At 72.9% G+C, this 115343-nt stretch carries 108 protein-coding genes and 1 riboswitch (2 of these 109 running past the window's edge); of the genes, 36 read left to right on the plus strand and 72 right to left on the minus strand.

Annotation, left to right across the window (positions count from 1 at the left end; all coding sequences use genetic code 11):
• Positions 1–125, plus strand: the end of a protein-coding gene (locus tag ACFYXU_RS08005; RefSeq protein ID WP_389456905.1) for an HpcH/HpaI aldolase/citrate lyase family protein. Its footprint begins 799 nt before the window's first position; only the last 125 of its 924 coding nucleotides appear in the window; the start codon falls outside the window, past its left edge; it ends in the stop codon at positions 123–125.
• A gap of 58 nt (positions 126–183) precedes the next feature.
• Here ACFYXU_RS08005 and lgt read toward each other — a convergent pair whose 3' ends face one another.
• From lgt to hisI, 11 genes are all read right to left on the minus strand, one after another.
• Positions 184–1179 (minus strand): prolipoprotein diacylglyceryl transferase, encoded by a 996-nt coding sequence (gene lgt / locus ACFYXU_RS08010; protein ID WP_389456907.1) that lies wholly within the window; start codon positions 1177–1179, stop codon positions 184–186.
• An 87-nt stretch (positions 1180–1266) separates the two neighbouring features.
• Entirely contained in the window at positions 1267–2091 is an 825-nt protein-coding gene (locus ACFYXU_RS08015; RefSeq protein WP_329856650.1) for a thioredoxin domain-containing protein, read from the minus strand.
• Positions 2092–2155: 64 nt separating this feature from the next.
• Positions 2156–2977: a tryptophan synthase subunit alpha gene (trpA, locus tag ACFYXU_RS08020; RefSeq protein ID WP_329856651.1), complete on the minus strand. Its 822-nt coding sequence runs from the start codon at positions 2975–2977 to the stop codon at positions 2156–2158.
• The gene (trpB, locus tag ACFYXU_RS08025) at positions 2974–4212 is read right to left on the minus strand and encodes a tryptophan synthase subunit beta (RefSeq protein ID WP_389456909.1); all 1239 of its coding nucleotides are present in this window, start codon (positions 4210–4212) and stop codon (positions 2974–2976) included. Before trpB ends, trpA begins: the two co-directional genes overlap by 4 nt.
• 308 nt (positions 4213–4520) lie before the next feature.
• A complete protein-coding gene (gene trpM / locus ACFYXU_RS08030) occupies positions 4521–4802 on the minus strand; it encodes a tryptophan biosynthesis modulator TrpM (protein ID WP_389456911.1) in 282 nt (93 codons plus the stop codon).
• Positions 4803–4809: 7 nt separating this feature from the next.
• Positions 4810–5619 carry an indole-3-glycerol phosphate synthase TrpC gene (gene trpC, locus ACFYXU_RS08035; protein ID WP_389456913.1) on the minus strand — a complete coding sequence of 270 codons (810 nt, stop codon included), beginning with the start codon at positions 5617–5619 and terminating at the stop codon, positions 4810–4812.
• Between the two features lie 149 nt (positions 5620–5768).
• Positions 5769–6191 carry a DUF2752 domain-containing protein gene (locus tag ACFYXU_RS08040; protein ID WP_389408377.1) on the minus strand — a complete coding sequence of 141 codons (423 nt, stop codon included), beginning with the start codon at positions 6189–6191 and terminating at the stop codon, positions 5769–5771.
• Positions 6192–6592: 401 nt separating this feature from the next.
• A complete protein-coding gene (locus ACFYXU_RS08045; protein ID WP_329856656.1) occupies positions 6593–6847 on the minus strand; it encodes an HGxxPAAW family protein in 255 nt (84 codons plus the stop codon).
• 137 nt (positions 6848–6984) lie between these two features.
• A complete protein-coding gene (locus tag ACFYXU_RS08050) occupies positions 6985–7635 on the minus strand; it encodes a TIGR02234 family membrane protein (protein WP_376510019.1) in 651 nt (216 codons plus the stop codon).
• A 14-nt stretch (positions 7636–7649) separates the two neighbouring features.
• Complete coding sequence (locus tag ACFYXU_RS08055) at positions 7650–9140, minus strand: anthranilate synthase component I (protein WP_389408277.1); 1491 nt, start codon at positions 9138–9140, stop codon at positions 7650–7652.
• An 11-nt stretch (positions 9141–9151) separates the two neighbouring features.
• Positions 9152–9520, minus strand: a complete 369-nt coding sequence (gene hisI / locus ACFYXU_RS08060; RefSeq protein WP_329856660.1) for a phosphoribosyl-AMP cyclohydrolase — start codon at positions 9518–9520, stop codon at positions 9152–9154.
• A gap of 84 nt (positions 9521–9604) precedes the next feature.
• On the opposite strand from hisI, the gene ACFYXU_RS08065 reads away from it, so the two are divergent.
• A complete protein-coding gene (locus tag ACFYXU_RS08065; RefSeq protein ID WP_329856661.1) occupies positions 9605–10240 on the plus strand; it encodes a TIGR03085 family metal-binding protein in 636 nt (211 codons plus the stop codon).
• Between the two features lie 4 nt (positions 10241–10244).
• On the opposite strand, the gene ACFYXU_RS08070 is transcribed toward ACFYXU_RS08065, so the two are convergent.
• The 10 genes from ACFYXU_RS08070 to hisD all read right to left on the minus strand — a co-directional run bounded on the left by ACFYXU_RS08070 (position 10245) and on the right by hisD (position 17984).
• Positions 10245–11486, minus strand: coding sequence for an MFS transporter (locus ACFYXU_RS08070; RefSeq protein WP_389456916.1), 1242 nt, complete (start codon positions 11484–11486; stop codon positions 10245–10247).
• The gene (locus ACFYXU_RS08075) at positions 11483–12076 is read right to left on the minus strand and encodes a helix-turn-helix domain-containing protein (protein ID WP_389456918.1); all 594 of its coding nucleotides are present in this window, start codon (positions 12074–12076) and stop codon (positions 11483–11485) included. The genes ACFYXU_RS08070 and ACFYXU_RS08075 overlap by 4 nt, the downstream gene beginning before the upstream one ends.
• A gap of 194 nt (positions 12077–12270) precedes the next feature.
• The gene (gene hisF / locus ACFYXU_RS08080; RefSeq protein ID WP_329856664.1) at positions 12271–13026 is read right to left on the minus strand and encodes an imidazole glycerol phosphate synthase subunit HisF; all 756 of its coding nucleotides are present in this window, start codon (positions 13024–13026) and stop codon (positions 12271–12273) included.
• Complete coding sequence (locus ACFYXU_RS08085; protein ID WP_376510028.1) at positions 13023–13421, minus strand: RidA family protein; 399 nt, start codon at positions 13419–13421, stop codon at positions 13023–13025. Before ACFYXU_RS08085 ends, hisF begins: the two co-directional genes overlap by 4 nt.
• Positions 13418–14143, minus strand: coding sequence for a bifunctional 1-(5-phosphoribosyl)-5-((5-phosphoribosylamino)methylideneamino)imidazole-4-carboxamide isomerase/phosphoribosylanthranilate isomerase PriA (gene priA / locus ACFYXU_RS08090; protein WP_376510030.1), 726 nt, complete (start codon positions 14141–14143; stop codon positions 13418–13420). Before priA ends, ACFYXU_RS08085 begins: the two co-directional genes overlap by 4 nt.
• Positions 14140–14787: an imidazole glycerol phosphate synthase subunit HisH gene (hisH, locus tag ACFYXU_RS08095; RefSeq protein ID WP_329856668.1), complete on the minus strand. Its 648-nt coding sequence runs from the start codon at positions 14785–14787 to the stop codon at positions 14140–14142. The genes priA and hisH overlap by 4 nt, the downstream gene beginning before the upstream one ends.
• Positions 14784–14948, minus strand: a complete 165-nt coding sequence (locus ACFYXU_RS08100; RefSeq protein WP_361394174.1) for a hypothetical protein — start codon at positions 14946–14948, stop codon at positions 14784–14786. The genes hisH and ACFYXU_RS08100 overlap by 4 nt, the downstream gene beginning before the upstream one ends.
• A gap of 2 nt (positions 14949–14950) precedes the next feature.
• The gene (gene hisB, locus ACFYXU_RS08105) at positions 14951–15544 is read right to left on the minus strand and encodes an imidazoleglycerol-phosphate dehydratase HisB (RefSeq protein WP_046907028.1); all 594 of its coding nucleotides are present in this window, start codon (positions 15542–15544) and stop codon (positions 14951–14953) included.
• Positions 15541–16647 (minus strand): histidinol-phosphate transaminase, encoded by a 1107-nt coding sequence (locus ACFYXU_RS08110; RefSeq protein WP_389456920.1) that lies wholly within the window; start codon positions 16645–16647, stop codon positions 15541–15543. The genes hisB and ACFYXU_RS08110 overlap by 4 nt, the downstream gene beginning before the upstream one ends.
• Positions 16644–17984, minus strand: a complete 1341-nt coding sequence (gene hisD / locus ACFYXU_RS08115) for a histidinol dehydrogenase (RefSeq protein ID WP_376510034.1) — start codon at positions 17982–17984, stop codon at positions 16644–16646. The genes ACFYXU_RS08110 and hisD overlap by 4 nt, the downstream gene beginning before the upstream one ends.
• 194 nt (positions 17985–18178) lie before the next feature.
• Here hisD and ACFYXU_RS08120 point away from each other — a divergent pair, with 194 nt between their 5' ends.
• The 4 genes from ACFYXU_RS08120 (at position 18179) to ybaK (ending at position 22207) form a co-directional block, all read left to right on the plus strand.
• The gene (locus ACFYXU_RS08120; RefSeq protein ID WP_376510036.1) at positions 18179–19792 is read left to right on the plus strand and encodes an oxidoreductase; all 1614 of its coding nucleotides are present in this window, start codon (positions 18179–18181) and stop codon (positions 19790–19792) included.
• A gap of 77 nt (positions 19793–19869) precedes the next feature.
• Complete coding sequence (locus ACFYXU_RS08125) at positions 19870–20922, plus strand: hypothetical protein (RefSeq protein ID WP_361394166.1); 1053 nt, start codon at positions 19870–19872, stop codon at positions 20920–20922.
• An 11-nt stretch (positions 20923–20933) separates the two neighbouring features.
• Entirely contained in the window at positions 20934–21671 is a 738-nt protein-coding gene (locus ACFYXU_RS08130) for an LON peptidase substrate-binding domain-containing protein (protein WP_376510038.1), read from the plus strand.
• 38 nt (positions 21672–21709) lie between these two features.
• Entirely contained in the window at positions 21710–22207 is a 498-nt protein-coding gene (ybaK, locus tag ACFYXU_RS08135; protein ID WP_329856681.1) for a Cys-tRNA(Pro) deacylase, read from the plus strand.
• A gap of 27 nt (positions 22208–22234) precedes the next feature.
• Here the strand turns inward: ybaK and ACFYXU_RS08140 are convergent, their stop codons facing one another.
• The 4 genes from ACFYXU_RS08140 to ACFYXU_RS08155 are packed head-to-tail and all read right to left on the minus strand — an operon-like array spanning position 22235 to position 26150.
• Complete coding sequence (locus tag ACFYXU_RS08140; RefSeq protein ID WP_384568275.1) at positions 22235–22873, minus strand: DUF2567 domain-containing protein; 639 nt, start codon at positions 22871–22873, stop codon at positions 22235–22237.
• Positions 22874–22907: 34 nt separating this feature from the next.
• Complete coding sequence (locus ACFYXU_RS08145) at positions 22908–23735, minus strand: ABC transporter permease (RefSeq protein ID WP_376510042.1); 828 nt, start codon at positions 23733–23735, stop codon at positions 22908–22910.
• A gap of 49 nt (positions 23736–23784) precedes the next feature.
• Positions 23785–24756 carry an ABC transporter ATP-binding protein gene (locus ACFYXU_RS08150; protein WP_361394323.1) on the minus strand — a complete coding sequence of 324 codons (972 nt, stop codon included), beginning with the start codon at positions 24754–24756 and terminating at the stop codon, positions 23785–23787.
• 20 nt (positions 24757–24776) lie between these two features.
• Positions 24777–26150 (minus strand): NYN domain-containing protein, encoded by a 1374-nt coding sequence (locus tag ACFYXU_RS08155; RefSeq protein WP_389456923.1) that lies wholly within the window; start codon positions 26148–26150, stop codon positions 24777–24779.
• A gap of 216 nt (positions 26151–26366) precedes the next feature.
• Between ACFYXU_RS08155 and ACFYXU_RS08160 the strand changes: the two genes are divergently transcribed.
• The gene (locus ACFYXU_RS08160; RefSeq protein WP_329856685.1) at positions 26367–26540 is read left to right on the plus strand and encodes a hypothetical protein; all 174 of its coding nucleotides are present in this window, start codon (positions 26367–26369) and stop codon (positions 26538–26540) included.
• Positions 26541–26739: 199 nt separating this feature from the next.
• Here the strand turns inward: ACFYXU_RS08160 and dnaE are convergent, their stop codons facing one another.
• Positions 26740–30279 (minus strand): DNA polymerase III subunit alpha, encoded by a 3540-nt coding sequence (gene dnaE, locus ACFYXU_RS08165; RefSeq protein ID WP_361394157.1) that lies wholly within the window; start codon positions 30277–30279, stop codon positions 26740–26742.
• Between the two features lie 157 nt (positions 30280–30436).
• Between dnaE and ACFYXU_RS08170 the strand changes: the two genes are divergently transcribed.
• The 5 genes from ACFYXU_RS08170 (at position 30437) to ACFYXU_RS08190 (ending at position 36604) form a co-directional block, all read left to right on the plus strand.
• The gene (locus tag ACFYXU_RS08170; protein ID WP_389456926.1) at positions 30437–31762 is read left to right on the plus strand and encodes a DUF2252 domain-containing protein; all 1326 of its coding nucleotides are present in this window, start codon (positions 30437–30439) and stop codon (positions 31760–31762) included.
• Between the two features lie 70 nt (positions 31763–31832).
• Positions 31833–32525: a hypothetical protein gene (locus tag ACFYXU_RS08175; protein WP_389456928.1), complete on the plus strand. Its 693-nt coding sequence runs from the start codon at positions 31833–31835 to the stop codon at positions 32523–32525.
• A gap of 51 nt (positions 32526–32576) precedes the next feature.
• Positions 32577–33392: a DsbA family protein gene (locus ACFYXU_RS08180; protein WP_389408270.1), complete on the plus strand. Its 816-nt coding sequence runs from the start codon at positions 32577–32579 to the stop codon at positions 33390–33392.
• Between the two features lie 271 nt (positions 33393–33663).
• Positions 33664–35313: an alkaline phosphatase D family protein gene (locus ACFYXU_RS08185; RefSeq protein ID WP_389408269.1), complete on the plus strand. Its 1650-nt coding sequence runs from the start codon at positions 33664–33666 to the stop codon at positions 35311–35313.
• Between the two features lie 328 nt (positions 35314–35641).
• Positions 35642–36604, plus strand: coding sequence for a zinc metalloprotease (locus tag ACFYXU_RS08190; protein WP_376510054.1), 963 nt, complete (start codon positions 35642–35644; stop codon positions 36602–36604).
• Positions 36605–36676: 72 nt separating this feature from the next.
• On the opposite strand, the gene ACFYXU_RS08195 is transcribed toward ACFYXU_RS08190, so the two are convergent.
• The 6 genes from ACFYXU_RS08195 to ACFYXU_RS08220 form a co-directional block, all read right to left on the minus strand.
• A complete protein-coding gene (locus tag ACFYXU_RS08195; RefSeq protein ID WP_389456930.1) occupies positions 36677–37246 on the minus strand; it encodes a dienelactone hydrolase family protein in 570 nt (189 codons plus the stop codon).
• A gap of 38 nt (positions 37247–37284) precedes the next feature.
• Positions 37285–38871 (minus strand): Na+/H+ antiporter, encoded by a 1587-nt coding sequence (locus ACFYXU_RS08200; protein WP_361394144.1) that lies wholly within the window; start codon positions 38869–38871, stop codon positions 37285–37287.
• Between the two features lie 55 nt (positions 38872–38926).
• A complete protein-coding gene (locus ACFYXU_RS08205; RefSeq protein WP_376512038.1) occupies positions 38927–39394 on the minus strand; it encodes a GNAT family N-acetyltransferase in 468 nt (155 codons plus the stop codon).
• Positions 39391–40332: an RluA family pseudouridine synthase gene (locus tag ACFYXU_RS08210; RefSeq protein WP_361394140.1), complete on the minus strand. Its 942-nt coding sequence runs from the start codon at positions 40330–40332 to the stop codon at positions 39391–39393. Before ACFYXU_RS08210 ends, ACFYXU_RS08205 begins: the two co-directional genes overlap by 4 nt.
• 43 nt (positions 40333–40375) lie before the next feature.
• Positions 40376–41017, minus strand: coding sequence for a signal peptidase II (lspA, locus tag ACFYXU_RS08215; protein WP_389408267.1), 642 nt, complete (start codon positions 41015–41017; stop codon positions 40376–40378).
• An 80-nt stretch (positions 41018–41097) separates the two neighbouring features.
• Complete coding sequence (locus ACFYXU_RS08220; RefSeq protein WP_389408266.1) at positions 41098–41946, minus strand: TraR/DksA family transcriptional regulator; 849 nt, start codon at positions 41944–41946, stop codon at positions 41098–41100.
• A 543-nt stretch (positions 41947–42489) separates the two neighbouring features.
• Between ACFYXU_RS08220 and ileS the strand changes: the two genes are divergently transcribed.
• On the plus strand, positions 42490–45624 hold the full coding sequence (ileS, locus tag ACFYXU_RS08225; RefSeq protein WP_376512044.1) for an isoleucine--tRNA ligase: 3135 nt from the start codon (positions 42490–42492) through the stop codon (positions 45622–45624).
• A gap of 454 nt (positions 45625–46078) precedes the next feature.
• Here the strand turns inward: ileS and ACFYXU_RS08230 are convergent, their stop codons facing one another.
• From ACFYXU_RS08230 to rsmH, 16 genes are all read right to left on the minus strand, one after another.
• Positions 46079–47191, minus strand: a complete 1113-nt coding sequence (locus ACFYXU_RS08230; RefSeq protein WP_329856705.1) for a DivIVA domain-containing protein — start codon at positions 47189–47191, stop codon at positions 46079–46081.
• Between the two features lie 67 nt (positions 47192–47258).
• Positions 47259–47549 carry a YggT family protein gene (locus ACFYXU_RS08235; RefSeq protein WP_015032938.1) on the minus strand — a complete coding sequence of 97 codons (291 nt, stop codon included), beginning with the start codon at positions 47547–47549 and terminating at the stop codon, positions 47259–47261.
• Positions 47550–47629: 80 nt separating this feature from the next.
• Complete coding sequence (locus ACFYXU_RS08240) at positions 47630–48250, minus strand: cell division protein SepF (protein WP_329856708.1); 621 nt, start codon at positions 48248–48250, stop codon at positions 47630–47632.
• A gap of 122 nt (positions 48251–48372) precedes the next feature.
• Positions 48373–49092, minus strand: coding sequence for a YggS family pyridoxal phosphate-dependent enzyme (locus ACFYXU_RS08245; RefSeq protein WP_361394132.1), 720 nt, complete (start codon positions 49090–49092; stop codon positions 48373–48375).
• Entirely contained in the window at positions 49092–49829 is a 738-nt protein-coding gene (gene pgeF / locus ACFYXU_RS08250; RefSeq protein WP_376512049.1) for a peptidoglycan editing factor PgeF, read from the minus strand. The genes ACFYXU_RS08245 and pgeF overlap by 1 nt, the downstream gene beginning before the upstream one ends.
• A complete protein-coding gene (gene ftsZ, locus ACFYXU_RS08255) occupies positions 49826–51040 on the minus strand; it encodes a cell division protein FtsZ (protein WP_329856711.1) in 1215 nt (404 codons plus the stop codon). Before ftsZ ends, pgeF begins: the two co-directional genes overlap by 4 nt.
• 277 nt (positions 51041–51317) lie before the next feature.
• Positions 51318–52118 (minus strand): cell division protein FtsQ/DivIB, encoded by an 801-nt coding sequence (locus ACFYXU_RS08260; protein ID WP_389456933.1) that lies wholly within the window; start codon positions 52116–52118, stop codon positions 51318–51320.
• Between the two features lie 24 nt (positions 52119–52142).
• Entirely contained in the window at positions 52143–53237 is a 1095-nt protein-coding gene (gene murG, locus ACFYXU_RS08265; RefSeq protein WP_329856714.1) for an undecaprenyldiphospho-muramoylpentapeptide beta-N-acetylglucosaminyltransferase, read from the minus strand.
• Between the two features lie 6 nt (positions 53238–53243).
• Positions 53244–54584 carry a putative lipid II flippase FtsW gene (ftsW, locus tag ACFYXU_RS08270; protein ID WP_329856715.1) on the minus strand — a complete coding sequence of 447 codons (1341 nt, stop codon included), beginning with the start codon at positions 54582–54584 and terminating at the stop codon, positions 53244–53246.
• 55 nt (positions 54585–54639) lie between these two features.
• The gene (murD, locus tag ACFYXU_RS08275; protein ID WP_389456935.1) at positions 54640–56079 is read right to left on the minus strand and encodes a UDP-N-acetylmuramoyl-L-alanine--D-glutamate ligase; all 1440 of its coding nucleotides are present in this window, start codon (positions 56077–56079) and stop codon (positions 54640–54642) included.
• Positions 56061–57131, minus strand: coding sequence for a phospho-N-acetylmuramoyl-pentapeptide-transferase (gene mraY / locus ACFYXU_RS08280; RefSeq protein WP_116161474.1), 1071 nt, complete (start codon positions 57129–57131; stop codon positions 56061–56063). Before mraY ends, murD begins: the two co-directional genes overlap by 19 nt.
• Entirely contained in the window at positions 57128–58552 is a 1425-nt protein-coding gene (gene murF, locus ACFYXU_RS08285) for a UDP-N-acetylmuramoyl-tripeptide--D-alanyl-D-alanine ligase (RefSeq protein WP_329856718.1), read from the minus strand. The genes mraY and murF overlap by 4 nt, the downstream gene beginning before the upstream one ends.
• 4 nt (positions 58553–58556) lie before the next feature.
• A complete protein-coding gene (locus tag ACFYXU_RS08290) occupies positions 58557–60230 on the minus strand; it encodes a UDP-N-acetylmuramoyl-L-alanyl-D-glutamate--2,6-diaminopimelate ligase (protein ID WP_329856719.1) in 1674 nt (557 codons plus the stop codon).
• Positions 60231–60246: 16 nt separating this feature from the next.
• Positions 60247–62244, minus strand: coding sequence for a peptidoglycan D,D-transpeptidase FtsI family protein (locus ACFYXU_RS08295; RefSeq protein ID WP_389457565.1), 1998 nt, complete (start codon positions 62242–62244; stop codon positions 60247–60249).
• Between the two features lie 5 nt (positions 62245–62249).
• Complete coding sequence (locus ACFYXU_RS08300) at positions 62250–62990, minus strand: hypothetical protein (protein WP_389408260.1); 741 nt, start codon at positions 62988–62990, stop codon at positions 62250–62252.
• Positions 62987–63943: a 16S rRNA (cytosine(1402)-N(4))-methyltransferase RsmH gene (gene rsmH / locus ACFYXU_RS08305; protein WP_389408259.1), complete on the minus strand. Its 957-nt coding sequence runs from the start codon at positions 63941–63943 to the stop codon at positions 62987–62989. Before rsmH ends, ACFYXU_RS08300 begins: the two co-directional genes overlap by 4 nt.
• A 565-nt stretch (positions 63944–64508) precedes the next feature.
• Between rsmH and ACFYXU_RS08310 the strand changes: the two genes are divergently transcribed.
• The 3 genes from ACFYXU_RS08310 to ACFYXU_RS08320 are packed head-to-tail and all read left to right on the plus strand — an operon-like array spanning position 64509 to position 69288.
• Positions 64509–65528, plus strand: coding sequence for an AAA family ATPase (locus ACFYXU_RS08310; RefSeq protein ID WP_376512060.1), 1020 nt, complete (start codon positions 64509–64511; stop codon positions 65526–65528).
• Positions 65528–66883, plus strand: a complete 1356-nt coding sequence (locus ACFYXU_RS08315; protein WP_376512061.1) for a DUF58 domain-containing protein — start codon at positions 65528–65530, stop codon at positions 66881–66883. Before ACFYXU_RS08310 ends, ACFYXU_RS08315 begins: the two co-directional genes overlap by 1 nt.
• On the plus strand, positions 66880–69288 hold the full coding sequence (locus ACFYXU_RS08320) for a DUF3488 and DUF4129 domain-containing transglutaminase family protein (RefSeq protein ID WP_376512063.1): 2409 nt from the start codon (positions 66880–66882) through the stop codon (positions 69286–69288). The genes ACFYXU_RS08315 and ACFYXU_RS08320 overlap by 4 nt, the downstream gene beginning before the upstream one ends.
• Positions 69289–69918: 630 nt before the next feature.
• On the opposite strand, the gene ACFYXU_RS08325 is transcribed toward ACFYXU_RS08320, so the two are convergent.
• The 3 genes from ACFYXU_RS08325 to ACFYXU_RS08335 form a co-directional block, all read right to left on the minus strand.
• The gene (locus tag ACFYXU_RS08325; protein WP_329856730.1) at positions 69919–70323 is read right to left on the minus strand and encodes a DUF3040 domain-containing protein; all 405 of its coding nucleotides are present in this window, start codon (positions 70321–70323) and stop codon (positions 69919–69921) included.
• A 272-nt stretch (positions 70324–70595) separates the two neighbouring features.
• Entirely contained in the window at positions 70596–71384 is a 789-nt protein-coding gene (locus ACFYXU_RS08330) for a methyltransferase (protein ID WP_329856732.1), read from the minus strand.
• 67 nt (positions 71385–71451) lie between these two features.
• The gene (locus tag ACFYXU_RS08335; RefSeq protein ID WP_389456938.1) at positions 71452–71970 is read right to left on the minus strand and encodes an SAV_6107 family HEPN domain-containing protein; all 519 of its coding nucleotides are present in this window, start codon (positions 71968–71970) and stop codon (positions 71452–71454) included.
• Positions 71971–72133: 163 nt separating this feature from the next.
• Here ACFYXU_RS08335 and ACFYXU_RS08340 point away from each other — a divergent pair, with 163 nt between their 5' ends.
• The 5 genes from ACFYXU_RS08340 (at position 72134) to ACFYXU_RS08360 (ending at position 78274) form a co-directional block, all read left to right on the plus strand.
• Positions 72134–73114: an ATP-binding cassette domain-containing protein gene (locus ACFYXU_RS08340; RefSeq protein ID WP_389456940.1), complete on the plus strand. Its 981-nt coding sequence runs from the start codon at positions 72134–72136 to the stop codon at positions 73112–73114.
• Positions 73086–75185: a YhgE/Pip family protein gene (locus ACFYXU_RS08345; protein WP_389456942.1), complete on the plus strand. Its 2100-nt coding sequence runs from the start codon at positions 73086–73088 to the stop codon at positions 75183–75185. The genes ACFYXU_RS08340 and ACFYXU_RS08345 overlap by 29 nt, the downstream gene beginning before the upstream one ends.
• A 19-nt stretch (positions 75186–75204) precedes the next feature.
• Positions 75205–75813: a TetR/AcrR family transcriptional regulator gene (locus ACFYXU_RS08350; protein WP_329856738.1), complete on the plus strand. Its 609-nt coding sequence runs from the start codon at positions 75205–75207 to the stop codon at positions 75811–75813.
• A 326-nt stretch (positions 75814–76139) separates the two neighbouring features.
• Positions 76140–76787: a DUF4126 domain-containing protein gene (locus tag ACFYXU_RS08355; RefSeq protein ID WP_389456944.1), complete on the plus strand. Its 648-nt coding sequence runs from the start codon at positions 76140–76142 to the stop codon at positions 76785–76787.
• A 53-nt stretch (positions 76788–76840) separates the two neighbouring features.
• Positions 76841–78274, plus strand: coding sequence for a phytoene desaturase family protein (locus ACFYXU_RS08360; RefSeq protein ID WP_389456946.1), 1434 nt, complete (start codon positions 76841–76843; stop codon positions 78272–78274).
• 13 nt (positions 78275–78287) lie between these two features.
• On the opposite strand, the gene ACFYXU_RS08365 is transcribed toward ACFYXU_RS08360, so the two are convergent.
• From ACFYXU_RS08365 to ACFYXU_RS08385, 5 genes are all read right to left on the minus strand, one after another.
• On the minus strand, positions 78288–79157 hold the full coding sequence (locus ACFYXU_RS08365; RefSeq protein ID WP_389456948.1) for a hypothetical protein: 870 nt from the start codon (positions 79155–79157) through the stop codon (positions 78288–78290).
• Between the two features lie 54 nt (positions 79158–79211).
• Positions 79212–80129 carry a methylenetetrahydrofolate reductase [NAD(P)H] gene (metF, locus tag ACFYXU_RS08370; protein ID WP_329856743.1) on the minus strand — a complete coding sequence of 306 codons (918 nt, stop codon included), beginning with the start codon at positions 80127–80129 and terminating at the stop codon, positions 79212–79214.
• Positions 80130–80275: 146 nt separating this feature from the next.
• Positions 80276–80929: a thiamine phosphate synthase gene (gene thiE / locus ACFYXU_RS08375; protein ID WP_376512076.1), complete on the minus strand. Its 654-nt coding sequence runs from the start codon at positions 80927–80929 to the stop codon at positions 80276–80278.
• A 102-nt stretch (positions 80930–81031) separates the two neighbouring features.
• A complete protein-coding gene (locus tag ACFYXU_RS08380; protein ID WP_329856746.1) occupies positions 81032–81397 on the minus strand; it encodes an Rv2175c family DNA-binding protein in 366 nt (121 codons plus the stop codon).
• Positions 81398–81440: 43 nt separating this feature from the next.
• Positions 81441–82673, minus strand: coding sequence for an NAD(P)/FAD-dependent oxidoreductase (locus ACFYXU_RS08385; RefSeq protein WP_389456950.1), 1233 nt, complete (start codon positions 82671–82673; stop codon positions 81441–81443).
• Between the two features lie 82 nt (positions 82674–82755).
• Positions 82756–82869: riboswitch (TPP riboswitch) on the plus strand.
• Here ACFYXU_RS08385 and thiO point away from each other — a divergent pair.
• From thiO to ACFYXU_RS08415, 6 genes are all read left to right on the plus strand, one after another.
• Complete coding sequence (gene thiO, locus ACFYXU_RS08390; protein ID WP_361394094.1) at positions 82867–84030, plus strand: glycine oxidase ThiO; 1164 nt, start codon at positions 82867–82869, stop codon at positions 84028–84030. Its footprint overlaps the riboswitch before it by 3 nt.
• The gene (gene thiS, locus ACFYXU_RS08395; protein WP_329856749.1) at positions 84027–84227 is read left to right on the plus strand and encodes a sulfur carrier protein ThiS; all 201 of its coding nucleotides are present in this window, start codon (positions 84027–84029) and stop codon (positions 84225–84227) included. The genes thiO and thiS overlap by 4 nt, the downstream gene beginning before the upstream one ends.
• Before the next feature lie 5 nt (positions 84228–84232).
• Positions 84233–85027 (plus strand): thiazole synthase, encoded by a 795-nt coding sequence (locus tag ACFYXU_RS08400; protein WP_389408251.1) that lies wholly within the window; start codon positions 84233–84235, stop codon positions 85025–85027.
• 680 nt (positions 85028–85707) lie between these two features.
• Positions 85708–87597, plus strand: coding sequence for a Stk1 family PASTA domain-containing Ser/Thr kinase (gene pknB / locus ACFYXU_RS08405; protein ID WP_389456953.1), 1890 nt, complete (start codon positions 85708–85710; stop codon positions 87595–87597).
• A gap of 6 nt (positions 87598–87603) precedes the next feature.
• Positions 87604–88464 (plus strand): deoxyribonuclease IV, encoded by an 861-nt coding sequence (locus tag ACFYXU_RS08410; RefSeq protein ID WP_389456955.1) that lies wholly within the window; start codon positions 87604–87606, stop codon positions 88462–88464.
• Positions 88465–88549: 85 nt separating this feature from the next.
• Entirely contained in the window at positions 88550–89161 is a 612-nt protein-coding gene (locus tag ACFYXU_RS08415; protein ID WP_389456957.1) for a DUF4396 domain-containing protein, read from the plus strand.
• 27 nt (positions 89162–89188) lie between these two features.
• Here the strand turns inward: ACFYXU_RS08415 and ACFYXU_RS08420 are convergent, their stop codons facing one another.
• Positions 89189–89845, minus strand: a complete 657-nt coding sequence (locus tag ACFYXU_RS08420; protein ID WP_361394086.1) for a sulfite oxidase-like oxidoreductase — start codon at positions 89843–89845, stop codon at positions 89189–89191.
• A 179-nt stretch (positions 89846–90024) separates the two neighbouring features.
• Between ACFYXU_RS08420 and bfr the strand changes: the two genes are divergently transcribed.
• Entirely contained in the window at positions 90025–90501 is a 477-nt protein-coding gene (gene bfr / locus ACFYXU_RS08425) for a bacterioferritin (protein ID WP_376512086.1), read from the plus strand.
• 16 nt (positions 90502–90517) lie between these two features.
• Here bfr and ACFYXU_RS08430 read toward each other — a convergent pair whose 3' ends face one another.
• Complete coding sequence (locus ACFYXU_RS08430) at positions 90518–90766, minus strand: (2Fe-2S)-binding protein (protein WP_361394082.1); 249 nt, start codon at positions 90764–90766, stop codon at positions 90518–90520.
• A gap of 122 nt (positions 90767–90888) precedes the next feature.
• Positions 90889–92235 carry a class II 3-deoxy-7-phosphoheptulonate synthase gene (locus tag ACFYXU_RS08435; protein WP_329856764.1) on the minus strand — a complete coding sequence of 449 codons (1347 nt, stop codon included), beginning with the start codon at positions 92233–92235 and terminating at the stop codon, positions 90889–90891.
• A 162-nt stretch (positions 92236–92397) separates the two neighbouring features.
• Here ACFYXU_RS08435 and ACFYXU_RS08440 point away from each other — a divergent pair, with 162 nt between their 5' ends.
• The 3 genes from ACFYXU_RS08440 (at position 92398) to ACFYXU_RS08450 (ending at position 97366) form a co-directional block, all read left to right on the plus strand.
• Positions 92398–95223, plus strand: coding sequence for an N-acetylmuramoyl-L-alanine amidase (locus ACFYXU_RS08440; protein WP_389456959.1), 2826 nt, complete (start codon positions 92398–92400; stop codon positions 95221–95223).
• Positions 95224–95315: 92 nt separating this feature from the next.
• Positions 95316–95375, plus strand: a complete 60-nt coding sequence (locus ACFYXU_RS08445) for a trp operon leader peptide (protein WP_352019211.1) — start codon at positions 95316–95318, stop codon at positions 95373–95375.
• 101 nt (positions 95376–95476) lie between these two features.
• A complete protein-coding gene (locus ACFYXU_RS08450; RefSeq protein WP_389456961.1) occupies positions 95477–97366 on the plus strand; it encodes an anthranilate synthase family protein in 1890 nt (629 codons plus the stop codon).
• 189 nt (positions 97367–97555) lie between these two features.
• On the opposite strand, the gene ACFYXU_RS08455 is transcribed toward ACFYXU_RS08450, so the two are convergent.
• The 4 genes from ACFYXU_RS08455 to ACFYXU_RS08470 form a co-directional block, all read right to left on the minus strand.
• Positions 97556–98554 carry a 2-hydroxyacid dehydrogenase gene (locus ACFYXU_RS08455; protein WP_329856769.1) on the minus strand — a complete coding sequence of 333 codons (999 nt, stop codon included), beginning with the start codon at positions 98552–98554 and terminating at the stop codon, positions 97556–97558.
• 70 nt (positions 98555–98624) lie between these two features.
• Positions 98625–99272 carry a response regulator gene (locus ACFYXU_RS08460; protein ID WP_389457567.1) on the minus strand — a complete coding sequence of 216 codons (648 nt, stop codon included), beginning with the start codon at positions 99270–99272 and terminating at the stop codon, positions 98625–98627.
• Between the two features lie 20 nt (positions 99273–99292).
• Positions 99293–100504, minus strand: coding sequence for a MacS family sensor histidine kinase (gene macS, locus ACFYXU_RS08465; RefSeq protein ID WP_389456963.1), 1212 nt, complete (start codon positions 100502–100504; stop codon positions 99293–99295).
• Positions 100505–100538: 34 nt separating this feature from the next.
• On the minus strand, positions 100539–101270 hold the full coding sequence (locus ACFYXU_RS08470; protein ID WP_376512093.1) for a lysophospholipid acyltransferase family protein: 732 nt from the start codon (positions 101268–101270) through the stop codon (positions 100539–100541).
• 188 nt (positions 101271–101458) lie between these two features.
• On the opposite strand from ACFYXU_RS08470, the gene ACFYXU_RS08475 reads away from it, so the two are divergent.
• Together ACFYXU_RS08475 and ACFYXU_RS08480 are read left to right on the plus strand one after the other, a co-directional pair.
• Complete coding sequence (locus ACFYXU_RS08475; protein ID WP_389456965.1) at positions 101459–102241, plus strand: alpha/beta hydrolase; 783 nt, start codon at positions 101459–101461, stop codon at positions 102239–102241.
• Positions 102234–102902 (plus strand): hypothetical protein, encoded by a 669-nt coding sequence (locus ACFYXU_RS08480; RefSeq protein ID WP_384574666.1) that lies wholly within the window; start codon positions 102234–102236, stop codon positions 102900–102902. The genes ACFYXU_RS08475 and ACFYXU_RS08480 overlap by 8 nt, the downstream gene beginning before the upstream one ends.
• 96 nt (positions 102903–102998) lie before the next feature.
• On the opposite strand, the gene ACFYXU_RS08485 is transcribed toward ACFYXU_RS08480, so the two are convergent.
• The 6 genes from ACFYXU_RS08485 to ACFYXU_RS08510 form a co-directional block, all read right to left on the minus strand.
• A complete protein-coding gene (locus tag ACFYXU_RS08485) occupies positions 102999–103757 on the minus strand; it encodes an endonuclease/exonuclease/phosphatase family protein (protein ID WP_389408244.1) in 759 nt (252 codons plus the stop codon).
• Between the two features lie 73 nt (positions 103758–103830).
• A complete protein-coding gene (locus ACFYXU_RS08490) occupies positions 103831–104772 on the minus strand; it encodes an ROK family glucokinase (RefSeq protein WP_329856778.1) in 942 nt (313 codons plus the stop codon).
• Between the two features lie 66 nt (positions 104773–104838).
• Positions 104839–105384 carry a DUF5304 domain-containing protein gene (locus ACFYXU_RS08495; RefSeq protein ID WP_376514739.1) on the minus strand — a complete coding sequence of 182 codons (546 nt, stop codon included), beginning with the start codon at positions 105382–105384 and terminating at the stop codon, positions 104839–104841.
• Positions 105385–105428: 44 nt separating this feature from the next.
• A complete protein-coding gene (locus tag ACFYXU_RS08500) occupies positions 105429–106553 on the minus strand; it encodes an ArsA family ATPase (RefSeq protein ID WP_389456967.1) in 1125 nt (374 codons plus the stop codon).
• 426 nt (positions 106554–106979) lie between these two features.
• A complete protein-coding gene (locus ACFYXU_RS08505; RefSeq protein WP_389408242.1) occupies positions 106980–107420 on the minus strand; it encodes an SRPBCC family protein in 441 nt (146 codons plus the stop codon).
• 90 nt (positions 107421–107510) lie between these two features.
• Entirely contained in the window at positions 107511–108266 is a 756-nt protein-coding gene (locus ACFYXU_RS08510) for a metallophosphoesterase (protein WP_376514742.1), read from the minus strand.
• Between the two features lie 267 nt (positions 108267–108533).
• On the opposite strand from ACFYXU_RS08510, the gene ACFYXU_RS08515 reads away from it, so the two are divergent.
• The gene (locus ACFYXU_RS08515; RefSeq protein ID WP_389456969.1) at positions 108534–110330 is read left to right on the plus strand and encodes an AMP-dependent synthetase/ligase; all 1797 of its coding nucleotides are present in this window, start codon (positions 108534–108536) and stop codon (positions 110328–110330) included.
• Between the two features lie 66 nt (positions 110331–110396).
• On the opposite strand, the gene ACFYXU_RS08520 is transcribed toward ACFYXU_RS08515, so the two are convergent.
• Entirely contained in the window at positions 110397–111539 is a 1143-nt protein-coding gene (locus ACFYXU_RS08520; protein WP_376514731.1) for a glycosyltransferase family 4 protein, read from the minus strand.
• Between the two features lie 99 nt (positions 111540–111638).
• Here ACFYXU_RS08520 and ACFYXU_RS08525 point away from each other — a divergent pair, with 99 nt between their 5' ends.
• Entirely contained in the window at positions 111639–112901 is a 1263-nt protein-coding gene (locus ACFYXU_RS08525) for a glycosyltransferase 87 family protein (RefSeq protein ID WP_389456971.1), read from the plus strand.
• Here ACFYXU_RS08525 and ACFYXU_RS08530 read toward each other — a convergent pair.
• Positions 112862–114199 (minus strand): MATE family efflux transporter, encoded by a 1338-nt coding sequence (locus tag ACFYXU_RS08530; RefSeq protein WP_389456974.1) that lies wholly within the window; start codon positions 114197–114199, stop codon positions 112862–112864. The genes ACFYXU_RS08525 and ACFYXU_RS08530 overlap by 40 nt on opposite strands.
• Positions 114200–114301: 102 nt before the next feature.
• Here ACFYXU_RS08530 and ACFYXU_RS08535 point away from each other — a divergent pair, with 102 nt between their 5' ends.
• A complete protein-coding gene (locus ACFYXU_RS08535; protein WP_389456976.1) occupies positions 114302–114859 on the plus strand; it encodes a PadR family transcriptional regulator in 558 nt (185 codons plus the stop codon).
• On the opposite strand, the gene ACFYXU_RS08540 is transcribed toward ACFYXU_RS08535, so the two are convergent.
• A protein-coding gene (locus ACFYXU_RS08540) for a hypothetical protein (RefSeq protein ID WP_389456978.1) crosses the window boundary here: on the minus strand, positions 114856–115343 show its end. Its footprint extends 727 nt past the window's final position; the window shows 488 of its 1215 coding nt (coding positions 728–1215); its start codon lies beyond the right edge, outside the window — the gene reads right to left on this strand; its stop codon occupies positions 114856–114858. The genes ACFYXU_RS08535 and ACFYXU_RS08540 overlap by 4 nt on opposite strands.

Below are 115343 nucleotides of genomic sequence, written 5' to 3' on the forward strand. Positions count from 1 at the left end.
GTGAGGTCGTGGAGGCGGCCGCGACCGGGCGGGGGGCCCTCGCCCTGCCCGACGGCCGGTTCGTCGACGCGGCGGTGGTGGAGGGCGCCCGCCGGGTCCTCGCCCTCGCGGGTCGGGCCGGGTGACGCACGGCAGAGGGCCGCCGGGACCTCTCGGTCCCGACGGCCCTCCGACCGGGGTGGCTCAGCTCGTGGCGGCCGATCCGGCCCCGTTGCCCGACTTCTCCGTCTCGGGTTCCCCGGAGTCCGCGGACGGCTCGGGGTCCGTGGCACCGTCCGTGTCCGGGTCCTCGGCGGCGTCCTTCGGCTCCGCGTCCTCGGCGCCGACGGCCTTCCCGCTCTTCGCGTTCTTCCTGTCCGCCTCGTCCCTCTTCGGCTCCACGATCTCCTCGCGGCCGGGGCGCAGCCGCGCCGAGAGCACCAGGTAGACCACCGCGAGCAGGAGGACGATGATCGCCGTCCACACGTTCAGGCGGAGGCCGAGCACGTGGTGGGCCTCGTCGACGCGCAGGTACTCGGTCCAGACGCGGCCGGCGCAGTAGGCGGCGACGTAGAGGGCGAAGGCGCGGCCGTGGCCGAGCTTGAAGCGGCGGTCGGCCCAGATGACGAGGAAGCCGACGCCGACGCACCAGAGCGACTCGTACAGGAAGGTCGGGTGGTAGAGCCCGGCCTCGCGGTTCGCGCCCGCGCTGATCTTCAGGGCCCAGGGCAGGTCGGTCGGCTTGCCGTAGAGCTCCTGGTTGAACCAGTTGCCCCAGCGGCCGATGGCCTGGGCGAAGGCGATGCCGGGGGCGATGGTGTCGGCGTAGGCCGGGAGCGGGATGCCCCGGCGGCGGCAGCCGATCCAGGCACCCACCGCGCCGAGCGCGATGGCGCCCCAGATGCCGAGGCCGCCCTCCCAGATCTTGAAGGCGTCGACCCAGTTCTCACCCTCGCTGAAGTACAGCTGGTAGTCGGTGATCACGTGGTAGAGGCGTCCGCCGACGAGGCCGAAGGGCACCGCCCAGACGGCGATGTCGGCCACGGTGCCGGCGGTGCCGCCCCGGGCGATCCAGCGCTTGTTGCCGAGCCAGACGGCGACGAAGACACCGATGATGATGCAGAAGGCATAGCCGCGCAGCGGGATCGGTCCGAGGTGGATCACGCCGGTCGAGGGGCTGGGAATGTAGGCAAGGTCCATGGCAGGTCCGACGCTACCCTGCCGGGCGGGCGGGACGGCAGCCCACCCGGCAACTTCTGGATAACCAATCGTCCGGACCGGCCGGTCCTAGCCCGCCGACGGGGAGGCGGTGCCCGGCTTCCGGCCCTTGTTGGCCTCGGCGACCCACTTCTTCAGGTTCTCCGGTGAGATCTGCTCGTTCCCCTTGGTCGGGAAGATCGACTCGCCGTTGAGGAGGACCGTGGGGGTGCCGCGGAAGCCGCCGTTCTGGAAGGCCTCGTTCGACTTCTTCACCCAGCTGTCGTGGGTGCCGTCGTTCACACAGCTGCGGAAGGCCGGGGTGTCGAGGCCCGGCACCTTCGCCGCCAGCTCGATCAGCTTGTCGTTCTTCGCGTAGGCGTCGTCCGTCTCGGGCGGCTGGTTGATGTAGAGCGTGTCGTGGTACGCGGTGAACTTCCCCGCGTCCTGGGCGCACGCGGCGGCGTTGGCCGCGCGCAGCGAGCCGCTGCCGCTCATGTTCCCGTCGATGAGGGTGGCGAGGTGGTAGTCGACCTTGAGGGCGCCGGAGGCCTCGAGCTCGTGGATGGAGTCCCGCATGACGTTCTCGAACTGGGCGCACGCCGGGCAGCGGAAGTCCTCCCAGATCGTGAGCGTCGAGGGGGCGTCCGCCTTGCCTGTGGGGATGGCGGGCTTGGCGTCCTCGTCGGTCGCCCCGGTCGGCGCGACCACCGGGCTCGCCTTGTCGGAGCCGCCGTCGTCGTTCCCGCCGGCGGCGATCACGCCGACGATCGCGGCCAGGCCGAGGACGCCGACCACCGCCGCCGACACGATCAGGACGCGCCGCTGCTTCTCGCGGGCCTTGTCGCGCTCGCGCTGCTGCTGGAGGCGCTCCCGCGCGCTCCGGTTACCGTCACCGCTGTTCTTCTCGCTCACGCCCCAGGCAACGAACCGGGGAGGCACATGCGCGCCTCCCCGGCCCGATGTCCACCCGAACGGGCTACGACGCGCGGCGGACGCCCTCGGCGAGTTCGGCCGCCAGTTCCCTTACGGCGGTGAGTCCGGCCGCCTCGTCGCCGTCGGCGTCGAGGATCCGCTTCACGAAGGCGGAGCCGACGATGACGCCGTCGGCGAAGGCCGCGACCTCACGCGCCTGGGCGGCGTTGGAGACGCCGAGTCCCACGCAGACGGGGATCTCGGAGGTGGCGCGGGTGCGGCGGACCAGGTCCGCCGCGGACTCGCCGACCGATTCCCGGGTGCCGGTCACGCCCATGAGGGAGGCGGCGTAGACGAAGCCGGAGCCGGCGGCGGTGATGGTGGCGAGGCGCGCGTCCTTGCTGCTGGGCGCGACGACGAAGACGGTCGCCAGACCGTGCTTGTCGGCGTGCTCGCGCCAGACGGCGGACTCCTGGACGGGCAGGTCGGGCAGGATGCAGCCCGCGCCGCCGGCCTCGGCGAGCTCCTCGGTGAAGCGCTCGACGCCGTACCGGTCGATCGGGTTCCAGTACGTCATGACCAGGACGGGCTTGCCGGTGGCCGCGTGGGCCTCACGGACCGTCCGCATGACGTCGGCGATCTTCACGCCGCCGCGCAGGGCGATGTCGTCGGCGGTCTGGATGACCGGGCCGTCGAGGACCGGGTCGCTGTGCGGGAGCCCGACCTCGACGATGTCGGCGCCCCCGTCGAAGACGGCCTTGATCGCGGCGATGCCGCCGTCGACCGTGGGGAAGCCGGCCGGGAGGTACGCGATGAGCGCGGCCCGGTTGTCGGCCTTCGCCTTGGCGAGGGTGTCGCTCAGCAGCTGGATGTTTCCGGTCGTCACTTGGAGCCCTCCCCGTCGTACAGCCCGAAGTAGCGGGCGGCCGTGTCCATGTCCTTGTCGCCGCGCCCCGAGAGGTTGACCAGCAGCAGGGCGTCCTTGCCGAGCTCCTTGCCGACCTCCAGGGCCCCGGCGAGGGCGTGCGCCGACTCGATGGCCGGGATGATGCCCTCCGTGCGGGAGAGCAGCCGCAGCGCCTGCATGGCGGCGTCGTCGGTGACGGCGCGGTACTCGCCGCGGCCGCTGTCCTTGAGGTAGGCGTGCTCCGGGCCGATGCCGGGGTAGTCGAGTCCGGCGGAGATCGAGTACGGCTCGGTGATCTGCCCCTCCTCGTCCTGGAGGACGTAGGAACGGGAGCCGTGGAGGATGCCGGGCTCGCCCGCGGTGAGGGTGGCCGCGTGCTCGCCGGTCTCGACGCCGTGGCCGGCCGGCTCGCAGCCGATCAGGCGCACGTCCGCGTCCGTCACGAAGGCGTGGAAGAGCCCGATGGCGTTGGAGCCGCCGCCGACGCAGGCGATGGCCGCGTCGGGCAGGCGCCCGGCGCGCTCCAGGAGCTGGCGGCGGGCCTCGACGCCGATGACCCGGTGGAAGTCGCGGACCATGGCGGGGAAGGGGTGCGGTCCCGCGACGGTGCCGAAGAGGTAGTGCGTCCGGTCCACGTTGGCGACCCAGTCGCGGAAGGCCTCGTTGATGGCGTCCTTGAGGGTCCGGCTGCCGGACGTCACGGCGACGACCTCGGCGCCGAGCATCCGCATCCGGGCCACGTTGAGGGCCTGGCGCTGGGTGTCGACCTCGCCCATGTAGATGGTGCATTCGAGGCCGAAGAGGGCGCAGGCGGTGGCGGTGGCCACGCCGTGCTGGCCTGCGCCGGTCTCGGCGATGACCCGCGTCTTGCCCATGCGCTTGGTCAGGAGGGCCTGCCCGAGCACGTTGTTGATCTTGTGCGAGCCGGTGTGGTTGAGGTCCTCGCGCTTGAGGAAGATCCGGGCGCCGCCGGCGTGCTCGGCGAACCGGGGCACCTCGGTGAGGGCGCTCGGGCGGCCGGTGTAGTTGACCATCAGGTCGTTGAGCTCGCGGGCGAACTCGGGGTCGGCCTTGGCCTTGTCGTACTCGACGGCGACCTCGTCGACGGCGGCGACGAGCGCCTCCGGGATGAACTTGCCGCCGAAGTCACCGAAGTAGCCCTCGGGATTGGGGACCTGACCGTCCAGGTCGGGAAGGAAGAACTCGCTGGACATGCGGATGCTCCTCGCGGGGCGGGTGCCCCGGGATACGTGGGGTTGGGGGTCACGGTATGCGCGCGAGGGATTCCGGAGCGGCAGCACCGCCGTTGTGGGCATGCGTTCCGCCGGGGCGGAACGGGTGGGCACAACGGACGGCGCCCTTGCCGGCGCCGGAGGCCTACGAGCCTGGACCCGCACCCGTGCGGGGCCGCACCGGGGCGCGGGTCCGGGCGCAGGGGCTCGATGCGCCGCCGGGGGCGCCGTCCCGTGTGCCCACCCGTCCCGCCCCAGCGGGACGATTGCCCACACGGGCAGCGGAGTGCTCAGACGTCGTACGTGAGAACGCGCGCGAGGCGCGCGCGCCATCGCATGCCGTTGACCTGGCCGGGCTCGGAGCCGATGACGTAGCGCACCCGGCGGCCGTGGACACGGCGGGCGGGCGCGCGGCAGCCGCGCGGACGGCAGCCCCGGGCCAGGGGGGCGTGGGCGGGGACGGACGCGGCCGTACGGAGCAGGCGGCGGCGTCCCACGGGGGTCGCCGACGACGCGCCGAGCGTCCCCCGGGCGCTGCCCGGGGGTGTCGGCGTGTCGTGGCGGGGGGTCATGGCGCGGTCAGCTCCGGCCGTGGCGCAGGGCCGGGTGGGCGCCGGCGGCGACGAGGTCGGCGACGGCGGCCTTCGGGTCGCGGCCGGTGACGAGGGACTCGCCGACGAGGACCGCGTCGGCGCCCGCGTTGGCGTAGGCGATGAGGTCGTGCGGGCCGCGGACGCCGGACTCGGCGATCTTGACGATGTGCGACGGGATCTCCGGGGCGACCCGCTCGAAGGTGGAGCGGTCGACCTTGAGGGTCTTGAGGTTGCGCGCGTTGACGCCGATGATGCGGGCGCCCGCGTCGACGGCCCGCTCGACCTCCTCCTCGTCGTGGACCTCGACCAGCGGGGTCAGCCCGATGGACTCGGCGCGCTCGATGAGGGAGACCAGGGCCTCCTGCTCCAGGGCGGCGACGATGAGGAGCGCGAGGTCCGCTCCGTACGCCCGCGCTTCCCAGAGCTGGTACGCGGTGACGATGAAGTCCTTGCGCAGCACGGGGATGTCGACCTTGGCGCGGACGGCCTCCAGGTCGGCGAGCGAGCCGCCGAAGCGGCGCTGCTCGGTGAGGACGGAGATGACGGCGGCGCCACCGGCCTCGTAGTCGGCGGCGAGACCGGCCGGGTCGGCGATCGCGGCGAGCGCGCCCTTGGACGGGCTGGAGCGCTTGACCTCGCAGATCACCTTGACGCCCTCGCCGCGCAGTGCGGCGACGCCGTCCTTGGCCTGCGGCGCCTTGGCGGCACGCTCCTTGAGCTCGTCGAGGGTGACCCGCGCCTGCCGCTCTGCGAGGTCGGCGCGCACGCCGTCGATGATCTCGTCGAGCACACTCACGCGAGGGGCCCCCTTCCGGGACGGTGATGATGAACGAGGTTCAGCCACTTCGATCCTATCCGCAGGACGGCCCCGGACCCGCATCGGCCGGAGTGGTGTCCCATCTGCTGGGACTCCGGACGTGGTCCGGGCGCGCCCTCGGGAGGCTCTCAGGGGGCCAGCGCGGAGCCGAAGGGCAGGTTCCTGACCAGCGTGAAGAGGGCGAGGACGGCCCCGATCCCCCACCACAGGTACGGGGAGACCGCGAGGCGCATGGGTGCTCCGCGGACGGCGCGAACCAGCCACACGCCCATGACGACCGCGAAGATCCCGTAGCCGACGACGGCGAGGGCGTTGGAGCCGAGGGCGGCCGGGAGGTCGCCGTGGACGAAGGCGTGGGCGCTGCGGAGCCCGCCGCAGCCGGGGCAGTAGAGGCCGGTGAAGCGGAGGAGCGGGCAGACGGGGTAGTGGCCGGGTTCGTTGGGGTCGACGGTCCCGACGTAGGCGAAGGCGGCGGCGACCCCGGCGAGGGTCCCGGCGGGCGCGAGCAGCCGCCGTGCGAGCGAGCGGGCCGGGGGCGGCGGCGCGGGCACGTACGGACCGGACCAGGAGGGGCCACCGGGAACGTAACCCTGCGGCACGGGTCCGCCGGACCCCGGGGCCGCCAGGACCGGGCCGTGGGACGCATCGGGGTGGCCGGGAGCCGCGTACGGCGCGTCGGGGTCGCCGGGCGCTCCGTCCCGCGCATCACCGGGACCGCCGGAAGGCCCGGAGGGGCCGCTGGACGGGCCGGAGGGGCCGCCGGACGGGCCGTTCGCCGAAGCGGCGGGCTCCGGTGCCGTGGCGTTCGGGTGCGCGGGGTCACCCGGCTGGGTGGGGGAATCGGTCACGGCTCCGGCCGTCGGCTGCGGGTCCACGCGGTGATTCTCGCCCCTGACGCGCGAGGGCGCAGCCCGGCACCGCCGGACTGCGCCCTCGGATGCGTCGTGTCGCGTCAGGCGCGGGCCCGGGCGGTCGCGGTCGCGGTCTCGCGGGCGGCGGTGACGTCCGCCGACTCCTTCGGCATGCCGAGGCCGGCCGCCTTCATCGCGCCGCCGACGATGCCGCCGAGGACGATGACGCCCACGCCGGCCCAGAAGGCGGGCACGTTCGCGGCCACCATGAAGACGCCGGCGATGCAGAAGCCGATGAAGGAGATGATGACACCGGTCCAGGCGGCCGGGGTGTGTCCGTGGGCGCTGCCCGCCATGAGTTGCTCCTCGTTGCAGTTGCTCGATGGTGAGGTCTCGCGTGCGCGGACACTCGGCGCTCATTGTCCCGCACGCGGGCCCGCGAGGATGAATCGGGGGTACCGGGACGATCACGCGTCGCGGTCGGCTCCCCCGCTCAGGCTCCCCGGGTCGGGTCCTCGCCCCGGTCGAGGGCCTTCCAGAGGTCCTCGGGCCGGTCCGGGTCGGTCGTGGGGGCCTTGCGCGCGGCGCGCGGCGCGCCGGAGCGCTCGTAGCGGCCGCCCATCGCGGGCCAGTTCCGGCCGAACCGGAGGGCGAGGAGCCCGGCGAGCAGGATGAGGACGGCGCCGGCGGCGGTCACGTAGGGCCAGGCCGTGTGGGTGAGGCCGGCGACCGCGGCGGCGGTGTCGCCGCTGATCCTGGCCGCCTCGTCGTCGAGCGCGGAGCGGTCGGAGGCGCCGAGTACCGCGGCGAGCGCGGCGCCCGCGCCGCTGAGCGCGAGGAGCGCGGAGACGAGGGTGCGGCCGGTGCGGCGGACGGCGAAGACGGCGAAGAGCGCCGCGAGCCCGACGATCGCGAGGGCGGTCGGTACGCCGGTGACGGTGCCGCCGTCGGCCCGGACGGGGACGGTGCCGCCGCCGACGGACGCGGTGCCCTCCGCCCAGATCTGGCCCGCGGAGAGCAGGACGACGGTGGCGCCGAGGGCACCGAGGAGGAGGGCCGCGGCCAGGCTGCGGCGGCCGCCGGTGGGGACGGCCACGCGGGCGGCCCGGGGCTGGGGTACGGGTACGGCACTCACGTACCCCACTATCCCCTACGGGCTCAGCCGGCGTTCATCCGGTTGGCGGTGTGGACGGCGCGGAGCACCGCGGCGGCCTTGTTGCGGCACTCGTTGTCCTCGCCGACCGGGTCGGAGTCGGCCACGACACCCGCTCCGGCCTGCACGTACGCCGTCCCGTCGCGGAGCAGGGCGGTGCGGATGGCGATGGCGGTGTCGGCGTCCCCGGCGAAATCGAGATAACCGACACACCCGCCGTAGAGGCCGCGGCGGGAGGGTTCGAGCTCCTCGATGATCTGCATGGCGCGGGGCTTGGGCGCGCCGGAGAGCGTCCCCGCGGGGAAGCAGGCGGTGAGGACGTCGAAGGCGGTGCGGCCCTCGGCGACCTGGCCGGTGACGGTGGAGACGATGTGCATGACGTGGGAGTAGCGCTCGATCGACATGAAGTCGACGACCTCCACCGAGCCCGGGGCACAGACCCGGCCGAGGTCGTTGCGGCCGAGGTCGACGAGCATGAGGTGCTCGGCGCGCTCCTTGGGGTCGGCGAGCAGTTCCTCGGCGAGGTCGTGGTCCTCCTGCGGGGTGGCGCCGCGGTGCCGGGTGCCGGCGATGGGGTGGACCATGGCCCGGCCGTCCTCGACCTTGACGAGGGCCTCGGGTGAGGAGCCGACGACGTCGAAGCCGTTCTCGAAGCGGAAGAGGTACATGTACGGGGACGGGTTGGTGGCCCGCAGGACCCGGTACACGTCGAGCGCGCTCGCGGTGCAGGGGGTCTCGAAGCGCTGCGAGGGTACGACCTGGAAGGCCTCGCCGGCGCGGATGCGCTCCTTGATGTCCTCGACGGCGTCCTGGTAGGCCTTGCCGCCCCAGAGGGCGGAGAACTCGGGGAGCGCGGAGGGCGGCAGGGCGGCGGGGGCGGTCTCGACCGGGCGGGCCAGGTCGGCCTCCATGGCGTCGAGGCGGGCGACGGCGTGCGCGTACGCCTCGTCGACGCCGGTCTCCAGGTCGTTGTGGTTGATCGCGTTGGCGATCAGCAGGACCGAGCCGTCCCAGTGGTCGAGGACCGCGAGGTCGCTGGTGAGGAGCATGGTCAGCTCGGGGAGCCGCAGGTCGTCGGAGGTGTGCTCGCCGATCTTCTCCAGGCGGCGGACGATGTCGTAGCCGAGGTAGCCGACCATGCCGCCGGTGAACGGGGGCATGCCCGACGCGAGGTCGCGCGGGGTGTGGAGGGTCTCGACGGTGGCGCGCAGGGCGGCGAGCGGGTCGCCGTCGACGGGGACGCCGACGGGCGGGGTGCCGAGCCAGTGGGCCTGTCCGTCCCTCACCGTCAGGGTGGCGTCGCTGCGGACTCCGACGAAGGAGTACCGGGACCAGCTGCGGCCGTTCTCCGCGGATTCGAGGAGGAAGGTGCCGGGGCGTTCGGCGGCGAGCTTGCGGTAGAGCCCGACCGGGGTGTCGCCGTCCGCGAGGAGCCTGCGGCTGACGGGGATGACGCGGCGGTCGGCCGCCAGCTTGCGGAAGGTCTCGAGATCCATGGCACGGGACCTTACTGGGAGAGGGGGAGCACGTCGGCGTCGAAGCAGGTGCGGGCGCCGGTGTGGCAGGCGGCTCCGACCTGGTCGACCTTGACGAGGAGGGTGTCGGCGTCGCAGTCGAGGGCGACGGACCTGACGTGCTGGACGTGCCCGGAGGTGTCGCCCTTGACCCAGTACTCGTTCCGGCTGCGGGACCAGTAGGTGCAGCGGCCGGTGGTGAGGGTGCGGTGGAGCGCCTCGTCGTCCATCCAGCCGAGCATCAGCACCTCGCCGGTGTCGTACTGCTGGGCGATGGCGGGGACGAGGCCGTCGGGGCTGCGCTTGAGGCGTGCGGCGATGGCCGGGTCGAGGTCGCTGGGGGTCCGGGGCGTGCTGCTCATGGGGCCATTGTGCCGCGCGCGGGGGTGGTGTCCGGCGGGGCGTCCACTGGGCGGACCGCGGGCCCCGGCCGTACGCTGGCGGGCATGTCGACCCATGCGAAACGTGAACGGCTTCTGCTCGCCGATCTGTTGGAGGCGGCGGGTCCCGACGCGCCGACGCTCTGCGAGGGCTGGCGGACGCGGGACCTCGCGGCCCATGTGGTGGTGCGGGAGCGGCGTCCGGACGCGGCGGCGGGTTCCGTCGTACCGGTGCTGAAGGAGCGGCAGGACCGGGTGCAGGCGGAGTTCGCCGCCAAGCCGTACGAGGAGCTGATCCAGCTCATCCGGACGGGCCCGCCCCGCTTCTCGCCCTTCACCATCAAGCAGGTGGACGAGGGGGCGAACGTCGTCGAGTTCTACGTGCACGCGGAGGACGTCCGGCGGGCCCAGCCCGACTGGTCGGCGCGCGAGCTCGACCCGGTCTTCGCGGACGCCCTCTGGTCCCGCCTGGAGCGGATGGCCCGGCTGCTGGGGCGCAAGGCGCCGGTGGGTCTGGTGCTGCGCCGTCCGAACGGCCAGACGGCGGTGGCCCACCGCGGCACTCCGGTGGTGACGGCCTCCGGGGAGCCGGGTGAGCTGGTGATGTACCTGTACGGCCGCCAGGACACGGCGAAGGTGGCCCTGGAGGGCGAGCCCGACGCGATCGAGCGGCTGCGGGAGACGAAGCAGCTGGGGTTCTGAGGGGCTACCCGGGCAGTTCGGCGCGGCGGAGGACCGGGACCGCGAGGGCGTACGCGCCGGACAGGGCGCAGACCGCCGCGCTGACGGCGAAGACCGGGCCGGTGCCCCAGAGGCCGATGGCCGCCCCGGTGAGCGGGAAGCTCAGCGGGGCGATGCCGAGGCTGCCGAGACTGGAGACGGCGCTCACCCGGCCGAGGTAGGCGGGGTCGCACTCGGTCTGGACGAGGGCGTTGCACAGGGCGCCGGAGAGTCCGGCCAGCAGTCCGATGGAGACCGCCACCAGGGCGGCGAGGGGCAGCTGGGGGAGCTGGGCGAGGGCGCCGATCGAGACGGCTCCGAGCAGCATGGTCCAGCCCATGACGGCACCGGCCCGGGGTACGCGACCCTTGACGGTCAGCAGCAGGGAGGCGCCGCCGGCCCCGGTGCCGAAGCCGGCGAGGACCCAGCCGATGCCGGTGGCGCCCCAGCCGCGCTGGTCGGAGAGGATCGCGAGGCCGACGTTGAGAGGGCCGGCGAAGCCGAGGTCGGCGAGGAGGACGACGACCATCAGCGGGCCGAGCGACCGGTGGCCGCGGAGGTAGCGCAGGCCGTCGGCCAGGTCGCGCAGGGCGGTGCCGTCGCGCGCGCCCTCCTCCCTCGGCAGGGGGCCGAGCCGGAGCGCGCCGAGCAGCGGCAGGGAGAGCGCGAAGAGGATCCCGGCGATGCCGAAGGCGGTGGCGGAGCCGCCGAGGGCGACGGCGAGGCCGCCCAGCGGGGCGCCGAGGACGGCGCCGAGGCGGGAGGCGAGGCCGCGCATGCCCTGGACGCGGGCGAGCTGGTCGCGGGCGGCGACGCGCGGCGGCAGGGCGCCGACCGCGGGGAGGAAGACGGCGTCGACGACGCCGAAGACGAGGGCGACGGCGGCGAGCGCCCAGAGGCCGGGCGAGGCGAGGAAGAGGGTCGCGGCGAGGCCGAGGACGACCAGGCAGCGGACGGTGTCGGAGGCGATGACGACCCGGCGCGGGCCGAGGCGGTCGGCGATCGCTCCGCCGGCGAGCAGGAGCAGGGCGCGGGGCACGGCGGAGACGGCCGTGACGAGACCGGCCTGGGCGGGGGTGCCGCCGCTCACGGCGGTCCAGGAGAGGGCGAGGTAGAAGACGCTGTCGCCCAGGGTGGAGGCGGTGTAGGCGCCGAGCCACCGCAGGACCTGGGGGTTGCGGTGGGCGGGGGCGTTCTCGGTGGGGGCGGGGGGTGCGAGGGCGGTCATCCCGCGGTCCGGTAGGGGAAGCCGTGGAGGTGGACGGCGACGTTCTCGCGGCCCTCGGTGTCGCCGGCGGCCTCGGCGGTGCGGGCCAGCTGGTCGTACTTCCTGAGGAGCGCGTCGAGCTCGTCGCCGAGGGAGGCGAGTTCGGCGGCGGTGAGGCGTGGCAGCCACTCCGAGCTGACGGAGGCGGCGCGCCACTCCTCGGACCAGGTGTGCCGCTCGTCGAGGAAGCGGGCGTAGATGTCTCTGCGCTGCGCGTCGATCGTACGGCCGAAGGCGGCGCTCGCGGCGGCGAGCTCGGGGGCGTCGCGGAGGTCCTCGTCGTGGATGCTGAAGCCGTACGAGCTGGGCTGCCACCAGCGCTCGCGGCCGTCCTCCGACTGGGGCTCGGCCGCCTCGACGAGGCCGTGCTCGGCCAGCTTGCGCAGGTGGTAGCTGACGAGCGAGACGGCCTCGTCGACCTGGTCGGCGAGCTGGGAGGCGGTGGCCGTGCGGGCCACGAAGAGGGCGCGGTAGAGGCGCATCCGCAGCGGGTGGGCGATGGCTCTGAGGGCGCCGAGGTCGGCGATCCGGCGGGTTTCCGACGAGGTCATGACAAGGACACTAGATGCGAAGGAAAAATTGCGCAATGAAAATTGCACAACCCGTCGGCGGGTCCGGTGGGGAGAGCCCCGCGGGTCCGGTGAAGAGAGAAGGGCCCCCGAGGGAGCCCTTCTCACGGCGGGCCGAGCGGCCCGCACTCACAGCTCGGGGCGGCGGACCGGGTGGCCCGCTCCCCCGGTCCGGGTCAGCGGACCGGGTGGCCCGCCTCCCGCAGCGTGTCCTTGACCTGCGCGATCCGCAGGTCGCCGAAGTGGAAGACGGAGGCCGCGAGCACCGCGTCCGCGCCCGCCGCCACGGCCGGCGGGAAGTCGGCGAGCCTGCCGGCGCCGCCCGAGGCGATCACCGGGACCGTCACGTGCTTGCGCACGGCCGCGATCATCTCGGTGTCGTAGCCGTCCTTCGTGCCGTCGGCGTCCATCGAGTTGAGCAGGATCTCTCCCGCGCCCAGCTCGGCGGCCCGGTGCGCCCACTCGACGGCGTCGATGCCGGTGCCCTGGCGCCCGCCGTGCGTCGTCACCTCGAAGGAGCCCGAGGCGGTGCGGCGCGCGTCCACGGACAGCACGAGCACCTGCCGGCCGAAGCGCTCCGCGATCTCCTGGATCAGCTCGGGGCGCGTGATGGCGGCGGTGTTGACGCCGACCTTGTCGGCACCGGCCCGCAGCAGCTTGTCGACGTCCTCGGCCGACCGCACGCCGCCGCCGACCGTGAGCGGGATGAAGACCTGCTCGGCGGTTCGGCGCACCACGTCGTAGGTGGTCTCCCGGTTCCCGGAGGAGGCGGTGATGTCGAGGAAGGTCAGCTCGTCGGCGCCCTCGGCGTCGTACAGCTTGGCCATCTCGACGGGGTCACCTGCGTCGCGCAGGTTCTGGAAGTTGACGCCCTTGACGACCCGGCCGTTGTCCACGTCCAGGCAGGGGATCACGCGTACGGCGAGACTCATGCCGCTCCTCCCCGGTACGCCTCGACCTCGACCTCGACGACCAGGCTCGGGTCGACGAAACCGGAGACGATGATCATCGACGCGGCCGGGCGGACGCCGTCGAACAGTTCCTTGTGGGCGCGGCCGACCTCGTCCACGTCCCGGGCGTGCGTGAGGTACATCCGGGTGCGGACGACGTGCTCCGGGCCCAGGCCCAGCTGCTTGAGCGCGTCGAAGGCCACCTGGAAGGAGTTGACGGTCTGCTCGTGGGGGCCTCCCCCGGCGATCTGCCCGCCCACCACCGACGTGCATCCGGAGACCAGGACGGTGCCGTTCGGGAGTTCGACCGCGCGCGAGTAGCCGAACTGCTCCTCCCAGGGAGCGCCGGTGACGACCTTGCGGACCTCGGAGGTCACTGCTTCACCGCCGCGAGCGCCTCTTCGAGGGTGAACGCCTCGGCGTAGAGCGCCTTGCCGACGATCGCGCCCTCGACGCCCAGCGGCACCAGGCCGGACAGGGCCCGCAGGTCGTCCAGGGAGGACACGCCGCCGGAGGCGACGACGGGCTTGTCGGTGGCCGCGCAGACGTTCCGCAGGAGCTCCAGGTTGGGGCCCTGGAGGGTGCCGTCCTTGGCGATGTCCGTGACGACGTAGCGGGCGCAGCCCTCGGAGTCGAGGCGGGCCAGCGTCTCGTACAGGTCGCCGCCGTCGCGGGTCCAGCCGCGGCCGCGCAGGGTCGTGCCGCGCACGTCGAGGCCGACGGCGATCTTGTCGCCGTGCTCGGCGATGACCTTGGCGACCCACTCGGGGGTCTCCAGGGCGGCGGTGCCCAGGTTGACGCGGGTGCAGCCGGTGGCGAGGGCGGCGGCGAGCGTGGCGTCGTCGCGGATGCCTCCGGAGAGCTCCACCTTGATGTCCATGGCTTCGGCGACCTGGCGGACCAGGTCGCGGTTGTCGCCGGTGCCGAAGGCGGCGTCCAGGTCGACCAGGTGGAGCCACTCGGCGCCCGCGCGCTGCCAGGCCAGGGCGGCCTCCAGCGGGGAGCCGTAGGAGGTCTCGCTGCCGGACTCGCCGTGGACGAGCCGGACGGCCTGGCCGTCGCGGACGTCGACGGCGGGGAGGAGTTCGAGAGTGCTCACAGGGTTCCGATCCAGTTGGTGAGGAGCTGGGCTCCGGCGTCGCCGGACTTCTCGGGGTGGAACTGCGTCGCCCACAGGGCGCCGTTCTCCACCGCCGCGACGAAGGGCTCGCCGTGGGTGGCCCAGCTGACCTTGGGGGCGCGCATGTTCTTGTTGCCGACCTCCAGGGTCCACTCGCGCACCGCGTAGGAGTGCACGAAGTAGTACCGCTCGTCGGCGTCGAGCCCCGCGAAGAGCTGGGTGTCGGCGGGCGCGTCGACGGTGTTCCAGCCCATGTGGGGGACGACGGGGGCGTTCAGCGGTCCGACCGTACCGGGCCACTCGTCGAGGCCCTCGGTCTCCACGCCGTGCTCGATGCCCTGGGCGAAGAGGATCTGCATGCCGACGCAGATGCCCATGACCGGGCGGCCGCCGGCGAGCCTGCGGCCGACGATCCAGTCGCCGCGGGCCTCCTTGAGGCCCCGCATGCAGGCGGAGAAGGCACCGACGCCGGGGACGAGGAGCCCGTCGGCGTTCATGGCGGTGTCGTAGTCGCGGGTGATCTCGACCTCGGCGCCGACACGGGCGAGCGCGCGCTCGGCGGAGCGCACGTTGCCGAAGCCGTAGTCGAAGACGACGACCTTCTTCGGGGAGGCCGTGCTCATGACCACACGTCCAGACGCAGGACGCCGGCGGAGAGGCACATCACGGCGCCGAAGGCGAGGACCACGATGAGGCCCTTGGGCATCTTCTGCTTGACGAAGGAGTAGATCCCGCCGAGCAGGAAGAGCCCGACGAGGATCAGGACAGTGGAGAGGCCGTTCACGACTAGAGCGCGCCCTTCGTGGAGGGGAGGATTCCGGCGGCGCGCGGGTCGCGCTCGGAGGCGTAGCGGAGCGCGCGGGCGAGGGCCTTGAACTGGCACTCCACGATGTGGTGGGCGTTGCGCCCGTAGGGCACGTGGACGTGCAGCGCGATCTGGGCCTGGGCGACGAAGGACTCCATGATGTGCCGGGTCATCGTCGTGTCGTAGGAGCCGATCATCGGCGCCATGTTCTCGGGCTCGGTGTGCACGAGGTACGGGCGGCCGGAGAGGTCCACGGTGACCTGGGCGAGCGACTCGTCCAGCGGGACCGTGCAGTTGCCGAAGCGGTAGATGCCGACCTTGTCGCCGAGGGCCTGCTTGAACGCGGCGCCGAGGGCGAGGGCGGTGTCCTCGATGGTGTGGTGCGAGTCGATGTGCAGGTCGCCGTCGGTCTTGACCGTGAGGTCGAAGAGCCCGTGCCGGCCGAGCTGGTCGAGCATGTGGTCGTAGAAGCCGACCCCGGTCGACACGTCGACCTTTCCGGTGCCGTCGAGGTCGATCTCGACGACGACGGAGGTCTCCTTGGTGGTGCGCTCAACGCGGCCTACGCGGCTCATCGTTCCTGCTCCTTCATCAATTCACGGACCGCGTCGAGGAACGCGTCGTTCTCTTCGGGGGTGCCGGCGGTGACCCGCAGCCATCCCGGTACTCCGTTGTCCCGGACCAGGACGCCCCGGTCGAGGATCGACCGCCAGGCCGCGTGCGCGTCGGGGAACTTCCCGAACTGCACGAAGTTGGCGTCGGAGTCGGTGACCTCGCAGCCGAGGGCACGCAGCTCGGTGACGAGCCGGTCGCGCTCGGCCTTGAGCTGCTCGACGTACCCGAGGAGGGTGTCGGTGTGCTCCAGGGCGGCGAGCGCGGTGGCCTGGGTGACGGCCGAGAGGTGGTACGGCAGGCGGACCAGCTGGACGGCGTCGACCACGGCCGGGTGGGCGGCGAGGTAGCCGAGGCGGAGCCCGGCGGCGCCGAAGGCCTTGGACATCGTCCGGGAGACCACCAGGTGCGGGCGGCCCTCCAGGAGCGGCAGCAGCGAGTCGCGGTGGCTGAACTCCACGTATGCCTCGTCCACGACGACCATCGAGGGCCCGGCCGCCTGGGCGGCCTCGTACAGGGCGAGGACGGTGTCGGCCCCGACGGCGGTGCCGGTGGGGTTGTTGGGCGAGGTGATGAAGACGACGTCCGGCACGTGCTCCGCGATGGCCTGGACGGCCGCCGCCACGTCGATGGTGAAGTCCTCGTTGCGCGGGCCGGAGATCCAGCCGGTGCCGGTGCCGCGGGCGATGAGGGCGTGCATCGAGTACGAGGGCTCGAAGCCGATCGCGGTGCGGCCGGGGCCTCCGAAGGTCTGGAGGAGCTGCTGGAGGACCTCGTTGGAGCCGTTGGCCGCCCAGACGTTCTCGACGGCGACCGGGTGCTTGCCGGTGCGGGTGAGGTAGGCGGCGAGCTCGGTGCGGAGCTCGATCGCGTCGCGGTCGGGGTAGCGGTTGAGGCCGCGGGCGGCCTCGGCGACCCGCTCCGCGATCCGGGCCACCAGCGGCTCGGGCAGCGGGTAGGGGTTCTCGTTGGTGTTCAGCTGGACGGGGACGTCGAGCTGGGGCGCGCCGTAGGGGGACTTGCCGCGCAGCTCGTCCCGGACGGGCAGGTCGTCGATGCCGGTCACCGCTGCGGCACCTTCCATCCGAACCGGGCCTTGACCGCCGCGCCGTGGGCGGGCAGGTCCTCGGCCTCGGCGAGCGTGACGACGTGGTGGGCGACGTCGGCGAGGGCGTCGCGCGTGTAGTCCACGATGTGCACGCCGCGCAGGAAGGACTGCACGGAGAGGCCCGAGGAGTGGCAGGCGCAGCCGCCGGTGGGCAGGACGTGGTTGGAGCCGGCGCAGTAGTCGCCGAGCGAGACCGGCGCCCAGGGGCCGACGAAGATCGCGCCGGCGTTGCGGACGCGGTCGGCGACGGCGGCGGCGTCGGCGGTCTGGATCTCCAGGTGCTCGGCGCCGTACGCGTCGACGACCTTGAGGCCGTCGGCGAGGTCGCGGACGAGGACGATCGCGGACTGGCGGCCGGCGAGGGCCGGGACGATCCGGTCGTCGACGTGCTTGGAGGCGGCGACCTGGGTCTTCAGCTCGGCCTCGGTGGCGGCGGCGAGCTCGTCCGAGTCGGTGACGAGGACGGAGGCGGCCATCGGGTCGTGCTCGGCCTGGCTGATGAGGTCGGCGGCGACGTGCACGGGGTCGGCGGTGGAGTCCGCGAGGATCGCGATCTCCGTGGGGCCGGCCTCGGCGTCGATGCCGATGCGGCCCTTGAGGAGGCGCTTGGCGGCGGCCACGTAGATGTTGCCGGGGCCGGTGACCAGGTTGACGGGGGCGCAGCCGGGCTCTCCGGCCGGCCCCTCCGTGCCGTACGCGAACATGGCGACGGCCTGGGCGCCGCCGGCCGCGTAGACCTCGTCCACGCCGAGGAGGGCGCAGGCGGCGAGGATCGTCGGGTGCGGGAGGCCGCCGAACTCCTTCTGCGGGGGAGAGGCGATGGCCACGCCCTCGACGCCGGCCTCCTGGGCCGGGACGACGTTCATCACGACGGAGGACGGGTAGACGGAGCGGCCGCCCGGCACGTACAGGCCGACGCGCTCGACGGGGATCCACTTCTCGGTGACGGTGCCGCCGGGGACGACCTGGGTCGTGTGGGTGGTCCGCCGCTGCTCGCGGTGGACGAGGCGGGCGCGCCGGATGGACTCCTCCAGCGCGGCGCGGACGGCGGGGTCGAGCTCGTCGAGGGCGCGGGTGAGCTCCTCGGCCGGGACGCGCAGGCTCGGGACGCGGACGCCGTCGAATTTCTCCCCGTAGTCGATCACCGCGGCCGCGCCATGATGCCGGACGTCCTCGCAGATGGGCCGCACCTTCTCCAGGGCGGCTTCCACGTCGAACTCGGCACGGGGCAGCAGGTCACGCAGGGCGGAACCCTCGGGGAGGGTGTCGCCGCGCAGATCGATTCGAGAGATCACGGGTCAATTCTCTCAGACGGCCCAGAGCGCCGGACGCCCGTATCACTGGCTGATACGCGCCACGGTGGCGTCTCCTCGCCACTCCTGACCGTTAGCGTTCAGCCCGTCACAGCACGGGAAGAACGACTGTACGAATCCACGAATCACGGAAAGCGGAATCGTGGGAGCGCATCGGGGAGAGCGAGGGGGCGGCAGTGACCGAGCCGCACGAGGACGGCATGCCGGACGGTCTCACGGGGTCCGAGCGGGCCGTGTGGCGGGCCTTCCGGATCGGCAGGACCTGTGATCTGACCGAGGGGATCGCGGAGCGGGACGACCCTTTCGGGGGGCGGGAGTGGGGGGAGGAGCGGAGCGTCCGGGCCGACGTGGTGGCGCTGCTGCTGCTCGACGGGCCGCCGGCGCGGTCGGGGCGGGTGGCCGCGCTGAAGCTGCGCGGGGTCAGGATCACGGGCGTGCTGAACCTGGCGGGCGGGACGATAGGGCCGTACGTGGAGCTGCACGGCTGCCGGTTCGACGGCGAGGTGGTGCTGCCGGAGGCCCGGTTCGGCACCCTGCGGATGGTCGAGTGCCTGCTGCCCCGTCTGGAGGCGGCCCGGCTGCACACGGAGGGGGACCTGCACCTGCCGCGCTGCCGGGTGCTGCGGGGCATCCGCCTGACGGACGCCCAGATCGGCACGGACCTGCTGATCAACCAGATCGAGGTGTGGCCGGACCGGCGGGGGCGGGCCATCACGGCGGACGGGCTCGTCGTCGCCCAGGACCTCCAGGCCGAGCTGGTCGAGGCCCACGGCGAGCTGAGCCTGCGCGGGGCGAAGGTGGGCGTCTCGCTCAGCCTGCGGGGCAGCGTGCTGCGCGGGGCGCAGGGCCGCCGCGCGCTGAACGCGCCGCAGCTGACGGTGGAGCGCTCGCTCTATCTGAACGCGGCCTGGGTGTACGAGGAGTCGGGCAGCTCGGGCTCGGCGGGCAGCTCCACGGCCACCCCGCCGTACGGGGTGACGCCCGCCCAGGGCGCCCGGCGCAAGCCGGTGGAGTGCCACGGCGGGGTGCGGCTCGACGACGGGCGGTTCGGTGACGCGGTGGACCTCCACCACGCGCGCTTCCTGCTGGACGGCGCCCGCCGGGAGGAGCTGTCGCTCCGCCGGATCGTGACCCCCGAGCTCCGGTTCAACGGGGAGCGGCCGGAGGAGGGGCGGGTCGTGCTGAACGGCGCGAAGGTCGTCACCCTCATCGACCTGTCGACCAGCTGGCCGGGGCCCGGCGGACTGGCCATGGGCGGCTTCGCCTACGAGAACCTCGTGCCGTACGGGCACTTCCCGCTGGCCCGGCGGCTGGAGTGGGTGGCGGCGGCCACCCCGGAGTACGCCCCCGAGCCGTACGAGCGCCTCGCGGCGGTCCTGCGCGGCAGCGGCGAGGACGCGGACGCCCGCGAGGTGCTCCTCGCCAAGCAGCGCCGCAGACGCGAGACTCTGCCGATCGCGGGGAAGCTGTGGGGGTACCTTCAGGACTGGACGGTGGCGTACGGCTACCGGCCGGGCCGGGCGGCGCTGTGGATGGCCGTGCTGTGGGCGGCGGGCACGGTCGCCTTCACCCACTACCGCCCGACGGCGCTGAAGCCGGACGAGGCGCCCGAGTGGAACGGCACGCTGTACGCCCTGGACCTGCTGCTCCCCGTGATCAACCTCGGCCAGGACGGCTACTGGCGGCTCGAAGGACTGTGGCAGTGGGTGGCGACGGCGCTGATCCTGCTCGGCTGGATCCTCGCGACGACGGTGGCGGCGGGCGCGACCCGGCTGCTGCGCAGGGGGTGAGGGTGGTGTCGTGGTGCGGTGAGGGTGCTGTCGGGACCCGGTGATGCGGCTGCAGCGGCGGGCCCGGCCGGGGGAGAATGCGCAGCACGATGTCCTTGCTCCGCGCCCTGGTCGGCACCCTCCGCTCGGCCCGGCACGCCCCGCGGCTCGCCGCGGGGCTCGTGCCGGACGACGACGTGCTGCTCGACGCCCCGGACGGGCGGCTGGCGCCCGCTCTGGTCGCCGCCGCCCTCGGCGACCAGGAGCCCGCCGCGAAGCTGCTCGCCACCACCCGGGACGCCGGCGAGTGGGAGGACCGCGACCGGTACGTCATCCGGCTCGCCGCCTTCGCCCAGCACCGGGGCGACTGGCTCACCCGGTGGCTCTCCGACGCCCCGGGCGATCCCGACGCCCTCCTCGTCACGGCGCAGCTCTCCGTCCGCCGGGCCTGGGAGTCCCCGGCCCGGGCCGAGCGGCTGCGCGAGCTCGCCCCGCTGGTCCAGGACCTCGCCGGGGAGGCCCCGCACGACCCGGTGCCGTGGCGGCTGGCCCTGGACCACGCGCGCGGGGCGCACGCGGGGCCCGCGGTCTTCGAGTCGCTGTGGGAGCAGGCCGTGCGCCGCTCCCCGCACCACTACGGCTGCCATGTGGCCGCCCTGAAGTACCTCTCGGCGCAGTGGTACGGCTCGCACCGCGCCGCCTTCGACTTCGCCGAGCAGGCCGCCGACGACGCGGCTCCGGACTCGCTCGTCCGGGCGCTGCCGGTGCGGGCGGCCCATGACGGGCTCCGCATGCCGCCGGGCCCGGAAGGGTCCGTGCCGGCCGGCCGGGTCGACCGTGCGGTGGTGCGCGCCCTGGCGCTGTCGGCGTCCTTCCCGCCGGGCGACCCGTGGCCGGCGGAGGTCCGGAACCTGCTCGCGCACGTGCTGGTCGAGCGGGAGCACTGGGCGGAGGCCTGGGAGGAGTTCGGACGGATCGGCCCGTACGCGACCTCCTTCCCCTGGAGTGCCGCGCGGGACTCCGCACCGGAGGATCCCCTGCTCCGCTTCCTGGCCGCGCGGGACCGGGTGCGGGGCGAACTGGCCCGCCGGACCCCGCTGAGGGGACCGGGTCCCGGAACGGCCGGACGGGGCGGGCCCGGCGGCCATTAGGCTTGGCGGCTGTGACCTCCGCTCGCCTGCCACTCTTCCCCCTCAACGCGGTGCTGTTCCCCGGCCTCGTGCTGCCGCTGAACGTCTTCGAGGAGCGTTATCGCGCCATGATGCGCGAACTGCTCACCGTCGACGACTCCGAGCCCCGGCGCTTCGCCGTCGTCGCCATCCGCGACGGCCGCGAGGTCGCGCCGACGGCTCCCGGCATGCCGGACCAGACGGCGCTGCCGGAGAAGGGCCCCGCGGCGGGCTTCGGCTCCGATCCCATCCAGTCCTTCCACCGGGTCGGCTGCGTCGCCGACGCGGCGTCGATCCGGGAGCGCGCCGACGGCAGCTTCGAGGTGATGGCGACCGGCACGACCCGGGTCAAGCTGCTCTCCGTCGACGCGAGCGGACCCTTCCTGACCGCCGAGGTCGAGGAGATCCCCGAGGAGCAGGGCGAGGAGGCGGGCCCCCTAGCCGAGGGGGTGCTGCGGGCCTTCCGGAGCTATCAGAAGCGCCTCGCGGGCGCCCGGGAGCGTTCGCTGACCACGAGTGAGCTGCCGGACGAGCCCTCCGTGGTGTCGTACCTGGTCGCGGCGGCCGCGGTGCTCGACACGCCGTCGAAGCAGCGGCTGCTCCAGGCGCCGGACACGGCGACCCGGCTGCGCGAGGAGCTGACGCTGCTGCGTGCGGAGACCGCGGTGCTGCGGCACCTGCCGTCGCTGCCGGTGGTGGACCTGACGCAGACCCCGACGTACCCGAACTGACCCGGCCCCGCCGGAGCGACCGAGCCGAGGAAGAGCGCGTGGCGAAGAAGCAGAAGAAGAACAGCGGCGGCACTCCGGCGACGGTGGCCCTGACGGCGGCCGGCACCGCGTTCACGGTGCACGCGTACGAGCACGACCCGGCCTCGGCCTCGTACGGCGAGGAGGCGGCGGAGGCCCTCGGCGTCTCCCCCGACCGGGTCTTCAAGACGCTGGTCGCGGACGTCGACGGCGAGCTGACGGTCGCCGTGGTCCCGGTGGCCGGCCAGCTGGACCTGAAGGCCCTGGCCACGGCGGTCGGCGGGAAGCGGGCCGCGATGGCCGACCCGGCGGCGGCGGAGCGCACGACGGGCTACGTCCGGGGCGGCATCTCCCCGCTGGGCCAGCGCAAGCGGCTCCGTACCGTCCTCGACTCCTCGGCCTCGGACCACGCGACCGTCTGCGTCTCGGCGGGCCGGCGCGGCCTGGAGGTGGAGCTCTCCCCCGCGGACCTGGCCGCCCTCACCTCGGCGGTGGTGGCCCCGATCGGCCGCGCCTGACGCGAGGCGCGGCCTCCCCCGGGTCCGTCAGTGCGAGCCCGGGCCCTGCGTGTACGGCTTGGGCCGGTCCCAGGCCTCGGGCTCCGGGTCGCGGGGGCCGAAGACGGCCGTGAGGGCCAGGTGGACGATCATCGCGGCGAGCGGCCAGGCCAGCATCGCGGCGGCCGCCAGGTTCAGTTCGAGGGGCGCCTCGAAGGTGACGTTCGGGCCGACCGCCTTCGCGTGGGCGACCACGTCGGAGGTGGGGCCGAAGCTCGTCCCGATCCACCAGGCGAGGAGCGAGCCCAGGCCGCCGCCGAGCGCGAGGCCGATGACGAGCGGGACGCCGCCCTTGCGGCGCAGCAGGAAGACGACGAGCGCGGCGACCGCGCCGAAGGCGAGCGCGAGGAGCACGAAGGTGCCGTCGGCGCCGATCGCCTGCTCCCCCTCCGAATTCCGCAGGTAGACGCCCTTGCCGTCCGAGATGAGCAGGACGCGCGGGGCCAGGTTCAGCCACAGCACCCCGAGCAGCGCGCCCCCGAGCGCGGAGGCGAGGGTCACCAGCAGGCCCTGCACGACCTCGGCCGCCGTGATCGGGTCTCCGGCCGGGCCGTCCAGCGGCGGAGGCGGCGGGGGCCAGTCGGGATCGTGCGGCGGCTGGTGAGGCGGAGTCAGAGGTGCGGTCACCCCGCCATCGTGCCAGGTGTCGCTGTGGCCCGCCTCAGCGGACGGCGGCCCGCCGGTAGGCCCAGGTGGCGAGGGACAGCGAGACGAGGCCGACCGCCCCGCACACGGCGAGGTCGACGGCGACGGCCGCCCAGTCGGGGTGCGGGTCGAAGGTGCGGGCCAGCGCCTCCACGCCGTACGTCGAGGGCAGCAGGTCCCGCGCCCAGCCGATCGGTCCGGGCAGCCGCTCGGCCGGCAGGACCCCGAGGAGCAGGGCCGCCGACATGCCGAGCTGGCCGAGGAGGGTCGCCAGCTCCTGGCGGGGCGCGAGGAGCCCGAGGGCCGCGCCGAGCCCGGCGAGGGCCGCGCCGGAGAGCGGGACGACGGCGGCCAGGATCCACAGATGGCCGAGGGGCAGCCCGAAGAGCACCGAACCGGCGACGGCGGTGACGACGGTCCCCGGGACGGTGAAGGAGGCGTACGCCCCGGCGGCGCCGAGGACGACGGCGGCGGGCGGCACGGGCAGGGTGGCGTAGTGGTCGAGGCCGCCGCCGGCCCGCAGCTGGCCGAAGTACTGGGCGAGCAGGTTGAGCGCGACGAAGGCGACGACGAGGACGGTGGAGCCGGCGACGACGGCGCGCGCCTCGGAGCCTCCGTCGACGACCCCGCGCATCAGGACCATGATCCCGATCGACTGGAAGGTGGCGACGAAGAGCAGCGGGATGCGGGCGACGCGGGCGCGGGAGAGCTGGGCGCGGTAGACGGCGGCCAGGGCCGGCAGGAGCCGGGCGCGCGGGGCCAGGGGCGCGGCGCCGTCGTCCGCGTCCCGGCCCGTGGCGGGGAGCGTGCCGGGCTGTAGGACCTCGGCGGGCAGGGTGCTCACTGCGTACAGCTCCTGGGGGTGGCGTGCGGTCGGTCCTGGGTGTCGCCGGTCATGCCTTCACCAGCCCCTCGGTCGCGCCGCCCAGGGCGAGGTACACGTCCTCCAGGCTCGGCGTGGCCAGGGTGAAGTCGTCGAGCGCGGCGAACGCGGGCCCGCCGGTGACGGTCGCGACGGCCGCGCGGGCCTCGTCGGGGGCGAGCCGGAGGTGCCAGCGGCGGCCGGTCTCCTGGGCGAGCGCGCGCAGGGCGGCGATCTCGGGCAGGTCGAGCGGCGGCGCGTCGCGCCAGACCAGCTCGACGCGGACCTCGCCGGCGACCCGCTCCTTGAGACCGGCGGGGGTGTCGCAGGCGATGACCCGGCCCCGGTCGAGGACGGCGACCCGGTCCAGGACGGTCTCGGCCTCGATGACGTTGTGGGTGACGAGGAGCACCGTGGTGCCGTGCTCGGCGCGGCGCCGGTCGACGGCGGCCCAGACGGCGCGCCGGGCGACCGGGTCCATGCCGGTGGTGGGTTCGTCCAGGACGAGGACGGGCCGGCTGCCGACGAGGGCGGCGGCGAAGCAGGCGAGCCGCCGCTGTCCGCCGGAGAGCTTCTTGAGGGGGCGCGCGGCGAGCTCGCCGAGGCCGAGCTCCGCCAGGACGGCGTCGCGCTCGGCGCGGGCGTCGCGGGCGGTGAGTCCGCGGAGCCGCCCGGTGGTCTCGGCGGCCAGGGAGACGGTCAGCTCGTCGAGGGCGGTGGACTCCTGGCCGAGGTAGGCGAGGAGGCGGGCCGCCCGCTCGGGGTGGCGCACGAGGTCGTGGCCGAGGAGTTCGACGGTGCCGGAGTCGGGGCGCATGAGTCCGGTGAGCTGGCGCACGAGGGTGGACTTGCCGGCGCCGTTGGGCCCGAGCAGGCCGAAGATCTCGCCGCCGCGCACGTCGAGGCTGATCCCGTCGGTGGCCCGCACCTCCGGGGTCGCGGGCGCGCCGCGTCTGCCGCGCGTGGCGGGGTACGTCTTGACCAGATCCCGCACCACGCACACCGTACTCACGGGGGAAGAGCCTACGGGGTCGCCGGGCCCGCTCCGGGCGCGGGGGCGTTCTCGGCGGCGGCGCGGACGTCGATCTCCCGCCAGAACCCGGCCCGGATGGCGTACCGGTCGTGCTCGTCGATCTGGTCGTCCTTGTGGGCGAGAAGTCCGAAACGGGCGGCGTACCGGAGGAGTTCGCCGTCGATGCGGTGCGGGATCCGCGGGTAGAGGGTGGAGAGCTTCTGGACGTGGCTCTGCTCGGGGAGCCGCTCCATCCACCGGCGGGCGAACACCTGTCCGACCTCGAACGGGTCGCCGCCGACGGTGGTGATGTCCTCCTCGCGGTCGGCCCAGCGCTGCTCGGCGCTGGTGAGCGAGGCGAGGGTGGGCAGGGTGGCGGTCTCCGCGGGCTCGCCCAGGGAGGGGGCGGGGCGCTCGACCCAGCCCCGGTCGGAGGACCAGCGGAGCGCGCTGGCGCCCTGCGGGACCGGGACGGGCGCGGGGCCGGGGGTCCCGGCGGCGGGGCCGCGCAGTCCCGCCAGGTCCTTGGGCGTGGGGACGCCCCTGCCGGGGGTGGCCGGGGCGGGCGCGCCGTCCGCGTCGACGCGCCCGTCGGCGTCGAGACGGCCGTCGGCGTCGACCTGCCCGTTGACGTGGCCGCCGTCGCGCAGGTGCCCGGGGGCGCCGTCGCCGTTGGCGCCGGTGGGGGCGGCCGAGCCGTTCCGGGCGGCCGCGGCCTCCGCGGCCCGCTCGGCGGAGGCGGCGAGGGCCGCCTCGGGCAGCGGCGCGGAGAGGATGGCCGCGATCTCCGGGCGCGGGGCGGGCGGCGGCGAGCACATGCCGGTGAGGTCCTTGGCGCGGACGGCGCGGGTGATCCAGGTCCGGTCGAGGACCCGCCGCTCGTCGGCCTCGGCCACGAGGTCCTCGGACTGGTTGTAGTCGCCGTCGGCCGCCTGGACGGCCCACAGGTGGACGGCGACGCCGTGCTCCTTGGCGGACATGAGGCCCGGCAGCAGATCGCCGTCGCCGGTCACGAGCACGATGTCGGAGCAGGCCCTGTTCCGGGCGAGCTCGGTGAGCTCGGTGTGCATGGCCGCGTCGACGCCCTTCTGCGCCCAGCGCCCGTCGCTCCGGGTCAGGGCGCCCAGCCGGACGGTGACCCGGGGCATCACGCGGAGCCTGCGGTGCTCGGGCTGGGGCACCCGGTCGGGGGCGCCGTCGAACCAGTAGATCCGCAGGAGGGGCAGGTCGGTCTCGGCCTCGGCGCGCTGGCGCAGCTGCTGGATCAGCCCGGCGTGGTCGACGGTGATCCGGGAGCGGGACGGTTCCCCGGCGAGGAGACTGGCGGCGGCGCCCAGCAGGTAGCCGGCGTCCACCAGGACGACGCAGCGGTCCACGTGTTCCACCCTCTTTCGGGAGCCTCGGGTTCGAAAGGGTGCTTCGGGTTCCTTCGAGTCTGCCCGACGGCCCGGTGCTTGACGTCCGGAACTGGATCATCGGCGTGGCGAGTATCACGCCCCACAGGCCACTACCCTCCGTAATGATCCAAAATGCGGCGTTTTCCCCGGTATGTGAGTCTGACAGCGGCCCTGGCCCCCAGGTCCCTTTGAGGAGGAAACCCCATGGCCAAGAACCGCAACCAGAACCGCAGTCAGAAGCAGCCGTCGCAGGCCGAGCGCGGCCAGCAGCAGGCTCAGCAGTCCGCGCTGGAATCGCAGGCCGAGCAGCGCGCGAGCCAGGTCACACCGGGTGACATGGCACGCAAGGGTCGCCAGAAGCGTTTCGGCCACAACTGACGCTGCTCGACGGCAAAGGGGCGCGCCCGTGACGACGGGCGCGCCCCTTGCGCGTGCGCGGAACCCCGCCCGCGCGCCCCCGTGCGCGTGACGGAGGCGCCGGTGCCGGTGCCGGTGTCAGCCCGCCAAGCGGGAGACGGAGGCACCGGTGCCGATCAGCCGGCCAGGCGGGAGGCGAAGGCGCCGGTGCCGGTGCCGGTCAGCCCGCCAGGCAGGACGGGCCGAGCAGCACCTTCAGGTCGCCGAAGAGCGCCGGGTCGGCGGTCACCCGGTGCCGGTCGAGCCGCAGGACGGTGGTGGTCCGGGGGCCCTGGAGCTTGATCCGCACCTCGGTGTTGCCCTTGTGGTGCTTGAGGATCTCGCCGAGCCTGCTGACCATCGGCGGGGTCACCTTCACCGTCGGGATGGTGAGGATCACCGGCGCGTTGGTCCCGGCGTTCGACAGGTCGGGGACCATCAGCTCCATCGCGACGAGACGGGGCACGTCCTCGCGCTTGTCGAGGCGTCCCTTCACGAAGACGACCGTGTCCTCGACCAGCTGGGTGGAGACGAGCTGGTAGGTGGCCGGGAAGAACATGCACTCGATGGAGCCGGCCAGGTCCTCGACGGTCGCGATCGCCCAGGCGTTGCCCTGCTTGGTCATCTTGCGCTGGAGGCCGGAGATGATGCCGCCGATGGTGACGACCGCGCCGTCGGAGTGCTCGCCGCCGGTGAGCTGGGAGATCGCCGCGTCCGTCTTGTCGGAGAGGACGTGCTCGATGCCGAAGAGCGGGTGGTCGGAGACGTAGAGGCCGAGCATCTCGCGCTCCTGGGCGAGCAGGTACGACTTCTCCCACTCGACGTCGGAGAAGACGACGTCGAGTCCGAAGCCGGGCTCGTCGGTCGCCGCGTCGCCCATGCCGCCGAAGAGGTCGAACTGCCCCTCGGCCTCCTTGCGCTTGACCGCGACCACGTTGTCGATCATGGGTTCGTGGTGGGCGACCAGGCCCTTGCGGGTGTGGCCCATCTCGTCGAAGGCGCCGGCCTTGATCAGCGACTCGACGGTCCGCTTGTTGCAGACGACGGCCTCGACCTTGTCGAGGAAGTCGGGGAAGGTCGAGTACTTCCCCTTGGCCTTGCGCGACTTGATGATCGACTCGACGACGTTGGTGCCGACGTTCCGGATGGCGGAGAGGCCGAAGAGGATCACGTCGTCGCCCTGGGCGGCGAAGTTCGACTGGGACTCGTTCACGTTGGGCGGGAGGACCTTGATGCCCATGCGGCGGCACTCGTTCAGGTAGACCGCGGACTTGTCCTTGTCGTCCTTGACCGAGGTGAGGAGTCCCGCCATGTACTCGGCGGGGTGGTTGGCCTTGAGGTAGGCGGTCCAGTAGGAGACCAGGCCGTACGCGGCGGAGTGCGCCTTGTTGAAGGCGTAGCCGGCGAAGGGGACCAGGACGTCCCAGAGCGCCTTGATCGCCGCGTCGCTGAAGCCCTTCTTCTTGGCTCCGGCCTCGAAGATCACGAAGTTCTTCGCCAGCTCCTCGGGCTTCTTCTTGCCCATGACGCGGCGGAGGATGTCGGCCTCGCCGAGCGAGTAGCCGGCGATGATCTGGGCGGCCTTCTGCACCTGCTCCTGGTACACGATGAGGCCGTAGGTGACCGCGAGCACCTCTTCGAGCGGCTTCTCCAGCTCGGGGTGGATCGGGGTGATCTCCTGCTGGCCGTTCTTGCGGAGGGCGTAGTTCGTGTGCGAGTTCATGCCCATCGGGCCCGGCCGGTAGAGGGCGGACACGGCGGAGATGTCTTCAAAGTTGTCGGGCTTCATCAGCCGGAGGAGCGAGCGCATGGGCCCGCCGTCGAACTGGAAGACGCCGAGGGTGTCACCGCGCTGGAGCAGTTCGAAGGTCTTCTGGTCGTCGAGCGGCAGCGCCAGGAGATCGATGTCGATCCCCTTGTTGGACTTCACCATCTTGACGGCGTCGTCCATGATCGTCAGGTTGCGCAGGCCGAGGAAGTCCATCTTCAGCAGGCCGAGCGACTCGCACTGCGGGTAGTCCCACTGCGTGATGGTGACGCCGTCGGTGTGCCGCACCCAGATCGGCGCGTGGTCGACGATCGGCTCGCTGGACATGATGACGCCGGCGGCGTGCACGCCCATCTGGCGGACCAGGCCCTCGACGCCCCGGGCGGTGTCGATGACCTTCTTGACGTCCGGCTCGTTCTCGTACATCGCGCGGATCTCGCCGGCCTCGCTGTAGCGCGGGTGCGAGGGGTCGGTGATGCCGTTGAGGTCGATGCCCTTGCCGAGGACGTCGGCGGGCATGGCCTTGGTGAGGCGGTCGCCCATGGCGTACGGGTAGCCGAGGACGCGCGCGGAGTCCTTGATGGCGTTCTTCGCCTTGATCTTTCCGTACGTGCCGATCATGGCGACCTTGTCGGCGCCGTACTTCTCGGTCACGTACCGGATCACCTCGACGCGCCGGCGCTCGTCGAAGTCGATGTCGACGTCGGGCATCGAGATGCGCTCGGGGTTGAGGAAGCGCTCGAAGATCAGACCGTGCGGGATCGGGTCGAGGTCGGTGATGCCCATGGCGTACGCGACGATCGAACCGGCCGCGGAGCCTCGGCCGGGGCCCACGGCGATGCCCTGCTTCTTCGCCCACATGATGAAGTCGGCGACGACGAGGAAGTAGCCGGGGAAGCCCATCGAGATGATGGTGTCCATCTCGTACTCGGCCTGCTTCATGCGGTCCTCGGGGATGCCCCCGGGGAAGCGGCGGTGCATGCCGCGCAGGGTCTCCTCGCGGAACCAGGTGACCTCGGTGTAGCCCTCGGGGATGTCGAACCGCGGCATGAGGTTCTTGGCCTCGAACATGCCCGTGGTGTCGATCTGCTCCGCGACGAGGAGGGTGTTGCGGCAGCCCTCCTGCCAGGCGTCCGAGGAGTCGACGGCGTACATCTCGTCCGTGGACTTCAGGTAGTAGCCGGTGCCGTCGAACTTGAAGCGGTCCGGGTCCGAGAGGTTCTTGCCGGTCTGGATGCAGAGCAGGGCGTCGTGCGCGACGGCCTCGTGCGCGTACGTGTAGTGCGAGTCGTTCGTCACCAGCGGCGGGATGCCGAGCTTCTTGCCGATCTCCAGGAGCCCGTCGCGGACCCGGTGCTCGATCTCGATGCCGTGGTCCATCAGCTCCAGGAAGTACCGGTCCTTGCCGAAGATGTCCTGGTACTCGGAGGCGGCCTTCAGGGCCTCGTCGAACTGGCCGAGGCGCAGCCGGGTCTGGAGCTCGCCGGAGGGGCAGCCGGTGGAGGCGATCAGGCCCTCGGACCACTGGGAGATGGTCTCCTTGTCCATCCGGGGCCACTTCTGGAGCCAGCCCTCGGCGTACGCGTCGGAGGAGAGCTTGAAGAGGTTGTGCAGCCCGGTGGCGTTCGCCGCCCAGATCGTCTTGTGGGTGTAGCCGCCGGAGCCGGAGACGTCGTCCCGCTTCTGGTGCGGCTGACCCCACTGGATCTTCCGCTTGTTGCGCCGGGACTCGGGGGCGACGTACGCCTCGATGCCGATGATCGGCGTGACCCCGGCCTTCTTCGCCGTGTGGAAGAAGTCGTAGGCCCCGTGCAGGTTGCCGTGGTCGGACATGGCGATGTGGGTCATGCCCATCTCGTTGCACGCGTCGAACATGTCCTTGAGCCGCGCGGCACCGTCCAGCAGCGAGTACTGGGTGTGGACGTGGAGGTGCGTGAAGGGCGGCTTGGTCACGGGGGAGGCCTCCGACTGAATTTCTGGGGGGACAGCGTGGAAGTCTACGTCGGCCGAGTGACAACGGGCGGGCACTCGGGGGTACGGTCGCGCGTTGGAGGACCGGGAACACCTGTCCCATTTGTCATGAGCAGCCCTGCACCAGGAGGCACACTCGATGTCGGTTCCGCAGCCCACCGCAGCCGAGCGCGGTGAGCACATCCTCGCCGTCTTCGACACCGCCTTCGGCGAGCTCCTCGCCGCCGACCCGGCGGCCTTCCGCGTCAAGTTCCGGAAGATGGCCGGCTCCGCCTTCGCCTTCTACCGGGGCACCGCGTGCCTCTTCTACTCGGACCTGGAGCGGGAGGTCCACGGCGGCCCCTACCTGGACGAGCGGACCGGCCGGGTCTGGATCCACGGTGATCTCCACGCCGAGAACTTCGGCACGTACATGGACGCCAACGGCCGGCTCGTGTTCAACGTCAACGACTTCGACGAGGCCTACGTCGGGCCCTTCACCTGGGACCTGAAGCGGCTCGCCGCCTCGCTCGCCCTGGTCGGCTACGCCAAGGCGCTCGGCGACGAGCAGATCACCCACCTGGTCCGGGTCTACGCCGCGGCCTACCGGGAGCGGATCCACGCGCTCGCCACCGGCGCCAAGGGCGACGAGGTCCCCGCCTTCACCCTGGAGACCGCCGACGGGGCGCTGCTCGGCGCCCTGCGCGAGGCCCGGGCGCTGACCCGCTTCGGGCTGCTGGACTCGATGACCGAGATCCGCGACTTCGAGCGGCGCTTCTCCGCGGGCGGCGGCGCGATCGAGCTGGACGCGGCCACCCGGTACAAGGTCCTCGCGGCCTTCGACGGCTATCTGGAGACCCTGCCGGAGTCCTCCCTCGCCCGCCCCGACTCGTACCGGGTGAAGGACGTCGTCGGCCGCCGCGGGATCGGCATCGGCTCGGCCGGTCTCCCCTCGTACAACATCCTCCTGGAGGGCAACAGCGACGCCCTGGAGAACGACGTCGTGATCTACGTGAAGCAGGCGCAGACCCCCGCGGTCTCGCGGCACGTCACGGACGCGGCGGTACGGGGCTACTTCCAGCACGAGGGTCACCGCACCGTGATCTCGCAGCGGGCGCTCCAGGCCCACGCGGACCCGTGGCTGGGCTGGACCGAGCTGGACGGGGCCGGCCAGCTGGTCGCCGAGGTGTCGCCGTACGCGGTGGACCTGGACTGGTCGGACATCGACGACCCGGACGAGATCGCGGCCACCGTCGCCGACCTGGGGCGGGCGACGGCCACGATGCACGCGGCGGCGGACGACGAGAGCGGGCACTCGCTGGTGCCCTTCTCGACGGAGCGGGCCATCGACGCGGCGATCGCCGCCGATGAGGAGGGCTTCGCCGCGCTCCTCGTCGACTTCGCCCACACGTACGGAGCGCGGGCGCGGGCGGACCACCAGATCTTCGTGGACCTCTTCCGCAACGGGCGGATCCCGGGACTGTAGGGGCCCGTGCGGCCCTCCACAGACTTCCTTTAAGGACGTCTTACGGGCCGGCATGGGACACTCCACGACGATGGACATCATGGCGGGTACGCAGCTGAGGGCGCTGCGGGCGGCGTTCTTCACGGCCTTGGTCGTGACGCTGTCCGTGGCGTCCCACGTGCTGCTCTCCCGCGTGCCGCTGCCTCTGGGGACGCTCGTCCCGGTGGCGGTCGGCGTCTTCGCCGTGGCGTACGCGCTGGCCGGCCGGGAGCGCGGCCTCGGCCCGATCGCCGGGCTCCTGGTCCCGCTGGAGCTGGCCGCCGACACCCTCTTCACCAGCGGTCAGGCGGTCTGTTACGGCCCCGCGGGCGGCCCGGTCGCCGGCTCGCTGCGCGCGGTGGGCGTGGAGGTGTTCTGCGGCGGCGCCGTGGGCACCCCGCTGCCCGGCGTGGTGACCCCGCAGGGCGGGGGCGACGCCGCCGCACTGCTCGACTCCCCCGACCCGGCGCTGCCGTGGCTGCTGCTCCTGGCCCATGTGGGCGTGGGGCTCTCGGCGGCGTGCTGGCTGCGCGGCGGGGAGCGGGCGCTGGCCCGGCTGCTGCGCGCGGTGGAGGCCTTCGCGTTCCGGCCGCTGCTCCTGGTGGCGGCCTTCTTCCGGGGCGCGGGTCCGGCGCCGCTGCGGGCCGGACGGTCCGCGGCGCGGCCGCGGTCCTCCCGCACCCGGCTCCTGGTGCACTCCGTCGGGCGGCGGGGGCCGCCGCGTCCGGTGCTCGCTCTCGTCTGAGCGGGCCCCACGCGCCCCCTGCCTTCCCCACCTTTCACGGAGATCACCATCATGAGTGCACGCAACAGCCACGCCAACAAGGCCGCGGCCCGCGAGCGCCTGCGCGAGGAGCGCGAGCGCCAGGCGAAGAAGGACCGGGCCCGCCGGCAGCTGGTCGTCGGCGTCTCGGCCGTGGCCGTCCTGGCCGCCGCGGGCGGCATCGGCTACGCGGTCGTCCAGTCGAACAAGCCCTCCCACTGGGAGGCGGCGGCGGACGCGAAGAGCGTGACGGCCCCGAAGAACACCGCGGGGACCGACGGCACCACCGTCGTCATCGGCAAGGACTCCGCGAAGAAGACGCTGGAGGTCTACGAGGACTCGCGCTGCCCCGTCTGCGCGACCTTCGAGCAGACCGTGGGCTCGACGGTCGAGAAGGACGTCGAGGCCGGCAAGTACAAGATCAAGTACGTCGGCGCGACCTTCATCGACAACGGCATCCCGGGCGAGGGCTCGAAGAACGCCCTGTCCGCGCTCGGCGCCGCGCTGAACGTGAGCCCGGAGGCCTTCCTGAAGTACAAGGCCGCCCTCTACTCCACCCAGTTCCACCCGGACGAGAAGCAGGACAAGTTCGCCAAGGACGCCTACCTCGTCGAGGTGGCGGACACGGTCCCGGCCCTCAAGGGCAACGCCGAGTTCAAGAAGAACGTCGAGGACGGCACCTTCGACGCGTGGGCGATGAAGATGTCGAAGGCCTTCGACGCGAGCGGGGTGCAGGGCACGCCGACGCTGAAGATGGACGGCAAGCCGGTCACGGTCGCGGGCACGCAGAACCCGCCGATGACGGTGGCCGAGTTCGACACGGCGATCACCGCGGCCCTCAAGGGCTGACGCCCCTCCCCCTCCGCTCGGCCCCGGACCGGACCGGTCCGGGGCCGAGGTGCGTCCGGGTCCTGGGCCGTACCACCCGGGCCCATGTGCGTCCGGGGCCGGGGCCGTACCCACCCGGGCCCATGTGCGTCCGGGGCCGGGGCCGTTCCACCCGGGCCGAGGCGCGTCCGTCCCCGGGGAAGTCCGGCCCGGGCGTCCTCGGGGCGACGAGTCGGCGAACTTCCGGAATTCGCCTGCCCCTCCGACGTACTCGTCAGTAATCTGACTGCCCGTGACCAGTCGTTTCATATCCCCCGCCCCCACCCGGCGCTCGGTCGTCAAGGCCGCCGCCGCCACCGCCGCCGTCGCGCCCGTCCTCCTCGGCGCGGCCTCCCCGGCGCTCGCGGACACCGGGGCGCCCGCCTTCCTCCACGGCGTCGCCTCCGGCGATCCGCTGCCCGACGGCGTCCTGCTCTGGACGCGCGTCACCCCCACCCCCGAGGCCGTGCCCGGATCCGGGCTCGGCCCCGACGTCCAGGTCGGCTGGGAGCTCGCCGAGGACCGCTCCTTCGCCCGGGTCGTCGCCTCCGGCACCACCACGGCGAGCGCCGCCTCCGACCACACCGTGAAGGCCGACGTCCGGGGCCTGCGCCCGGCCACCGCCTACTGGTTCCGCTTCACCTCGGGCACGGCCGCCTCCCCGGCAGCCCGCACCCGCACCGCGCCGGCCGCCGACGCCGCCGCCCCGGGGGTCCGCTTCGGCGTGGTGTCCTGCGCGAACTGGGAGTCCGGGTACTTCTCCGCGTACCGCCACCTCGCGGCCCGCGGCGACCTGGACGCCGTCCTGCACCTCGGCGACTACGTGTACGAGTACGCCACCGGCGCCTACCCCGAGGCGAAGTACGTCGTCCGGCAGCACGAGCCGCGCCACGAGATCGTCTCGCTCGCCGACTACCGGACCCGGCACGGGAAGTACAAGACGGACGCCGACCTCCAGGCGCTGCACGCGGCGCACCCGGTGATCGCGATCTGGGACGACCACGAGTTCGCCAACGACGCCTGGTCCGGCGGGGCCGAGAACCACACGCCCGGCGCCGAGGGCGAGTGGGCGGCCCGGGTCGCCGCCGCCAAGCAGGCGTACTTCGAGTGGATGCCGGTGCGCGCCTCCACGGAGGGCACGGTCTTCCGGCGCCTGCGCTTCGGCCGGCTGGCCGATCTCCATCTGCTGGACCTGCGGTCCTTCCGCTCCGCGCCCGCGAAGACGGGCAGCGGCACGGTCGACGACCCGGAGCGCAGCATCACCGGCCGCGCGCAGCTGGACTGGCTGAAGGCGGGGCTCGCCGGTTCGGACGCGGCCTGGCAGCTGGTCGGCACCTCGGTGATGATCTCGCCGGTCGCCTTCGGCGCCCTGCCGGCCCACCTCCTGGAGCCGCTCGCCGGGCTGCTCGGCCTGCCGAAGGAGGGGATCGCGGTCAACGTCGACCAGTGGGACGGCTACACGGACGACCGCAAGGAGCTGCTCGGGCACCTGACCGCCCGGTCGATCCGCAACACGGTCTTCCTGACCGGCGACATCCACATGGCCTGGGCCAACGACGTGCCGGTGAAGGCCGCGACGTACCCGCTCTCGGCCTCGGCGGCGACCGAGTTCGTGGTCACCTCGGTGACCTCGGACAACCTGGACGACCTGCTCCACGTGGCCCCGGGCACGCTCTCGGTGGTGGCCGCGGGCGCCGTGAAGGCGGCCAACCGCCATGTGAAGTGGGTGGACATGGACCACCACGGCTACGGCGTGCTCGACGTGACCGCCGCGCGCTCGCAGATGGACTACTACACGGTCTCCGACAAGGCGGACCCGGCCGCGACGACGGCCTGGGCGCGCTCCTACCGGACGCTGAGCGGAACGCAGCGTGTCGAGCGGGTGTACCAGCCGGTGCTGTGACCGCCGCTCTGTAGGTGATTTTTCGGCCATGATCACCCGTGTTAACGGGAGATCACATCGCTACGGCGGGTGGTGAGTTCCGGCGATCGAATCCGGACACACCACCCGCCTCCGCCACGTGGCTTGTTACGCACGTGTCTCAAACCCGGCGAGCGGCGCAAGTTTTTCTTCCCGATGCCCCGAATTGCCGCACGAATGATTGGGCCTGATCAATCCTCAACGACCTCTGACAGGGACGCGTAATCTCCGGGCCGTGGCGAGGAAGTCCCTCTCCACGCACCCCCCACAAGGAGTCACCGTGCGTGCTCTTGTCCGTATATCGCCGCGTATGACACGTCGTCTGATGGGCACCGCCGTCCTGGCCGGAACCCTGGCCATCGCTCCCCTCTCCGCCCCCGTGGCCGCCCCCACCGGATCCACCCTGGCCTCCGCCGAGGAGTGCGCGGACGGTACGGCGGCGCTCTCCGGCGCCCGCAAGGCGCGCGGCGCCGCGGACCACGCCGCCGAGCCCAACGAGGTCTCGGCCGCCAAGGCCAAGGCCATGGACGACGACCTCAGAAAGAAGGTCTCCGCGGCCCGCGCGTCCGGCCGGGTCGGCGCCGCCAAGGCCGCCGCCGGCGCCACCGTCCCCGTCTACTTCCACGTGATCCACAGCGGCGCGACAGGCAAGCTCAGCGCCACCGCGATCAACAACCAGATGGCGGTCCTGAACGCGGCCTACGGCGGCCAGGGCACCGGCAACGTGAACACCAACTTCACGTTCACCCTCGCCGGGACCGACTACACGGACAACGCCACCTGGTACAACGTCTCCGACGGCACCCAGGCCGAGAAGGACATGAAGAACGCCCTGCGCAAGGGCGGCAAGAACGCGCTGAACGTCTACACCGCCAACCTCGGCGGCGGCCTCCTCGGCTGGGCGACCTTCCCGTCCTCGTACACCTCCGCCCCGAAGATGGACGGCGTCGTCATCCTCGACGCCTCGCTCCCGGGCGGCTCGGCGGCCAACTACAACCAGGGCGACACCGCCACCCACGAGGTCGGCCACTGGATGGGGCTCTACCACACCTTCCAGGGCGGCTGCTCGGGCAACGGCGACTACGTCTCCGACACCCCGGCCGAGAAGAGCGCCGCGTTCGAGTGCCCCACCGGCCGTGACTCCTGCACCAACAAGACCGGTGTGGACCCGATCCACAACTTCATGGACTACACGTACGACTCCTGCATGTACCAGTTCACCGCGGGCCAGGTGACCCGCATGAACGACTCCTGGACGGCGTACCGCGCCTGACGCGGCACCCGCGACGGAAGAGGGCGTGGCCCCGGGGAGGCTCCCCGGGGCCACGCCCCTTCTCCGTACGTCCTACAGGCTGCCCAGGAAGGACAGGGCCACCGCCCAGGTCCGCTCCGCCGCCTCCTCGTCCCAGTCGGGCAGCTCCGGGTCCGTGTACACGTGCCCCGCGCCCCGGTAGCGGTAGACCTCCACGTCCGCACCGGCCTTCCGCATCTGGAGGTACCAGGAGGACAGCCAGTCGTCCGTCTCGAACGGGTCGGGCTCGGCCACGTGCAGCTGGACCGGCAGCTCGTCGACCGAGGCGGACTCCGCGAGGTCCGAGGTGCCGTGCAGGAGCAGCAGCCCGCGCGCCTTCTCGTCGCCGAGCGCCAGGGTCTGCGCGATCGAGGCGCCGAGCGAGAGGCCCATGTAGACCAGTCCCCGCTCGGAGTACGGCGCGGCGGCGAGGACCGCCCGCTTCAGCAGCTCGTCCTTGCCGATCTCGTCCCGCAGCACCACGCCCTCCTCGACGGTCCCGACCGTCCGGCCCTCGTAGAGGTCCGGCGTCCAGACCTGGTGGCCGGCGGCCCGCAGCCGCTCGGCGGCCGCCTCGACGGAAGGGGTCAGCCCGTAGGCCGAGTGGAAGAGCATGATGTCCATGCGTCCCATCCTGCCACCCGCCACCGGGACCCCGGCCGTCAGCGCAGGCTGCGCACGTCCAGCTGGCGCAGCACCCGGTCCACCACCTCGGGGTCGGCGCCCGGTTCGCTGCGCGCCGCGAGGACCTCGTGCCGGGCGGCCGACATCAGCTCCCGCTGGATCCGCTGCACCGCCTTGAACCGCTGGGTCCGCTCCAGGAAGGCGGCCCGCCGCTCGTCGTCCACCATGTCGGGGCTGATCCGCGCCCCGATGTCGTACGCCCCGCGCAGCAGCCGCTCCTGGACCTCCTCGGGCAGCTCCTCCACCTCCTCGATCTCCTTCAGCCGGCGCTTGGCCGCCTTCGCGGCCCGGATCGCGAGCTCCCGCTCCAGGGCGCGCTCGGCGTCCGCGTCGGCCCGCACCCCGAGGCGCTTGACCAGCCAGGGCAGGGTGAGGCCCTGGACGACCAGGGTGGCGATGATCACGCAGAAGGCGATGAAGACGATCTCGTCGCGGCCGGGGAAGGGCGCGCCGTCGTCGGTGCGCAGCGGGATGGCGAGCGCCAGCGCGACCGAGGCCACCCCGCGCATCCCCGCCCACCACATGACGACCGTCTCCCGCCAGCTCATCGGGATCTCCTCGTCGACGTCCCGGAGCGTGTGCAGCCTCTTCGCCAGCCAGGTGGCGGGGAGCAGCCAGAGGAGCCGCACGCCGACGACGACGCCGACCACGGCGGCGCCCCAGCCGAGCATCCGCCAGCCGCGGCCCTCGGCCACGCCGAAGACGTGGATGAGCTCCAGGCCGATGAGGCCGAAGGCGATGCCGGTGACGAGGGTGTCGACGATCTGCCAGAAGGTCTGTCCGGCGAGCCGGCCCATGACGTCGTCGGCGTCGGCCGCGTGCTCGGCCAGGAACAGGGCGGTGACCAGGACGGCGAGGACGCCGGAGCCGTGCAGCTCCTCGGCGAGCACGTAGCTCACGAAGGGGACGAGGAGGGTGAGGCCGGTCTGCAGGGTGACGTCGCCGAGGAGGCCGATGAGCTTGTGGCAGAGCCAGCCGAGCGCCAGGCCGACGACCACGGCGACCACCGCGGACAGCACGAACTCGCCGAGCGCCTGGGGCCAGGAGAAGGAGCCGCTGACGACGGCCGCGATCGCGACGTGGTAGAGCACGATCGCGGTGACGTCGTTGAAGAGCCCCTCGCCCTCCAGGATCGACACGAGCCGGCGGGGCAGGCCGAGCGAGCCGGCCACGGCGGTCGCGGCGACCGGGTCCGGCGGCGCGACGAGGGCGCCGAGCGCCAGCGCGGCGGCGAGCGGGAGCCCCGGTACGAGGGAGTGCGCGACCGCGCCGACGGCGGCGGTGGTGACGAAGACCAGGGCCACCGCGAGCAGGAAGATGGGCCGCCGGTTGGCCGCGAACTGCCGCCACGAGGTGCGCTGCACGGAGGCGTACAGCAGCGGCGGCAGCACCAGCGGGAGGATGAACTCCGGCGGGATGTCGACGTTCGGCACGAAGGGCAGGAAGGCCAGCGCGATCCCGATGAGCGTCATCAGGACGGGCGCGGGCAGTCCCAGCCGGTCGCCGAGCGGCACGGTGAGCAGGGCGCCGAGGAGGAGCAGGAAGAGCAGGGCCAATTGATCCACGGCCCCACCCTGTCACGTGCGTCCGTTTTGGAAGCAATCGCCCCCACTGGGGGCTTTAGAGCGTGCGCCGCATGGCCCGGTGCGGCATCCCCGCGTCCGGGAACTCGGGGCCGTACGCCACGTACCCGAGGCGCTCGTAGAAGCCCAGCGCGTGGGTCTGCGCGTGCAGGTCGACGGCGCTCAGGCCGCGCGCCCGCGCCGCGTCCTCGATGCCCCGGACCAGCGCCGCGCCGATCCCGAGACCGCGGGCCGCCTTCGCGACCGCGAGCCGGCCGAGCGAGCCCACGGAGGCGTCGGCGCCGGTCCGGCCGGTCGCGTCCGCGCCGTGCAGCAGGCGTCCGGTGCCCAGCGGCTCCCCGTCCGCGCGGACCGCGAGCACGTGCACCGCGGTCGCGTCGTACGGGTCGTACTCCAGCTCCTGCGGGACGCCCTGCTCCTCGACGAAGACCTCCCGGCGCACCGCGAAGCACGCCTCCCGGTCCCCCTCCGCGACGGCCTCGCGGACGCTGTACGTGCCGGTCACTGGCTCTCCGAGGCGATCCGGTCGAGGGCCTTCCGCAGGTCCTCGGGGTAGGTGCTGGCGAATTCGACCCAGGACCCGTCGCCCGGGTGCTCGAAGCCGAGGCGGACGGCGTGCAGCCACTGCCGGGTCAGGCCGAGGCGCTTGGCGAGCGTCGGGTCGGCGCCGTAGGTGAGGTCGCCGACGCAGGGGTGGCGGTGGGCGGACATGTGCACCCGGATCTGGTGCGTGCGGCCCGTCTCCAGCTTGATGTCGAGCAGGGAGGCCGAGCGGTACGCCTCGATCAGGTCGTAGTGCGTGACGGAGGGCTTGCCCTCGGCGGTGACGGCCCACTTGTAGTCGTGGTTCGGGTGCCGGCCGATCGGCGCGTCGATGGTGCCGCTCATCGGGTCCGGGTGGCCCTGGACCAGCGCGTGGTAGCGCTTGTCGACCGTGCGCTCCTTGAACTGGCGCTTGAGCGAGGTGTACGCGTACTCGGACTTGGCGACGACCATCAGGCCGGAGGTGCCGACGTCGAGGCGGTGCACGATGCCCTGGCGCTCGGCGGCGCCGGAGGTGGAGATGCGGTACCCGGCGGCGGCGAGGCCGCCGATGACCGTGGTGCCGGTCCAGCCGGGACTGGGGTGCGCGGCGACGCCGACCGGCTTCATGATCACGACGATGTCGTCGTCGTCGTGGACGATCTCCATGCCCTCGACGGGCTCGGCGACGATCTGGACGGGCGCGGGTGCCCCGGGCATCTCGACCTCGAGCCACGCGCCGCCGCTGACCCGCTCGGACTTGCCGACGACGGAGCCGTCGACCTGGACCTTCCCGGCGGCGGCCAGCTCGGCCGCCTTCGTACGGGAGAACCCGAACATACGGGCGATGGCGGCGTCGACGCGCTCGCCCTCCAGGCCATCGGGAACGGGCAGGGTGCGGATCTCGGGACTCGTGCTCACCCGTCGAGTATGCCTTGTGCCGGGAGTGCTCGGTCCTGGGTGCTCAGTCCTTGTGGACGGTGCCGTCGGGGTCGAGGCCGCGGAAGGACAGCAGGACGATCAGGATGCCGCCGCAGACGATCGCCGAGTCGGCGAGGTTGAAGACGGCGAAGTGCGCGGGGGCGATGAAGTCCACGACCGCGCCCTCGAAGACGCCCGGGGACCGGAAGATCCGGTCCGTGAGGTTGCCCAGCGCGCCGCCGAGCAGCAGACCGAGCGCGATGGCCCAGGGCAGGCTGTAGAGCTTCCGGGCCAGCCGGATGATCACGACGATCACGGCGGCCGCGATGCAGGTGAAGATGATGGTGAAGGCCTCGCCCATGCCGAAGGCGGCGCCCGGGTTCCGGATGGCGTCGAGCCGCAGCAGGTCCCCGACGAGGTCGATCGGCTCGTGTCCCTCCAGCTTGGCGACCACGAGCATCTTGCTGCCCAGGTCGAGCAGGTAGGCGAGCACGGCCACGACGAAGAGGGCGACGATCCGGCGCCTGCCCCTGGGCCGCTCCTCGGGAGCGGCCGCGTCGTCGGAGGTGGCCGTGCCGTCGGGAGCGGCCGTGCCGTCGGGGGTGGTCGTGCCGTCGTCGGGGGCGGCCGTCTCGTCGGCCCCTGCTGAATCCGGCGTACCGATGATGCGCTCCGCCTCTGCCACGTGAGTGAGTCCCTCGACCTCGATGCCTGACCGTGCACCGAGGGTACGGCACAGGCGTGCGGGACCGGCAGCCGAGACCGTCAGCCGCGCCGCTCCTGCCGCTGTTTGTCCTCGACGCAGAGCGTGGCCCGCGGGAAGGCCTGCATCCTCGCCTTGCCGATGGGCTTGCCGCACACCTCGCAGAGGCCGTACGTGCCCGCGTCGAGCCGCTCCAGGGCGTGCTCGCTCTGCTCCAGCATCTCCTGCGCGTTCGCCGCGAGGGCCAGCTCGTGCTCGCGCGTGATGTTCTTCGAGCCGGTGTCCGCCTGGTCGTCCCCGGCGCCGTCGCCGGAGTCCCGCATCAGACCGGTCAGCTCCTCCTGGGAGTGGACCAGCTCGCTGCGCAGCCGCAGCACCTCCGCCTGGAGCCCGCTGCGGGCCTCGGCGACCTCCTCCGGCGTCCACGGGTCCTCGCCGGGACGCACCGCCAGCTCACCGGCGCGCGCGGGAGGAACCGCCGCCCCGTCCCCGACGGTCGTGACACCACCCGCGGTCTTCTTCGCTGCCACCGTCCTGGCTCCTGTCTGCTTCTTCGCGGCGGGCGCCTTCCTGGCGGCCGCCTTCTTCGCGACGGCCTTCTTGGCCGGCGTCCTCGGGGCGGAGGCCGCGCCGGCCTCCGCCGCGTCCCCGGCGTCCGCCGCGCGGGCGGCGCCCTCCCCGGCGGGCGCCTCCTTCACGGCAGCCGCCTTCTTCGCGGCCGTCTTCCTCGCGGCCGTCCGCTTCGCCGCCGGCCTCTTCCCGGCGGTCTTCTGCGCGGCGGTCTCCCCGGCGGCCGCGACCGGCTTCCCGTCGACCGCCGACTTCTTGCCGGACACGTCCTTGGCGCCCTCGGCGGGACCGGCGGAACCGGCGACCGAGGGCTTCTTCGCGGCGGTCTTCTTCGCCACCATGTCGCGGCCCCTTCACATTTTGTGATCTTGCTCGCGAATCGTGCTGGGACGATAAATCGGCCCAGGGCCCGCGGCAACGGGGCACGCCGCCGTTCCCACCCGTCCCCGCTCCCCTCGGGGCGGGCCTGCCTGCGTTGTGCCCCGCTCCCCGCCCGGTTATCCGCCCCGTACCTCCCCCACATGGCCGCACCGGAAGTCGGGCACGGCCCGTGTGGCCATTCGGGTCACGCGAAAACCGGTCGGCCGCCGCCGCCGGCGGCCCGTACACTGGCGGGAGCGAAAGGCTTGGATGGGGACGAGTAGCGTCGCAAGCAGCCATGAGCGACCCGGGGACGGTGAGAGCCCGGGGGCGAGCCCGATGTGAAGCATCACCCCGGAGCCGTCGGAAGAAAGCCGCACGAGAGCGCGGCGACTAGAACCGGCGTCGCGACCCCAATGAGGGGGCTCAGGGCGTGCGTGCCCGGGGCCAAGGAGGGTGGTACCGCGGGAGCACGGCTCTCGTCCCTCCGGACGGAACGAGGCACATCCGCCGGAGGAAGATCGATGTCTTCGCAGTACCGCCAGGTACCCGCCCAGGTAGACCTGTCCGCGCTCGAGCACGCCGTGCTCGACTTCTGGCGCGACAACAAGGTCTTCGCCAAGACCCTGGAGCAGTCCGAGGGACGCCCCGAGTGGGTGTTCTACGAGGGCCCGCCCACCGCCAACGGCATGCCGGGCGCCCACCACATCGAGGCCCGCGTCTTCAAGGACGTGTTCCCCCGCTTCCGGACCATGCGCGGCTACCACGTCGCCCGCAAGGCCGGCTGGGACTGCCACGGCCTGCCGGTCGAGCTCGCCGTCGAGAAGGAGCTCGGCTTCTCCGGCAAGAAGGACATCGAGGCGTACGGCATCGCCGAGTTCAACGAGAAGTGCCGCGAGTCCGTGACCCGGCACACCGACGCCTTCGCCGAGCTCACGACCCGCATGGGCTACTGGGTCGACCTCGACGACGCCTACCGGACCATGGACCCCTCGTACATCGAGTCGGTCTGGTGGTCCCTGAAGCAGATCTTCGACAAGGACCTCCTGGTCCAGGACCACCGGGTCGCCCCCTGGTGCCCGCGCTGCGGCACCGGCCTCTCCGACCACGAGCTCGCGCAGGGCTACGAGACGGTCGTCGACCCCTCGGTGTACGTGCGCTTCCCGCTGACCTCCGGCCCGCTCGCGGGCAAGGCGGCGCTCCTCGTCTGGACGACGACCCCCTGGACCCTGGTGTCCAACACCGCGGTCGCCGCCCACCCCGAGGTGACCTACGTGGTCGCCACCGACGGCGACGAGCGCGTCGTCGTCGCCCAGCCGCTGGTGGAGAAGGCGCTCGGCGAGGGCTGGGTCACCACGGGCGAGTCCTTCACGGGCGCCGAGATGGAGCGCTGGACCTACCAGCGCCCCTTCGAGCTCATCGACTTCCCGGCCGAGGCGCACTACGTCGTCAACGCCGAGTACGTCACGACCGAGGACGGCACGGGTCTGGTCCACCAGTCCCCCGCCTTCGGTGAGGACGACCTCAAGGTCTGCAAGGCGTACGGCCTGCCGGTCGTGAACCCGGTCCGCCCCGACGGCACCTTCGAGGAGGAGGTCCCGCTGGTCGGCGGCGTCTTCTTCAAGAAGGCCGACGAGGCGCTCACCGCCGACCTGGACGCGCGCGGCCTGCTCTTCAAGCACATCGCGTACGAGCACAGCTACCCGCACTGCTGGCGCTGCCACACGGCCCTGCTCTACTACGCGCAGCCGTCCTGGTACATCCGCACGACCGCGGTCAAGGACCGCATGCTCGCGGAGAACGAGCGGACGAACTGGTTCCCCGAGTCGGTCAAGCACGGCCGCTTCGGCGACTGGCTGACGAACAACGTCGACTGGGCGCTCTCCCGGAACCGCTACTGGGGCACCCCGCTGCCGATCTGGCGCTGCGAGGACGACCACCTGACCTGCGTGGGCTCGCGCGCGGAGCTCACCGAGCTCACCGGCACCGACCAGTCGGAGCTCGACCCGCACCGCCCCTTCATCGACGCGGTCACCTTCCCGTGCCCGACCTGCGCGAAGACCGCCACGCGCGTGCCGGAGGTCATCGACGCCTGGTACGACTCGGGCTCGATGCCGTTCGCGCAGTACGGATACCCGTACCAGAACAAGGAACTGTTCGAGTCGCGCTACCCGGCGCAGTTCATCAGCGAGGCCATCGACCAGACCCGCGGCTGGTTCTACACGCTGATGGCCGTCGGCACCCTGGTCTTCGACAAGTCGTCCTACGAGAACGTGGTCTGCCTCGGCCACATCCTCGCCGAGGACGGCCGCAAGATGTCCAAGCACCTGGGCAACATCCTCCAGCCGATCCCGCTGATGGACCAGCACGGCGCCGACGCCGTCCGCTGGTTCATGGCGGCCGGCGGCTCGCCGTGGGCGGCTCGCCGCGTGGGCCACGGCACCATCCAGGAGGTCGTGCGCAAGACGCTCCTCACGTACTGGAACACGGTCGCCTTCCAGGCGCTGTACGCCCGTACGTCCGGCTGGGCGCCGTCCGCGGCGGACCCGGCGCCGGCCGACCGCACGGTCCTGGACCGCTGGCTGCTGTCCGAGCTGAACACCCTGGTCGCCGAGACGACCGAGGCGATGGAGGCGTACGACACCCAGCGCACCGGCAAGCTCGTCTCGGCCTTCGTCGACGACCTCTCCAACTGGTACGTGCGCCGCTCGCGCCGCCGCTTCTGGCAGGGCGACGCCTCCGCGCTGCGCACGCTCCACGACGTCGTCGAGACGGTCACCCGCCTGATGGCCCCGCTGACCCCGTTCATCACCGAGCGGGTCTGGCAGGACCTGGTGGTGCCCGTGACGCCGGACGCCCCGGAGTCGGTCCACCTCGCCACCTGGCCGGAGGCCGACGCCTCGCTGATCGACGGCACGCTCTCCGAGCAGATGCTGCTGGTGCGCCGCCTGGTCGAGCTGGGCCGCGCGACGCGGGCCGAGTCGGGCGTGAAGACCCGTCAGCCGCTCTCCCGCGCGCTGGTCGCGGCGACGGGCTTCGCGGCCCTGTCGCCGGAGCTCCGGGCGCAGATCACGGAGGAGCTGAACGTCTCGTCCCTGGCCTCGCTGTCCGAGGTGGGCGGCTCGCTCGTCGACACCACCGCGAAGGCGAACTTCCGGGCCCTGGGCAAGCGCTTCGGCAAGGGCGTCCAGGACGTGGCGAAGGCGGTGGCCGCGGCCGACGCCGCGGCGCTGTCGCTGGCCCTCCGCTCGGGCGAGGCGGCCCTCACGGTGAACGGCGAGGAGATCACCGTCACCCCGGAGGAGATCATCATCACGGAGACCCCCCGCGAGGGCTGGTCGGTCGCCTCCGACGCGGGCGCGACGGTCGCCCTGGACCTGGAGATCACCCCGGAGCTCCGGCGCGCGGGCCTGGCCCGTGACGCGATCCGCCTGATCCAGGAGGCCCGCAAGAACAGCGGCCTCGACGTGGCGGACCGGATCGCGCTGCGGTGGACGTCCACGTCCCCGGAGACGACGGACGCGCTGACGGCCCACGCGGGCCTGATCGCGGACGAGGTCCTGTCCACGGACTACGCGGAGGGCGGGGCCGACGACACGTTCGGCGCGGCCTTCGAGGACGAGCCGCTCGCCCTCACCTTCCACCTCCGCAAGGCGTAACCCCCCTCAGAAGGGCCCGGCACCCACCGCCGGGCCCTTCACCGTTCCATCAGGCCCCCGCCCCCGCCGCGTTGTGGGCAGGCGTTCCGCGAGGGGCGGAACGGGTGGGCACAACGGACGGCGCCCCTGCCGGCGCCAGAGGCTCCTGCGCCCCGACCCGCATCCCCGTGCACGGTCACTGCTCGGTGCGGGCCAGGGCACGGAACGCGGAGGCGCCGCGAGAGCGCGCCGTCCCGTGTGCCCACCCGTCCCGCCCCAGCGGGACGATTGCCCACACGGGCAGCGGGTGACGGGCCCACAACGGGCGCGAGACGAAGGCCCACCACCGGCACGGGGCACCGCACCACTCGGCGCGGCCCCATCGCCAGGTACGTCGAAGGGCCGGTTCCCCGAGGGGAACCGGCCCTTCACGACTGCCGACGGCTACGCGCTCAGCACGCGTAGACCCGCCGCGTCAGTTGTCGTCCTCGTCGATCAGGAAGCCCCGCATCGGCGCCGGCGCCTGCTGCATCGGCTGCGGTGCCTGCGGACGGACCGGAGCCATCGGCTGGGTCATCGCCGGGGACATCTGCTGCTGGCCGCCGTAGGACGGGGCACCGCCCATGGACGGGGCACCACCCATCGCGCCGTTGCCGCCGTAGGACGGCGCGCCCGCGCCCGCCGAGGCCATCGACGGGGCCGGCGGCAGCGAGGCCGCGGCCGGGGTGCGCGGCGGAGCCAGCGAGTCGTCCGCCTGGGTCTCCAGCTGACGCAGCTGGGACTCCAGGTAGGACTTCAGACGCGTGCGGTACTCGCGCTCGAAGCCGCGCAGGTCCTCGACCTTGCGCTCCAGCGTGGCGCGGGCGGACTCCAGGGAGCCCATCGCGACGCGGTGCTTCTCCTGCGCGTCCCGCTCAAGAGCGTCCGCCTTGGCGCGGGCGTCCCGCTCCAGGCCCTCGGCACGCGAACGCGCCTCGCCGACGATCTTGTTGGCCTCGGAGCGCGCCTCGGCGATCGCCTGGTCGGCGGTCTGCTGGGCGAGCGAGAGGACACGCGCGGCACTGTCGCCGCCGGGGCCCTGCTGCGGCTGCTGCGGCTGCATCTGCTGCTGCATCTGCTGCTGGGGGTGACCCATGGGGCCGCCCTGCATCGGGCCGGGACCCATCGGACCGCCCTGCATGGGACCGCCCTGCATCGGGCCGGGGCCCATGGGCCCGCCCTGCATGGGGCCGCCCTGCATGGGGCCGGGGGGAAGCGCGGGGGCACCGGACGGCAGCTGCGGCGGACCCATCTGCGGCTGCTGCTGCTGGGCCGGCGGACCGGATATGGCGGCGGGCACGGGCGCGCCGGGACCGACGGGACGATCCTGCGGCTCCGGGGGCTTGCGCATGCCCTGCTGCTGGTTCTGCGCGGCGGCACGCGTCGCGGCGGCCAGCTTGGCGCGCAGGTCCTCGTTCTCGCGGAGCAGGCGGGTCAGTTCGGCTTCGACCTCGTCGAGGAAGGCATCGACCTCGTCCTCGTCATAGCCTTCTCGGAGGCGGACGGTCGTGAACTGCTTGTTCCGCACGTCCTCGGGGGTCAGCGGCATCTCTTCTTCACCTCTACGTAGTCGTCGGCAGTCGGCAAGACCGTATCGTCCACTTGATGCTCCACCATCACCTCGCGAAGCTGCTCACGATGTTGATCAGGATGTAGACGATGATCATCAGAACGAAGAAGGACAGGTCGAGTGCCACGCCCCCGAGACGCAGCGGCGGGATGAGTCGCCGCAGAAGCTTGAGCGGTGGATCGGTGACAGTGTAGGTGGCCTCAAGGACGACCACCATCGCCTTACCGGGTTGCCATGAACGGGCGAACTGGAAGACGTAGTCCATGACAAGCCGGACGATCAGGAGGACGAGGAAGCACATCAGCACGATGTAGACCACCTGTAGTGCGACGCCCATCCCGCGTTTCCCTCTCCCCTGACTTACGTGCTCTCGCTTGTCCGGTCGCCTCGCGACCGGTCCGTCCGGTTCTCGTGTTCTCAGCTCTGGTTGAAGAATCCGCCCTCTGCGATCCGGGCCTTGTCCTCCGCCGTGACATCGACGTTAGCAGGCGACAACAGGAACACCTTCTGCGTCACGCGCTCAATGCTGCCATGGAGCCCGAAGACGAGTCCGGCGGCAAAGTCGACAAGTCGCTTCGCGTCCGTGTCGTCCATCTCCGTGAGGTTCATGATCACGGGAGTGCCCTCACGGAAGTGTTCCCCGATGGTACGGGCCTCGTTGTAGGTCCGGGGGTGCAGCGTGGTGATGCGGTACGGCTCCCGCTCGGACACGACCTTGGGCATGATCACCGGTGCGTTCTTCTCCAGGCTCGGGCGTTCGGGTGTGATGGATGCCACGGGGGCAATTCGGGCCGGACGTCCGCTTTCGGCGAGTACCGGGACAGGATGGGCGATGGGCTCCCGGGGTGCCGGGGGCTGCGCCACGCGTACCGGCTCCTCGCGCTCCACCTGGCGCGGGGGGGTGTGGCGCCGCTCGCGCTCGGGTTCGGGCTCCAGCTCGGGTTCGAAGTCGTCGTCGGGGTCGAAGCCCCGGCCGTCGTACCCATCGTCCTCCACGAGGCCGAGGTAGACCGCCATCTTGCGCATCGCGCCGGCCATGCTCTGAGTCCTCCGCTCTGTGGTGGATCGGCCTTGTCACCAAGTGCCGGCGATCCACGGGGCACCCCGCGGTTCTGCGGAATGACCATATTTTCTGCTGTGGTCCGACTTGCTTCGCGACGTTACCCGAGCTTCGGGCGCACTCCGAGTACCGCCGTACCGACGCGTACGTGTGTCGCCCCGGCAGCGACGGCCTCCTCGAGGTCCGCACTCATCCCTGCGGACACCATGTTCGCAGCAGGACGGGTCGCGCGCAGGGCAGTCGACAAATCCATCAACCGGTCGAAGGCGGCCCGTTGCCGCCCCGCGTACTCCCCCGCGAGCGGGGCGACGGTCATCAGTCCGTCGATCCGCAGTCCGGGCGCGGCCGCCACCGCGGCGGCCAACTCCTCGATCCCGTCCGGCGCCACACCGCCCCGGTCGCCCCGCTCGCCCGACTCGGCGTCGAGCGCGACCTGGATCAGACAGCCGAGCTCGCGGCCCTCCTTCTCGGCGGCCGCGGACAGGGCGGAAACGAGCTTCGAGCGGTCGACGGACTGCACCACATCGGCATAACCCACCACGGACCTGACCTTGTTGGTCTGCAACTGGCCCACGAAGTGCCAGGTCAGATCGAGGTCGGCACAGGCGGCGGCCTTGGGGGCGGCGTCCTGGTCCCGGTTCTCGGCGACGTGCCGCACCCCGAGCTCGTGCAGGAGCCTGACGTCGCTCGCGGGATAGGTCTTGGTGACCACGATCAGGGTCACCTCGTCCCGCTCGCGCCCGGCGGCGGCGCACGCGGCGGCGATGCGCTCCTCCACCCGGGCGAGGTTCGCGGCGAGTTCCGACTTGCGGTCCGTCATCAGCTCTTCCCTGCCAACCAGACATATCCCGCGAGTCGCCCCGTGGTGCGATCGCGGCGGTACGAGTAGTGGTCGCGCGACTCCAGGGTGCAGACCCCGGCGTCCACGATGTCCCGGACCCCGAGCCGCTCCAACTGCGCGCGCACTCCGGCGGCGACGTCGACGGCGGGGGTGCCCCAGGAGGTCTCGGCGTGCGCGGCCGGTTCGACGGCCGCGACCTCGGCGCGCATCGCCTCCGGCACCTCGTAGCACCGGCCGCAGACGGCGGGGCCGGTGCGGGCGGTGATCCGGGCGGGGTCGGCGCCGAGCCGCACCATCGCCGCGACCGCGGCGGGGACGACTCCGGCGACCATCCCGGGCCGTCCCGCGTGGGCGGCCGAGACGACTCCGGCGACCGGGTCGGCGAGGAGGACGGGGACGCAGTCCGCGGTGAGGACGGCGAGCGCGAGTCCGGGCCGGGCGGTGACGAGGGCGTCGACGGACGGGATCTCCCCGTCCCCCCACGGTCCGTCGACCTCGGCGACGCCGGCGCCGTGGACCTGGTTCATCCAGACCACCCGCGCCGGGTCGAGCCCGAGGGCTCCGGCGGCGGCGGCCCGGTTGGCGAGGACCGCCGCGGGGTCGTCGCCGACCGCTCCGCCGAGGTTGAGCTGCTCGTACGGAACGGCGCTCACCCCGCCCCACCGGTCGGTGAAGGCGAAGTGGGCGCCGTTCGCGTCGAAGCGGGGTCCTATCACTTCAGGAAGTCCGGGACGTCCAGCTCCTCGGCCTGGCTGTCCGCGTACGGACGGGCCGGCGGGACGACCGGCGGAGCGGGCGTCAGCGGGGCCTCGTTGACGGCCGGGGCGGGCTCGACCGGCGCGGAGACCGGCTCCTCGCGCGGGGCGACGGTGCCGAGGCCGCCGAGCGGGCGGGGGTTCTCGGTGGCGCGGGGCGCCGGGGCCGGCTCCTCGCGCTTGGCCGAGACCGAGCCGATGATGTTGTCCCGGCGGGCCGGCGGCTGGCCGCCGTCGAAGCCGGCCGCGATGACGGTGACCCGGACCTCGTCGCCGAGGGCGTCGTCGATGACGGCGCCGAAGATGATGTTGGCCTCGGGGTGGGCCGCCTCGCTGACCAGCTGAGCGGCCTCGTTGATCTCGAAGAGACCGAGGTCGCTGCCGCCGGAGATGGAGAGCAGCACGCCGCGGGCGCCGTCGATCGAGGCCTCCAGGAGCGGCGAGGAGATCGCCATCTCGGCCGCCGCGACCGCGCGGTCGTCGCCGCGGGCGGAGCCGATGCCCATGAGCGCCGAACCGGCCTCGGACATGACCGACTTGACGTCGGCGAAGTCGAGGTTGATCAGACCCGGGGTGGTGATGAGGTCGGTGATGCCCTGGACACCGCTCAGGAGGACCTGGTCGGCCGACTTGAAGGCGTCGAGCACCGAGACCTGGCGGTCCGAGATCGACAGCAGCCGGTCGTTCGGGATGACGATGAGGGTGTCGACCTCTTCGCGGAGCTCGGCGATGCCGTCCTCCGCCTGGTTGGCGCGGCGCCGGCCCTCGAAGGTGAACGGCCTGGTGACCACACCGATCGTCAGGGCGCCGAGCGAGCGCGCGATGTTGGCGACGACGGGGGCGCCGCCGGTGCCGGTGCCGCCGCCTTCGCCGGCGGTGACGAAGACCATGTCGGCCCCCTTGAGGACCTCCTCGATCTCCTCACGGTGGTCCTCTGCCGCCTTGCGACCGACGGCCGGGTTGGCCCCGGCCCCGAGGCCGCGGGTGAGTTCACGGCCGACGTCGAGCTTGACGTCGGCGTCGCTCATCAACAGCGCTTGCGCGTCGGTGTTGATCGCGATGAACTCGACGCCCTTGAGACCGACCTCGATCATTCGGTTGATGGCATTGACACCACCGCCGCCGACACCGATGACCTTGATGACTGCGAGGTAGTTCTGCGGTGCTGCCACGTCGAAGGCCTCTCGCCTCGAGTTACGTGTCGTCGCCGCGCGTTGGTCGCGCCGCTCCGACGGATGCCGATTGGGACGGTCCGAAACGCCGACCCGAACCCTAACGTTGAAGTTTAGGGTTACCAGTGTCTCTGTTCGCTGGACTCTTCCGGACAGGACACTAAGTCGACAAGTGGCGCACGTTCAACGAACACGCCGAACCTCCCGTTTTTCTTTTCACCCTATGTGATCACCCGTAGCGCTGGCCAACCAGGGTGCTGGCCAGCGGAGATGCCCGTCAACTTCCGGACGAGGCGGGGGCCGTGGGGGCACTTACGTCGAAGTGCCCCGCTTTGGGAGTGGCCTTCATGAGGGCGGTCAGCACCCGGGCCTTGACCGGGCCGTGCTCACCACTGCCCCAGAAGACCGTCCGGCCCCGGGTCAGCTCCAGAGTGACGGAGTCGTACGAGGTGATGCGCACGACACGAGTGTCCCGGGCGATTTCCGCCGGGAGTTCACCCCTGACGCGCACCGCCTCCTGGAGCAGCCGGTCCGCGCCGAAGCGGCGCAGGCTCGGCGAGGAGGCGCTGTCGAGGACCAGCAGCGGGACGCCGCGGGGCGCGGTGTCGACGGTGGCGAACCTCAGCCCGGTCGCGTCCACTTCGGTGAACTTTCCGCCCTTCTCCACCAGGAGGACGGGCTGCCGTTCCGTCACTTTCAGCCCGATTCCGTGCGGCCATGACCGCACGACGTCGATCGTCTCGATCCGCGGCAGCCGCTGCCGCAGCCGGGCCTCGATCGCGTCGGTGTCGACGGTGACGAGCGGGGCGCCGACCGGGACCGCGGCGACGGCCTCGACCTCGGCCGGGGTGAGGACCCCGGTGCCCGAAGTCTTCACACGTTCCACACGGAACCAGGCCGAGCCGTAGAGCGCCCAGACCCCGCCGGCGACGAGCGCGACGAGGCCGAGCGCCACGAGGAGCACCCGGCCCGGCAGCCGGAACCGGCGGTTCCGGCCGTCGGCGCCGGACGGCCGCTCCGACGACCCCTTCGGCCTTCTGGTGCCGCGCTGCTCCGCGGTCGTCGGTCCGGCTGCCACCCGGCGCCTCCTGCCTCAGGGCCGCTACGCCTGCCGGCGGGCGGCGATCGCCTCGTACACCATGCCGACGAGCAGGTCGTCGGCGTCCCGGCGGCCGAACTCGGCGGCGGCGCGGGACATCTCGTACAACCGGTGCGGATCGGCCAGTACGGGCAGGACGTTGCCCTGCACCCACTGCGGCGTCAGCTCCGCGTCGTCGACGAGGAGTCCGCCGCCGGCCTTCACCACCGGCTGGGCGTTGAGCCGCTGTTCGCCGTTGCCGATGGGCAGCGGGACGTAGGCGGCGGGCAGCCCGACGGCGGAGAGTTCGGCGACGGTCATGGCGCCCGCGCGGCAGAGCATCATGTCGGCCGCGGCGTACGCGAGATCCATCCGGTCCACGTACGGTACCGGCACGTAGGGCGGCATACCGGGCATGTTGTCGACACGCGGCATCTCGTTCTTCGGACCCACCGCGTGCAGGATCTGGATCCCGGAGCGCTGGAGCACCGGGGCGATCTGCTGGACGACCTCGTTGAGCCGCCGGGCGCCCTGCGAGCCGCCCGAGACGAGCAGGGTCGGCAGGTTCGGGTCCAGACCGAAGGCGGCGCGCGCCTCGGGCCGCACGCGCGCCCGGTCGAGGGTCGCGATCGTGTACCGCAGCGGGATGCCGATGTAGCGGGCGTTGCGGAGCTTGCTGTCCGGGGTGGCGACCGCGACCCCGGCCGCGTACCGCGAACCGATCTTGTTGGCCAGACCGGGGCGCGCGTTGGCCTCGTGGACCACGATGGGCACCCCGAGGCGCTTGGCCGCGAGGTAGCCGGGCAGGGCCACGTAGCCGCCGAAGCCGACCACGCAGTCCGCCTTGGTGCGCTCCAGGACCTGCTCGGCCGCCTTGATCGTGCCGCGCAGCCGCCCGGGGACGGTGATCAGCTCGGGGGTGGGCTTACGGGGCAGCGGCACGGCGGGGATGAGCGCCAACTCGTAGCCCCGCTCGGGCACGAGACGGGTCTCCAGACCCTTCTCCGTGCCGAGCGCCGTGATCCCCACGCTGGGGTCCTGCCTGCGCAGGGCGTCCGCGAGGGCGAGCGCGGGCTCGATGTGGCCGGCGGTCCCCCCACCGGCGAGTACGACATGCACCGAAATTCACCGCTCTCCGGACGGGCGCTTCTTGACGCGCCGTCGCATCGACTTCCATCTCTTCCCGACCCGCTTGCCCCAACCGGGGCGGCGCATGGCCAGGGCCGCTTTCGCGGCGGGTTCCTGTCGCGCGAAGGCGATGAGGAGCCCGACGGCGAACATGGTCGGCAGCAGGGCCGACCCTCCGTAGGAGAACAGCGGGAGCGGGACACCGGCGATCGGCAGCAGGCCGAGCACCGCACCGATGTTGATCACGGCCTGAGCCGTGATCCAGGTGGTCACACCTCCCGCGGCGAACCTCACGAAGGGGTCCTCCGTGCCTCCGGCCACGCGGATACCCGCATAGCCTAGAGCCGCGAACAGGGCGAGTACCGACAGCGTCCCCGCGAGACCCAGTTCCTCACCGGTGACCGCGAAGATGAAGTCGGTGTGCGCCTCGGGCAGTTGGCCCCATTTCTCGACGCTCGCACCGAGTCCGGAACCGAACCAGCCGCCCGAGGCCAGAGCATAGATTCCGTGCGCGGCCTGTAGGCAGGGGGCTCCCTCGCCGCCGGGGTCGGTCGCGCCGATGCAGTCGAAGCGCCTCATCCGGTTCGCGCTCGTCTTGATGAGCAGCACGCCGATCGCGCCGGCCACCGTGAGCACGCCGACGAAGAGCCGGGTGGGCGCGCCGGCCGTCCACAGCAGGCCGAAGAGGATGGCCGCCAGGATGATCGAGGTGCCCATGTCGCCGCCGAGCATGATCAGTCCGAGCAGCATGAAGGCGCCCGGGACCAGCGGCACCAGCATGTGCTTCCACTGGGTCAGCAGCCGCATGTCCTGCTTGCGGGCGAGCAGGTCGGCCCCCCACAGGATCAGCGCCAGCTTGCCGAACTCGCTGGGCTGGAGCTGGAAGGGGCCGCCGAGGGAGATCCAGTTCTGGTTGCCGTTGACCGCGTGCCCTATCCCGGGGATCTGCACGAGGACCATCAGGAACACCGCGCCGACCAGGATCGGGTAGGCGAGCGCCCGGTGCAGTTTCACCGGCATCCGGGAGGCGACCAGGAGCAGTCCGGTGCCGAGCAGGGCGGCGACGAACTGCTTCCGGAAGAAGTACGAGGGCACCAGGTCGTAGCGGAGCGCCGTGATCATCGAGGCGGAGTAGACCATCACGAGGCCGAGCGTGGTGATGAGCAGCCCCGCGCCGATGATGACGTAGTACGCCGTGAGGGGCCTGTCCCAGGCCTTGCGGAGGCGCTCGTACATGCCCCGGACGCCTCCGCCGCGCGCCCGCCGCGGGGTCGCGGGTGCCCGCCCTCCGCCGCGTGCGGCGGAGGGCCGGCGTGTCCCGGCGATCTTGCTCGGCATGGTCGCTGTCCCCTCCAGTCGTGCCCGGTCCGGCCGGACCCTCCCGCTGGTCGGGTCAGGCGTCCCCGGTGGCGGCGAGGGCGCGGACCGCGTCCGCGAAGGCCTCGCCCCGCTTGTTGTAGTTGGTGAACATGTCCATCGAGGCGCAGGCCGGGGCGAGCAGGACCGTGTCCCCCGGGCGGGCGAGCCGGGCCGCCTCGCGGACCGCCTCGGACATCGCCCCAGTGTCGGTCCGGTCGAGGTCCACCACCGGGACCTCCGGGGCGTGTCGCGCCAGGGCTTCGCGGATCAGGGCGCGGTCGGCGCCGATCAGGACGGCTGCGCGCAGGCGTCCGGCCGACTTCTGCACGAGCTCGTCGAAGGTCGCGCCCTTGGCGAGGCCGCCGGCGATCCAGACGATCGGGTCGTAGGCGGCCAACGAGGCCTCGGCGGCGTGGGTGTTGGTGGCCTTGGAGTCGTCGACGTACGCGATCCCCCCGACCTCCTCGACCCGTTCGATGCGGTGCGGGTCGGGCCGGAAGGCCTTGAGGCCGTCCCGTACGGCCTTCGCCTCCACGCCGAAGGCGCGCGCGAGGGCGGCGGCGGCGAGGGCGTTGGCGATGTTGTGCGGGGCCGGGGGCTGGACGTCGGCGACCTCGGCGAGCTCCTGGGCGTTCTTCTGCCGGTTCTCGACGAAGGCCCGGTCGACGAGGATGCCCTCGACGACGCCGAGCTGGGACGGGCCGGGGGTGCCGAGGGTGAAGCCGATGGCCCGGCAGCCCTCCTCGACGTCGGCCTCGCGCACCAGGTCCTCGGTGGCCTGGTCGGCGACGTTGTAGACGCAGGCGATCCGGTTGCCCTCGTAGATCCGGCCCTTGTCGGCGGCGTACGCCTCCATGGTGCCGTGCCAGTCGAGGTGGTCGGGCGCCAGGTTGAGCACGGCGGCCGAGTGGGCGCGGACCGACGGCGCCCAGTGCAGCTGGTAGCTGGAGAGCTCGACGGCGAGCACGTCGTACGGCTCGTCGCCGAGGACGGCGTCGAGCAGCGAGACGCCGATGTTCCCGACGGCGGCGGTCCGCAGGCCGGCGGCCTCCAGGATCGAGGCGAGCATCCGCACGGTCGTGGTCTTGCCGTTGGTGCCGGTGACCGCGAGCCAGGGGGCGGCGTCCGGGCCCCGGAGCCGCCAGGCCAGCTCGACGTCGCCCCAGACCTCCACGCCCGCCTCGGCGGCGGCCGTGAAGAGGGGCTTGTCGGGCCGCCAGCCGGGGGTGGTGACGATCAGCTCGGTGCCGGCCGGCAGGGTCGCCCCGTCGCCGAGGCGGACGGTGATGCCCTCCGCCTCCAGTGCGGCGGCCTGGGCCCGGGAGCGCTCGTCGTCACCGTCGTTGACGACGGTCACGAGCGCGCCGCGGGCGTGCAGGACGCGGGCGGCCGGGATCCCGGAGACCCCGAGGCCCGCGACGGTGACGTGCCTGCCGTTCCAGTCGAGCTGTTCTGTCACTTGTCCGCTGCCCATCCCGCGTAGAAGAGGCCCAGGCCCACGATCACGCACATGCCCTGGATGATCCAGAACCGGACGACGACCAGGACCTCGGACCACCCCTTGAGTTCGAAGTGGTGCTGGAGGGGTGCCATCCGGAAGACGCGCTTGCCGGTCATCTTGAACGAGCCGACCTGGATGACCACGGACATCGTGATCAGCACGAACAGGCCGCCGAGCAGGGCCAGCAGGAGCTCCGTACGGGAGCAGATGGCGAGACCGGCGAGGGCGCCGCCGAGGGCGAGCGAGCCGGTGTCACCCATGAAGATCTTGGCGGGCGAGGTGTTCCACCAGAGGAAGCCGAAGCAGGCGCCCATCAGCGCGGAGGCCACGACCGCGAGGTCGAGCGGATCGCGGACCTCGAAGCAGGCGTTGGGGTTCGTCAGCGTCACCGCGTTGGCACAGGACTCCTGGAACTGCCAGAGCCCGATGAAGGTGTACGCGCCGAAGACCATCACGGAGGCGCCGGTGGCCAGGCCGTCCAGACCGTCCGTCAGGTTCACGCCGTTGGACATGGCCAGGATCATGAAGAGCGCCCAGACCACGAAGAGCACCGGGCCGATGGCCCAGCCGAAGTCCGTGATGAAGGAGAGCTTCGTGGACGCCGGGGTGAGCCCGCGCAGGTCCGCGAACTGGAGCGAGAGCACGGCGAAGGCGATGCCGACGATGAGCTGGCCGGCCATCTTCGCCTTGGCCCGCAGACCGAGCGAACGCTGCTTGACGATCTTGATGTAGTCGTCGAGGAAGCCGACGAGGCCCATCCCCGCCATGAGGAACAGCACCAGGACGCCCGAGTACGTCGGGTCCTCACCGGTGATGACCTTGGCCAGCGCGTACGCGATGAGCGTGGCCAGGATGAAGGAGATGCCGCCCATGGTGGGCGTGCCCTTCTTCCCGGCGTGACCGCGCGGGCCGTCGTCACGGATGAACTGCCCGTACCCCTTGCGCGCAAGGAGCTTGATCAGCAGCGGTGTGCCGATCAGGGTCAGGAAGAGCCCGATGGCCCCCGCGAAGAGGATCTGCCTCATCGGCCGGTGACCTCGCCCTCGGTGTCGAGGAGCGCCAGCGCGACCTTTTCGAGACCGACCGACCTGGAAGCCTTCACAAGGACGACATCCCCCGGGCGCAGCTCACTGCGCAACAGGTCGACAGCCGCCTGCGCGTCGGACACGTGCACCGACTCCTCACCCCACGAACCCTCGTTATATGCGCCCAGTTGCAGCCAGGAAGCTTCCCTCTCCCCGACCGCCACGAGCTTGCTGACGTTGAGCCGGACGGCGAGCCGTCCGACCGCGTCGTGCTCGACGAGCGATGCGTCACCGAGCTCGGCCATCTTGCCGAGCACCGCCCACGTACGAGCCCCTCGGGCCTGTGCGGCCCTGCCCATGGCCGCGAGCGCGCGCAGGGCGGCTCGCATGGACTCGGGGTTCGCGTTGTAGGCGTCGTTGACGATCGTCACGCCGTCCGGACGCTCGGTGACCTCCATGCGCCAGCGCGACAGGGTGCCGGCCTCGGAGAGCGCGGTGGCGATCTCTTCGACAGGCATGCCCAGCTCGTGCGCGACGGCGGCCGCTGCGAGCGCGTTCGACACGTGGTGCTCACCGTACAGGCGCAAGGTCACGTCACTGCACCCGGTGGGTGTGTGAAGCCTGAAAGACGGCTGTCCGTTCGCTGTGAGGTGGACGTTCTCGGCCCGTACGGCCGCTTCGTCCGCTTCGCCGAACAGGGTCACGCGGGCCGTGGTGCGGCTCGCCATCGCGCGGACGAGCGGATCGTCGGCGTTGAGGATCGCGATGCCGCCGTCCTCCGCGGACGGCAGGGCCTCGACGAGTTCGCCCTTCGCCACCGCGATCTGCTCCCGGCCGCCGAACTCGCCGATGTGGGCGCTGCCCACGTTGAGGACGAGGCCGATGCGCGGCGGGGTCAGTCCGGTGAGGTAGCGGATGTGCCCGATGCCGCGGGCGCCCATCTCCAGGACCAGGTGCCGGGTCTCGTCGCTCGCGCGGAGCGCCGTGAGCGGCAGGCCGATCTCGTTGTTGAGCGAGCCGGGCGTCCACACGGTGGGCGCGTGCCGTTCGAGGACCTGGGCGATCAGGTCCTTGGTGGAGGTCTTTCCGGCCGATCCGGTGAGGGCGACGACATCGGTGCCGAGCCGTTCCACGACCGCGCGGGCGAGGGCCCCCAGCGCGGCCTGGACGTCGTCGACGACGAGGGCGGGCACGCCGACGGGGCGGACGGCGAGCACCGCCACCGCTCCCGCCTCGACGGCGCGTTCCGCGTAGTCGTGGCCGTCGACGTGCTCACCGGTGAAGGCCGCGAAGAGACTTCCGGCCCGCACCTCGCGGGAGTCGATGACGACGGGCCCGGTGATCCGGGCGTCCGGATCCGGTATGTCGTGCGCCTGCCCGCCGACGATTTCGGCGATCTCGGCGAGGGAGAGGGCGATCACTGCTTCATCCCTGACTGTTCTCGTGACGGTGTGCGTCCTGCTGGTTCTGCTGGCTGGTAATCGCCTCGCGCAGGACCTGACGGTCGTCGAAGGGGCGTACGACCCCGGCGATCTCCTGGCCCTGTTCGTGACCCTTGCCGGCGACCAGGACGGTGTCGCCGGGCCGCGCACGGGAGACGGCCGCGGCGATCGCGGCGGCCCGGTCGGGCTCGACCAGGACGTCGCCGCGCTCCCCCTGCGGCACCTCGGCGGCACCCGCGAGCAGGGCGCTGAGGATCACCAGCGGGTCCTCGGAGCGGGGGTTGTCGGAGGTCAGCACGGCGGTGTCGGCGAGCCGTGCGGCGGCGGCGCCCATCGGGCCGCGCTTGGTGGTGTCCCGGTCGCCTCCGCAGCCGATGACGACGTGCAGCCGGCCCTCGGTGACCTCGCGCAGCGAGCGCAGCACCGATTCGACGGCGTCCGTCTTGTGGGCGTAGTCGACGACCGCGAGGTACGGCTGGCCGGCGTCGACCCGCTCCAGGCGGCCGGGGACGCCGGGGACGGCCGCGACGCCCTCGGCGGCGGCCTTCGGGTCCAGGCCGGCGGCGGCCAGGGTGGCGATCGCGGCGAGGGTGTTGGCGACGTTGAACGGGCCGGGCAGCGGGGCGGTGGCCGAGACCCGCACGCCCTCGGGGCCGACGGCGGTGAAGGTCGAGTCGTGGGAGCCGAGGACCAGGTCCTCGGCGCGCCAGTCGGCCTCGGCGCGGCCCTCGGCGGAGAACGTGACGACCGGGACGGTCGCCTCCGTGACGAGCCTGCGGCCGTACGCGTCGTCGAGGTTCACCACGCCCAGGCGGCTGCGCCGGGGCGTGAAGAGCCCGGCCTTGGCCTGGAAGTAGTCCTCCATGTCGGAGTGGAACTCCATGTGCTCCGGGCTGAGGTTGTTGAAGACGGCGACGTCGAAGACGCAGCCGTCGACCCGGCCGAGCACGAGGGCGTGGCTGGACACCTCCATGGCGACGGCCTCGACGCCCCGCTCGCGCATGACGGCGAAGAGGGCCTGGAGGTCGGTGGCCTCGGGGGTGGTGCGCTCGGACTTGATGCGCTCGTCGCCGATCCGCATCTCGACGGTGCCGACGAGGCCGGTCCGCCGTCCGGAGCCGCGCAGTCCGCCCTCGACGAGGTACGCCGTGGTGGTCTTGCCGGAGGTACCGGTGATGCCGATCTGGAGGAGGTCCTCGCCGGGGCGTCCGTAGATCCTGGCCGCGAGTTCGCCCATCCGGCCGCGCGGGTTCTCCACGACGAGGACGGGGAGGCCCGTCTCCGCGGCGCGGTCGGCCCCCGTCGGGTCGGTGAGGATCGCGGCGGCGCCGAGTCCCGCGGCCTGGGCGACGAAGTCGGCGCCGTGGGTGCGGGCGCCGGGCAGGGCCGCGTACAGGTCCCCGGGGCGCACGGCCCGCGAGTCGTGCGTGATGCCCGAGATCTCGGCGGCCCGCGGGATGTCGGTCCCGAGCTGCGCGGCCAGGTCGCCCAGGGGTGTCGGGCGGGCCTGCTCCGGCCGGGGTGGGGCGTTTCGGTACTGATCAGCGTGTGGCACGGCGGTGAGCGTACCGGGCCCACCCTGTGCGGGGCCAAAAGAGCCCGGGGCCTCGCCGGAGTTCGATTTCCGGTTCCCGGAATGGGGGGTGATCGTTGTCACTGGTGCTCCCGGAGTGTCACGGGGTGGGTTCGAAGGTGACCGGCAGTCGGGCGGGCTCGCTGCCGGTGGGCGCGACGTGGAGGGTCTTGAGGGCGAACTCCATGACCTTCTTGTAGATGGGTCCGCAGATCTGGCCGCCGAAGTAGCTGCCCTTCGTCGGGTTCTGGATCGCGCAGTAGACGGTGATCTGCGGGTCGTCGGCGGGGGCGAAGCCCGCGAAGGAGGCGGTGTAGCCCTTGTAGCGGCCGAGTTCGGGGTCGACGCGGTTGGCGGTGCCGGTCTTGCCCGCGACGCGGTAGCCGGGAATGGCGGCCTTGTTGCCGGTGCCCTCCCGGTCCTTGACGACGGACTCCAGCATCTGCGCGAGGGTCTTGGCGGTCTTCTCGCTGATCACCCGGGACTCCTTGGGCGCGGCGGCCGCGGCGAAGCGCCCGTCCGGCCCCTTGGTGCCGCGCACGAGGGTCGGCTCGATCCGTACGCCTCCGTTGGCGATGGTCGAGTAGACGGAGGCGGCCTGCATCGCGCTGACGGAGAGGCCCTGTCCGAAGGGGATCGTGTACTGCTGCGAGGTGGACCAGTCCTGGGGCTTGGCGAGGATGCCGGAGGTCTCGCCGGGGAAGTCCAGGCCGGTGGGGCTCCCGATGCCGAACTTGCGGAGGTAGGAGTGGAGGACCCGGTTGGCCTCCGCCTGGGTGTCGCCGAGCCGGCCGGTGGCGAGGATGGTGCCGATGTTGCTGGACTTGGCGAGGACGCCGTTGAGGGTCAGGTGCCAGGTGATGTGGTCGATGTCGTCCTGGAAGAGCCGGTCGCCGCGGTGGAGCCGGTTGGGGACGGTGACGTGGGTGTCCGGGGCCGCCTTGCCCTCCTCCAGGACGGCGGCCATCGACATGACCTTGCTGGTGGAGCCGGGCTCGTAGGCGTCCTGGAGGGCCGCGTTGCCCATGGCGGCGGCGTTGGCGGCCGACAGGTCGTTGGGGTCGAAGCCGGGGGCGTTGGCCATGGCGAGGACCTCGCCGGTCCTGGTGTTCTGCACGACGACGTAGCCGCGGTCGGCCCTGGACTTCTTCACCTGCTCGGTGATGGCCTGCTGGGCGGCCCACTGGACGTCCCGGTCGATGGTCAGCTCGATGTCGGTGCCGGGGACGGCGGGGGTGCCCTGGGAGCCCGCGGTGGGCACCTGGCGCCCGCCGGACTGGGTGAAGCGGATCTTGCCGTCCTTGCCGGCGAGCTCCGGGTCGAGCATGGACTCCACGCCGCCGGCGCCCTTGCCCTCGGCGTTGACGTAGCCCAGTATCCCGGCGGCGAGCCCGCCGTTCGGGTACACGCGCTTCGTGCTGGGCTCGCTGAGGATGCCGCCGAGGAGGTTCACGCCGTTGCCGCCGACGGCCTGGGACTTCTGGCCGTAGACCCTCTTGAGGTCCTTGATCTGGTTCCAGACCTGCGGGGTCTGCTTGCGGGCGAGCAGCGTGTAGCGGGACTTGGGGGTGCGGAGCTTCTTCGCCAGCTCGGCGGGCTCCTTGCCGAGGATCGGCGCGAGGAGCGCGGCCGCCTGCTCCGGGGCGTCGGCGGTCTTCGACTCCTCGGGCGTGAAGAGCTTGGGGTCCGCGGTGATGTCGTACGCGTCGACGCTGGCGGCGAGCGCGATGCCGTTGCGGTCGGTGATCTCGCCGCGTTCGGCGGAGAGCGTGTACTCCTGGAAGCGGTACTTGTCGGCCTTGGCCGCGTACGCGCCGGCGTCGACGGCCTGCACCTGGAGCAGCCGGACCACGAAGACCAGCATGACGAGCGTCAGGCCCAGGGAGATCAGGCGCAGCCGGGGCCGGGGGCTGCCGAGCCGGATGGTGCGGGGCTGCCGGGCCGGGGGCCGGGGCGGCGCGGGGCGCTTCGCGGCGGGGCGCGGGGCGGGGCGGGACGGATGGGCGGCCGGGGTGCGGGCTCCGGCGGCGACGGGCCGGGGGCGCGCGGGCCGGGCGGGTCCGGGGACGCGGCGGCGCGGGGGCTCCTTGGGGGGCACTGCGGTCACCTGCCGGATCGTGTGGGTGCGGGGTCCTGGACGGGGTCCTGCGCGGGGTCGCTCACCTCGGGCCCCGGCTCCGTGCGTGCCCGGCCGGGGTCGGTGGGGGCCTGTTCCGTCCCTGCCGGGCCGGGGTCGGTGGGGGCGGGGGCCTGTTCCGTCCGTGCCGGGCCGGCGTCGGCCGGACCCGGGAGGGCGGGCGTCCCGCCGGTGGAGAAGCTCTCGGCGCCGGTGCCGGCCGCCGCTTCGGCGGTGCCGGACGGGCCGTCGAACGTCCGGACGCCCGTCGAGGCGCTGGTCCGGGTGGCGGGGGTGGCCGAGGACGCCGCCGCCGGCTTCCGGGCCGGCTTCGGCTGGGGCGAGGGGGTCGGCTTCGGGGCTTCCGCGACCGAGGGCTCGCCCAGGACCTTGCCCTCCGGGGCGAGGAAGGCGGGGCTGCCGCCCGGGACCATGCCGAGCTCGCGGGCCCGCCGCTCCAGGGCGTCGGGGGCCGCGTAGTCGTCGACGTCCCGCTGGAGCGCCTGCTCCTCGTCGGTGAGTTCGGTGGTCCTGTCCTTGAGCTCGTTCAGCTGGAAGGAGCCCTGGTTGAGGGCCGAGTTCAGCACGAGCAGCGCGATCAGGCCGCCGCCGAGCAGGACGAAGACGAGCAGGACGAAGGGGGTGCGGGCGGCCGAGCTGGGTCCGGACGGCATGAGCCGCCCGAGGCGCGCGGCCCGCCCTTTGAGGGGCCCCTTCGTCGTGCTCACAGGACGTCTTCCCGGATGCGCTCGACGCCCCGGAGCCGGGCGGGGGCGGCGCGCCGGTTCTCGGCGACCTCCTCCTCCGTGGGCAGTTCGGCGCCTCGGGTGAGCAGCTTCAGGCGGGGCTGGTACTTCTCGGGGACGACCGGGAGGCCGGGCGGGGCGGTGGTCGCCGCTCCGGCCGCGAAGACGCCCTTGACGATCCGGTCCTCCAGCGACTGGTACGAGAGGACGACGACCCGGCCGCCGACGGAGAGGGCCTTCACCGCCGCGGGAATCGCCTGCTCGACGCTGTCGAGCTCGCGGTTGACCTCGATGCGCAGGGCCTGGAAGGTGCGCTTGGCCGGGTTGCCGCCCGTCCGCTTGGCGGCCTGGGGCAGGGCGTCGCGGATGAGGTCGACGAGCCGGGCGCTGTTGCTGAACGGCTCCTTGTCGCGCTCGCGGACGATGGCCGAGACGATCCGCTTGGCCTGCTTCTCCTCGCCGTACGCGCGGAGGATGCGGACCAGCTCGCCGGGGGCGTAGGTGTTGAGGACCTCGGCGGCGCTGATGCCGGTCGTCTGGTCCATGCGCATGTCGAGCGGGGCGTCCTGCGCGTAGGCGAAGCCCCGGTCGGCCTCGTCCAGCTGCATGGAGGAGACGCCCAGGTCGAAGAGGACGCCGTCGACGGTGGGGAGGCCGAGCCGGTCGAGGACCTCGGGCAGCTCGTCGTACACGGCGTGGACGAGGGTGGCGCGGTCCCCGTACGGGGCGAGCCGCTCACCGGAGAGCCGCAGGGCCTCCTTGTCCCGGTCGAGGGCGACGAGCCGCACCTCGGGGAACTGCCGCAGGAGTGCCTCGCTGTGGCCGCCGAGGCCCAGGGTGCAGTCGACGACGACCGCGCCGGGGCGCCGCAGGGCGGGGGCCAACATGTCCAGGCACCGCTGGAGCATCACCGGGACGTGTCGGTCGTTGCTCAAAGCGCCCTCTCAGATCCGGCGCGGAGGCACGTACCGCGGGATGGGGCCGAGCCGGAGGTACCGCCGCACACACGGGGGAGAAACCGCGGAAAATCGCTCGTTGTCTCCGTGAACTCCGCGTCACTTTAGTCCACGGGACCCGCCGGTCAATCAACCGACTGGCGCGCCGCGCGGCCCGGCGAGCACCACCAGTGGCGTAGCTCACAGTACGGTCCGCCGCCCTTCTCCGCCCCTTCTCGCGGCGGGCCGAAAAGGGGTGTGGCGCCTACCGTGGGAACCATGACGGTCTCCGCGCACCCCTCCGCCGACGCCCCGCGCACCGGCGCCGCGGTCACCGGCCGCCCCGGCCGGCGCGGCGCGTCCGGACCTCGGCGTCCCCGCTCCGCGCCGACGCCGTCCGGTGTCTCACCGTCGCCGTGATTCCGGGCCCGCCGCGCGAGATCGACCCGGCACAACATGCCAAACCCTGGCAATTCGCTTGCACTTGTCCGCACGCAAGTGACAGGCCCGGCCACGGCAACAACAATGCTCGGACGACAGTTCCGAAAGGCCGAGGAGGGCCGGGGTGACGACCTATGACGATCGAGCGAGCCTCGCTGATCTGACCACCACTGTGGAGCGAGTCCGCCGATCGGTGGAGAGCGTGATCGAGGGCAAGCCCGAGGTCGTACGGCTTTCGCTGACCGTGCTGCTCGCCGAGGGGCACCTCCTCATCGAGGACGTCCCCGGTGTCGGCAAGACCATGCTGGCCAAGACGCTGGCCCGGTCCATCGACTGCTCGGTGCGCCGCATCCAGTTCACCCCCGACCTGCTGCCCTCGGACGTCACCGGTGTGTCGATCTTCGACCAGCAGCGCCGGGACTTCGAGTTCAAGCCCGGCGCGATCTTCGCCCAGATCGTGATCGGCGACGAGATCAACCGCGCCTCGCCCAAGACCCAGTCCGCGCTCCTGGAGTCGATGGAGGAGCGCCAGGTCACGGTCGACGGCCAGACGTACGAGCTGCCCAGCCCGTTCATGGTCGTCGCCACCCAGAACCCGGTCGAGATGGAGGGCACCTACCCGCTGCCCGAGGCCCAGCGCGACCGCTTCATGGCCCGGGTCTCCATCGGCTACCCGAGCGCCGAGGCCGAGCTCCAGATGCTCGACGTGCACGGCTCGGTCTCCCCGCTGGACGACCTCCAGCCGGTCGCCCACGCCCACGACGTCCTCAAGCTGATCGAAGCGGTGCGCGGGGTCCACGTCGCCGACGCCGTCCGCCGGTACGCGGTCGACGTCGTCGCCGCGACCCGCACCCACACCGACCTCCGCCTCGGCGCCTCCCCCCGCGCCACGCTCCACCTGCTGCGGGCCGCCAAGGCCTCCGCGGCGCTCAGCGGCCGCGACTACGTCCTGCCCGACGACCTCCAGGCGCTCGCCGCACCGGTCCTCGCGCACCGGCTGCTGCCGACGGCGCAGGCCCAGCTGAACCGCCGCACCGCCGAGCAGGTCGTCCAGGAGATCCTCCAGCGCACCCCCGTCCCGTCCGCGGCCCCGCCCGCCGGACCGCTCTACGGCCAGCAGCAGCCCGGCGCCCGGCGGCTGTGATGAGTGGCGCCGCCGTTCCGGACGGACCGCGGGGCGACGAGGACGACCGGGGCGGACTGCGGGCCGCCCTCGGCGGTCTCACCACCCGGGGCCGTTCCTTCCTCGCCGCGGGGGTGGCGGCCGCCGCCTGCGCGTACGTCCTCGGCCAGGCCGACCTGCTGCGTGTGGGGCTGCTGCTCGCCGCCCTGCCGCTGATCTGCGTCCTCGTGCTGCACCGGACCCGCTACCGGGTCGCCGCCTCCCGCCGCCTCACCCCCCAGCGGGTGGAGACCGGCCACGAGGCACGCGTCCAGCTGCGGATGGAGAACGTCTCCAAGCTGCCCACCGGCCTCCTGATGCTCCAGGACCACGTCCCGTACATGCTGGGCCCCCGCCCCCGCTTCGTCCTCGACCGGGTCGAGGCCGGCGGGCGGCGCGAGGTGTCCTACCGGGTCCGCTCCGACCTGCGCGGCCGCTTCCCGCTGGGCCCCCTCCAGCTGCGGCTCGACGACCCCTTCGGGATGTGCGAGCTGACCCGGTCCTTCAGCGCGTACGACACCCTCACCGTCGTCCCCCGGACCGAGGCCCTCCCGCCCGTGAAGCTCTTCGGCGAGGCCTCGGGGTACGGCGACGGGCAGTCCCGCTCCCTCGCGCTCGCCGGCGACGACGACGTCATCCCGCGCACCTACCGGCACGGCGACGACCTGCGCCGGGTGCACTGGCGCTCCACCGCCCGCTACGGAGAACTGATGGTCCGCCGCGAGGAGCTGCCCCAGCGCGCCCGCTGCACCGTCCTCCTCGACACCCGCCGGATCGCCTACCAGGGCGCGGGCCCCGACTCGGCCTTCGAGTGGGCCGTCTCGGGCACCGCGTCCGCGCTCGTCCACATGCTGGAGCGCGGGTACGCGGTCCGGCTGCTCACCGACACCGGCAGCGCCGTCCCCGGCGCGGGGGCCGAGGGCTTCGCGGGCTCGGCGCAGGACTCGGCCGAGGCGGCCGGACTGATGATGGACACCCTCGCGGTCGTCGACCACTCCGAGGGGGCCGGGCTCTCCCGCGCCTCCGACGTGCTACGCGGCGGCGGCGACGGGCTGCTCGTCGCCTTCCTCGGCGACCTCGACGAGGAGCAGGCCGCCCTCACCGCCCGGATGCGCGGGCGGAGCGGCGCGGCCGTCGCCTTCGTCCTGGACTCGGGCACCTGGCTCACCGGCGGCTCGGTCGCCGGCGCCGTCGACCAGCGGGTCCGGCAGCTGCGGGAGGCGGGATGGACGGCCCTCGCCGTGCCGCCCGGCGCCTCGCTCGCCGACCTGTGGCAGCAGGCGGCCGGTCTCCGCACGGACGCCGCGGCCGCCGACACCTACGGAGGATGGTCATGAGCGGCCGCACCCGGCTGACGCTCGCTTCCTGGGCCGCCACCCTGATGGCCGCCGGGGCCCTGCTCCCCCTGGTGAAGCCGGCGACCTGGATCTTCACGGCCGCCTTCGTGCTGGCCCTGGTGAGCGGGGTGGGCACGCTGACCCGGCGGGTCCCGCTGGCACGGCCGCTGACCCTGCTGGCGCAGACCGTCGCCGCGCTCCTCGCGCTCACCCTGTTCTTCGCCCGCGAGCAGGCCTTCCTGTGGCTCTTCCCGGGGCCCGAGGCGGTCACCCACGCCGTCGAGCTGTTCGGGGCGGGCGCCGAGGACGTCGGCCGGTACGCGATCCCCGCGCCCGACACCGAGGGCATCCGGCTCATGCTGGTCGGCGGCGTCGTGGCGATCGGGCTCCTGGTGGACGCCCTCGCGGTCACCTTCCGCAAGGCGGCCCCGGCCGGACTGCCGCTGCTCGCGCTGTACTCGGTGGCCGCCGGGCTCTCCGGGGGCGGGGCCGGCTGGCTCTGGTTCCTCCTGGCGGCCTCCGGCTATCTGCTGCTCCTGCTCTCCGAGGGCCGCGACCGGCTCTCCCAGTGGGGGCGGGTCTTCGGCGGCGCCCAGCGCTCCGGCCGGCCCGGCTCCTCCGTCGCCGGCGGCCCCGCCGTCGCGCCGGCCCGCACCGGCCGCCGGATCGGCGCCGTCGCCATGGGCGTCGCGCTGGTGGTGCCGTTCGCGCTGCCCGGCTTCTCCGGCGGCCTCTTCGGCAGCGGCGGCGAGGGGACCGGCGGCGCCGGCAAGGGCGGCACGATCTCGGCCGTGAACCCGCTGGTCTCGCTCCAGAACAACCTGCGCCAGCCGGAGGACCGGGAGGTCCTCCGCTACCGGACCAACGCCCGTGACACAAGCGGCCTCTATCTGCGGCTCGTCGCGCTCGACCAGTTCGACGGCACCTCCTGGAAGTCCTCGGTCCGCCCGATCGAGGACGTACCCGAGCAGCTGCCCTGGCCGGAAGGCCTCTCCCAGAGCGTCAAGACCACCGAGATCACCAGCAACATCGTCGCCTCCGAGGCGTACGAGCAGAAGTGGCTGCCCATGCCGTACCCGGCCGGCCGGGTCGACATCGGCGGCCGCTGGCGGTACGAGCCCGCCGGCCGGATGCTCGTCGGCGACGACAAGCAGACCACCAAGGGCGCCCGCTACCAGGTCTCCAGCCTGGACGTGCAGCCGACGGCCGGGCAGCTCTCGGCCGCCGGGCCCGCCCCGGAGAAGCTGCGCCGCGAGTACACCAAGATCCCCGCGACCCTGCCCGCCGACGTGCGGACGACGGCCCTGGACGTCACCAGGGGCGCGCGCAACGACTACGAGCGGGCGGTGCGGCTCCAGGACTGGTTCGCCCGGGACGGCGGCTTCCGCTACGACGTCGACGTCGATTCCGGCACCGGCGTACAGGCGATCTCCCGCTTCCTGAAGGACAAGGAGGGCTTCTGCGTCCACTTCTCCTTCTCCATGGCGGCGATGGCCCGCTCGCTCGGCATCCCCGCGCGGGTGGCCGTGGGCTTCATGCCGGGCACCACCCAGACCGACGGGTCGGTCTCCGTCGGCATCCGGGACGCGCACGCCTGGCCCGAGCTCTACTTCGAGGGCGCCGGGTGGACCCGGTTCGAGCCGACGCCCACGCGGGGCTCCACCCCCTCCTGGACTCGGGAGACCACGCCGACCGGCACGGCCACCGGGCCCGCCCAGCCGCAGCAGAGCGCCTCGGCGCAGCCGTCCGTCGCGCCGAGCGCCTCGGAGAGCTGCACCCCGCAGATGCGCAGGCTCGGTGACTGCGGGCCGGACGCGGCGGTGGCCGGGGCCTCGTCGGACGGCTCGGGCCCCGATGTGACGACGGTGCTCCTGTGGTCGCTCGCGGCCCTGATCGTCCTCGTGCTGCCCCTCCTCCCCCTGTTCTGGCGGACCCGGGCGCGGGCCGGACGGCTCGGCTCCGGCGGCGTCCGGGGCCCGGCGGAGACGGCGGCCCGGACGCTCGCGGTCTGGCAGGAGATCAACGACACGGCCTGGGACCACGGGGTCGAGCCGGACGACTCGCTGACGCCGAGGAAGTCGGCGGAGCGGATCGTGCTCCTCGGCGAGCTGCGGGGCGAGTCCGCCGACGCGGTGCACCGGGTGGCACGGGCGGTGGAGGAGGTGCTGTACGCGCCCCGGCCGCAGCCGGTCGCGGGTCTCGCCGAGGACGCGGGGCGGGTCCGTGCGGGCTTCCACGCGGGCGCCGACCGGCGTACCCGGCTCCGCGCGCTCCTGGCCCCCCGCTCGGCCGTCCGCCTCCGCTGGGCGGCGTCGGCCCGCTGGGCGGCGACGACGTCCTGGTGGTCGGAACGCCGCCACACGGTGACGACCCGCCTCCACCGCACACCACGCGACGCGAACTGACGGGGCCCCGTCGGGCTGCGGGCCCACACCTTGCGGGCCCACGCGCCCGCGCGTTGTGGGGCCGCCCGCGCCCGCGCGTTGCGAGGCCCGCGCGCGGCCCGTTGCGGGCGGCGCCCCCGTCGGCCTCGTTGTGGGCAGGCGTTCCGCAAGGGGCGGAACGGGTGGGCACAACGGACCCGCGCCTTGCCGGCGCCAGAGGCTCCTGGACCTGACCCGCACCACCCGGGTGCCGTCACAGGTGGTGCGGGCCAGGGCGCAGAACGCGGAGGCGCCGCGAAGGGCGCCGTCCCGTGTGCCCACCCGTCCCGCCCCAGCGGGACGATTGCCCACACGGGCGTGGGCGACGGCCCCGCGCACGGCGGCGCCGACCGAAGGCCCACACGGGCGCGGCTCGCGCGCAGGCCCGCACGGAAGGGGCGGGTGCGGACGGCCGCAGGCGCAGGCTCGCGCGGCGGCCCGCACGGGCCGGGTGAGGGGCCCGCACCTGCCGCACCGTCCCCGCCGACCGCCAGCCAGGCCCCCGCCGGGCAGGCGTAGCGCGCCGAGCCCCGCAGAGGGCGCGCCGGGAGGGCGCGGGCTCTGCGGGGCTCGGAGGGTTTCGGGGGCGGCGGGGCTACCGCTCAGGGCCCGTCAGCGGCCGCCACCCTGCTGCTCGTCGCGGCGGCGCTGCCACCGCTCTTCGATCCGGTTCATCATGGAGCGTCGCTGCCGGGTCTGACGGCCACCGGCCGCCGTCCCGCCCCTGGCCTGCTGCTCGCCCGGCTTGGGCGCCTTGCGCCATCCGGTGACCGCCAGGACCGCGCAGCCCAGCATGACGAGGAAACCCACCACGCTGATCCAGATCTGCTGTGCGACCATTCCGGCCATGAGGAGCGCGATACCCACCAGGAAGCCGGCGACTGCCTGGTAAACCCGTCGCCGGGTGTACGTACGCAGTCCGCTTCCCTCGAGCGCTGTCGCGAACTTGGGGTCTTCGGCGTACAGCGCTCGCTCCATCTGCTCGAGCATTCGCTGCTCGTGCTCCGAGAGCGGCACGGAGTCCTCCTAGTCGTCGGTCGCGGGGGCGACCGGTTTGCGGCCCTTTCAGGATAGGCAGGGAATCGCCCCCGTGAAACCCGCCCTCAATGCCGAATAGCCAATCCGGGCCGCCATGCGGATCGGTTGCTGAGGCGTTGATTCCCCAGCCCCTCGTCCGTCATGCCGGATGGTGTCCCCCGATCATACGGGGCGGAGCCCCTCCTCGGGCGGGCTGTGGCGTACTCCATGGCACACCGCGGCCCGCACCGCCGAACGGGTGACCCTCCTGATCAGGCCCTCTTCTCGCCGAGGACGTGCAACTGGGTGGCGATGGCGTGGAACGCGGAGAGCTCCGCGGCGGCCGCCTCCAGCTTCAGCAGGGCCTCGGCGGCGCCCGGCTCGGTGTCGACGAGCACGCCGGGGACCAGGTCGGCGAAGACCCGGACTCCGTGCACGGCGCCGACCGCGAGCCCGGCCTTGTCGGCGAGCCCGGTGAGCTGCTCGGCGGTGAAGCGGCGGGGCACCGGGTCGCCCGCGCCCCAGCGGCCCGCCGGGTCGTCGAGCGCGTGACGGGCCTCGGTGAAGTGGCCGGCGAGCGCCCGGGCCAGGACGGCGCCGCCGACCCCGGCGGCGAGCAGGCTGAGGCTGCCGCCGGCGCGGAGCGCGGCGACCGCGTTCCGCACGCCCTCGGCGGGGTCGTCGACGTACTCCAGGACGCCGTGGCACAGCACCGCGTCGTACTCCTCGTGTCCCACGACGTCGAAGAGGCCGCGGATGTCGCCCTGGACACCGGTCACGAGATCGGCGACGCCGGCCTCGGCGGCCCGGCGCTCCAGCGCGAAGAGCGCGTTGGGGCTGGGGTCGACGACGGTGACCCGGTGGCCGAGGCGGGCCACCGGCACCGCGAAGTTGCCGGAGCCGCCGCCCGTGTCGAGGACGTCGAGGCTGTCCTTCCCGGTGGCCTCGACCCGGCGGTCCAGGGCGTCTTTCAGGACGTCCCAGACGACGGCGGTACGCAGGGAGGCGCGCGACGGACGCGACGACGCCTCTCGACCGAAGACAGGGGAAGGGTCCGGCACGGCTGTTGACTCCTCGGTGACGGGTACGGGCGCTCCCCACCCTATGGCCTCGCCCCGGGCTTTCGGATCATCCTCCGGACTCGTCGGCACCGGGCCGGCCGGGCGGGGTCTGCGGGAGGGCGAGCAGCCGCTCGACCAGGGACAGGAAGTGCCCGGCATCCCGGAGCAGGTCGTCGGCGTCGCGTCGGCCGGCGGCACTGGTGATGCCCGCCTCGGCGCGGGCCCGGCGCTGCGCCCCGGCCGCGAAGAGCGCGCTCCACTCGGTCAGCTCGGGGGCGAGGTCGGGCAGGAGGTCCCAGGTGCTCCGTATCGGCTGCCGGTGGCGGGGTCGGGTGTCGGGCCTGGCGCGGGCGGCGAGCACGGCGGCCGCGGCGCGCAGCGCGGCGAGGTGGGCGGTGGCGTACCGCTCGTGGGGGCGGTCGAGGACGGCGGCCTCGGCGAGTCCGGCGCGGGACTTCGCGAGGAGGTCGAGGGCCGCGGGCGGGGCCGAGGAGCGGCGCGGGACGGGGTGGACGTCGGACCCGGGGCCCGCCTCCCCGGGGGTGGGACGGCGGCGGGGCGTGGCTGCTGCGGGTGGGCGTGCCATGACGAGCCTCCTGTCGTCGCGTGACGGCGCTGTGGCCGTATGTGTTCATCCTGTCGCGCCCCACTGACAATCCCCCTGACCTGCTGCTTTGCCTGAAACCCAACCCGTTGGTAACTTTTAGACTGACTGGTCAGTTCAAAAAGGGGAAGTGGGGGGTGAGTCCGTGGACACGGAAACCGAGGAGCGGCCGCACGGCGCCGCCGTCGTCGCGGACGGCTTCGGAACGAAGGGCCCGCGCGGGTGGGCCTTCCGGGAGGTGTCCTTCCGCGCGGAGCCCGGCGCGCTGGTGGCGATCGAGGGCCCCTCGGGCTCGGGACGCACCTGTCTGCTGCTCGCGCTCACCGGCCGGATGAAGACCAAGGAGGGCCGGGCCGAGGTCGGAGGCCTCCCCCTGCCGCGCAGGATGGCCGCCGTGCGCCGGATCAGCGCGCTCGGCCAGGTCCCGGGCGTCAGCGAGCTCGACCCCGCCTTCACGGTCGCCGAGCACCTGCGCGAGCGGGTGCTGCTCCAGCGCCGTTTCGACGGCTCCGTGCGGGCCCTGCTGCGACGCCCGGCCGAACGCGCGGCGACCGCCCGGGCCCGGATCGAGGAGGCCGTCGAGGCCGCCGGCCTGGACCTCGACTCCCTCCCGAAGGGCGAGCGGACCTCCGTACGGGACCTGGAGCGCCTGGAGGCGCTGCGGCTCTCGATCGCCCTCGCGCTGATCGGCCGTCCGCGGCTGCTCGCCGTGGACGACACGGACCTGAAGCTCTCGGACGCCGACCGCGCCGAGGCCTGGGCGCTGCTGCGCTCGCTGGCCGCCGCCGGGACGACGGTCCTCGCCGTCTGTAGCGAGGCCCCCGAGGACGCCCAGCGCGTCACGACGCTCGCGGGTCCGCGCGCCACCACGGCCGCCGGCGCCGAATACGACACCGATGCCGACGCCGACGCAGACGCCGAGAGCACCTCCGAGGCCGCCGCCGAGAGCACCGCGGCAGACGGCACCGCCGAGGACGCCGCAGCCAAGAGCACCGCCGAAGACGGCACCGCCGCCAAGAGCACCACGGAAGACGGCACCGCCGGGGAGACGGCGCCCGCGAACACCACTGACGCCACGACCGAGGAGGGGGCGGCCGATGCGCTCGCCGAAACTCGCCGCGCTTGAGCTGAAGCGTTTCGGCAGGGGAAAGCTGCCGCGCGCCGCGCTCGTCGCGATCCTGCTGCTGCCCCTGCTGTACGGCGCCCTGTACCTGTACTCGTTCTGGGACCCGTACGGCAGGCTCGACAAGATCCCCGTGGCCCTCGTCAACGAGGACCGGGGCGCCACCGCCGGCGGCAAGCGGATCCACGCCGGCGCCGACATCACCGAGGGCCTCCTGAAGAGCGAGACCTTCCAGTGGCACGAGGTGAGCGACGCCGAGGCCCGCGCGGGCGTGGAGGACGGGACGTACTACCTGTCCCTGACCATGCCCGGCGACTTCAGCAGCCGCATCGCCTCCAGCTCCGGCGACTCCCCCGAGACCGGCGCGCTCCGGGTCCGGACGAACGACGCCAACAACTACATCGTCGGCCAGATCTCCCGGACGGTCTTCTCCGAGGTGCGCACCGCGGCCTCCACGAAGTCCTCGCGCACCTTCCTCGACAAGATCTTCATCTCGTTCTCCGACATCCACGACGCCACCGCGAAGGCCGCCAAGGGCGCGGCCGACCTCAAGCAGGGCGTGGACAAGGCGAAGAAGGGCTCCAAGAGCCTGTCCCAGGGACTGGGCGACGCCAAGGCGGGCAGCGGCGACCTGGCCGCCGGCCTGAAGAAGCTGGACAAGGGCGCCAAGGACCTGGAGAGCGGCTCCCGCAAGGTCGCGAACGGCACCCAGACCCTCGCCGACAAGGTCAACGGCACCGCCGACAAGGTACGGCCGTACCTGGCGAACAACGGCAAGTCGATCCGCGACACCGCCCGCCTGGTCTCCGACTCGGCCACCGCCGCCCGGCACAACCTGGACGACCTGGTGAAGCGCGCGCCGCTGGTCCGCAGCGCCGCCCACAAGGCGGACGAGGACCTCGGCCGGATCCACCGGGAGGTCTGCGTGGACGCCCCCGCCACCGTCCCGCCGCTCGACCCGAAGATCTGCGAGAAGCTCAAGAAGGCGTCCGTCACCGCCGACGACGTGGCCACCATCGCCGACGACGTGCACGAGCTGACCAAGGGCCAGACCGACGACCTGAAGACCCTGGACGCCCGGCTGGGCAAGCTCGTGAAGCAGGCAGACGAGCTCGCCGCCCGCGCCCCGCACCTCGACGAGGACGTCGAGGGCGCCATCAAGAAGATCAACGAGCTCAACGCGGGCGCCCGGAAGGTCGCGGCGGGCGCGGACCGGCTGCACACCGGCATCACCGAGGCGAAGGCCGGCTCGGTCAGCCTCGACACCGGCGTCGGCAAGCTCAAGAAGGGTGCTGGCGACCTGGACGGCGGCCTGTTCAAGCTGGCCGACGGCTCGGGCAGCCTCGCCACCGGTCTCAAGGACGGGGTCGACCAGATCCCCGACTACGACGAGCGGGACCGCGACCGGCGCACGGAGGTCATGGCCGACCCGGTGAAGCTGGCGTCCCAGTCCCTGCACAAGGCGCCGAACTACGGCACCGGTTTCGCCCCGTACTTCATCCCGCTCTCCCTCTGGGTCGGCGCGATGGTCGCGTACATGATCATCCAGCCGCTGAACCGGCGCGCCCTCGCCGCGGGCGGTTCCGCCTGGCGGATCGCGCTGGCGGGCTGGCTCCCCGTGGCGGCGATCGGTGTCCTCCAGGTCGCGGCCCTGATGTCGGTCCTGCACTGGGGCCTCGGCCTCCAGATGGCCCGGGCCGCCGGCACGGTCGGCTTCCTGGCCCTGGTCACCTGCTGCTTCGCCGCGATCATCCAGTGGCTCAACGCCCGCTTCGGCGCGGCGGGCCGGATCCTGGTGCTCGCGCTCCTGATGGTCCAGCTGACCTCCGCGGGCGGCACCTATCCCGTCCAGACCAGTCCGGCCTTCTTCAACGCCGTGCACCCCTTCCTGCCGATGAGCTACGTGGTCGAGGCGCTGCGCCGGCTGATCACGGGCGGCGGCATCGGACCGGTCTGGCAGGCCTGCGCGGTCCTGGTCGCCTTCACCGTCGGCGCCCTGGCCCTGACCGCCGTCTCGGCGCGCAGGAAGCAGGTGTGGACGCTCGACCGGCTCCACCCCGAACTGTCGCTCTGAACCTGTGAGAATCGACGCCATGGACAGCAGCAGCACCCGACGCCAGGCCACGCGCACGAAGCTCTACGAGGCGGCCGTCACCCTCATCGCGGAGCAGGGCTTCTCCGCGACGACGGTCGACGAGATCGCCGAGCGGGCCGGCGTGGCCAAGGGCACGGTCTACTACAACTTCAAGAGCAAGACCGAGCTGTTCGAGGAGCTGCTGCGCCACGGGGTGGCGCTGCTCACCGCCTCGCTGCGCACGGCGGCCGAGGAGACCGCCGCGCGCGGCGGGAGCCGGGTCGACGCGCTGGACGCGATGATCCGGGCGGGCCTGGTCTTCATCGACCGCTACCCGGCCTTCACGCAGCTGTACGTGGCCGAGCTCTGGCGCACCAACCGGGCCTGGAACTCCACTCTCCTGGTGGTCCGCCAGGAGGCCGTCGCGGTGGTCGAGGGCGTGCTGCGCGAGGCCGTCGGGGCCGGTGAGCTGAGCGAGGAGATCGACGTCCAGCTGACGGCCGCGGCGCTGGTCGGGATGGTGCTCGTGGCGGCGCTCGACTGGCAGGCCTTCCAGAGCGAGCGGTCGCTCGACGACGTGCACGCGGCACTCTCCCGTCTGCTGCACGGCCGCGTCGGCGGCCGCTGACACGGACTCACGGACGCCGGGACACGCAGACGGAGGCCAGGACACGCCGACGGACGCCGGAACACCCGGACACCCGGACACCCGGACACGCGGAACGCCGGTGCGGTGAAGCTCGATCCCCCCGAGCCTCGCCGCACCGGCGTCCTTCCTCGCACCCCCGTGCCGGCAGGTGCACGACCCCGTTCCGCAGCCCCGTGCCGGCGGTACCGGAGCCGCGCCCCTTCCGTGGGTTCCACTCTCTCCTCCGGGCAGGACCGGCCCCATCCGCGCGCCTACTCATCTCGCCCTCTAGGTACGGGTACTCAGTCCTGGTTACGATCGCGGGCGTGTCGGTACTCCCCCTGGTGTTCACCAGCGGCTGGGCGAGCGGGATCAACGCGTACGCGGTGGTCCTGCTGTTCGGCGTCTTCGGCGCGACCGGGCTCACCGACGAGGTGCCCGAGTCCCTCCAGCGCACCGATGTCCTCGTCGCGGCCGCCGTGCTGTTCCTGTGCGAGGCGGTGGCGGACAAGATCCCGTACGTCGACTCGATATGGGACTCCGTCCACACGGTGATCCGGCCGGTCGCGGGAGCCGTGGTCGGTGCCCTGCTCGCCGGGCAGAGCGGTTCGCTGCCGGAGCTGGCGGCGGGCGCGATCGGCGGTTCGACGGCCTTGCTCAGCCACTTCGTCAAGGCGGGGACACGGCTGGCGGTCAACACCTCGCCCGAGCCGTTCTCGAACATCGGCCTGAGCCTGGCGGAGGACCTCGGGGTGGCGGCCCTCGTCACCTTCGCCGTCTTCCACCCGGTGGCGGCGGCGGTCATCGCGGCCGTCCTGCTCGTGGCGGGCCTGGCCATACTGTTCTTCCTCGCGAAGCAGATCCGCCGGGGCTGGCGCCGCTGGGCCCAGCGGCGGGAGGAGAAACGGCTCGCGGCGGTGGGCACCCGCCCGCGCGCCCCGGCTCCGCCGGACGACGGGTCCGACCACTTCTGACCCCCCGCCCACCGGGCTCCGGCCGGTGCCGGGCGCCGGATAGGCTCGCCCACATGGCACGGATTGTGGTGATCGGCGCGGGACTCGGCGCCATGGCGGCGGCGGCCCGGCTGGCGGTCGCCGGGCACGCGGTGACGGTGTACGAGAGGACGTCGACGTACGGCGGCGCGGTCGGGCGCTTCGAGCGCGACGGCTTCGCCTTCGACACCGGGCCCGGGCTGCTGCACCTGCCGGCCGTCTACCGGGACCTGTTCGTGAAGACGGGCAAGAAGCCGCTGGAGGAGTGTGTCGGTCTGACGCAGGTCGACCCGGCGGCCCGTCACGTCTTCGCCGACGGCACCCGTGTCGACCTGCCGAACGCCTCCCGGGCCGGCACGGTCGCCGCGCTGGAGGCCGCCCTCGGCGCGGGTACGGGCGAGCGCTGGGGCGACTTCCTGACGCGGGCCCGCGAGGCCTGGGACCGGACCCGGCGCCCGCTCCTGGAGGAGCCGCAGCCGGCCGACCGCACGGCGCTCGCCTCCGCTCCGTATCCGGCCCTGAAGCCGGGCTTCCTGCGCCGCCCGACGACGACGCTCGCCCAGGTGGGCGCGCGGGAGCTGCGCGATCCGCGCCTGATCGCGCTGCTCGACTCCTATGCGGAGGCGTACGGCTTCCCGGCGTCCGCCGCCCCGGCCTCGGCCGCCGTCCTGCCGTACATGGAGCAGACCTTCGGCAGCTGGTACACGGCCGGCGGCATCCGGGCGCTCGCGGACGCGGTGTACGAGCGGTGCCGGGAGCGGCGGGTGGAGTTCGTCTTCGACGCCGCTGTGGACGAGCTGCTGACCGAGGACGGCCGGGCCGTCGGGGTCCGGCTCGCCTCCGGCGAGACCGTCGGGGCGGACCACGTGGTGGCGGGCGCGCCGGTGCCGTCGCTCCACCGCGAGCAGGTCCTGCCGTGGGACCGCGCCGACGAGCGGCCGCCCTTCGCGCACGGGTCCACCGGCCGTCTGACGGTGCTGCTGGCCCTGCGCGGGGGCCGCGAGGACGGAGCCGCGCACCGCACGGTCGTCCACGGCGACGGGGACCGGCCCGGAGTGACCGTGCTGCGGCCCGGCGACCCGGCGCTGCGGCCGGACGCGGAGCACGAGTCGGTGACGGTCTCGACGCTGGTGGACCTGGAGCGCGAGGAGGACATGGCCGTGCTCGCCGACCGGACGGTCGAGGCGGCCGGCCGGGCGGTGCCGGGGCTCGCCGAGCGGCTGCTCTGGCGCGAGGTCCGCACACCCGAGGACGTCCGGGCGGCCACCGGGGCCGCCGAGATCCCGGGCCCGGCGCTCGCGGACGCCGCGGGGACCTACCTCCCGGCGGCGAACCTCTCCCCCGTGCCCGGGCTGTACTTCGCCGGGGGCTGGTCGCACCCCGGCGGCGGGCTCGCCCACGCGGGCATGTCGGGCGCGCTGGTCGCCGGGCTCATCGTGGAGGGCGCGGAGTTCCGCGGCTCCCGGTGACCTCGCGGCGGGGTCAGTAGCGGTACTGCTGCTGGTCGTCCGGGTGCGGCTGCTCGTAGCCGTAGGGGGCCTGCGGCTGCTGCGGCTCCGGCTCGGTGTCGCGCTGCTGCGGGACCCAGACGCCGCCGGGCGGGGTGTCGTAGGTGTACGAGGGCGCGTAGGGGTCGGCGTAGTAGGAGCCGTACTGCTGGCCGTCCGTGCCGGGGCCGATGTACGGGTCGGAGTACGCGGCGTACTGCTGCTGCCCGGCGTCCTGGCCGTAGTCGTAGGCCTGCTGCGGGTGGGCCGGCTGCTCGTAGCCGGTCTGTTCGTACCCGGTCTGCCCGTAGCCCGGCTGCTCGTACCCGGTCTGCTGGTAACCGGAGGCGTAGGGGTCGTATCCCGTGCCGTACCCGGCTGACGCGGCGCTCTGGGCGCCCGCGTCGTAGACCCCGTACTGGCCGGTGTCCTCGGGCATCGGCTGCGGCTCGTAGACGGCGGTCTTCTCGGCCTCGGTCTCGGGGTGCGGGTCGTGCCCGTCCTCCGTGCCGTACGCCGCCTGCGGGGTGTCGTACGAGAGTTCGGTGACCTCCAGGGTGGGTCCGGCCGCGGCCGGACCGGTGGCCTTGCGGCGGCGGCTCGCGCCGGGGTTGCCGCCGATGGCCCAGCCGGTGGAGAAGCCCCGGCGGAAGGAGAGCGTCACGTACGCCTGGCCGACGGCGAAGGCCACGGCCCCCGCGACGATGACGAGGACGGAGGGCAGCAGGACGCCCAGGACGACGCAGAGGAAGCCGCCGAAGGCGAGCAGGCGCCAGCGCAGCCGCGCCTTGTACTGGAGGAGCACCTCCCCCAGCAGCCACAGCGCGACCACGCCGAACGCGATGTAGAGGACCGTCCACCCCATGCCCCGCCGCCCCTCTCCACGGTCACCGCCGCGGGTCGGGGCGGGTACGACCGGTCACGACTGCTGGTGCAGTCCGAGATTCTCGTAGATCTCGAGCGTCGCGGTGGAGCTGTTGAGCGTGATGAAGTGCAGTCCGGGGACACCCTCGGAGAGCAGACGCGCGCAGAACTCCGTCGCGAACTCGATACCGATGGAGCGTACAGCGGCGGGATCGTCCTTGACGGCGAGGATGCGCTCTTTCACATGCGCGGGGAAGGCGGCGTTGCTCAGCTGGGGCAGCCGGTCGAGGGTCTTCACGTTCACGACGGGCATGACCTCGGGGATGATCGGGGTCTCGCAGCCCGCCTTCTCCGCGCTGTCGCGGAGCCTCAGGTAGTTCTCCGGGTCGAAGAACATCTGGGTGATCGCGTAGTCGGCGCCCGCGCGGCACTTGTCCACGAAGTGCCGGATGTCCGTGTCCCAGTCGGTGGACCGGGGGTGCATCTCCGGGAAGGCGGCGACGCCGACGCAGAAGTCTCCCGACTCCTTGATCAGCCGGACGAGGTCGGCGGCGTACGTCACGCCCTCCGGGTGCTCGACCCACTCACCGAGCGGGTCACCCGGCGGGTCGCCGCGCACGGCGAGCATGTTCCGGATCCCGGCGTCGGCGTATTGGCCGAGAATGTTCCGCAGCTCGGCGACGGAGTGGTCGACGGCGGTGAGGTGGGCGACGGGGGTGAGCGTGGTGTCGGAGGCGATCTTCTGGGTCGCCTTGACGGTGCCGCCGCGGGTGGAGCCGCCGGCGCCGTAGGTCACGGAGACGAAGCTGGGGCCGACCGCCTCGACGCGGCGCATGGCGTTCCAGAGGACCTGCTCGCCCTTCTCGGTCCGGGGCGCGTAGAACTCGAAGGAGTACGACGTGCCGCCGTCCGCGAGGATCTCTCGGACGGTGCGCGCGCGGTCCGAGCGGACGGAAGCGGTACCAAGGGCCATATCGGCAGGTTAGACGCGGGGCGTGGCGCCGCGTACTCCCCGTCCGAGTGGTGGACACCTTTTCGGACAGCCACCCGACGGTCGGTGCAGGGGGGTGGCGCCGGGGGCGGAGAGCGCGGCCGTGCGGTCCGGCGGCCGCCGGGGCCTCAGGCGCCGACGCGCTCGCGGACGCGCTTGGCCAGGGAGGCCGTCGCGGCGGCCGGGTCGTCCGCCTCGGTGATGGCGCGGACGACGACGATCCGGCGGGCGCCCGCGTCCAGGACCTCGTCCAGGTTCGTCTCGTCGATGCCGCCGATGGCGAACCAGGGCCGGTCCTGCTCCAGGCCCGCCGCGTACCGCACGAGGTCGAGCCCCGGCGCGTACCGTCCGGGCTTGGTGGGGGTGGGCCAGCAGGGGCCGGTGCAGAAGTAGTCCACGCCCGGTTCGACGGCCGCCGCCGCGGCCTCGGACTCGGCGTGGCAGGAGCGGCCGATCAGCACCTCGTCGCCGAGGATCGCGCGGGCGGCGGGCACGGGCAGGTCGCCCTGGCCGAGGTGGAGGACGTCGGAGCCGATGGCGTGGGCGACGTCGGCCCGGTCGTTCACCGCGAGGAGCCTGCCGTGCCGGCGGGCGGCCTCGGCGAAGACGGCGAGGTGCTCCAGCTCCTCACCGGCCTCCATCCCCTTGTCGCGGAGCTGCACGATGTCCACGCCGGAGGAGAGCACGGCGTCGAGGAAGTCCGGCAGGTCGCCCTGGCGCTTCCGGGCGTCGGTGCACAGGTAGAGCCGGGCGTCGGCGAGCCGCTCACGAGACGTGGACATGGATGGGTTCCCCCCGTTCGAGTCGCCGGTGCCGCGGCGGCCGGCCCATGAGGGGCCGGCCGCCGCGGCACCCGCGGATGGTGTCTTCGGTGCGGGCGCGCCTCAGAGGGCGAGCGCCTGGGCGCGGCGCTTCACCTCCGTGCCGCGGTTCTCGTTGAGCGCCTGCGCGGGCGTGCCCGGCAGGCTCTCGTCCGGAGTGAAGAGCCACTCCAGCATCTCCTCGTTGGTGAAGCCGTCGTCCCGCAGCACCGTCAGGAGCCCGACGAGACCCTTGACGATCTTGTCGCCCTGGATGAAGGCGGCGGGGATCTGCAGGGCGTTGTTCTCGCCGCGGCGCACCGCGATGAGCTGGCCCTCCTTGATCAGCTGTCGCACGCGCACCACGTCGATGTCGAGCATCTCCGCGATGTCGGGCACGTAGAGCCAGGCGGGGACGAGCGCATCGATCTTTACGTCAATCTCGGTCACGGGACAAGCCTGCCATCCCGGACTGACAGCCGGTAGTCGGGCCCTACCGGACCGCGGCCTTCAGGGGGACGGACGGGTCCGCGGCGCGCTCCGGGTCGACGGGGACGGCGGCCTCGATGAGCCTGCGGCCCTGGGCCAGGTCGCGGGGGCGGCCGACCGCGAGGAGGGCCACCGGCACCCCGGCGCGCAGCCAGAGCACGGACCAGGCGTCGTCGGCCGGGTCGCCGCGCCAGAGCAGCGCGTCGGCGTCCGCGTGGTGTCCCGCGTACTGGACGAAGCGTCCGAACTGCTCGGACCAGAAGTACGGCACCGGGTCGTAGGGCGCGTCGGCGGCCCCGGTGATCGCCGAGGCGACCGCGCGGGGCCCCTGGAGGGCGTTGTCCCAGTGGTGGACGAGGAGCCGCTCGCCGTAGCGGGCGGAGGGGAAGGAGGCGCAGTCGCCGACGGCGTACACATCGGGCAGGGAGGTGCGCAGCCGGTCGTCCGCGGTGACCGCGCCGCCCGGGTCGAGGGCGATGCCGGAGCCGGTGAGCCATCCGGTGGCGGGGCGGGCGCCGATGCCGACGACGACGGCGTCGGCGGCCAGTTCGCGGCCGTCGGCGAGGACGACGCGGCCGGGCACGCCGGGGCCACCCGGCTCGACGGTGTGCACGCGCGCGTGGGTGAGGAGTTCGGCGCCGTTCGCCCCGTACCAGTCGGCCATGGGGGCGGTGACCTCGGCGGGCAGGGCGGCGGCGAGGGGGCGGTCGGCGGCCTCGACGACGGTGACGGCGCAGCCCGCCTCGCGCGCGGCGGTGGCGAACTCGGCGCCGATCCAGCCGGCGCCGACGACCACGACGGAGTGGCGGCGCTCCAGGACGGGCCCGAGCCGCACGGCGTCGTCGAGGGTGCGCAGCAGATGGACCCCGGGGACACCCTCGGTGCCGGGCAGGGTGACGGGATGGGCTCCGGTGGCGAGGACGAGGACGTCGTAGGCGACGGGTCCGGACTCGGTGTCGATCTCGTGGTCGGCGGCGCGCAGCCCCGTGACGTCCAGGCCGAGCCGGAGCTCGATGCGGAGATCCTCGAAGTCGATCTCGAAGGCGGAGTCCTCGGCCTTGCCGAGCAGGATCGCCTTGGAGAGCGGGGGCCGGTCGTAGGGCTGGTGGGGTTCGGCCCCGATGAGGGTCACGGGGCCGGCGAAGCCCTGCTCGCGCAGGGCGACGGCGGTCTGGACGCCCGCCATTCCGGCGCCGACGATCACGACGTGCTGCTGGGCCTGCTTCTGCTCGCTCACCCGACCACCTTACGCATCTGACGAACCGTCAGGAAGGGTGGGGTCTGTGGCCCGGTATCGGCGCGGGCTAGTCTGGCGGGCGTAAAGCACTCGCGGGAGCCCGGACGCACCGGGCTGAGAGGGAGGCTGGGACGGCCTCCGACCGTACGAACCTGATCCGGGTCATGCCGGCGAAGGGAGGGGCTGGACGCCCATGCGTTCTTCCGATGTCCTCGTGGTCGGGGGCGGCATCATCGGCCTGGTCACGGCCTGGCGGGCCGCGCAGCGCGGACTGCGCACCGCCGTCGTCGACCCGGACCCGGGCGGCGGCGCCGCACGGGTCGCGGCCGGCATGCTCGCCGCCGTCACCGAACTCCACTACGGCGAGGAGACCCTGCTCGGGCTCAACCTCGCCTCCGCGGCCCGCTACCCGGCCTTCGCCGCCGAACTGGAGGAGGCCGCCGGGCAGGACGTCGGCTACCGGGCCTGCGGCACCCTCGCCGTGGCCCTCGACGCCGACGACCGGGCCCACCTGCGCGAACTGCACGCCCTTCAGACCCGCTGCGGACTCGTCTCGGAGTGGCTCAGCGGCCGCGAGTGCCGCCGCCTCGAACCGATGCTGGCGCCCGGCGTCCGGGGCGGACTGCGCGTCGACGGCGACCACCAGGTCGACCCCCGCCGGCTCGCCGCCGCACTGCTGCGCGCCTGCGAGCGGGCCGGGGTCTCCTTCCACCGGACGCTCGCGGAGCGGCTCACGGTCGCGGGCGACCGGGCGCGCGGCGTCCTCCTCGCCGACGGCGAGGAGCTGACGGCCGACCAGGTCGTGCTCGCCGCGGGCAGCCTCAGCGGGCGGCTCGCGGGCGTGCCGGACGAGGTGCTGCCGCGGGTCCGCCCCGTGAAGGGCCAGGTCCTGCGCCTGCGCGTGCCGGCACCGTACGCCCCCTTCCTCTCCCGCACCGTGCGGGCCGTCGTCCGCGGCAGCCATGTCTACCTGGTGCCCCGCGAGAACGGCGAGCTCGTCGTCGGCGCCACCAGCGAGGAACTGGGCTGGGACACCACGGTGACCGCGGGCGGGGTCTACGAGCTGCTGCGCGACGCCCACGAGCTCGTCCCCGGCATCACCGAACTGCCGCTCACCGAGACCCTGGCCGGTCTGCGCCCCGGCTCCCCCGACAACGCGCCGCTGCTCGGCCCCACCGCCCTGCCCGGCCTGCACCTGGCCACCGGCCACTACCGCAACGGGGTGCTGCTCACCCCCGTCACCGGCGACGTCATGGCGGAGCTCCTCACCACGGGCACCCTCCCCGACGAGGCGCGCCCCTTCACCCCCCGCCGTTTCTCCCCCGCCCCTCCCGTACGTCAGGAGCAGCCCGCATGAACGTGTCCGTGAACGGAGAGGCCCGCGAGCTCTCCGCCCCCCTCTCCCTGGACGCCCTGGTGGCGACCCTGACCTCGGCCCGCTCCGGGGTCGCCGCCGCGCTCAACGAGACCGTCGTGCCGCGCGGCGAGTGGACGACGACGCTGCTCGGCGACGGCGACCGCGTGGAGGTCCTCACCGCGGTGCAGGGGGGCTGAGCGCGATGTCCGACGACGTGTTCGCCCTCGGCGGTACGGAGTTCTCCTCCCGGCTCATCATGGGCACCGGCGGCGCGCCCAGCCTCGACGTCCTGGAGCGCTCCCTCGTCGCCAGCGGTACGGAGCTGACCACGGTCGCCATGCGGCGCCTCGACCCCACCGTCCAGGGTTCGGTCCTCTCCGTCCTGGAACGGCTCGGCATCCGGGTCCTGCCGAACACCGCCGGCTGCTACACGGCGGGCGAGGCCGTCCTCACGGCCCGCCTGGCACGGGAGGCGCTGGGCACCGACTGGGTCAAGCTGGAGGTGGTGGCGGACGAGCGGACCCTCCTTCCGGACGGGGAGGAACTCCTCGCCGCGGCCGAGACCCTCGTCGACGACGGCTTCACCGTCCTCCCCTACACCAACGACGACCCGGTCCTCGCCCGGAAGCTGGAGGACGTGGGCTGCGCGGCGATCATGCCGCTCGGCTCCCCCATCGGCTCCGGACTCGGCATCCGCAACCCGCACAACTTCCAGCTGATCGTCGAGCGGGCCGGCGTTCCGGTGATCCTCGACGCGGGCGCGGGAACCGCCTCGGACGCGGCGCTCGCGATGGAGCTGGGCTGCGCGGCGGTGATGCTGGCGTCGGCGGTGACCCGGGCGCAGGAGCCGGTGCTGATGGCCTCGGCGATGCGGCACGCGGTGGAGGCGGGGCGGCTGGCGTGGCGGGCGGGGCGGATCCCCCGCCGGCACTTCGCCGAGGCGTCCTCCCCGACGAAGGGCCACCCCCACCTGGACCCGGAACGCCCGGCGTTCTGACCCGGTTGCGGGCGTCGCGCCGCTGTTGCGGGCGGCGCCCCGCCGTTGCGGCCCGCGCCGCGCCGTTGTGGGCGGCGCCCCGCCCGTTGTGGGCAGGCGTTCCGCAAGGGGCGGAACGGGTGGGCACAACGGAACGGCGCCCTTGCCGGCGCCAGAGGCTCCTGCGCCCGAACCCGCACCGATTCGTGCCCGTCACACGTGGTGCGGGCCAGGGCACAGGACGCGGAGGCGCCGCGAAAGGGCGCCGTCCCGTGTGCCCACCCGTCCCGCCCAGCGGGACGATTGCCCACACGGCAGCGGGCGACGGGCCCAAACGGGCGCGGGTGCCGTCCCGCAGACAGCGGGCGTGGGCGAAGGCCCACGACGGGCGCGGGCCCAAGCGAAGAACGGGCGCGGGCGCAGGCCCGCACCTAGGGCGGGCGCGGACGGGCGCAGGCCCGCACGGACGGCGGGCACCGACAGGCGCGGGGCGACGACCACGCGCAGCGGGCGCGGGCCCCGCTCGGGGCGCAGGCCCCGCTCGGGGCGCAGGCCCCGCTCGGGGCGCGGGCCCCAGCGTGGCGGAGGTCACACCCCCGGCACCGTCGCAGGTCGCGGTGCGGCGCGAGGCTCGTCACAGGTGGGCTGCAGTCGGGGGCGACCGCGCGAGCACCCCGCACCGCCCTCGTAGACTCGTCGCCGTGGACACGACCCTTCAGGACCCCCTCGTCGGGCGGCTGCTCGACGGCCGCTACCGCGTCGACGCGCGCATCGCCGTCGGCGGGATGGCCACGGTCTACCGGGCCGTCGACACCCGCCTCGACCGCATCCTCGCGCTCAAGGTGATGCACCCCGCCCTCGCCACCGACGCCGCCTTCGTCGAGCGGTTCATCCGCGAGGCGAAGTCCGTCGCGCGCCTCGCGCACCCCAACGTCGTCGGCGTCTTCGACCAGGGCGCCGAGGGCGCGTACGTCTATTTGGCGATGGAGTACGTCGCCGGCTGCACCCTCCGCGACGTGCTGCGCGAGCGCGGCGCCCTCTCGCCCCGCGCCGCGCTGGACATCCTGGAGCCGGTCCTCGCCGCGCTCGGCGCCGCGCACCGGGCCGGGTTCGTGCACCGGGACATGAAGCCGGAGAACGTCCTGATAGGGGACGACGGCCGGGTGAAGGTCGCGGACTTCGGTCTGGTACGGGCCGTGGGCACGGCGACCGCCACCACCGGCTCGGTCCTCGGCACGGTCTCGTACCTGGCGCCGGAGCAGATCGAGCACGGCACCGCCGACACCCGCGCGGACGTGTACGCCTGCGGTGTCGTCCTGTACGAGATGCTGACCGGCGGCAAGCCGCACTCCGGCGACACCCCCGCCCAGGTCCTCTACCAGCACCTGAACACCGACGTGCCCGCCCCCTCGGCGACCGTCCCCGGGCTCGCCCCGGAGCTGGACGACCTCGTCGCCGCGGCCACCGCCCGCGCCCCCGAGCTCCGCCCGCACGACGCGGTCGCTCTGCTCGCCCTGCTCCGGGAGGCCCGCGCCGGGCTCGGCGACGGACAGCTGGACGCCGAGCCGCCGCTGGCGCGGCCCGAGGCACGGGACACCGGCGAGGACCGGACGAGCGTGATCGCCCGCCCCGTGCCTCCCGTGACCGAGCACACCAGCCGGCTGTCCGCCCCCGAGGCGCCGCCCGCCACCCGCAGGCGGCGCCCCCCGCGCGGCCCCCTCCTGATCGTCGTCGCCGTCCTCCTCGCCCTCGGCCTGGGCGCCGGGGTCTGGTACATCAATTCCGGCCAGTTCACCCGCGTCCCCGCCGTCCTGGGCCAGAGCGAGGCCGCCGCGACGAAGCGCCTCGGCGACGCCGGTCTCGACGTCGGCACCACGAAGCGCGCCTTCAGCGACGTGTACGAGCGCGGCACGGTCATGGGCGTCGACCCCGCCCCCGGGGAACGCGTCCGCGGCAACGCCACCGTCGTCCTCACGCTCTCCCGCGGGCCGCAGATCGTGAAGGTGCCGCAGCTCAAGAACAAGCCGCTCGCCGAGGCCAGGCGCCTCCTGCGGGAGGAGGGCCTCGCCCCCGGGGTGATCACCCACGCGTTCGACGACTCCGTCGCGAAGGGGTCCGTGATCGGCTCCGACCCCGAGCCCGGCACCGACCGCGCGCCCGACTCGGCCGTCGCCCTGGTCGTCAGCAAGGGCTCCCCCGTCGACGTGCCCGACGTCGGCGGCGAGACCGTCGCCGACGCCACCGCCCTCCTCCAGGAGGAAGGGCTCACCGTCCGGGTCGCCCCGGAGCGGATCAACTCCCCCGAGGACGCCGGAAGCGTCGCGGCCCAGTCCCTCGCCGGCGGCAGCCGCGCCGCCGAGGGCGACGTCATCACCCTCACCGTCTCCAAGGGTCCGAAGCGGGTCGAGGTCCCCGACGTGACCGGGGAGTCGACCGCGGACTCGCGCACGGCCCTGGAGGACGCGGGCTTCGAGGTGGAGGTCAAGAAGTCCTTCCCGTACCTCGGCGACACGGTCGCGAGCCAGTCCGTGGAGGGCGGCGCGACCGCGCCCGAGGGCTCCACCATCACCCTCACGATCAAGGGACTCTAGAGACTCATGCGCAATCCCGTCGGCGGCCATGTCCCCGTGGCCGGTGGCCTCGCCACGGTCGGCCTCGGCTACGCCCGCGAGCTCGGCGCCGAGACCGTGCAGGTCTTCGTCGCCAATCCGCGCGGCTGGGCGACCCCGGCCGGCAGCCCGGCCCAGGACGAGCGGTTCAGGGCCGAGTGCGAGGCCGGGTCGATCTCGGCCTGGGTGCACGCCCCGTACCTGATCAACTTCGGCTCGCACACCGAGGCCACCGTGGAGAAGTCGGTGGAGTCGCTGCGGCACTCGCTGCGCCGGGGCCGGGAGATCGGCGCCCGGGGCGTGGTGGTGCACACCGGCTCGGCGACGGGCGGGCGCCCGCGCGAGGTGGCCCTCGCCCAGGTGCGGGAGCGGATGCTGCCGCTGCTCGACGAGCTGACGCACGAGGACGATCCGTATCTGCTCCTGGAGTCGACGGCGGGCCAGGGCTTCTCGCTCTGCTCGCGCACCTGGGACTTCGGCCCCTACTTCGACGCCCTGGACCACCACCCGAAGCTGGGCGTCTGCCTCGACACCTGTCACATCTTCGCCGCCGGACACGACCTGGCGGGCCCGCACGGCGCGACCCAGACCCTGGACCTGCTGGTGGAGACGGTCGGCGAGGGGCGCCTGAAGCTGATCCACGCCAACGACTCGAAGGACGTGGTCGGCGCCCACAAGGACCGGCACGCGAACATCGGCGCGGGGCACATCGGCGAGGAGGCGTTCGCCCGGCTGCTGCGGCACCCCGCCACCGAGAACGTACCGCTGATCATCGAGACCCCGGGCGGCAAGGAGGGTCACGTCGCGGACATCGAGCTCCTGAAGAAGCTCCGCGAGCGGCGCGACTGAAGATCGCCTCCGGTTGAGGAATACCCCAGGGGGGTATAGCGTTCTCGTCGACGACAGAACGCCATTCGGGGTTGGGGGCACTGCCATGCAGCACGACGCGCACGCACACCACGAACACCGTCAGGGTCACGCCGGCTACGAGGGCCACGCGGACCACACCGCCACCCACCAGGACCACACCGCCCACCAGGGTCACCACGACCACGGGGACCACCAGGGGCACGAGGGCCACGCCGGGCACCAGCACACCCCCGGTGGCCCGGTCTCCTGGCCCATGGCCGCCCGGGCCACGCTCCACTGCCTCACCGGCTGCGCCATCGGCGAGATCCTCGGCATGATCATCGGCACCGCGTTCGGCTGGGGCAACGTGCCGACGATGGTCCTCGCGATCGTCCTGGCCTTCTTCTTCGGCTACGCGCTCACCCTGCGCGGCATCCTGGCCGCCGGCGTCGACTTCAGGACGGCCTTCAAGGTCGCGCTCGCCGCCGACACGCTCTCCATCGCCGTCATGGAGCTCATCGACAACGGCGTCATCGCGCTCTGGCCCGGCGCCATGGACGCGCACCTCGACGAGCCGCTCTTCTGGATCGTGCTGGCCCTCTCCCTGGCCGTCGCCTTCGTGGTCACCACTCCGGTCAACAAGTGGATGATCGGCCGTGGCAAGGGCCACGCGGTGGTCCACCAGTACCACCACTGAGCGGGCGGGACGGGCGGTCCGGAGCCGCTACAGCTCCGGGCCGTCCCCCGGCTCCTCCTGGTACGAGTAGCGCTGCTCCGTCCAGGGGTCGCCGAGGTTGTGATAGCCCCGCTCCTCCCAGAAGCCCCGGCGGTCGGCCGCCATGTACTCCACGCCCCGGACCCACTTCGGCCCCTTCCAGGCGTACAGGTGGGGGACGACGAGCCGCAGCGGGAAGCCGTGCTCGGCGGTGAGCAGCTCCCCGTCCTTGTGCGTGGCGAAGATCGTCTCGTCCGAGGCGAAGTCGGCGAGCCGCATGTTGGCGCTGTAGCCGTACTCGGCCCAGACCATCACGTGCGTCACCTGGGGAGCGGGCGGGGCGAGCTCCAGGACCCTGCGGGCGGACACACCCCCCCATTCGGACCCGAGCATGCTGAACTTCGTGACGCAGTGGAGATCGGCCTCTACCGTGGAGAACGGGAGGACCGAGAACTCCTCGTGGTTCCAGCACCGCTTGTCACCGTCGGCGGTCGCGCCGAAGACGCGGAACTCCCAGCGGTCGGGCTTGAACTTCGGGACGGGCCCGTAATGGGTGACCGGCCAGCCGCGCTGGAGCCGCTGTCCGGGCGGCAGATCCGGCGGAAGGTTCGGCGAACGATCCGGCTGACCCGCTCCCCGGTGTGCTCCGCTCTCCGGCTGACCCATGTCCTCCATGGTGACAGACGGCGAGGGGTGGTCATGACCAGGCAACCACCCCGGACACCCGGATCCGGGCAAGTCCGACTAAGCCTGCACTTACTGGACGCCCCCCATTCGGGGTGCGAGGATGCGGCCATCCCGCCTAGTGACGGCACGGACACGTAACGTGGAAGGATCCTGAAGCGATGCAGGGCGACCCCGAGGTCCTCGAGTTCCTCAACGAGCAGCTGACCGGCGAGCTGACGGCCATCAACCAGTACTGGCTGCATTACCGCATCCAGGACAACAAGGGGTGGACGAAGCTCGCCAAGTACACCCGTGAAGAGTCCATCGACGAGATGAAGCACGCGGACAAGCTGACCGAGCGCATCCTGATGCTCGACGGCCTGCCCAACTACCAGCGGCTCTTCCACGTCCGGGTCGGCCAGACGATCACCGAGATGTTCCAGGCGGACCGGCAGGTCGAGGTCGAGGCCATCGACCGCCTCAAGCGCGGGATCGAGGTCATGCGGGCCAAGGGCGACATCACGTCCGCCAACCTCTTCGAGGAGATCCTCGCCGACGAGGAGCACCACATCGACTACCTGGACACGCAGCTGGAGCTGATCGAGTCCCTGGGCGAGGCGCTGTACGCCTCGACGCTCATCGAGCAGCCCAGCTAGGACCCGTCCCGAGGCGTCAGGCGGCCTCTCCGAGCTCCACGACCGTCTCCGAGGTCAGGGCGGGCACGCCCTGGTCCAGGAGGTCCCGTCGCGGGCAGCTGCCGCGCCCGAGAATGGCTTGAATGCGACGGACGCAGGAACCGCAGTCCGTGCCGGCCTTGCAGGCGGAGGCGATCTGGCGGGGCGTGCACGCGCCCGCGTCCGCATGCTCCTTCACCTGCTTCTCCGTGACACCGAAGCATGAGCAGACGTACACGCGGTTCACCTCCTGCCGGGTTCCATAAGGCTAACCTAACCTTACCCGGCGGCCCGGAGCCCCAAAAGCCCCGGATACGACGATGGGGCACGGATCACAGCGATCCGTGCCCCATCTCCGTAGGAACCTACTTACTGATCGCGGTACATCTCCGCGACCAGGAACGCCAGGTCGAGCGACTGGCTGCGGTTGAGCCGCGGGTCGCAGGCCGTCTCGTAGCGCTGGTGCAGGTCGTCGACGAAGATCTCGTGGCCGCCGCCCACGCACTCGGTGACGTCGTCACCGGTGAGCTCGACGTGGATGCCGCCCGGGTGGGTGCCGAGCGCCTTGTGTACCTCGAAGAAGCCCTTGACCTCGTCGAGCACGTCGTCGAAGCGGCGGGTCTTGTGGCCGGAGGCGGCCTCGAAGGTGTTGCCGTGCATCGGGTCGGTGACCCAGGCGACGACGGCACCGGAGGCGGTGACCTTCTCGACCAGCTCGGGGAGCTTGTCGCGGACCTTGTCGGCGCCCATGCGGACGATGAAGGTCAGCCGGCCCGGCTCGCGGTCCGGGTCGAGACGGTCGATGTAGGTGAGCGCCTCGTCCACCGAGGTGGTCGGGCCCAGCTTGATGCCGATCGGGTTCGCGATCTGCGCGGCGAACTCGATGTGGGCGTGGTCGAGCTGCCGGGTGCGCTCACCGACCCAGACCATGTGGCCGGAGGTGTCGTACAGCTTGCCGGTGCGCGAGTCCGTACGGGTCAGGGCGCCCTCGTAGTCGAGCAGCAGCGCCTCGTGGGAGGCGTAGAACTCGACGGCCTTGAACTCGGCGGGGTCGGTGCCGCAGGCCTTCATGAAGTTCAGGGCGTTGTCGATCTCGCGGGCGAGCGCCTCGTAGCGCTGGCCCGAGGGCGACGACTTCACGAAGTCCTGGTTCCAGGCGTGCACCTGGCGCAGGTCGGCGTAGCCGCCGGTGGTGAAGGCGCGGACCAGGTTGAGCGTGGAGGCGGACGCGTTGTACATCCGCTTCAGGCGCTCGGGGTCCGGGATCCGAGCCTTCTCGTTGAAGTCGAAGCCGTTGACCGAGTCGCCCCGGTAGGTCGGCAGCGTCACGCCGTCGCGGGTCTCGGTGCCCTTGGAGCGGGGCTTCGAGTACTGGCCGGCGATGCGGCCGACCTTCACGACGGGCACGGAGGCCGCGTAGGTGAGGACGGCACTCATCTGGAGCAGCGTCTTGAGCTTGGCCCTGATGTGGTCGGCGGACACGGCGTCGAAGGCCTCGGCGCAGTCGCCGCCCTGGAGGAGGAACGCCTCGCCACGGGCGACGGCTCCCATCCGGGCGCGCAGCTGGTCGCACTCGCCGGCGAAGACGAGCGGAGGATACGACTCGAGGTCCGCGATCACATCGCGCAGAGCCTCGGCATCGGGGTACTCGGGCTGCTGCGCCGCGGGCAGGTCTCGCCAGGTCGCCTTGGCGACGGCGTGGGTATCAGCGTTCACGGTCACATGGACCACATTACGGGGTTCTTCGTCCGGTCCTGTCCGTCTGCCCAGTGGCTGAGACGGGCGCCTGAAATGTCACACGGGGATCTTCGCGCCATCGGGTGGTGTTAACCTCTGGCCCGTTTAACAAGAGCAAAGTCGAATCCGCAGGGGTGGGGCGTGACGCAGAGGCACCGCAAGGACCGCAAGAAGAAACGACTCTTGTACGGAGCGGGGGCGGCCGTCGTCGCCACCGCCACGATCGGCACCCTCGCGGTCGCCTCGCCGAGCCTGCTCGGCGCGACGGGGAACGGCAGACCCGGGGCCGACACCTCCCTCCAGCAGCAGTTCGCAAACGCGGCGCGCGAGTTCGACGTGCCGCAGAGCGTGCTGATGGCGGTGTCGTACCGCCAGACCCGGTGGGAGTCGCACGAGGGGCAGCCCAGCACCACGGGCGCGTACAACGTCATGGGGCTGACGAAGGTCGACCCGGAGGACGTCGAGCAGGACACGGTCGAGCAGCTGCTCGACCTGATGAACCGCAGCGGCGATCCTCGGATCGAGAAGCGGTTCGACGGGAAGAAGGCCCTGGCGGCCCTTCCCGAGAAGAAGGTCGACACCTCCAGCCCCGCGCTGCACACCCTGGACAAGGGCGCCGAGCTGATCGACGGCTCGACCGACACCGTCCAGAACGACAGCGAGGCCTCGATCCGGGCCGGCGCGGCCCTGCTCGCCGACTACCAGAAGCAGGCCGGCGCGGAGCTGTCCGACGACCCGGGCGCCTGGTACCCGGCCGTCGCGCGCTACAGCCAGTCCTCGGACCGGAAGGGCGCGGACCTCTTCGCCAAGCGCGTCTTCGAGTCCATCAGGACGGGTGAGCGGGAGGTCACCGCCGACGGCGAGCAGGTCGTCCTGCCGGCGGACCCGTCGGTGGAACCGGTCAAGCCCTCGAACGTGCCGCTGACCGCGAGCGCCACGGCGGCGAACGACACCCCGGCGGTCGAGTGCCCGACCGGAGCCACCGCTCCCGTCTGCACGTTCATCCCCGCCGCGTACTCGCAGAACGACGGCAACTACAACATCGCGAGCCGCGGCACGGGCGGCTTCGACGTGCGCCAGATCGTCATCCACGACATCGAGGGCACGCACGACGGCGCCGTGGCGGTCTTCCAGAACCCGCTGAGCTACGCGAGCGCCCACTACATCGTCCGCGCCGACGGCCGCGTGACGCAGATGGTGGAGACCAAGAACGAGGCGTACCACGCCGGCAACAAGACCCTCAACATGCACTCGATCGGCATCGAGCACGAGGGCTACGCCATCAAGGGCGACGCCGGCTGGTACACCGAACCGGAGTACGAGTCCTCCGCGGCCCTCGTGAAGTACCTGGCCGCGAAGTTCTCCATCCCGCTGGACCGCGAGCACATCATCGGCCACGACGACGTGCCGAGCATCCTGGACAGCCCGGTCCAGGACCACTGGGACCCGGGCCCGTTCTGGGACTGGAACCACTTCATGACCCTGGTGGGCGCGCCCACCGGTTCCGACGGCGCGGGCGGCCTCCTCCGGGCCGGTCAGCTCGTCCGGATCGTCCCGCCCTTCACGTCGGCCAACCAGCAGGCGATGAAGTACACCGAGAAGGTCGGCGACCAGAACGTCACCAAGACGACCGTCCCCCTCCCGGTGAACTTCGGCTACCTGTACTCGGAGCCGGTGGCCGACCAGGCGAAGGCGCTCACCGACCCGTACGTCTCGGCGAACTGGCAGGAGGGCGCGAACTGGACGAACAAGGTCACGGCCGGCAGCACCCACGTCGTCGCCGAGTCCCGCACCGACTGGACCGCCATCTGGTACGGCGGCAAGAAGGCCTGGTTCCACAACCCCGGCGGCCAGTACACGGCCCCGGTGGGTGTGAAGACGGCGATCACCGCCAAGGACGGCGCCACCTCGATCCCGGTCTACGGCCGCACCTACCCCGAGGACGCCGCCTACGCGGGCACCGGGGTCCCGGTGCAGAGCAACAACAGCGCGTCGCTGACGAAGTACAGCCTCCCTGCCGGGCAGCTGTACGCGAAGGCGGGTGACGCCGTCCCGGGCGACTACTACTACAGCGCCTACGACAAGGACGGCATCCGGGTCGTCGGCACGACCAACGTCTTCGTTCCGATCCGCTACAACCACCGCATGGCGTGGGTGAAGGCGAGCGACGTCAAGGAGGTCGCGACCCAGCCCGCCGTCACCGCCACCAACCGCTACAACCTCCTCGCCCGCGACGCCTCCGGTGTCCTCTGGCAGCACCAGGGGAGCGGCAGCGGCGCCGCGCCGTTCCTGGCGCGGTACCGGGTCGGCGGCGGCTGGCAGGTCTACAACGCCATCACCCCGCTGACGGCCCTCCGGGCCGACGGCACCGGTGACGCCGTGGCCCGCGACGCCTCCGGCGTCCTCTGGTACTACCAGGGCAGCGGCAACCCGTCCGCGCCCTTCAAGGCGCGCCTGCGGACCGGCGGCGGCTGGCAGATCTACGACCGGATCACCGGCGTCCGCGACCTCACCGGTGACGGCCGGCCGGACGTGATCGCCCGCGAGAAGTCGGGGGCCCTGTGGCTGTACAAGGGCACCGGCACCCCGGCCACGCCGTTCGCGGCCCGGGTGAAGATCGGCACGGGCTGGCAGATCTACAACGACATCGTCAGCACCGGCGACCTCACCTCGGACGGCAAGGCGGACCTGATCGGCCGCGACTCCACCGGCACGCTGTGGCTGTACAAGGGCACCGGCAGCGCCACCGCCCCGTACGCCGCCCGCGTCAAGGTGGGCAACGGCTGGCAGATCTACAACAGCATCACCGGCCCCAGCGACCTCACCGGTGACGGCAAGGTCGACTTCGTGGCCCGTGACGGCGCCGGCGCGCTCTGGCTGTACCAGGGCACCGGCAGCGCCACCGCCCCGTACGCCGCGCGCGTGCAGGTCGGTCCGGGCTGGCAGGGGTACAACCTGATCTTCTGATCAGGGGATCCACCGGCCCCGGGGCCCGTTCGGCACCGTCCGCGGTGCGGAACGGGCCCCGTTCCGTCGTCGGGCTGGGTTACAGTGCTCGCATGTCGTACGCCTCGCAGATCCAGAACTGGTGGTGGACCGCTCATCCGGCGGCCCACTGATCGCGCGTACGACTGACTCGCGAAGGCCGCCCGAGGGGCGGCCTTTCTCGTACCCGGGCCGTTCCTCCTCTCCGTACTCCCCGGAAGGAACGACCCGCCCCATGGACCTCTCCCGTCTCCTCGACGCCTCCTGCCCGCACTTCGCCCTGCTCCGCCGCCGCACCCCCGGCCGCGACCACGACACCGTCGAGGTGCTGATCGGCCGGGTCCACGAGGCCGAGCGCCTCGCGGAACTGCCCGTGGGCCCGCGGCCCACGCTCGCCCTCGTGCCGTTCCGGCAGATCCGCGAGCGCGGCTTCGACGTGCGGGACGACGGCACCCCGCTCTCCGTGCTCGTCGCCGACGAGACCCACGAGCTGTCGCTCGACGAGGCCCTCGCCGCGCTGCCCGCCCACGAGGTGCGCGTGGAGGACGGCGGCTTCGACGTCTCCGACGAGGCCTACGCGGAGACCGTGCGGCGGGTCATCGACGAGGAGATCGGCTCCGGCGAGGGCGCCAACTTCGTCATCCGGCGCACCTACACGGGTGAGATCCCGGGCTTCGGGCGGGCCGACGCGCTGGCCCTGTTCCGGCGGCTGCTCACCGGCGAGCGGGGCGCGTACTGGACGTTCGTGGTGCACACCGGGGACCGGACGCTCGTCGGCGCCAGCCCCGAGGTGCACGTGCGGATGTCGGGAGGGACGGTCGTGATGAACCCGATCAGCGGCACGTACCGCTACCCGGCCGGGGCCGCCCCCACCGCGGAGGACCTGCTCGCCTTCCTCGCCGACCGCAAGGAGACCGAGGAGCTCTCCATGGTGGTGGACGAGGAGCTGAAGATGATGTGCACGGTCGGCGACATGGGCGGCGTGGTGGTCGGGCCCCGGCTGAAGGAGATGGCCCATCTCGCGCACACGGAGTACGAGCTGCGCGGGCGTTCCTCGCTGGACGTGCGGGAGGTGCTCCGGGAGACGATGTTCGCGGCGACCGTGACCGGGTCCCCGGTGCAGAACGCCTGCCGGGTGATCGAACGTCACGAGCCCCTCGGGCCGGACGGGGTCGCGCGCGGCTACTACGCGGGCGCCCTCGCCCTGCTCGGCACGGACGCGAGCGGGGCGCAGACGCTGGACTCGCCCATCCTGATCCGCACCGCCGACATCGCGTCCGACGGCCGGCTGCGGGTGCCGGTCGGGGCGACGCTGGTGCGGCACTCGGACCCGGCGGGCGAGGTCGCCGAGACCCACGCGAAGGCGGCGGGCGTCCTGACGGCGCTCGGAGTGCGGGAGGGCCGTCCGGCACCGGCGGCGGACGCCGCCGGGACGGCGCGGCTCGCGGACGACCCCCGGGTGCGGGCCGCGCTGGACGCGCGCCGCGCGGACCTCGCGCCGTTCTGGCTGAAGATGCAGGTCCGCTCGGCGGAGCTGGCGGGGCACGCGCTCGTGGTCGACGCCGAGGACACCTTCACCGCCATGCTGGCGCACGTGCTGCGCTCCTCGGGTCTCGAGGTGTCGGTGCTGCGCTACGACGAGCCGGGGCTGCGGGAGCTGGCGCTCGCCCACGAGGGGCCGGTCGTCCTCGGGCCGGGGCCGGGGAACCCCTCGGACGCCGGGGACCCGAAGATGCGCTTCCTGCGCGGCCTGACGGCGGAGCTCGTCCGGGGGCACCGCCACGGCCTGCTGGGCGTCTGCCTCGGGCACGAGCTGATCGCGGCCGAACTGGGCCTGGACATCGTCCGCAAGCGGACGCCGTTCCAGGGGGCGCAGCTGCGGATCGACCTCTTCGGTCAGGAGCGGACGGTCGGCTTCTACAACAGCTTCACCGCCCGCTGCGACGACCGGGCGGCGACGGAGCTGGCGCTGCACCGCATCGAGGTGAGCCGGGACGCGGAGACCGGTGAGGTGCACGCCCTGCGCGGACCGGGCTTCGCCGGGGTGCAGTTCCACCCGGAGTCGGTGCTCACCCTGGACGGCGCCGCGCTCACCGCCTCGCTGCTCGCGGGGGTGCTGGTCTAGGGCGCGCCGGGAGGTCTAGGGCGTGTCGTCACACTCCCGTCGTCGCCCGGAGGGCGGCCCCGCGGCGTCTGGTGCGTGCTCTCGGTGCGCCGGGTGGAAGCACGCGTACTGGACGTACTCGGCTTTCGCCCGGTGCGGCGAGAGCGCGTGCCAGGCGCCGCGGGGCAGACGGGAGTGTGACGACACGCCCTAGCGGATCCTCGGGACCAGGACGTTCTCGCTGCGGCGCCCGGCGATGTGGTCGAGGACGTTCTGGAGGGTGGTGTCGATGATCTGGCCGACCGCGTCGGCGGTGTAGTACGCCTGGTGGGAGGTGACCACCACGTTCGGGAAGGTGACCAGGCGGGCCAGGGTGTCGTCCTCGACGACCTCCAGGGACTTGTCGAGGAAGAAGAGCCCGGCCTCCGCCTCGTACACGTCCAGGCCGACACCGGTGAAGCGGCCGGCCCGGAGCTCGGTGACGAGGGCCTCGGTGTCGATGAGCCCGCCTCGGCTGGAGTTCACCAGGATGGCGTCGTCCTTCATGGTCTTGAGGGCGGCGGCGTCGACGAGGTGCCGGGTGGCGGGGAGGAGCGGCACGTGGAGGCTGATGAGGTCGGCCTCGGCGAAGAGCCGTTCCTTGTCGACGTACTCCATGCCGAGTGCCGCGCAGACGGGGTTCTCGGCGACGTCCCAGCCGAGCAGGTTCATGCCGAAGCCCTGGGCGATCCGGGTGAAGGCCTCGCCGATCTTCCCGGTGCCGAGGACGCCGACGGTACGGCCCCGCAGGTCGCGGCCCATCAGTCCGTCGAGGCGGAAGTCGAAGTCTCGGGTGCGGTTGGAGGCGCGGACGATCCGGCGGTTGACGGCCAGGGCGAGCGTCCAGGCGAACTCGGCGACGGAGTACGGCGAGTAGGACGAGACGCGGGCGACGGTGATGCCGAGGCGCTCGGCGACCTCCAGGTCGATGTTGTTGAAGCCCGTGGAGCGCTGGGCGATCATCTGGGTGCCGCCGGCCGCGAGGGTCTGGAGGACGCGGTGGTCCAGATGGGCGTTGACGCTGGTGGAGACGATCTCGTAGCCGGCGGCGATGGGGGCGGTGTCCTCGCTGAGGAAGACGCTCACGCAGCGGACGTCGTGGTGTCCCGCGAAGGCCTGCTCGATGAGGGGCTTCTCGTCCGCCTGTACGCCGAATGCCAGGATTTCCACGCGTTTCCCCTCAACGTCACGATGGGCCGTATATCGGCGAATATACGACCCGTCGTGGCGCGCGGCCGTCTCAGGCGTCGTCGAGTCCCCGCTCGATGGCGTACCGGACGAGCTCGACGCGGTTGTGCAGCTGGAGCTTGCCCAGGGTGTTCTGGACGTGGTTCTGCACCGTGCGGTGCGAGATCACCAGGCGCTCGGCGATCTGCTTGTAGCTGAGGCCCTTGGCGACGAGGCGCAGGACCTCGGTCTCGCGCTCGGTGAGCTGCGGGGCCTTCGGCTCGTCGGCGCCGGCCGCCGGGGCGGGCTCGGAGGCGAGCCTGCGGTACTCGCCGAGGACCAGGCCGGCCAGGCCCGGGGTGAAGACGGGGTCGCCGACGGCCGTCCGGCGCACCGCGTCGATCAGCTCCTCCGTACTGGCCGACTTGAGGAGGTAGCCGGTGGCCCCGGACTTCACCGCCTCCAGGACGTCGGCGTGCTCGCCGCTCGCCGAGAGGACGAGGACCCGCAGCTCGGGCCTGCCGCCGACGAGCTCCTTGCAGACCTGGACGCCGGGCTTGACCGGCAGGTTCAGGTCCAGGACGAGGACGTCGGGCGCGGCCGCGGCCGCGCGGCGCACGGCCTGCTCCCCGTCGCCGGCGGTGGCGACCACCTCGAGGCCCGCCTCGGCGAGGTCGCGGGCGACCGCGTCCCGCCACATCGGATGGTCGTCGACGACCATCACCCTGATCCGCTGCTCGCTCACTTCTCTCCTGCCTTCCCCCGTGGGACCTTCAACTCGACTTCCGTGCCCTGGCCCGGGACCGAGATCAGCTCGGCCGAACCGCCCAGGTCCCGCAGTCTCCCCCGGATGGACAGGGCGACGCCCATCCGGCCCTCGCCCCAGGCCTCGGCGAGACGGCCCTCGGGGATGCCGGGGCCGTCGTCCCGGACGGTGACGATCACCTCGTCCGGCCAGTCCTCGATCAGGATCCACGCGTGCGCGCCCTCGCCCGCGTGCACCCGGACGTTGTCCAGGGCGGCGCCGACGGCACCGGCCAGCTCGCGCGCGGCGGGCGGCGGCATGAGGACCGGGGCCCCCGGCTCGGAGAGGGTGACCAGGGACCCGGCGCGCGGGGCGAGCAGCACGCGGAGGTCGACGGGGGTGGCGTCGTCCTCCTCGTCGTCCACCTCGACGACCCGGACGAAGGCGCCCTCGGACTCGTCCTCGGAGACCAGGCTGGGCCGGGTGAGCCCGCCCGCGACGAGGGTGCGGAGGGCCACCTCCTGCTCCCCCGCCATCCGGCCGAGCTCGGCGGCCTCGCCGCCGAGGGCCGTGCCGCGCCGCTGCACCATCGCGAGGACCTGGAGGACGCTGTCGTGGATGTCGCGGGCGAGCCGCTCCCGCTCCCGGGTCGCCGCCTCGATCTCCAGGGCGCGGGCGAGGGTGCGCTCGGAGGCACGGGCGACCTCGACGACGTAGCCGATGGCGATGGAGGCGACCCAGACGAGGAGCACGTTGTGCAGGGTGTCCCGGCTGGGGTGCCCGCGCTCGACGATGTTGGCGACGGCGACGATCGAGGAGGCGACGCCGGCCCAGCGCCAGCCGCCCTTGATCGCGAACGCGAGGACGGAGCCCGCCGTCCATATCGACGGCAGGGTGGGGCCGTCGACCGACTGGGCCTGGGCGTCGGCGAGCGGGGTGAGGAGGATGCCGACGAGCGCGACGGTGAGGTCGGCGCCGAGGAAGCGCTTGGTGCAGCTGGCCGCGTTCGCCACCTTGGGCAGCGTGGCGAGGGTCCAGCAGCAGAGCACCGCCAGGTAGACGACGGCGATCCAGGGCCGCTCGTACCGCTCCCGGCCGAAGACGACCAGCAGGACCGCGTAGACCATCGTCAGGACGCGGTAGCCGGTCAGCGCACGCCACAGCGGCTGCTCGACCGACATGCGCACGACACGCTCGCGCTTGGCCAACTCCCCCACCCCCCGGACGACCCCTCGCGGGGTCCTACGCGCCGGACTCTTCCCGCGCGGCGATCTCGGCCTTGACGGCCTCCTTGGCCGCCTTCTCCGCGTCCGCGATCTGCCGCTTGGCGGCGGTCGCGTAGATGTCGACGTACTCCTGGCCGGACAGCTTCATGATCTCGTACATGACCTCGTCGGTCACCGAGCGGAGGATGAAGCGGTCCCCCTCCATGCCCTGGTAGCGGGTGAAGTCCAGCGGCTCGCCGATCCGGATCCCCGGGCGCATCAGCTTGGGGACGACCTTGCCGGGCGGCTGGATCTTCTCGGTGTCGATCATGGCCACCGGGATCACGGGCGCGCCGGTGGCCAGGGCCACGCGCGCCAGACCGCCGGGCTTGCCCCGGTAGAGGCGGCCGTCGGGCGAGCGGGTGCCCTCGGGGTAGATCCCGAAGAGCCCGCCGCCCTCGATGACCTCGATGCCGGCCTTGATGGCCGCCTCGCCCGCGCCCCGGGCGCCCGAGCGGTCCACCGGGAGCTGGCCGACGCCCTTGAAGAAGGCCGCGGTGAGCTTGCCCTTCACCCCCGGGGTGGTGAAGTACTCGGCCTTGGCGATGAAGGTGACCTTGCGGTCCAGGACGGCGGGGAGGAAGAAGGAGTCCGAGAAGGACAGGTGGTTGCTGGCGAGGATCGCGGGTCCCTCGGCGGGGATGTTCTCCAGACCCTCCACCCAGGGCCGGAAGGCAAGCTTCAGGGACCCGCCGATGGAGAACTTCATTGCGCCGTAGATCAACTCGCCATGCCTTCCGTGTGCCGTCGCCACGACTTTATCCCGTACCGGCGTACGGCCCCCGCTACGGCCCTGGTCGGTGTCGGTCCGGTCGCGTACCGTGAAGGTCCTTCCCCATCGCCGTCGCTCCGGCGCACCCCGAGGACGCCGGAGTCGCAACCGAACAGGAGACCCCGGTGCCGGTCCCTCCCGGAGCCGAGCCGTACCGCCATGAGGGCGGAGAGGTCGGCGTCCTTCTCTGTCACGGATTCACCGGTTCCCCGCAGTCGCTGCGCCCGTGGGCCGAGTACCTGGCCGAGCGCGGTCTGTCGGTCTCGTTGCCGCTGCTGCCCGGCCACGGCACCCGCTGGCAGGACATGCAGCTGACCACCTGGCACGACTGGTACGCGGAGGTGGACCGGGCGCTGCGCGAGCTGCGGGAGCGGTGCCGGACCGTCTTCGTCTTCGGCCTCTCCATGGGCGGGGCCCTGACCCTGCGGCTCGCCGCCCAGCACGGCGACGCGGTGCGGGGCATCGTCCTCGTCAACCCGGGCAACAAGGTGCACGGCCTCGCCTCGCACGCGCTGCCCGTCGTGCGGCACCTGGTCCCCTCCACCAAGGGCATCGCCAGCGACATCGCCAAGGAGGGCTCGGTCGAGATCGGCTACGACCGGGTGCCGCTGCACGCCGCGCACTCCCTGCGGCAGTTCTTCCGGACGGTGGACGCGCAGCTCCCGCAGGTCACCCAGCCGGTCGTCCTGCTGCACAGCCCCGAGGACCACGTGGTGCCGCCCGTCGACTCGGCCCGGATCCTCTCCCGCATCTCCTCGACGGACGTCCGGGAGATCCTGCTGGAACAGAGCTACCACGTGGCGACGTTGGACCATGACGCGGAGCGGATCTTCGACGAGAGCCTGGCCTTCGTCGAGCGTCTGGCCCCGGATCTGGTCGACGGGAAGGGGAGCAGGAGCGGTGGCTGAGCAGCAGGACGGCGACGGGCGGGAGCCGCAGCCCATCGACGAGGAGGCGGCCTGGGCCGCGATCGTCGCCGGGTACGGCGAGGAGCCCGCGGACCCTCCGGGGACGAAGCCGTTCCGGCCGGTCGAGAACCTGTCGCTGCCGGAGCCCGAGGACGCGGACGAGGACGGCGGCGGAGCGGAGGTCCGGCCCGTCAAGGGCACGACCTGGAAGCCGAGGCCCAAGCCGGCCGAGCCCGTGCCGGAGTCGGGGTCGGAGCCGGAGTCGGAGTCGGGCGAGGCCCCGGAGGCGGGCCCCGAGCGGCCCGCGCTCGGCAGCTCGATCGTGTTCGCGCCCGGGGTGCGGGCCGGTGGCCCCCGGGACTACTCGCCGGCCGAGCCGGATGACGCGCCGGGCGGCTCCGACGAGGGCCACTTCGTCCCGCCGGAGCCGCCCCCGCTCCCCGAGGCGGACGCGACGGCCAAGTTCGCCTGGCTCGGGGTCGTCGGCGGCCCGGTCCTGATGCTGCTCGCGGTCCTGCTCCAGTGGGACATGACCTGGTGGCTGACCACGCTCTGCGTCGGCGGCTTCCTGGGCGGCTTCGCGACCCTGGTGGCCCGGATGAAGCACGACGACGAGGACGACGACGGCTTCGACGACCCGGGCCGCGGGGCGGTCGTCTAGGCCGTCGCCGCCCCACGACCGGGGCGGCGCGCCCGCCCCGGTCGTGGGGCGGGCGTCCAGGCCCTCGCGGTCCCGCGCCCCGGCCCCGTCGAAGCCCTACGAGGCGGTGGTCCGGGCGGCGGGCACCCGGATCGCCGCCAGCACCGGAAGGTGGTCGGTGGCGGCCCTGAGGTCCGCCGGGTCGAGGCCGGTGGGGACCCCGCAGCCGAGGAACTCGATGCCCGGGGTCGCCAGGATCGCGTCGATGCGCTGGTGCGGGTCGGCGGGGGTCGAGGTGTGCTCGCCGCCCCAGGGGCTGACCTCCCAGCCGTCCCGCAGCTCCTTCGTGAGGCGGCTGAAGGCGGGGCCCCCGGGGCGCTCGTTCAGGTCGCCGGCGACGAGCACGTGCGGGGTGCCGAGGGCGGCGACCCGGTCGAGGACCATCCCCGCCTGGGCGTACCGCTCGTCCTTCCGCAGGCTCAGATGGCAGCTGACGAGCCCGAGCCTGGCCCCGCCGAAGCGGACGACGGCGGTCGCGAGGCCGCGCCGGTGCAGGCCCGGGGTGAGCGGCAGCAGCACGTCCTCGGTCCGCTCCACGGTGGCCCGCAGGGAGCAGAGCAGCAGCGGCCCGGCCGCGGTGGCGCCGCCGCTCAGGACGACGAGCTCGCTCTTGGCCGCGAGCCGGGCGGCGTGTTTGCGCCAGCGGAAGAAGCGCGGGGCCTCCTGGACGAGGACGAGGTCCGGGGCGCAGGCGCGGATCACCCGGGCGAGGGCGTCCTCGTCGTCGCGCATCGAGCGGACGTTGTAGCTCAGCACCCGGAGGACGGCCGAACCGTCGTTCTCGGTGCGGGAGTTGGGCAGCTCAATGATCGCCATGACGGCCAACATACGACGACCGCCCGCCGCGTCCGAGAGGACGCGGCGGGCGGTCGTCACATGCCGGTGGGACTCAGCCCTGGCGGGCGAGGTCCGCGGCTCCGACCAGGCCGGCCTTGTTGCCGAGCTGGGCGGCGAGGACCTGCGCGTGCGGACGCCACTGGCCGCCGATCAGCCAGCGCCGGAAGGACTTGCGGATCGGGTCGAGGACGAGGTCGCCCTCGTCCGAGACGCCGCCGCCGACGATGAACGCCGAGGGGTCGAAGAGCGAGGCCAGGTCGGCCAGGCCCGCGCCCGCCCAGCGGGCCAGCTCGCGGAAGGAGTCGATGGCGACCGGATCACCGGCCCGGGCGGCCTGGCTGACGTGCTTGCCCTCGATGCCCTCCGGGGTGCCGTCCCCGAGACCCAGGAGGATCTCCGCGCGCTCCGGGGTGGCGTTGGCGCGCTGCCGGGCGTACCGGACGAGCGCGCGCCCGGAGGCGTACTGCTCCCAGCAGCCCTGGCTGCCGCAGCCGCACAGCAGACCGTCCGGGACGACCCGGATGTGGCCGAACTCGGCCGCCACGCCGAAGCGGCCGCGGCGCAGCTTGTTGCCGATGATGATGCCGCCGCCGAGGCCGGTGCCGAGGGTGATGCAGATGACGTCCTCGTGGCCCTGGCCCGCGCCGAAGCGGTACTCGCCCCAGGCGGCCGCGTTGGCGTCGTTCTCGACGACGACGGGCAGGCCGACCCGCTGCTCGACCTTGTCCTTGAGCGGCTCGTGCCGCCAGTCGATGTTCGGCGCGAAGAGGACGGTGGCGCGCTTGTCGTCGACGTAGCCCGCGGCACCGATGCCGACGGCCTCGATCTGGTACCCCTTGCCGGCCTCGGAGACCGCGGCGCAGATCGCGTCGACGATGCCCTCGGGGGTCGGCGGGGTGGGCACGGTGTGGGTGTCGAGGATGTTGCCCTCCTCGTCGACCACGCCGGCCGCGATCTTCGTGCCGCCGATGTCGACGCCGATGGTGAGTCCCATGTGTCCCTCAGTTTTCGGTCGAGCCCCGCTAAGGCCCACCGTACCCGAGGGGAGATGGCCGACCGGTCAGTCGAGGTCGATGTGCTGGCCGGTTCCAGGCCCTTCGTCGTCCTTGCGGTCGTCCTCGCGGTCGTCCGTACGGCCCTCCGCACGGTCGTCCTTGCGGTCCTGGTCGTGCCGGTCGTCCTCGGGCGCGCGGTCGGCCGCCCGCGGCGCGTCCGCGTCCCGGCGCGGGTCGTCCGCGTCGGGCACGGCACCGCCCGCGCCGCCCCGGGTCCACCGGCTCTCGTGGCCCTCGACGGCCGAGCGGTACGCGGCGAGCAGCTCGCTGCCGGCCGCGGCGAGGTGGTCGAAGACCTGCGGGTTGCGCTCGATGACGGGCTCGACGGCGGCCTTCGCCTGGTTGACGAGCTGCTGCACGGTCTGCGCGGCCTGACCGCCGAGGAGCGGGGTCCCGAGGCCGCCGGAGACCTTGTCGGCCACGGCCTCGAAGAGCTTGCGGAACTCCTCCGCGGGCGAGCCCGGCTCGGTCGCGCGCCCCGCACGGCGGCGGGCCCTCTCCGCCTCCAGGTCCTCGGCACAGGCCTTGGCCCAGGCGTCCGAATCGCTCATGGCGTACTCCTCAGTGGCTGCGTACTTCGACGGTACACGCCGCCTCAGGGGGTGCGGGGCCAGAGCCCGGGGTCGGGCGTGAACCGCACCCTGAGGTCCCCGTCGACGAGCCCCGCGCCGGTGACGGTGCAGCGCCGCAGGGCTCCCGGCAGCGGGACGCCGCGCCGGAACGCGCCGACGGTCAGGAGCAGTTCGTCGCCCCTCCGGACGAGGGAGAGCTCCTCCTTGACGGCCCCCGGCAGCGGGATGTGCCAGACGAGGACGCCGTCCTGTTCTCGCCGGTCCTCCACGGCCCACTCCGGTACGGGGACCGGGTTGCCGGTCCGGGCGGGCGCGAGGCGGACCAGGTCCTCGGCCCCGCGCGGGGCGCGGCCGAGGTGGGGCAGCTCGTGCAGCGCGACCTCGGCGGTACGGAGCTCCGCGAGGTGCTCGTGCTGGTCGGCGGCGAGCCCGGCGAGCCAGGGGTCGCCGGAGCCCGCCGGGAGGATCCGGTTGGCGACGACGGCGTCGAGGGAGAGGCGCTGGACGGCGAGGCCGAGCCGGGCGTCGCGCAGGGCGCGGGCGGCGGCGGGCCCCGGTTCGAGGACGAGCCGGACGGTGGTGGAGGGGTCCTCGATCACGGCCTGGACGGCGGCGAGCTCGTCCTCCCAGCGGGCGGCGGTGCCGTACAGCCACTGCGCGGGCATCGGCACGCCGGCGAGCTGCGCCAGCATCGGGCGCAGGGCGCGGGCGGCCTGGCGCTCCGGGGGCAGCAGGCGGCGCAGGTAGCGGCGCAGCTGTCCGGGGAGGGCGAGCAGGGCGAGGGCCTCGGGCAGCGGGGGCAGGTCGACCACGACGAGCTCGTGGTCACCGGCGTCGGCGTCGCGCAGGGCCCGCAGCAGGGCGAACGGGCGGCTTCCGGGGAGCTCGGTGAGCTCGGCCTCCTCGAAGGGGGCGGCGCCGAGGAGGTCGAGGGCGGCGGAGGAACGTGCCTGGAGGTCGAGGAACTCCCGCCGGAAGTCGCCTCCCGGCCGGGGGCGCAGGAACCGGAGGTTCCCGTCGCTCACGGTCGCCTCCTCCTCGGAGACGAGCAGGACCCTGCGGCCGGCCCTCGCCTCGGAGAGGGCGGTGGCGGCGGCGAGGGTGGTGCGGCCGGCGCCGCCGGGTCCGGTGACAAGCATGATCCCCATGCGCGGGAACGTTACCGGGCGACGCGGCGGGGGCGGTGCCCGCCGGCTGCGCGTGCCCGTGCGGGGCCGGCCGCCCCTTGGGCCTGCGCCCTCGGGCCCACGTGGGCCCGCGTCCGTCAGGGCCCGTCGCCCGCGCCCGTGTGGGCCGTCGCCCGCTGCCCGTGTGGGCAATCGTCCCGCTGGGCGGGACGGGTGGGCACACGGGACGGCGCCCTCTCGCGGCGCCTCCGCGTTCTGGGCCTGGACCCGCACCGCCCAGTAGCCGTGCACGGGGTGCGGGTCAGGGCACAAGAGCCTCTGGCGCCGGCAAGGGCGCCGTTCCGTTGTGCCCACCCGTTCCGCCCCTTGCGGAACGCCTGCCCACAACGGCGGGGCGCGGCCCACAACGGCGGGAGCACGGCCGCCCGCAACGGACCCGGCGGGGTCCTACTCCGGGGATTCCACCCGCTGCTTCAGGCCCGCCAGGGCGCGGTCGATGATGACCTTCTCCGCCTTGCGCTTGATCATGCCGAGCATCGGGATCTTGACGTCCACCGTCAGCTGGTAGGTGACCTCGGTGCGGTCGTCGCCGAGGGCCTTGAGGAGGTACGAGCCGTCGAGGGAGCGGAGCATCTGGGACTTGACCAGCGTCCAGCTGACCTCGTTGTCCCCGGTCCAGGTGTACGCGAGGGTGTGGTCGTCCCGGATCGCGCCCGCGTCGAGCAGCAGCCGGACCTTCTCCGCGCGGCCGGCCCCGTCGGCCGAGAGCACCTCGGCCTCCTTCACCTCGCCCGTCCACTCCGGGTAGCGGGCGAAGTCGGCGATCACGCCCATGACGTCGGCCGCTGCCGCCTCGATGGTGATGCTCGAGCTGGTGTGTTCGGCCATCGTGGTGGCTCCTCCACTGTGCGGTCCGGCGGAAGTCAAAGGGGCACAGACGTGCCGACGGAAGGCTATCGCGCCCCCGTGGCCGCGCCGTCACCACTCCAGGGCGTAGGGCCTGCCGGTCGAGGCGAAGTGGCCGACGTTCACGCACTCGGTCGCGCCGATGCGCATGCGGCGTGCCAGCGGCTGGTGGACGTGGCCGAAGAGGGCGTACCGGGGCCGTACCCGGTGGACGGCGTCGAGCAGCGCCCGGCTGCCGCGCTCGAAGCGCCGGGCCACCGTGTCGTACGTCAGCTCGGGGACGTCCGGCGGGATGTGGGAGCAGAGGACGTCGACGTCGCCGAGGGCCTCGACCTTGGCCGCGTACTCCTCGTCGGAGATCTCGTACGGCGTGCGCATCGGGGTGCGCAGGCCGCCGCCGACGAAGCCGAAGACGAGCCCGCCGAGCTCGATCCGCGCGCCGTCCAGGACGGTCGTCCCCGGACCGGCGAATTCGGGCCACAGCCGGGGGATGTCGACGTTGCCGTAGGTGGCGTACGTGGGGGTGGGGAAGGCGGCGAAGAGTTCGGCGTACTGGCGGCGGACCGCGGCCTCGATGGCGGTGTCGCGGTCGACGTCGAGGCCGGCCCAGAGGCTTCGGCCCAGGTCACGGGCCTCGTCGAAGCGGCGCGCGGTGCGGAGCTCGACGAGCCGGTCGGCGTTCTCGGTGCCGAAGAGGTCGGGGAAGATGCCCCGGCTGTGGTCGGCGTAGTCGAGGAAGAGGACCAGGTCACCGAGACATATGAGGGCGTCGGCGCCCTCCCCCGCCCGGGCGAGGTCGCCGGCGTTGCCGTGTACGTCACTGACCACATGGACTCGCATGAGCCCACCTTAGGGGGTGTCACCTGCGGTTACTTGGGAGTCGTGAAACCGGTGGATTACTGTGCGGAGAGCACCGCCACGCATGTGTGACGCACGGAACATCTGGCCGGAACCCCCTATCGGGAACCCCGTACTGGTGGGTAACGTCCGGGCAGTCCAGTCGTGCTCACCCCCACTGAGCACCTGCCCGATCTTGGACTTCACCGGTGCATCACACAGAGCCGTGGCGCCGGCGCCCGATGAGGAGCAGCAGTCTTGCGCGAGTTCAGCCTTCCGGCCCTGTACGAGGTCCCCACGGACGGCAACCTGACGGATCTCATCCGCCGCAACGCCTCCCAGCATCCAGACGTCGCCGTGATGGGGCGCAAGGTCGACGGCGTCTGGACGGACGTCACGGCCACGGAGTTCCTCGCCGAGGTCCGCGGGGTCGCCAAGGGTCTGATCGCCTCCGGCGTGGAGCCGGGCGACCGGGTCGCGCTGCTGTCCCGCACGCGCTACGAGTGGGTGCTCCTCGACTTCGCGATCTGGAGCGCGGGCGGGGTGACCGTGCCGGTGTACGAGACGAGCTCGGCGGAGCAGATCCAGTGGATCCTCGGCGACTCGGGCGCGACGCTGGCGCTCGTGGAGAGCGCGGCGCACGTGGAGTCGGTGGAGTCCGTGCGCACGCAGCTCCCGGAGCTGAAGGGCGTCTGGCAGATCGAGGACGACGCCGTCCGCCAGCTCACCGCGACCGGCTCGGACATCTCCGACGAGCTGCTCGACGCGCGCATGTCGGCGGCGAACGCCGACGACCCGGCGACGATCGTCTACACCTCGGGCACGACGGGCCGCCCCAAGGGCTGCGTCCTGACCCACCGGGCCTTCTTCGCCGAGTGCGGCAACGTGGTGGAGCGGCTGAAGCCCCTCTTCCGCACGGGCGAGTGCTCGGTGCTGCTGTTCCTGCCGGCCGCGCACGTCTTCGGGCGGCTCGTCGAGGTCGCGTCGGTGATGGCGCCGATCCGGCTGGGCTGCGTCCCGGACATCAAGAACCTCACGGACGAGCTGTCCTCCTTCCGCCCGACGCTGATCCTGGGCGTGCCGCGCGTCTTCGAGAAGGTCTACAACTCGGCGCGGGCGAAGGCGCAGGCCGACGGCAAGGGCAAGATCTTCGACAAGGCCGCGCACACGGCCATCGCGTACAGCCGGGCGCTCGGCACCCCGCAGGGTCCGTCCCTCGGTCTGCGGCTGAAGCACAAGGTCTTCGACAAGCTGGTCTTCAGCAAGCTGCGGGCGGTGCTCGGCGGGCGCGGCGAGTACGCGATCTCGGGCGGCGCGCCACTGGGCGAGCGGCTCGGCCACTTCTTCCGGGGCATCGGCTTCACCGTGCTGGAGGGGTACGGCCTGACGGAGTCGTGCGCGGCGACCGCGTTCAACCCCTGGGACCGGCAGAAGATCGGCACGGTCGGGCAGCCGCTGCCGGGCTCGGTGGTGCGGATCGCCGACGACGGCGAGGTGCTGCTGCACGGCGAGCACATCTTCTCGCGGTACTGGAACAACGAGGCGGCGACGGCCGAGGCGCTCGCGGACGGCTGGTTCCACACGGGTGACATCGGCACGCTCGACGAGGACGGCTACCTCGCGATCACCGGCCGCAAGAAGGAGATCCTGGTGACGGCGGGCGGCAAGAACGTCGCCCCCGCGGTCATCGAGGACCGGATCCGGGCGCACGCCCTGGTCGCGGAGTGCATGGTGGTCGGCGACGGGCGTCCGTTCGTGGGCGCGCTGGTCACGATCGACGAGGAGTTCCTGGGGCGCTGGGCGAGCGAGCACGGCAAGCCGGCCGGCGCGACGGCGGCCGCCCTCCGCGACGACGCCGACCTGATCGCGGAGGTCCAGCGGGCGGTCGACGACGGCAACGCCGCGGTCTCGAAGGCGGAGTCGGTCCGCAAGTTCCGGATCCTGCCGGCCCAGTTCACCGAGGAGGCGGGCCACATCACCCCGTCCCTGAAGCTGAAGCGGAACGTGGTGGCGAAGGAGTTCGCGGACGAGATCGAGGCGATCTACACCGTGTAGCGGTGGACGCGCGGAAGGGGCCCGGGACGTGAGCGTCCCGGGCCCCTTCCGTGTGTCCTGGCTGTCCTAGAGCAGCTCGCGCAGCCGCTCGGCGAGCAGGTCCCAGCGCCACTTCTCCTCGACCCAGGCCCGGCCGCGCTCGCCCATGCGGGCGCGGAGCTCGGGGTCGAGGAGGAGGGTGGCGACGCGGTCGGCGGTCTCCTCGGCGGACTCGCCGCGGACCACCCAGCCGGTCTCGCCGTCCAGGACGGCGTCGGGCGCGCCGCCGGAGTCGCCGGCGACGACGGGCAGGCCGGTGGCGGAGGCCTCCAGGTAGACGATGCCGAGTCCCTCGACGTCGAGGCCGCCGCGCCGGGTGCGGCACGGCATGGCGAAGACGTCGCCGGCGCCGTAGTGGGCGGGCAGCTCGGCCCACGGGACGGCGCCGGTGAACCGTACGGATCCGGCCACGCCGGTCTCGGCGGCGAGGCGGCGCAGGTCCTTCTCGTAGGGCCCGCCGCCGACGATCAGGAGGACGGCGTCCGGGACCCGGCGGAGGATCCGGGGCAGCGCCCTGATCAGGGTGTCCTGGCCCTTGCGCGGGACGAGCCGGGAGACGCAGACGACGACGGGGCGGTCGCTGAGTCCGAGGCGGGCGCGGACCTCGTCGCCGCCGGAGCCGGGGTGGAAGGTCTTCTCGTCGACGCCGGGCGGGAGCTGGACCATGCGGCCGGCGGCGGCCGGGGTGAGGGCCGTCGCGATCCGGGAGCGGGTGTACTCGCCGAGGTAGGTGATCGTGTCCGTGCCCTCGCCGATGCGGCGCAGGAGCTGCCGGGCGGCGGGGAGCTGGGCCCAGCCCGCCTCGTGCCCGTGGGTGGTGGCGACGAGCCGCTTCGCGCCCGCCCGGCGCAGCGCGGGGGCCATCAGGCCGAGCGGCGCGGCGGCGCCGAACCACACGGAGGCGCAGTCGTGCTCGCGCAGGAGCGCGGTGGCGCGGGCGGTGACCCCGGGGGTCGGCAGCAGCATGGTGGTGCGATCCCGCACGACCGTGAAAGGCTGTTCGGCGTCGAACGCGGCCGTCGCCTCGATCCCCTCGCGGCTGCGCTTCCAGGTGGAGGCGTAGACCACGATCCGGTCGGGGTCCAGGCGGAGCGCCATGTTGTGCAGGAAGGCCTGGATTCCGCCGGGACGCGGCGGGAAGTCGTTGGTTACGATCAGGGTCTTGTGCATCGTGGCCGACAGTACGCGATCGCATCCATCGCACGGCAACACGACCGCCCCGCCACCGCGGGCCGACACGACAGGGACGCGACAGTGACGACGGGTGCCGTGGGGAATCGATCACGCACGGGTCTGCGGCTTCCGCTCGGTCTCTGGGCCCTCACCCGGGTCCTGCTGCTGCTGTGCGTCTTCAAGGTCGTGGTGGTCCCGGGCCCCGACATCACGTTCGACGTCTCCGACATCTACCAGGGCTGGTACGAGGTCCTGCGGACCGGCACGTACCCGCTGGACGACGTCACCTGGCAGTATCCGCCCGCCGCGGCGCTCCCGATCCTCGCCCCGGGCCTGCTGCCGTTCCTCGACTACCCCTCCGCCTTCTTCGTCCTCGCCTTCCTCTGCGACGCGGTGGTGTTCGGGCTGCTCGTCCACACGGGCCGCCGCGCGGGCCGCTCGCCGCGGGGTGCCTGGTTCTGGCTCGCGGGCATCCCGCTGCTCGGCCCGACCGCGTACGCCCGGTACGACGTGATGGTCACCGCCGTAGCGGTCATGGCGCTGCTCGCGGCGGGCCGCAGCCCGCGGGTGCTGGGCGCGCTGGCCGGTTTCGGCGCGGTCCTGAAGGTGTGGCCGGTGCTGCTGCTCGCGGGGTCCCCGAAGGGGCGGGCGACGTTCCGCTCCTGGCCGGCGGCGGTGGGCGCGGCGGCCGCGGTGCTGGCGTTCTGCGTGGTGTGGATGCCGGGGGCGCTGGCCTTCCTCGGTTTCCAGCGCGACCGGGGCACCGAGGTCGAGTCGCTGGGCGCGATGGTCTTCCACGTCGTCCGGCACTTCGGCTGGGAGGGCGAGGCGCGGATGAACTACGGCTCGATCGAGTTCCTCGGCCCGTACGTGTCCGCGGTGTCGACCGCCGCCCTGGTGCTCACCTTCGCCGCCTTCGGCTGGCTGCTGGTGTGGCGGATCCGGGCGCGGAGGTTCGTCTCGTCGACGGTGGCGGACGCGGCCTTCGTCGCGGTGCTGCTGTTCACGACGACGAGCCGGGTGCTGTCCCCGCAGTACATGCTGTGGCTGGTCGGTCTGGCGGCGGTGTGCCTCGCCTACCGGTCGAGCCGGATGCGGAAGCCCGCGCACCTGGTGCTGTGGGCGACGGCGGTGACGCAGTTCGAGTTCCCGGTGTGGTTCTCGCACGTGACGCGGAGCGATCCGCTGGGCATCGCGGTGCTGTTCACCCGGAACGGCCTGCTGATCGCCGCGACGCTCCTCGCGTGCCGGATCCTGTGGCGGCACACGGTGACGGAGCCGCGGCTCGCCGGGGCCGCGAAGGTGCCCGCGCAGGCGACTCAGCCGGAGCGCGAGAAGGCCCTGTCCGGCTCGTTCTGAGCGGGCCCGGCGGCCGGGACCGTGCGGCGGTGCAGCAGGCCGAGGGCCGCGCACTGGGCGGCCATGGCGAGGGCCATGGCCAGGCAGATCCCGGGGAGCCCGGCGCCTGAGAGAGCGAGGGCGAGCGGGAGCTGGAGGAGGACGCCCGCGACGGTGATCCGGGCCAGGTACGGGCTGGCGCCGGTGCCCTCGAAGACTCCGGCGAGCGCGATGTACCCGGCCATGAGCAGCAGGTAGGGGCCCAGGCAGCGCAGGAAGAGCGCGCCGGCATGGGCCACCTCGGGCTCGGCTCCGAAGGCCGTCATGACCGGCCCGGCGCCGACGAGCAGCAGTGCGGCGGCTCCCGCGCCGAGGGCGGCGCCGAGCAGGAGCGCCTGGCGGCCGACGGCCCGGCGCCCGTCCCGGCCGGAGCCGAGGAGGTGGGCGCTGTGGATGGCGGCGGCCTGCCGGACGGCGTAGAAGGCCATGGTGGCCATGTACATGGCCTTGGTGGCGATGCCGTAGGCGGCGATCTCGGTGACGCCGAGCCGGGCGACGACGGAGACGAGCGCGAGGGCTCCGGCCATGCGGACGGCGAAGTCGACGGCCATGGGCAGTCCGGTGGCGGCGGTGCGGCGCAGCGCGGCGGTCGTGGGCAGGGCGGCGCGGGCGGCCCGCGCGGCCCTGAGGAGCGGGTCGCGGCGCAGCGCGAGGAGTCCGGCGGCGAGGGCGACGGTGCGGCCGGTGACGGTGGCGAGGGCGGCGCCGGGCACCCCGTACGCGTGGATGAGCAGCGGGTCGAGGACGAGGATCAGTCCGTTCGCGAGGAAGGCGAGCCGCATCGGGGTGCGGGTGTCGCCGGCGCCCTTGAGGATCCCGTCGAGGACGTTCGTGGCGAAGAAGACGGCCGTGCCGGGGAGCGAGATCGCGAAGTAGGCGGTGGCCAGGGCGTGCGCGGGGTGGCCGGAGCCGCCGAGCAGGAGGGCGGCGAGCGGGTCGCGGAGCGCGTATCCGCCGAGGGCCACGGGCGGCACGAGCAGGGCGCAGAGGGCGGTGCCGCCCCGGACGGCGGCGCGGACGGCTCCGGGGTCGTCGGCGCCCCGGGCGCGGGCGACGAGGACGGTGGTGCCGGAGCCGGCCATGAGGACGACGCCGAGGAGCAGGTTCTCGACGTTGGTGGCGACGGCGACGGCCGCGACGGCGTCCCCGCCGAGCCGGGCGACCCAGATCATGTTGATGATCCCGGCGGCGACGCCGGCGAGGAGCTCGAAGTAGACCGGGCGGGCGAGCCGGACGAGCGTGCGGCGGTGCGCGGACATGCGAAAGAACCCCCTCTTTTCGATGTACCTCGAAAAGAGGCACCTCGAAAAGAGGTAGCATGGGGGACGGTCCGCCGACAAGCACGAAGGAGAGCTCCCCCGGTGCTGGAACTGTCGATCCTGGGCTTCCTGTACGAGAAGCCGCTGCACGGCTACGAGCTGAAGGAGCGCATCCACGGCCTGAGCGGCCACGTCCGCCCGGTCAGCGACGGCGCCCTCTACCCCGCGATCACCCGGCTCGTGAAGAACGGCCTGGTCGACAGCCGTACGGAGCCGGGCGCGAGCGCGGCCCCGCGCCGCACGCTCTCGCTCACCCCCGAGGGGCGCCGGGAGCTCCTCGCCCGGCTGAGCGCCCCCAAGGACGCCGAGGTCACCGACGGCCAGCGCTTCTTCACCCTGCTCGCCTTCCTGCGGCACCTCCCCGACGCCGCGGACCAGGCGGCCGTCCTCCGCCGGCGCCAGGCGTTCCTGGACGCCCCCGCCAGCTTCTTCTACGAGGGCGGCGCCCCGGTCACCGTCGAGCGCGAGCCCGACCTCTTCCGCCAGGGGATGCTGCGGATCGCCCGCGCGACGGGCACCGAGGAGAAGGCCTGGCTGAAGGAAGCCCTGGCCGAGCTGGACCGCCGGGCCTCGCCGACCCGGCCCGGCCGGACGGCCTAGCCGAGCCGCTCCCCCAGATAGGTCCGCCAGTCGGCGGTGAACTCCTCCGGGGTGGTGTCCAGGACCTCCCGGAGCGCCTTCTCCACCGCGCCGTCGCGCGCCGGGTACGCGCCCACCGCCCGGTAGAACGCCGTCAGCCGCTCCTCGCCCCAGCGGTCCGCGATCAGCTCGCAGGCCAGCCAGCCGCCCTCGTAGGCCCGGGCCAGGGCCTCCGCGTCGCCGCCGAAGGCGAAGGCGGCGTCGTCGGGGAGCACGGCCGGAAGGTCGCCCGCCCGGACCGCGCGGCCCAGCTCGGGGGCGGCCTGGCCGGCGGTGCGGCCGGTCCCCCGGTAGGCGACCCAGTCGGCGAAGCCCTCGGAGAGCCAGACCGGGGTGGACGGAGTCGTCCGTTCGCGGGTCGCGACATGGGTGGTCTCGTGGGTGAGGACCAGCTGCCGGCCGAACGCGCCGAGGACCCCGTAGGCGTCGGGGTTCACGATCACCC

It is taken from the genome of Streptomyces sp. NPDC002232, from assembly GCF_042890295.1.
GTDB lineage: Bacteria > Actinomycetota > Actinomycetes > Streptomycetales > Streptomycetaceae > Streptomyces.

Coding starts and splice junctions, on each gene's coding strand:
- lgt (WP_389456907.1), bottom strand. CDS start 1,179: ATGGACCTTGCCTACATTCCCAGCCCCTCGACCGGCGTGATCCACCTC.
- trpB (WP_389456909.1), bottom strand. CDS start 4,212: ATGTCCAGCGAGTTCTTCCTTCCCGACCTGGACGGTCAGGTCCCCAAT.
- trpM (WP_389456911.1), bottom strand. CDS start 4,802: ATGACCCCCCGCCACGACACGCCGACACCCCCGGGCAGCGCCCGGGGG.
- ACFYXU_RS08045 (WP_329856656.1), bottom strand. CDS start 6,847: ATGGCGGGCAGCGCCCACGGACACACCCCGGCCGCCTGGACCGGTGTC.
- ACFYXU_RS08055 (WP_389408277.1), bottom strand. CDS start 9,140: ATGGATCTCGAGACCTTCCGCAAGCTGGCGGCCGACCGCCGCGTCATC.
- hisI (WP_329856660.1), bottom strand. CDS start 9,520: ATGAGCAGCACGCCCCGGACCCCCAGCGACCTCGACCCGGCCATCGCC.
- ACFYXU_RS08065 (WP_329856661.1), top strand. CDS start 9,605: ATGTCGACCCATGCGAAACGTGAACGGCTTCTGCTCGCCGATCTGTTG.
- ACFYXU_RS08070 (WP_389456916.1), bottom strand. CDS start 11,486: ATGACCGCCCTCGCACCCCCCGCCCCCACCGAGAACGCCCCCGCCCAC.
- ACFYXU_RS08075 (WP_389456918.1), bottom strand. CDS start 12,076: ATGACCTCGTCGGAAACCCGCCGGATCGCCGACCTCGGCGCCCTCAGA.
- hisF (WP_329856664.1), bottom strand. CDS start 13,026: ATGAGTCTCGCCGTACGCGTGATCCCCTGCCTGGACGTGGACAACGGC.
- hisH (WP_329856668.1), bottom strand. CDS start 14,787: ATGAGCACGGCCTCCCCGAAGAAGGTCGTCGTCTTCGACTACGGCTTC.
- hisB (WP_046907028.1), bottom strand. CDS start 15,544: ATGAGCCGCGTAGGCCGCGTTGAGCGCACCACCAAGGAGACCTCCGTC.
- ACFYXU_RS08125 (WP_361394166.1), top strand. CDS start 19,870: ATGCGCAGCACGATGTCCTTGCTCCGCGCCCTGGTCGGCACCCTCCGC.
- ACFYXU_RS08160 (WP_329856685.1), top strand. CDS start 26,367: ATGGCCAAGAACCGCAACCAGAACCGCAGTCAGAAGCAGCCGTCGCAG.
- ACFYXU_RS08170 (WP_389456926.1), top strand. CDS start 30,437: ATGTCGGTTCCGCAGCCCACCGCAGCCGAGCGCGGTGAGCACATCCTC.
- ACFYXU_RS08175 (WP_389456928.1), top strand. CDS start 31,833: ATGGACATCATGGCGGGTACGCAGCTGAGGGCGCTGCGGGCGGCGTTC.
- ACFYXU_RS08180 (WP_389408270.1), top strand. CDS start 32,577: ATGAGTGCACGCAACAGCCACGCCAACAAGGCCGCGGCCCGCGAGCGC.
- ACFYXU_RS08190 (WP_376510054.1), top strand. CDS start 35,642: ATGACACGTCGTCTGATGGGCACCGCCGTCCTGGCCGGAACCCTGGCC.
- ACFYXU_RS08195 (WP_389456930.1), bottom strand. CDS start 37,246: ATGGACATCATGCTCTTCCACTCGGCCTACGGGCTGACCCCTTCCGTC.
- ACFYXU_RS08220 (WP_389408266.1), bottom strand. CDS start 41,946: ATGGTGGCGAAGAAGACCGCCGCGAAGAAGCCCTCGGTCGCCGGTTCC.
- ileS (WP_376512044.1), top strand. CDS start 42,490: ATGTCTTCGCAGTACCGCCAGGTACCCGCCCAGGTAGACCTGTCCGCG.
- ACFYXU_RS08230 (WP_329856705.1), bottom strand. CDS start 47,191: ATGCCGCTGACCCCCGAGGACGTGCGGAACAAGCAGTTCACGACCGTC.
- ACFYXU_RS08235 (WP_015032938.1), bottom strand. CDS start 47,549: ATGGGCGTCGCACTACAGGTGGTCTACATCGTGCTGATGTGCTTCCTC.
- ACFYXU_RS08240 (WP_329856708.1), bottom strand. CDS start 48,250: ATGGCCGGCGCGATGCGCAAGATGGCGGTCTACCTCGGCCTCGTGGAG.
- ACFYXU_RS08245 (WP_361394132.1), bottom strand. CDS start 49,092: ATGACGGACCGCAAGTCGGAACTCGCCGCGAACCTCGCCCGGGTGGAG.
- ftsW (WP_329856715.1), bottom strand. CDS start 54,584: ATGCCGAGCAAGATCGCCGGGACACGCCGGCCCTCCGCCGCACGCGGC.
- murD (WP_389456935.1), bottom strand. CDS start 56,079: ATGGGCAGCGGACAAGTGACAGAACAGCTCGACTGGAACGGCAGGCAC.
- mraY (WP_116161474.1), bottom strand. CDS start 57,131: ATGAGGCAGATCCTCTTCGCGGGGGCCATCGGGCTCTTCCTGACCCTG.
- ACFYXU_RS08315 (WP_376512061.1), top strand. CDS start 65,528: ATGAGTGGCGCCGCCGTTCCGGACGGACCGCGGGGCGACGAGGACGAC.
- ACFYXU_RS08320 (WP_376512063.1), top strand. CDS start 66,880: ATGAGCGGCCGCACCCGGCTGACGCTCGCTTCCTGGGCCGCCACCCTG.
- ACFYXU_RS08335 (WP_389456938.1), bottom strand. CDS start 71,970: ATGGCACGCCCACCCGCAGCAGCCACGCCCCGCCGCCGTCCCACCCCC.
- ACFYXU_RS08345 (WP_389456942.1), top strand. CDS start 73,086: ATGCGCTCGCCGAAACTCGCCGCGCTTGAGCTGAAGCGTTTCGGCAGG.
- ACFYXU_RS08350 (WP_329856738.1), top strand. CDS start 75,205: ATGGACAGCAGCAGCACCCGACGCCAGGCCACGCGCACGAAGCTCTAC.
- ACFYXU_RS08360 (WP_389456946.1), top strand. CDS start 76,841: ATGGCACGGATTGTGGTGATCGGCGCGGGACTCGGCGCCATGGCGGCG.
- ACFYXU_RS08365 (WP_389456948.1), bottom strand. CDS start 79,157: ATGGGGTGGACGGTCCTCTACATCGCGTTCGGCGTGGTCGCGCTGTGG.
- metF (WP_329856743.1), bottom strand. CDS start 80,129: ATGGCCCTTGGTACCGCTTCCGTCCGCTCGGACCGCGCGCGCACCGTC.
- thiE (WP_376512076.1), bottom strand. CDS start 80,929: ATGTCCACGTCTCGTGAGCGGCTCGCCGACGCCCGGCTCTACCTGTGC.
- thiO (WP_361394094.1), top strand. CDS start 82,867: ATGCGTTCTTCCGATGTCCTCGTGGTCGGGGGCGGCATCATCGGCCTG.
- thiS (WP_329856749.1), top strand. CDS start 84,027: ATGAACGTGTCCGTGAACGGAGAGGCCCGCGAGCTCTCCGCCCCCCTC.
- ACFYXU_RS08400 (WP_389408251.1), top strand. CDS start 84,233: ATGTCCGACGACGTGTTCGCCCTCGGCGGTACGGAGTTCTCCTCCCGG.
- ACFYXU_RS08410 (WP_389456955.1), top strand. CDS start 87,604: ATGCGCAATCCCGTCGGCGGCCATGTCCCCGTGGCCGGTGGCCTCGCC.
- ACFYXU_RS08415 (WP_389456957.1), top strand. CDS start 88,550: ATGCAGCACGACGCGCACGCACACCACGAACACCGTCAGGGTCACGCC.
- ACFYXU_RS08420 (WP_361394086.1), bottom strand. CDS start 89,845: ATGGGTCAGCCGGAGAGCGGAGCACACCGGGGAGCGGGTCAGCCGGAT.
- bfr (WP_376512086.1), top strand. CDS start 90,025: ATGCAGGGCGACCCCGAGGTCCTCGAGTTCCTCAACGAGCAGCTGACC.
- ACFYXU_RS08450 (WP_389456961.1), top strand. CDS start 95,477: ATGGACCTCTCCCGTCTCCTCGACGCCTCCTGCCCGCACTTCGCCCTG.
- ACFYXU_RS08460 (WP_389457567.1), bottom strand. CDS start 99,272: ATGGTCGTCGACGACCATCCGATGTGGCGGGACGCGGTCGCCCGCGAC.
- ACFYXU_RS08470 (WP_376512093.1), bottom strand. CDS start 101,270: ATGAAGTTCTCCATCGGCGGGTCCCTGAAGCTTGCCTTCCGGCCCTGG.
- ACFYXU_RS08485 (WP_389408244.1), bottom strand. CDS start 103,757: ATGGCGATCATTGAGCTGCCCAACTCCCGCACCGAGAACGACGGTTCG.
- ACFYXU_RS08490 (WP_329856778.1), bottom strand. CDS start 104,772: ATGGGACTCACCATCGGCGTCGACATCGGCGGCACGAAGATCGCGGCC.
- ACFYXU_RS08495 (WP_376514739.1), bottom strand. CDS start 105,384: ATGAGCGATTCGGACGCCTGGGCCAAGGCCTGTGCCGAGGACCTGGAG.
- ACFYXU_RS08500 (WP_389456967.1), bottom strand. CDS start 106,553: ATGGGGATCATGCTTGTCACCGGACCCGGCGGCGCCGGCCGCACCACC.
- ACFYXU_RS08505 (WP_389408242.1), bottom strand. CDS start 107,420: ATGGCCGAACACACCAGCTCGAGCATCACCATCGAGGCGGCAGCGGCC.
- ACFYXU_RS08520 (WP_376514731.1), bottom strand. CDS start 111,539: ATGCACAAGACCCTGATCGTAACCAACGACTTCCCGCCGCGTCCCGGC.
- ACFYXU_RS08530 (WP_389456974.1), bottom strand. CDS start 114,199: ATGTCCGCGCACCGCCGCACGCTCGTCCGGCTCGCCCGCCCGGTCTAC.